Source organism: Pseudoxanthomonas spadix, from assembly GCF_003703395.1.
In the GTDB taxonomy this organism is placed as follows: Bacteria; Pseudomonadota; Gammaproteobacteria; order Xanthomonadales; family Xanthomonadaceae; genus Pseudoxanthomonas_A; species Pseudoxanthomonas_A spadix.
Genome location: NZ_RDQN01000003.1, coordinates 1 through 112,961 on the forward strand (window position 1 = coordinate 1; position 112,961 = coordinate 112,961).

Genomic DNA, 112,961 nt, shown 5'->3' on the forward strand with positions numbered 1-112,961 from the left:
GCTTGGAGCGAACCAGTCTCGTCAACTCGGCTCGCTCCTCGTCGCTCAGCACAATCTCAGGGGCAACTCGCACTTGCACTCTCCACTCTTCGTCCTCGTAGAGTGTTGGAACGATGGATTTCATATAGGTTCCATCAAGAATAGAACAGTACACTAGGAGCCTGGCCGTGGCCCGACACGCGCGTGGCTTCGATACCGCCGCGGTCTGGGACCACCTGGCCAGGTGCGACCGCAAGCTGGGCGCGTGGATGAGGCGCATCGGCGTGATCCAGGCCGAGCCGCGCTGGCGCGGGACCTTCGACCCGGTCGATGCGCTGGCCCGGGCGATCCTGTTCCAGCAGCTCTCGGGCAAGGCCGCCGCTCCGACCAGCCGCTCACAGGATTGACCTCGCCGGCCGGTGGGCTGCGCGTCGGAGCCAGGCGCCTGGCGGTCAGTTGACCGGCTTGGGGCGTCTTTCCGAGAACTCGGTTTCCAGCAGTTCCAGCCAGGCATCGACCCGATAATCCTCTTCCGGGGCAATCTTCAGCAGCTCGTTGAGCACCTGCTTGGCTTCGGCCAGTTCGCCCAGCTGGTAATGCGCCTTGGCCAGGGCCCAGTGCGCCTCGGGCCGGCGCGGTTCCAGGGCGATCCATTCGGTGGCCGAGAACTTGGCCGCCTTGCTCTGGCCCGAGGCCAGCAGGTCGTCCAGTTCGGTCTCACGCAGGTCACCGCGGCGGCTGCTGCGGTTCTCGCGCATCACGCTGACCACGTTGACCACCAGGATCACGAAACAGACCGACATGACCAGGATTCCGGCGCTGATGAAGACCAGCAGCCAGGTAATGGTGTTCAAGGACTGCAGCAGGGGTTGGATCGATTGCAAGGAGGTGGCCTCTGTCGGCGCGCCGGGCGCCAGAGCGGGCGCGTGGCTGCCTTCGTGCGAGGGCAGCGGCTGCGCCGGATGGGGGAAGGTTCGAGCGCCGTCGTTCTTTGGTCGGCCAGGCGCGCAGCAAGGGTAGCCGATGCCCGCGTGGGGGCGACAGCCGCGCGCGGCAGGTCAGCGGCCGCCGTGGCGCCAGTGCCAGGGTTCGTAGATGATGCCATGCGCATTGCCGCGCGGATAACTCATGTAAAAGCTGAAGCGCGTGGCGTTGGCCTGCAGCCAGGCGAAGGCAGCAGTGGTTTCGAACGATTCCTCGGCCGGCGGCTGGCCGGGCGTGCCGATGTCCAGGGCGGTGCCGGCGTGGTGCTCGCTGTAGCCGGGGGCGGCGTTGACGGTCAGGATCCGGGCCAGGGGCTGGCCGCGTTCCAGCTTGCGCTGAAAAATGCCGAGCTGGTAGGCGTGGCTGCGATAGCCGGAAATGGCCTCCAGGGCGATCTGGTCACCGGCCGCGGCCTGGCGCATCGCCTGCCAGGCGCGGCCGGCCGCGCGGGTCAGCCACAGCGGGCGGCGGTAGCGGTCGAACCCGGCCAGGGCCAGGGTGGCCGGTTCGGCGACCAGGACCAGGCCGGTGCGGGCGGCGTAATCGTCCGCGTCCAGGCCCAGGTGATCCAGGCGGCGGCGCAGGCCATGCAGGGGCAGGACGCCGGACAGATCGGGATCGATGGGTGCCCCGCGCGCCTGGGCCGCTTCCAGCCGGTCCAGGGCATCGTCCATGCCGACGCTGCGGCTCCAGCCGGGAACCAGGCCGACCAGGCCTTCGGGCAGCACCGCAGCCAGATAGCGGCCGTCGTCCTTGCGCCGCAGGACCCGGCTGGCGCGGGCCAGGGCGCGGGCATCGGCGTTGCTGCGCGCACGCAGCAGGCCGGCGGGCCACAGTTCGACCTCGGCGGTGTTGAGCAGGGTGCGGGCGTTGGCGAAGGTCGGGCGGACAGGCATCGCCTGCACTTTAGCGAGGGTGTGGGTGTGCGGCCAGTTCACGCAACCGAGGCAGCAGGCCATCGGGATCGCCCACGTCCGGCAGCAGGCCGTGCCCGGCACTGCTGGGCAGCCACAGCAGCAGGCGGCTGTCGGCGGTGGCGACGAAGGCCTTGTCCCGGTTGCGCAGCCGATACCAGCCGCTGCGAAAACCCGGCAGGCCATGGCCGCGCAGCTTGCGCAGCGAGCGCAGTTCGGCCAGATCCACCACGCGCGCCTGATCCAGCTGCAGCTGGGCAATGGACACCTGGGTGCGGAAGAACGTGGACCGCACGGCGATGCACTGCGCATCGACCTGGCGCATGGGCACCCGGGCCACAGCCGCCCACTGGCTAGAATGGCGTCCCATTTTCCCCTGAAGCACCGCCATGACCACGCTCGGCACGCCGCGCTCGCCTTCCGCCACCCGGGTCCTGCTGCTGGGCGCGGGCGAACTGGGCAAGGAAGTGGCCATCGAGCTGCAGCGTTTCGGGGTGGAAGTGATCGCCGCCGACCGCTATGCCGACGCGCCGGCCATGCAGGTCGCCCACCGCAGCCAGGTGCTGGACATGCTCGATCCGGTCGCGCTGCGCGCGCTGATCGCCGCCGAGCAGCCGCACTTGGTGGTGCCGGAGATCGAGGCCATCCACACCGAGACCCTGGTCGAATTGGAGCGCGACGCCGGCCTGCAGGTCATCCCCACCGCACGCGCCGCGCGCCTGACCATGGACCGCGAAGGCATCCGCCGGCTGGCCGCCGAGACCCTGGGCCTGCCGACCTCGCCGTATCGCTTTGTCGATAGCGAAGCCGAGTATCGCGACGCGCTGGCCGCGATCGGCTTGCCGTGCGTGGTCAAGCCGGTGATGTCGTCCTCGGGCAAGGGCCAGAGCACGCTGCGCAGCGAGGCCGACATCGGTCCGGCGTGGGCGTACGCGCAGACCGGCGGCCGTGCCGGCGCCGGGCGCTGCATCGTCGAGGGCTTCATCGACTTCGATTACGAGATCACCCTGCTGACCGTGCGCCATGTCGGCGGCACCAGCTTCTGCGATCCGATCGGTCACTGGCAGAAGGACGGCGACTACCGCGAAAGCTGGCAACCGCAGCCGATGACCCCGGACGCGCTGGCGCGCGCGCAGCAGATCGCACGCGCGGTCACCGACGCGCTGGGCGGGCGCGGCCTGTTCGGGGTGGAGCTGTTCGTCAAGGGCGACCAGGTCTGGTTCTCCGAGGTCTCGCCGCGCCCGCACGACACCGGCCTGGTCACCCTGGTCTCGCAGGATCTGAGCGAATTCGCCCTGCACGCGCGCGCGATCCTGGGCCTGCCAGTGGGCGCGGGCGATAGCGGGGTGATCGCTGCGATCGCCCCATCCGCGTCGTGCGCGATGCTGGCGCAAGGGCATGGCGTGCCGGTGTTCGCCAACGTGGAGGCGGCCCTGGCCGCGCCCGGCAGCGCGCTGCGCCTGTTCGGCAAGCCACGCGTGGAAGGCCAGCGCCGGGTGGGGGTGACCCTGGCCCGCGGCGCGGACATCGAGCAGGCGCGCGCCAGGGCGCGCGATGCGGCGGCAGCGATCGAGATCCGCCTGGAGTAACGGTTCAACTCACCCTTCAGGCCAGACCCGCCTGACGGGAGTGTGTGCTCGGCCCGGCGGCAGGGACTCCGAGTCACAACGCCAGCTCGGCCCACACCAAATGATGGTCGCTGCCGTCGGCGATCGGTGCGTGCCGATCGCCTGACGCAGGCCAGAAGATGCCGCCGCCCAGATAGCCAAAGCCGACCGAGGGCAGCACGTAGTCCAGCCGCATCGCGCCGGATTTCGGGCCGAAATCGCCGGTGACCTGTTCGGGCGCGCCCTTGCGCAGCAGGCCTCTGGCCGCGTAGGCGCGCGCGGTCTCGGCGCCGCCGGCGCTGGTCGGCGCGGGATGACGCAGCATGCGCGGGTGTTCCATCAATTCGATGATGGCGGCGTGGTGACCATCGCCATCGATGGGGTCATTGTTGAGGTCGCCGGCGATGACGAACCTGGCGTTTGCCTCGAGCCCGCCGCAGCGGCCGGCGTCATCGCACAGCCAGGCCGCATCGGGCGCATTGTCCAGGTAATGCCGCCACACGGCGATTTCCTGCGCGTTGCGGTGGCCGTTGCGGTCTTCTGGCCCGTCGAACACCGGCGGTGTGGGATGTGAGACCAGAAAATGCACGAGGCCGCCGGGTGTCTGCACCGGCACGTCCCAGTGCGACTTGGACGTGAGCCGCAGCTGCGCCCAGGCCGCGGCCGCATACCAGGGCCGGCTGGTGCGCGGATCGATCGGGTTCACCGCACCGGGCACGGTGGACCATTTCAGCAGGCGGAAACTGCGCACGGCGGCCGGGTCGATCGGATATTTCGACAGCACCAGCATCCCGTACTGGCCCGGGTGCAGGCCGTAACCCCAGGCATCGTTGCCGGCATCGCGGCCGCTGCCGCCGATGCGGCCGTTGTTGTCCAGGTCCAGGCCGCTGGGCACGCCGGTGTTGACCTGCGCCAGGTAGCGATACGGATAGCGCAGGGGCTGGCCGCCGCCGGGCTGCGGGGTTTCCAGGTACTTGTGCTGAAACAGGTCGGCCGCGCGATGGGCCTGGTCGTAATCGAACTCGTTGAGCAGCACCAGGTCCGGCCGTATCTGCTGCAGCACCGCAGCAATCTTGCGCGCATGGCCGCTGTCGCCTTCCAGTTCGGCGATCAGGCCACCGGCCTGGTCCGAATACAACGAGGTGTTGTAGGTGGCCACGCGCAGCGGCGCGCTGGCAGTGGCATCAGGGGTGCTGCTGCACGAGGCGGTGGCGAAGGCGGCCATCAGGCACAGCAGGGCAAGTCGTGGGCGCATGGCCACATTCTAGTACCGTAGCCCGGAGATAACGGAACATGGTGAAAGTGATGGATTCAAGTCCAGGGCAAGGCGCAAGCTGCCGCCAAGGCAGGCCGCCTTGGCAAGGCTTGCAACGCCGCACTGGGCTTGAAGCCGCGCTTTCACGTTTCGATATCTTCGGGTTGCGGTACTAGGGTGCGCCTGTGACCGGCCTGCGCGCCTTCAGCCGACCACCTTCTCGATGTCGTCCCAGCTGCGCCCGTCGAAGGCTTCCAGCGGCTTGAACCTGCGCTTGTATTCCATCTTGCGATGGCCGTTGATCCAGTAGCCCAGGTACAGGTACTGGTGATGGTCGCGGCGGGCCCATTCCACTTGGCGCAGGATCGCCAGCGTGCCCAGGCTGCGCGCGGTCAGGTCCGGGTCGAAGAAGGTGTAGACCGCCGACAGTGCGTTGGGCACCAGGTCGGTCACGGCCACCGCGATCAGGCGTCCGTCCTCGCGCAGTTCCAGGAAGCGGGTCTGCGACCAGCGCCCGATCAGGAACTGCTGGAACTCGCTGGCGCCATGGTCGTCCATGCCACCGCCGACATGGCGGCTGGTCAGATAGCGCCGATACAGCGCCAGATGCTCCTCGCTGCGTTCGGCCGGCGCCACCCGCGCTTCCACCTGTGCGTTGCGCGCGGCGCAGCGGCGCTGGCTGCGATCGGGCGTGAAATGGCTGACCGGAATGCGCACCGGCACGCAAGCGCGGCAGCCCCGACAGTGCGGGCGGTAGACCAGGTCGCCTGAACGGCGGAAACCCCAGGACAGCGCCGTCGGGTAGAACGCCGGCAGGCGCGGGTCGCGCGGATCCAGGACCAGGTCGCGCGCGATGCGGTCGGACCAGTAGCCACAAGGGTGTTCGCCGGTGTGGAACAGGCGTACGTCCTCGCGCGGGGGGAACGCATCGGTCTTCATGCGCCTGGCTCCGTGCACCGGCCCCGGACACGCCCGTCGGGGCGGGCGTGGGACAGGAAACGGATCGGCGGGCAGGGCAGGCAGATGGCCATGGCCTTCAGCATACTGCGCCGCCGTCCGCCCGGGTGAGACGCCCGCGCTGCGCGTGCTGCCCGGGGCACGCGTTTGCCGGCCGATGTCATGCGTCGTGCAGCCAGGCGATGCCTTGACCCAGCTAACCGCCGTCTTAACGCGGTCGGCGTGGCGGTCAACCCGGCCGCCGCGGCAGCGTTTTCCCTGGCAGTGGCAAGCAGCCACGGACCTGAAGGAACACTCATGATGCGCAAGACCCTGATCGCCTTCTCCATCGCCGCTGTGCTGGGCGCCGGCGCGGCCGCCGCCGCCGCGCAGGATGCCAACACGCCGTCGCCACCGCGCCACGGCGAGCGCATGGCCAAGCTGGACACCAACAAGGACGGCCGCATCAGCGCCGAGGAAGCCAAGGCCGATCCGAAGTTCGCCGAGCACTTCGCCAAGATGGACGCCAACAAGGATGGCTCGGTTGATCGCGCCGATGGTGAGCTGCGGATGAAGCAGCGTCACGACGCCTGGTTCGCCAACGCCGACACCAACAAGGATGGCCAGCTGAGCAAGGCCGAGTTCGACGCGGCCAAGCCGGACCGGTCGATGCACGGCGGCCGGCACGAGGGCAAGGGCATGCGGGATCGCCGGGGTGGCCCGGGTGCGCCGCCATCGGCAGGCGAGGCGCCAGCCGCCAGGCCGTAATGCCTCTGGCCCGGGCTCAGGCCCGCCCCGCGCCCTGCCGGCGCGGGGCTCGAGGCGTCGGAACGCAAGCTCAAAACGCCAGGTGGCCGCGCGCGACCAGTCCGTAGAGCAGTGCGCCGCCGCCGCACAGCAGGCCCAGCGTGCAGCCGATCCAGGCCCACAACCGTTCGCGCCGACGACAGCGCGCCGCCTTGATCGGATCCTGGCGTGCTTCCAGTGCATGGCGCCGCGCCTTGATTCGCGGCTCCACCACCAGGCCCTGGTAGGCGACGACCGCGAACAGCACCAGCGACAGCCCGGTGGGAATCAGCCAGCCGTCACCCCAGGCGGCGTAGGCGCACATGGCCAGGACGAAGGCGGCGGTGACCGCGGCGTTGATCATTGCGCTGCGTCGCAATTGGGTGCGTTCCCGGTCATCGAGGGCGCCGCGTAGGTTGCGCTTCAGGCCCCACCAGATGCCCAGCCAGGCGCCCGCGATCCCGATGCCGATACTGCCAAGTCCACCGAGCAGCACCTTGCCCAGGCTCTTGGCGCCGACCGAACCGGCCATGCCCAGCGCCGTGGCGGCCGCCGCCGGCGGGGCGGCCACGCTCAGCGCACTGGTCACCAGCAGGGTGAAGGCTGCGGCCGGCGTCGAGTCGCGTGCAAACTCGCCGAACCGGGCCAGCAGTTCGCTGCGCACCGTCTCGCGGGCCCGCGACAGGCGCTTGCGCACCGCCGCGTCGGACAGTCCCAGCAGCAGCGCGACCTGCTGCGAGCGCTGGCCCTCACGGTAGTACAGCAGCAGGGTCTCGCGCGCGTCCTCGGGCAGGGCGGCGATGATGTCGGCGGCCGCGGTTTCCTGTTCGGTGACCAGCAACTGCTGGGCCGGGCCGGGCGCCGGGTCGGCGGCGATGGCGATGGCCAGTTCGGCGTCCTCCCCGGTCATCGCCTCGTGGCGACGCGCACGCAGGTGGTCACGGCCCAGGTTGCGGGTGATCTGGCGCAGCCAGGGCAGGAAGCTGTCGTGGTTCTTCAGCCGGTCCAGCCGTTGCCAGGCGCGAAGGAAGGCGTCCTGGGCGATGTCCTCGCTGGCAGCCACGTCGCCGGTGATGGCAAGGGTGATGGCGGTGACGGTGTTCTGACAGCCGCGCACGATCCGGCCGTAGGCGGCGGTGTCGCCGCGGCGGGCGGCGGAGAGCTCCTGGCGGAGCATGACATCGAGCGGAAGGGCGTTCATCGCAGCGGCTCGCAGGCGGGGCCAGACTTCCAGGACGCGTGCCGGGGCCGGACGTGACCGGAGTCAGCGCCGCGGAGCAGGCGCCGGCGGGGCCGGCGGCAGGGTGGGGAGGCGGATGCGCTCCTCGTCCTCCTTCAGGCCGGCATCCGGCGGAGCGGCCTGGCGCTGCGCCGGCGCAGCGGCCGCTGCCGGCTGCCGCGGCGCTTGGCGCAGGCTGCGCTGGCGCAGGAAGGTGAAGCCTGCCGCCGCCACGATCAGCGCCAGCAGCACCAGGCGGATGCGCGTGGCCCAGCGGCGCCTGCGGTCGGCGGCATCATCGGACTCGCCCGGTTCCGGCAGGCGCAACCGGCCGGGCCGGGTGCTGCCCAGCAGGCCGTGTTCGCGCAAGAGCTCGCGTGCCCGTGGCTGGTCGTCGGCGCGGCGCACCCAGACGGTGGGCTGCTTCTGCTTGCCGACCGGTTCGGAGTAGCGGAACTGGCTGCCGCGCCGGCCCTGGTAGGAGCGGCCGTTGCTGATGTAGGTCTCGATGCCGTTGCGTTCCAGCAGCTCGGCCACCCCTTCGACGGTTTCCACGCGCTGGCTGGTGAAGATCTGGCGCATGCTGCGCCTACTCCCTGGCAGGCACGTGGGCCACGTCGCTGGCGGTGGGGACCACCCGGATCAGGCCTTCCTGCGCAGCGCTGGCGACCAGCCGGCCGGTGCGGTCGAAGATCAGGCCGCGGGCCATGCCGCGCGAATTCTGGGCGGTGGGACTGTCGATGGCATACAGCAGCCAGTCGTCGGCGCGAAACGGGCGGTGGAACCACAGCGCGTGGTCGAGCGAGGCCATCTGCACGTTCGGCTGGTAGTAGCTGATGCCGTGCGGGAAATTGGCCGCGCCCAGCAGCTGGTAGTCCGAGGCATAGGCCAGCAGGGTGCGGTGCAGTTCCGGCGAATCGCCGATTTTTTCGGTCAGGCGGAACCAGAACCGCTCGCGCGGCGGCAGGGGCTGCGGATTCAGCTCGTTGCGTGGCTGCACGTAGCGAAACTCGAACGGCAACTCCCGGCTGAGCCAGCGCTGCATCTTGACCGGAAGCGTCGCCATCACCTCCGGCGGCACCGGGGGCGGTTCGGCGATGTCCTCCGGTGCCGGCACCTCGGGCATCTGCGCCTGGTGTTCCACTCCGTCCTCGTCGCCCTGGAACGAAGCGGCGCAGAAGAAGATCACCTTGCCGTGCTGGATCGCGCTGACCCGGCGCACCGAAAAGCTGCCGCCGTCGCGGGTGCGGTCCACGTCGTAGATGATCGGCGCCTGGACGTCGCCGGCGCGCAGGAAGTAGGCGTGCAGCGAATGCGCGCGCCGCCGGGAATCCGGATCCACCGTGGCCTGCGCGGCCGACAGTGCCTGGCCCAGGACCTGGCCGCCAAACACGGCCTTGGAGCCGATGTCCCGGCTCTGGCCGCGGAACAGGTTCTCCTCCAGGCGCTCCAGCGCCAGCAGTTCGATCAGTTCGGCGACGAGGGGTTTGTTGGGCATGGGCGGGCTGTGGCTGAGGGGGGAGAAATGACATCGTATTATAGCCGCCGCGCCCGCTGCCCCTGCCCCTGCGTCCTTGCGCCCTTGCGTGGCGGTGCAGGCTTTGCGCTACCATGCCGGCCTTGGCTTTCAACAGGAACAGGTGGCTCGCGCACCCGCGCCGGCCGAGCGTGCGACATGAGCACTATCAACGTCTGACGCCGCCCCAGCCCGCATGGCCACCTGCAAAGGCGCCGATGTGGCGCCTTTGCCGTTTCCAGTCCTTGTATCCCTGCATTTCACTGTTGCCCGGCGCGCTCGGGCCACGGCCCACGAGCTTTCAGGACCCATGATCACCATCACCCTCCCCGACGGCAGCCGTCGCCAGTTCGAAGCCCCCGTTTCGGTCCTGCAGGTCGCCCAGTCGATCGGCGCCGGCCTGGCCAAGGCCACCATCGCCGGCGCCGTGGACGGCACCCTGGTCGACGCCAGCGACATCATCGACCACGACGCAACCCTGCGCATCATCACGCCCAGGGACGAACAGGGCCTGGAGATCATCCGCCACTCGTGTGCGCACCTGGTCGGCCACGCGGTCAAGCAGCTGTATCCGGACGCGAAGATGGTGATCGGCCCGGTGATCGCCGAGGGTTTTTACTACGACATCTACTCCGAGCGCCCGTTCACACCGGAGGACATGGCTGCGATCGAGGCGCGGATGGCCGAACTGATCGCGCAGGACTACGACGTGATCAAGAAGATGACCCCGCGCGCGCAAGTCATCGAAACCTTCAAGGCCCGTGGCGAGGACTACAAGCTGCGCCTGATCGAGGACATGCCCGAGGACATCCAGGCCATGGGCCTGTACTACCACCAGGAATACGTGGACATGTGCCGCGGCCCGCACGTGCCCAACACGCGCTTTTTGAAGGCGTTCAAGCTCACGCGCATCTCCGGCGCCTACTGGCGCGGCGATGCCAGCAACGAGCAGCTGCAGCGCATCTACGGCACCGCCTGGGCCGACAGGAAGCAGCTCGATGCCTACATCCTGCGCATGGAAGAGGCCGACAAGCGCGACCATCGCAGGATCGGCAAGCAGCAGGGCCTGTTCCACCTGCAGGAAGAAGGTCCGGGCCTGGTGTTCTGGCATCCCAAGGGCTGGGCGATCTGGCAGGTGGTCGAGCAGTACATGCGCAAGGTCTACCGTCAGAGCGGCTACGGCGAAGTGCGTTGCCCGCAGATCCTGGACGTGTCGCTGTGGAAGCAGTCCGGCCACTGGGACAACTACCAGGACAACATGTTCTTCACCGAGTCGGAGAAGCGCACCTACGCGGTCAAGCCGATGAACTGCCCGGGCCATGTCCAGGTGTTCAACCAGGGCCTGCACAGCTATCGCGACCTGCCGATCCGCTACGGCGAATTCGGCGCCTGCCACCGCAACGAGCCTTCGGGCGCGCTGCACGGTATCCTGCGCGTGCGCGGCTTCACCCAGGACGACGGCCACATCTTCTGCACCGAGGAACAGATCGAAGCCGAGGTCACCGCCTTCCACCGCCAGGCGCTGAAGGTCTACGGGGATTTCGGTTTCGAAGACGTCCAGATCAAGATCGCCCTGCGCCCGGAAAAGCGCCTGGGCGACGACGCCACCTGGGACAAGGCCGAGGCTGCCCTGCGCGCTGCGTTGAGCGCGTGCGGCGTGGAATGGGACGAATTGGCGGGTGAGGGCGCCTTCTACGGCCCCAAGATCGAGTACCACCTCAAGGACGCCATCGGCCGGACCTGGCAGCTGGGCACGATGCAGGTGGATTTCATGATGCCCGCCCGCCTGGGCGCCGAGTACGTGGACGAAAACAGCCAGAAAAAGCACCCGGTCATGCTGCACCGGGCCATCGTCGGCTCGATGGAGCGGTTCATCGGGATCCTGATCGAGCACCATGCCGGCGCCTTCCCGGCCTGGCTGGCCCCGGTCCAGGCGGTGGTGGCCAACATCACCGACGCCCAGGCCGACTATGCCGATAGGGTCCAGAAAACCCTTGCGAATCAAGGCTTCCGCGTGGTTTCGGATTTGCGCAACGAGAAGATCGGCTATAAGATCCGCGAGCACACCCTGCAGCGGGTGCCCTATCTGCTGGTGATCGGCGACCGCGAGAAGGAAAATGGCGCCCTCGCCGTGCGTACGCGCTCGGGCGAGGATTTGGGCACAATGAGCATCCAGGCTTTCGCCGAGCGCCTTGGCGCTGAGCAACTGGCCTGACATCGGAACCGGCACCGGAGGGATGCCGGCCCACCCCATCACGGAGACTGCAACATCAGCACCCCTGACAACAAGCAAAACCGCAAGAACCAGGAAATCCGCGTCCCGCGGGTCCGCGTGATCGGCAGCGACGGCGAGATGATCGGCGTGCTTTCGCGCGACGAAGCGCTGGCCAAGGCCGAGGAAGAAGGCCTGGACCTGGTCGAGATCCAGCCACAGGCCGACCCGCCGGTGTGCAAGATCATGGACTTCGGCAAGTTCAAGTTCGAAGCCCAGAAAAAGGCCAACGAGGCCAAGAAGAAGACCAAGCAGGTCGAGATCAAGGAACTCAAGTTCCGCCCGGTCACCGACGAAGGCGACTACCAGATCAAGCTGCGCAACATGCGCCGTTTCCTGGAAGAGGGCGACAAGGTCAAGGTCAACATCCGCTTCCGTGGCCGCGAGATGAGCCACCAGGAGCTGGGCCGGGAGATGGCCGCACGCATCGAGAACGACCTGGGCGAGGAGATCGTCATCGAATCACGGCCGCGCCTGGAAGGTCGGCAGATGGTCATGATGATCGCGCCCAAGAAGAAGCAGTAAGCCTTCGCCGGCACCGGGAGCGGGAGCGGGAGCGGGTCGCTGCGCAACGTCGGGCCAGCCAGGTCCGGCTTTTGCGTCTACCACTGCGGCCGGCCGGCGTAAAGCTGCTGATTTGCAAGGGAAAGCGCAGGCGTGCATAATGCGCGGCCCGGTTGACGCCGGGGCGGCTGCAAAGCCAGAGGGAACCCGTCTTGATCCTTTTGGATCAACGACTTACAAGCCGGTTCGGGCAGGACGGAAAGCGTGGCGCAAGCCACCGCCCAGGCCAGTTATCGAAATTCCACAAGGATCTCAAGCAATGCCCAAGATCAAGACCCACCGGGCGGCGGCGAAGCGTTTTCGCAAGACCGCATCCGGCAAGTTCAAGGCTGGCCACGCCAACCGTAGCCACATCCTCACCAAGAAGGCGACCAAGCGGAAGCGTGGTCTTCGTGCGACGAACATCATTCGTGCCGAAGATTCCGGCCGTCTGAACCGCATGTTGCCTTACCTCTGAGGAGATAGACCATGGCACGAGTCAAGCGTGGCGTGACCGCACGTCGCCGTCACAAGAAGGTCCTGAGCCGTGCGAAGGGGTATTACAACGCCCGTCGCAAGGTCTTCCGCGTCGCCAAGCAGGCCGTCATCAAGGCCGGCCAGTACGCCTACATCGGCCGCAAGCAGAAGAAGCGCAACTTCCGCTCGCTGTGGATCACCCGGATCAACGCCGCCGCGCGTTTGAACGGGATGAGCTACAGCCGCTTCATGAACGGCCTGCTGAAGGCGAACATCACCCTGGACCGCAAGGTGCTGGCCGATATCGCCGTGCACGATGCCGCCAGCTTTACGGCCCTTGCCGAAAAGGCCAAGAGCGCGCTCGCGGCATAAGTGTGGATCCATCGCAGGCCTCGCCGTCGGCGGCGCCTGGCTGGAGACAACATTGCATGCATGGGGAAGGGCGCCAGTCCTTCCCCATTTTTTTGGGATTCATTCCCGTAGGAGCGCCCCCATGGGCGCGAGCTGTTGGGAGTCCTGCAGTTGCGCCAAGCGCTCGCGCCCATGCCCCAGGAAGGGGACAAAGGGCGCTCCTACAGAGGATCGGACATCGTGGGAGCCGCTTCAGCGGCGATGGGCTTTGCCGGCAAGGCCACATCGCCGCTGAAGCGGCTCCCACCCAAGACGGTTGCTCCTACGAGGAGCTCGTTACACATTCGAGGTTGACCGCCCATGAGTGAAATCGAATCCCTCACCACCCAGGCGCTTGCCGATATCGCATCGGCGCAGACGCCCGATGCGGTCGAAGCCCTGCGCGTGGCGTTGCTGGGCAAGAGCGGCCAGGTCACCGCCCAGCTCAAGGCGCTGGGCACCTTGCCCGCCGACCAGCGCAAGGCGGCCGGCGAATCCATCAACCGTGCGCGCGATGTGATCTCCCAGGCACTGACGCAGCGCAAGGCCGTACTGGAAGACGCCGCCCTGGACGCGCGCCTGGCCGGCGAGGCGATCGATGTGACCCTGCCGGGCCGCAATGCCGGCCGCGGCGGCCTGCATCCGATCACCCGCACCCTGGAGCGGATCGCCGACCTGTTCGGCCGGCTGGGCTACGAGCTGGCCGACGGTCCGGAGATCGAGGACGACTGGCACAACTTCCAGACGCTGAACTTCCCCCCGCACCACCCGGCGCGGGCGATGCACGACACCTTCTACTTCGGTGATGGCCGCCTGCTGCGCACCCACACCTCCGGCGTGCAGGTGCGCTACATGGGGCAGCACGCGCCGCCGCTGCGCATGATCGCCGCGGGCAAGGTGTATCGCTCCGACAGCGACCAGACCCATTCGCCGATGTTCCACCAGGTCGAAGGCCTGCTGGTCGACGAGCATTCCACCTTCGCCGATCTGAAGGGCACGCTGGCCGAGTTCGTGCGCGCGTTCTTCGAACGTGACTTCCAGATGCGCTTCCGTCCCAGCTACTTCCCCTTCGTCGAACCCGGCGCGGAAGTGGACATCGCCTGGCAGCAGCCCGATGGCAGCACCCGCTGGCTGGAAGTGCTCGGCTGCGGCATGGTCCATCCGAACGTGCTGCGCAGCGTGAACATCGATCCGCAGCGCTACACCGGCTTTGCCTTCGGCATGGGCGTGGAGCGCCTGGCGATGCTGCGTTATGGGGTGAGCGACCTGCGTGCGTTCTTCGAGAACGACGTCAGGTTCCTCAGGCAGTTTGCGTAGGGCGGGTCTCGACCCGCCGCCCCGGCAGTTCGCGTAGGGCGGGTCTCGACCCGCCGCTTGGTTCGACATCACGACGCTTGATACATGGCAAATGGCGGGTCAAGACCCGCCCTACGGATCACCAACGATGAAATTCTCTGAAAACTGGCTGCGCAGCCACGTCCCCACCAGCGCCACGCGCGATGAACTCACGGCCACGTTGACCGCGATCGGCCTGGAGGTCGAAGAGGTCACCGCGCTGGGCGAGGGTCTGGACAAGGTGGTCGTGGCGCGCATCGTCGACTGCGCCAGGCATCCGCAGGCCGACCGCCTGCAGGTGTGCCAGGTCGATGCCGGACTTGGCGAGCACCTGCAGATCGTGTGCGGCGCGCCCAATGCGCGTGCGGGGCTGGTCGCGCCGCTGGCGATGGTCGGGGCCAACGTCGGCGGGATCGCGATCAAGGCGGCCAGGCTGCGCGGCGTGGACTCCAACGGCATGCTGTGTTCGGCCAGGGAGCTGGGCGTGGACGCCGATGCGTCTGGTCTGCTGGAACTGCCAAGCGATGCACCACTGGGCACCCCGATCGCCGATTTCCTGGGCCTGCCCGATGCGAGCATCGAGATCAAGCTCACGCCCAACCGGGCCGACTGTTTCAGCGTGCGCGGCATCGCCTTCGACGTGGCCGCCGCATTCGGCAGCCAAGTGGTGCCGTTCGATGCCACGCCGATTGCCGCACGGCATGAGCGCGCGCTTGAAGTCAGGCTCGACGCCGGCGCCGATGCGCCGCGCTACTGCGGTCGCATCATCGAAGGCGTCGACGCCACTGCGCAGACACCGGCCTGGCTGGCCGAGCGCCTGCGCCGCAGCGGCGTGCGCCCGGTCTCTTTGCTGGTGGACATCACCCAGTACGTGATGCTGGAGCTGGGCCAGCCGATGCACGCCTTCGATCGCGACCTGCTCACCGGGCCGATCGGCGTGCGCAAGGGCCGCGCTGGCGAATCGCTGCAGCTGCTCGACGGCCGCACCGCGGCGCTGGACGATGGCTTCCTGGTGATCACCGACGCCGACCGTCCGGTCGCCCTGGCCGGCATCATGGGCGGGCAGGACACCAAGGTGACCGACGCCACCGGCAACGTGTTCCTGGAATCGGCGTACTTCGCGCCGTCGGCGATCATCGGCCGCGGCCGTCGCCTGGGCCTGCACACCGATGCCTCCCATCGCTACGAACGCGGCGTCGATCCGGCGCTGGCGCCGCAGGCGATCGAAGTGGCAACGCGCCTGATCGTCGAGCTGGCCGGCGGTTCGCCAGGCCCGGTCGTGCACGCTGCGCTACACGAACATCTGCCCGCTCCGGCGCCGATCGCCCTGCGCCGCGCGCGCGTGTCCCGGGTGCTGGGCATGCAGATCGCCGATGCCCAGGTCGTGCGCATCCTGCGTGCGCTGGGCATGGAACTGACCGAAACGGCCGAAGGCTGGTCGGTGGTGGCACCCAGCCGCCGCTTCGACATCGCCATCGAGGAGGACCTGATCGAGGAACTGGCCCGCATCCACGGCTACGACCGGATTCCAACCACGTTGCCGGGGGGAGCGACCCGCATCGGTGCCGGGACCGAGACGCGACTGGACGCGGCCACCGTGCGCCGCCAGCTGGCCGCGCGCGAGCTGCTGGAGACGATCAATTTCGCCTTCGTCGATGCGCAGCTGCTGGACAGCTGGGGCCTGAGCGAAGGCGCCGTGCCACTGGCCAACCCGCTCAGCGGCGAACTGGGCGTGATGCGCACCAGCCTGCTGCCAGGGCTGGTCGCCACACTGCAGCGCAACGCCGCGCGCCAGGCCGGGCGGATCCGCCTGTTCGAGCTGGGCAACGTGTTTGCCGCTGCCGGCGGGCAGGGCGCAGCGCCGGTGGAAACCCTGCGCGTGGCCGCCGCGGTCAGTGGTGATGCCGCGGCCGAGCAGTGGGGCGTGCCGGCCCGTCCGGTGGATTTCTACGATCTCAAGGGCGACCTGCAGAGCCTGGCGGCTGCATCCGCGGCCCAGTTGACCTTCCAGCAGTCCGCGCGCGGCTACGGCCATCCGGGCCGCTCGGCCGAGGTCTTCCGCGATGGACGGTGGATCGGCTGGATCGGCCAGCTGCATCCGCGACTGCACAGGGCGCTGGACCTGGACGGGCCGGTGCTCGGCTTCGAAATCGACTTGGATGCACTGACCCAGCGCGCGCTGCCGCAGGCGGCCGAGCTGTCGCGCTTCCCCTCGGTGCGCCGCGACCTGGCCTTCACCGTGGCCGAATCGGTGCCGTTCGCCGCGATCGAACAGAGCGTACGCGAGGCCGCCGGACCGCTGCTACGGCAGGTGCTGCTGTTCGACCGCTACCTCGGCCCGGGGGTCGAAACGGGACAAAAGAGCCTGGCTATGGGCTTGATTTTGCAGGACAACACGCGCACATTGAACGACCGCGATGTGGAAACGGTGGTGGCCGAAACGGTCGCTGCCCTGGCACGCGAACACGGCGCCCGCATCCGCGGTTGAGGCTCAGGGGACATCGATGGCATTGACCAAAGCGGAAATGGCCGAGCGGCTGTTCGACGAAGTCGGTCTGAACAAGCGCGAAGCCAAGGAGTTCGTCGACGCGTATTTCGACGTGCTGCGTGACGCCCTGGAACAGGGGCGCCAGGTCAAGCTGTCCGGGTTTGGCAACTTCGATCTGCGGCGCAAGAACCAGCGCCCGGGCCGCAACCCGAAGACCGGCGAGGAAATCCCGATCTCTGCCCGCACCGTGGTGACCTTCCGCCCCGGCCAGAAGCTCAAGGAACGCGTCGAAGCCTATGCCGGAGGCGACCGCAATGCTTGACCCCGGCAGCAACCGCGAACTTCCGCCGATCCCGGCCAAGCGCTACTTCACCATCGGCGAAGTCAGCGAGCTGTGCGACGTCAAGCCGCACGTGCTGCGCTACTGGGAGACCGAATTTCCCAGCCTGGAGCCGGTCAAGCGCCGCGGCAACCGCCGTTACTACCAGCGCCACGACGTGCTGATGGTCCGCCAGATCCGCGGGCTGCTCTACGAGCAGGGCTACACCATCGGTGGCGCCCGGCTACGCCTGGAAGGCGAGGGCGCCAAGCAGGAATCGGCCCTGAGCAACCAGATCGTCCGCCAAGTCCGCATGGAACTGGAAGAAGTCCTGCAGCTGCTGCGGCGCTGAAACGCACGGGCCTCAACTTCTTGCATCGCCACTGCGCTGGGCGGGAGGGAGGGAGGGGTGCGCGCCAACGGATGAATCCGGTATGATGCGCGGCCCGCTGCAAGGCGGGAGCGCTTTTGCGAAGTCGGGGCGTAGCGCAGCCTGGTAGCGCATCTGCCTGGGGGGCAGAGGGTCGTCGGTTCAAATCCGGCCGTCCCGACCAATCGCATATGACATGAAAAGCCCGGCTTGCCGGGCGTTTTTATTTTCGGCCACCAGGCGCGCAAGCGCTGCACAGCACGGGCTCATCTTCGTGCGATCGTGAATGGCCGTTGAGGTTGCTGAGTCGCGTATAACTGTTCTGTCAGGGTTAAATCGTGTTTCTCGTCACGAATTAATGTCCGGTCCCGCCCGGCTCCGGCGTTCTACAAGTGGTGCAAGGCAGCATCAAACAAGACTTCTGCTGGAAGCCCGTTCGCGTCGTGCGTTTTTGCGGTGTCACTTGTTGTTGATATGAGCCACGGGTTTGGATCTGGGTTGTTGTCTGGAGCGCTCGGCACGGTTGTGCCATAGTCGATCCAGGGTCGCATTCACTTTTGTCGCACCGAGGGCATCGCCCCCGGCAACGACAAGGTGGCTGGCACCATTCCAGATCCAATCGCCTGATCCGCGCGGTTCCACGGCTCGGCGCCCGCGGGCTCCCCCCAACCCAAAGGTAAAGACCACCGTTCATGGATCCCAACGCCTCGTCACCCCGAAGTCCGCTCCTCCTGTTCGCCCTGGCCTGCCTGGCCTTGCTGGCCGGCTGTAGCTCGGTCCCCGACATGGCCTCCTCGCTGCCCACGCCCGACCCGTTGGGTGAGGTGAAGGAAGCGCCCGAGTACCGGATCGGGGCAGGCGATCTGATCCAGATCCAGGTCTTCCAGATCGAGGATTTGGAGCGCCAGGTCCGCGTAGACAACGAAGGCATGATCTCGTTGCCGCTGATCGGCAACTTCAAGGCCGCCGGCCTGACCCGCTCGGAACTGGAGACCGAGATCACCCGCGCCTACGGCGGCAAGTTCCTGCAGGATCCGCAGGTATCGGTGCTGATCGAGGAATTTACCAGCCAGCGCATCACGGTCTCTGGCGCGGTCTCCAAGCCAGGGAACTATCCGCTCGAGGGCGCCACCCAGCTCACCTTGCAGCAGGCATTGGCTGAGGCGCAAGGCGTCAGCGACCTGGCCAGTCGCCGGAACGTGGTGGTCTTCCGCACCATCGGCGGCCAGAAAATGATCGCCCGCTTCGACCTGACCCAGATCGAGACCGGTCAGTCACCCGACCCTGAAATCTACGGAGGCGACATCGTTGTGGTCTATCGCTCTGACGCACGCTTGCTCCTGAGAACGGTGTTGGAGCTGACCCCCTTCGTGATGGTCTTCAGGGCGTACCAATGAGTACGACCGAACGCCCTTCCGGGCACATCCACACCAGGCTGCCAGACGTGAGCTTGCTCGAATACTGGCAGGCGATCACCTCGCGCCGCTGGCTGATCGTCGGGGTCACGGTCCTGGTGGTCGCCATCGTGCTGGTCGGTACCCTGCTGACGACGCCCCAGTACCGGGCAACCACGACACTGCAGATCAATCGCGATGCGATGAACGTGGTCAACATCGAGAACCTGATGCCGGCCGAGTCGCCGATGGATCGCGACTTCTACGAAACCCAGTACGAGCTGCTGCGAAGCCGCTCGCTGGCGCAGGCGGTGATCCGCAAGACGCGTCTGGCCGAGCATCCGGCCTACAAGGAGCTGGCGGACAAGGCCGCCGCGCAGGCCGCGCAAGGTGCCGAAGGTGACCAGGCCACGATCCAGAAGCGCCAGCAGGAAGCGGCCGAACGTGCACTGACCGCAGTTGTGATCCAAGGGCTGGAGATCGAGCCGGTGCGCAACTCGCGCCTGGCCAAGATCCACTTCAGCTCTCCTGATCCGGCGCTGTCGGCGAGGGTGGCCAACGCCTACGCCAGTACGTTCATTTCCGACAACCTGCAGCGCCAGCTGGATGCGTCCACCTTTGCGGTGAAGTACCTGTCCGAACGTCTGGAGCAGCTGCGCGGCAAGGTCGAGGAATCCGAGCGCGCGCTGGTGGATTACTCGGGCGACCAGCAGATCGTATCGGTAGGCGAGGACGCACCGTCGCTGCCGGCGCAGAACCTGAGCGAGCTCAACGGATTGCTGGCTGCCGCCCAAAGCGCGAAGATCCAGGCCGAAGCGGCCTGGAATGAGGCGCGTGGCGGTGACGGCCTGAACCTGCCGCAGGTGGTGTCCAGCCCGCTGATCCAGAACTTGCGCGAAGCACAGTCGCAGATGGAGGCCGAGTACAACCAGAAACTGGCCACCTACAAGCCCGACTATCCGGAGATGCTGCGGTTGAAGAGCCGCATCGATGCTGGCAATGCACAGATCCGGCGCGAAGTGGGCGTCATCAGGGCGTCATTGAGGTCGCAGTACGACATGGCTGCGCAACAGGAACAGCTGACCGAGCAGCGCATCAGTTCGCTCAAGCATGACCAGCTGGACCTGGAAGAGCGAAGCATCCGCTACAACATGCTCAAGCGTGATGTGGATACCAATCGCCAACTGTATGACGCGCTGTTGCAGCGTTTCAAGGAGATCGGGGTGGCGGGCAATGTCGGCGCCAATAACGTCTCGGTCATCGACCCGGCGGAAGTGCCCGGCGCGCCTTACTCACCGCGCCTGCCGATCAATCTGGCGCTGGGCGCGGTGTTTGGAGTGTTCCTCGGCTTGGTGCTGGCTCTGATGCTGCACCTGGTTGGCTCGGTACGCCGCGCGCATCGGGTGTGAGCAGAGCGTTCACGCTTTGCACCAAGGCGTGAATCGCGACTGTGAACGTGCGTTGGTGCACAGAACAACAGGCTTTTTCGTGCGATTGTTGCATCGCAGCAGGCGCTTGTTCCAGACCGATTAGGGGACAGCGTGGTTGGATGCAGCTCAAGTTTGTATGTCACAACGGTGCCGCCGTCGACCACGGGGCCAATGCGCATGAGCGCATTGCGCAGCGGTCGGGCAGCGGACAATTTTTGGATTCTTCCGGCAAAACGATCCCCCGCGTTTTGCCAGTGATGAACCGGGACCGGAGGACACCATGCTCCTGGCTGATCTAAGTGGCGGTACGCAGACCACCTCATCGCCGCGACTGCTTTCAAAATATTCCGCTGCGGCTGACGTCGTCCTGCGCGTCTCGGATATCGTGGTGGTGGTCGCTGCGGCGATTGTGGCCTATCGCCTCAGGTTTGACACCTGGCTGCCGGCGGCTGGCTATCGCGTGGTCATCGGCACCACGCTGCTCTACGCGGTGATCTGCTTCAGCGCGTTTCCCCTGTATCGCAGCTGGCGCGGACGTGGGCTGTTGCGCGAGTGCATGGTGCTGGGCCTGGCTTGGACCGGCGTGTTCGCGCTATTCGCGGTGCACGCGCTGATCGTGCAGATGGGCCAATATGTCTCACGGGCCTGGCTCGGGACGTGGTACGTCGGTGGTTTCGCCGCGCTGGTGTTATCGCGCACCCTGCTGCGCAACTGCCTGAACATGCTGCGCAGCACTGGCCTGGACGTGCAGCGCGTGGTGGTGATCGGTCTGCGCACGCCTGTGTTCAAGCTGCAGAAGTACCTCTTGCGCAACAGCTGGGTCGGGCTGCAGATCGTGGGTTATTTCCAGAGTCGCTACGACATGGTACCCAGTGCCGCGTCGAGCAGGTTGCCGTGTCTCGGGATCTCCGCGCCCGAAGAGCTGGAGCGCTACCTGCAGGAAAACACGGTCGAACAGGTGTGGATCTCCATGCCGCTTGGCGATCGTGATCGGATCAAGAGCCTGCTGCAGGTGCTGGATCGCTTCCCCATCACGGTCAAGCTGGTGCCTGACCTGTTCGATTTTGGCCTCCTCAACCAGCAGGGCGAGCAGATCGGCAATGTGCCGGTCATCAACCTGCGCCAGGGCGGCGTGGATCGTGACAACTACTTCGTGGTGGCCAAGGCCCTGCAGGACAAGCTGGTCGCGGTTGCGGCGCTGCTGGTGCTGTGGCCGCTGCTGCTGGCCATCGCCATCGGCGTGAAGCTCAGCTCGCCGGGCCCGGTGTTCTTCCGGCAGAAGCGCCATGGCCTGGGCGGGCGCGAGTTCCACATGCTCAAGTTCCGCTCGATGTATGTGCACCAGGAAGGCCAGGTCGAGGTCAAGCAGGCTACGCGCGGCGACGCGCGCATCACGCGGTTTGGCGCTTTTTTGCGCCGCACCAGCCTGGATGAGCTGCCCCAGATATTCAATGTCCTGGGCGGTAGCATGTCCATTGTCGGCCCGCGTCCGCATGCAGCTCAGCACAACAGCCATTACGAAAAGCTGATCAATCATTACATGCAGCGCCATTACGTGAAGCCGGGCATCACCGGCTGGGCGCAGGTCAATGGATTCCGTGGTGAGACCCCGGAGTTGCGGACGATGAAAAAGCGCGTGCAATACGATCTGGATTACATACGCCGCTGGTCGCTGTGGCTGGACTGCAAGATCATCGTGTTGACCGCGTTCCGCGTGCTCGGCCAGAAGACCGCGTACTGACTTATGGCCGCGGTTCCCCATGAGGCATTGGTCCAGCACGGGACGCGAGCCCAGGCCAGACACCGCCTGCGTGACGTCCTGATTGAATTGCTGTTGCTGTTCGCGATTGGCTACAACTTTCTGCTGGCGATCATCAACGCCCAGCTGTTCGCCGTGACTCCGGCCATGACCTACGCGGCAGAGCTGGTGATCTATGCGGGCTGCTTTGGCCTTGGGATCTGGACGCTGCAGCGCGAGAAGATCGCCGCGGTGCTGGTGGGCATTGGCCTGATTGCGGCGGTAATGCTGTTTCGCTACGTGGTGGAATGGCGGGTCGATGCCAAGTTCATCCGCGATGCGATCATCCCCTTTGCCTTCCTGGTGCTTGGCGCGGCCTATGGCGGCTCGCTGCCGCGGCTGTTCCTGCGCATGAGCGTGATCGTGGCGCTGGTCGCCGCGGTTGAACTCGCCGTGCCCGAGGTCTACGGAGACGTGGTCAATCCGAAAAGCTATTACGTCAACACCCGTGGCGTCGACGAGGGTGGCTTCTGGAACCAGGACAGCAACCTGTTCGTCAGCGCCACCCGTCCTGGCGAGCGCAACTTCCTGGCCGGCAGTAACCTGCCGCGTGCTTCGTCCATCTTCGTCGAGCCGGTCACTACGGGCAATTACCTGGTGTTCTTCTGCGCGATCCTGCTGGTGTTCTGGCGATCGTTCGGGCCAAAACGGATCATCTTTTCGGTTGGCTTGCTGTTGTTCCTGATCGTGGCCTCCGACGGCCGGCTTGCGGCCGGGACAAGCTTTCTGTTGCTGTTGGGCGCGCCTTTTTTAAGGAAGCTCGACCAGCGCCTGTCCTTCCTGATCATGCCCCTGGTGATCCTGGCGGCGGCTGCATTGATCTGGGTGATGGGCGTGGAAGCCTATGACGACACCACCCTGGGCCGTGTCTATCTGACGGTGGCCGCGCTGCGTGACATGACAGCCGAGGCCTGGCTGGGCCTGGATTTCGACGTGCCGTACAGGTACGCCGACAGCGGTATCGCGTACTTCATCGCCTCGCAGTCGATCATGGTGGTGGGCGCTTTCCTGCTGGCGTACTCGTTCGGGCTGGAGATGCCCACCGAGGATGGCCAGGCCTTCAAGAATTTCTTCATGCTGGCCTTTGCCACGGGTCTGCTAGTCTCCAACAGCCTGTTCTCGGTGAAGTCGGCGGCGCTCTGGTACTTCGTGCTGGGCGCGATGTGGCAATTGCCCAAGGGCGCATGGTTCTCGCATCCCTCGCTGTTGGCTGGGCGTTCTTTTGATGAGGCGGCATTGCCCGTTGGCCGCGCCACCCGCGCGGAAACAACGACGGCCGGAACTCCTTGAACCATGAGCAGCGATCTGGCTGCGCGCGATCTACGAATCGATGCAGCCAAGGCACTTGCGATCATGCTGGTCGTGATGGGGCACGCGCGCGGCATCCCGCACCTGTTCACCATCCTGGTCTACAGCTTCCACGTGCCGCTGTTCTTCGTGCTGTCCGGCTGGGTGTCGCGCGCGCATGGCACCGCGCGCGGCCTGGGCGAGACGGCGCTTCGACTGGCGCGCACGCTGCTGCTGCCGTACGTGGTGTTCTATCTGCTGGGCTATGGGTACTGGCTGGTGACCCGCCACGTTGGCGAAAAGGCTGCGCGTTGGGGCGCACTGCCCTGGTGGGATCCGTTGAAGGGGTTGGTCAGCGGCATAGGACCGGATCTGTACGTCAATCCGGTGCTGTGGTTCCTGCCGGTGCTGTTCGTCACCACCTTGGCGGCCATCATGCTCCGGCGCGTGCCGGCCGGCTTGCTGGTCCTGCTGTCGATGCCGGTGGCTGCACTGTGGATTCTGGTGTTCCCTCCGCTTGGCGTACGCCTGCCATTCGGCCTGGACGTGATGCCGATCGCGCTGGCGTTCTACGCACTGGGCGCCTGGATGGCCTCGCGGAGCCTGCTCCCGAAGGAGGCCTGGCTCAACGTCATTTTCACGCTGGTGCTGGTCGTGCCGTGGATGGTGCTGGCATTGCGCAACGGGCGGGTGGATGTCAATGCGCTGGAGTTCGGCCAGTCGGTGGGGCTGTTCTTCGTCAACGCCATCCTGGGGACCTTGCTGACGTTGTTCGTCGCCAGGCTGGTGGCGCAGGCTTCGGTCCTGCAGTGGATCGGGCGCAATACGCTGTTGATCCTGTGCACGCATATCCTGGTGTTCTTCGTGCTTTCCGGTGTGGCGTCGCTGGCGGGGCTGTATTCGGAACAGAACAAGCCCGGCCCGGGATGGGCGCTGCTGGTCTCCCTGGTGGCCATGGGCCTGGCCTTGCCGATGCGTTGGGTGTTCGTGCGCATCGCGCCCTGGGCCATCGGCCTGTCACGTGCAGGTGGCCGATAAGCCGGCTGGCGATGTCCTGCAACAAGGTGTCTGTATGAAAGTGGTCCACGTGGTGCGTCAGTTCCATCCTTCGGTCGGCGGCATGGAGGAGGTCGTGCTGAACGTGGCGCGCCATCATCAAGCCAGCAGCACCGACGAGGTGGAAGTGGTGACGCTGGACCGGGTCTTCTCCCAGCCCGAACTGCGGCTGGCGCCTTCAGCACAGCACGGCGGGCTGCCGGTCAGGCGCCTGCCCTGGCACGGTTCGTCGCGTTATCCATTGACGCCGGGCGTGCTGAAGGCCATCAACGGTGCCGACGTGGTACATGTGCATGGCATCGACTTCTTCTACGACTACCTGGCCATGACCGCTGCGGTGCATCGCAAGCCGATGATCGTGTCCACGCACGGCGGGTTCTTCCACACCGCTTATGCATCCAGGCTCAAGCGGCTGTGGTTCAACACGCTCACCCGCACCTCCGCGCTGGCCTACAAACGCGTGGTGGCCACCAGCGAAAACGATGGCGATCTGTTTTCCCGGGTGGTCTCGGCGCAGCGCCTGCGGGTGATAGAGAACGGCGTGGATGTCACCAAGTTTGCCGGGCGCGGAAGTGCGGCCAATGGCCGGACGTTGATCTATTTCGGGCGCTGGTCGGTCAACAAGGGGTTGCTGGAAACCCTGGACCTGTTCGCCGCCCTGCGCCGCCGCGACTTGCGGTGGTCGCTGATCGTCGCCGGGCGCGAGTACGATCTCACCCGCCAAGACCTGACGCGCGAGATCGCCACGCGTGGACTGCAGGGCCAGGTCGAGATCGTGGTTTCGCCTACGCAGTCTGAACTGGCCACTCTGCTGGGCAAGGCGCAGTATTTCGTGTGTCTGTCCCGGCACGAGGGCTTCGGCATCGCGCCGGTCGAGGCGATGAGCGCCGGCCTGCTGCCGGTGTTGAGCAACATCCCGCCCTTCGCGCGGCTGCATCAGGAGTCCGGACTGGGCGTGGTGGTCGAGGCGGCCCATGCCGAGGCGGCCGCCGACGCCGCCCAGGCACAGGCCGCGGTATCCGACGAGGTCTATGCCGCTCGCCGGGCTGCCGCGATGGCCTATGTGGAGCGCTATGACTGGAAGCACGTGGTGGGCCGCTACGTGGATGAATATCACGCTGCGCTGGTGCGCCCGTGCTGACCGTGCTGCAACAAGTCGATCGGCCCACGCCCACGACCAATCCCTATCTGGTGCAGTTGTTCCGCGCGCTGGAGCCGATGGTGCACCTTCGTTACTGGTCGCTGCGCAATGCCCTGTTGACCCGCTATGACGTGGTGCACCTGCACTGGCCCGAATACATGATGCGGCACCCGAGCGCGTTGGGGCGGCTGCTGCGCCAGTGCGCGGTGGCCTTGCTGTTGCTGCGCTGGCAGGTGCTGCGCACGCCGGTGGTCAGGACCATGCACAACCTGGAGCCACATGAAGGCGGCGGCCGGTTCGAGACGCTGCTGCTGCGGTGGATGGATCGGCTGACCACGCGCTGGATCCGCATCAACGCCACCACCGAACTGCGCGCACCGGGCACCGACACCGCGCTGCATGGCCACTATCGCCACTGGTACGCCGGCTTCGCCAAGCCCGTGCAAGTGCCCGGGCGCCTGTTGCATTTCGGCCTGATCCGCCCGTACAAGGGCGTCGAAGTCCTGATCAAGGCGATGGCCGAGGTGTGTGAACCCGGCTGCACCTTGCGCATCGCCGGCAACCCGGCCGATGCGCAGATGCGTACGCTGGTCGAGCAGGCGTGCGCGGCCGATCCGCGCATCAGTGCGCTGCTTCAGTACGTGCAGGATCCCACCCTGGCGGCCGAGATTTCCGAAGCCGAACTGATCGTGCTGCCGTACCGGGAAATGCACAACTCCGGCACACTGTTGCTGAGCCTGTCGCTGTCGCGCCCGGTGCTGGTGCCGCGCACGCCCAACAACGTGGCCCTCGCCGATGAGGTTGGCCCGGGCTGGGTCTTCATGTACGAAGGCCAGTTGACCGCGCAGGTGGTTGAAGAGGGCCTGCGCCGCGCGCGCGCCGCGCACCGCCAGGCCGATCCGGACCTGTCGCTGCGCGACTGGGACCGGGTTGGCGAACAGCACTACCGCAGCTATATGGCAGCCATCGATCAGCGGCGCGGGCGAGGCCGTGGCCAAGGTCAGGAAGATCGCGCCGCGCCCGTCGGCAGGGACCGGTGAGGCCGTGTCCGTGACCACGCCACCCGGTTCGACCTCCGGGTTGGGTTCGCGTGCTGCAACCGGTGCTGCCAAGACCATGGCCGGGCAGGGCGTGCGCATGGTGGTGCAGTTCGGCGGCATCATCCTGCTGGCACGGCTGCTCAGCCCGGAAGATTACGGCCTGATGGCCATGGTCACCGCGCTGGTGGGAATCTGCGAGATCCTGCGCGATTTTGGCCTGTCCTCGGCCGCGATCCAGGCCAGGACGCTCTCGCGTGAGCAGCGCGACAACCTGTTCTGGATCAACAGCGGTATCGGCCTGGCGCTGGGCCTGTGCGTGTTCGCGGGTGCCGGGCTGATTGCCGATTTCTACCAGGAGCCGCGCCTGCGGGCGGTCGCGCAGGTGATGTCGGTCACCTTCCTGCTCAGTGGCATGAACACCCAGTACCGGGCAACCCTGAGCCGCGGGCTGCAGTTTGGCCGGCTGGCGATGAGCGATGTCGGCGGCCAGACGCTGGGGTTGATTTGCGGCGTGCTTGCAGCGCTGGGTGGCCTGGGCTATTGGTCGCTGGTGATCCAGCAGGTGGTGGGTTCCAGCGTGGGCCTGGTGATCTCGGCCATGGCGTCACGCTGGCTGCCCGGGCGCCCGCGTCGTGGCGTGCCGATGCGCAATTTCCTGATGTTCGGCGGCAACCTGATGGCCGCGCAGATGCTGGGCTATGTCAGCCAGAACATCGGTCAGGTGGTGATCGGTTATCGCACCGGCGCCGAGGCGCTGGGTCTGTACAACCGCGCCTTCCAGCTGCTGATGATGCCGTTGAACCAGATCAACGCGCCGGCCACCACCGTGGCCCTGCCGGTGCTGTCCAAGCTGCAGGACGAACCGCCACGCTATGCCGCCTTCCTGCTGCGCGGGCAGACGGTGATGGTGCATATCGTGACGGCGATCTTCGCCTTTGCCTGCGCGCAGGCGCATCCGCTGATCGTGCTGTTCCTGGGGGAAAAGTGGCAGCCTGCGGTGCCCATCTTCCAGATCCTGAGCGTGGGTGGCATCTTCCAGGTGGTCGCTTACGCCTCGTACTGGGTGTTCCTGTCACAAGGCCTGGCGCGCGCCCAGCTGACCTACTCGGTGGTGGCGCGCGTGCTGATCATTGCCTGCATCTTCGGCGGCTCGCAGTGGGGTGCCCTGGGCGTGGCCGCAGGCTACGCATCAGGCCTGGCGCTGATCTGGCCGCTGTCGACGGTATGGGTTTCGCGTGTCGGCAAGGCGCCGGGCGCGGCGATGTTCAACAACGGCCTGCGCGCCATTCTCGGCTATGGCGTGTGTGCGCTGGTGTCCTGGGCGGCAGCGCGCCAGTGGGCACACACGCCGGTCATGGAGCTGGTCATCGGCGCGCCCGCCATCCTGCTGGCCTTCGGCATGGTGTGCCTGTTGTGGCCGGCTTTTCGCCGTGACGTGCAGACCATCATGCACAGCAGGGAATTGTTGCGTCGGCGCGGTTGATGCGAGTGGATGATGTTGCTGAACAGCGGCATGCATCGATTCACGCGCAGATTCATATCAGTGCGCGCGGTCACGCTCTGGATACCGGGAAAACAGCATCCTGCCAAGGCGATTCCTGCCTTCATCGAAGGGGGGCATCGTTGGCGCCATCCCCCCGCGTTTTCTGGCTCCACGCTCATGCGATCGATCATGCAATCGATTCTGTCCTGGGTCACCCAACGCACGCGTGGTGATGGTCATATCCGCGTGCGCTTTGCCATGTCCGCCCCCACGACCTGCTCCTGACGAGGACACGCTTTATGTCGGTTTCTGAATCCCCCGCAGTTACCGAAATGCCGGTTGCACCACCGGGCGCGGCTTCGCGCCCGTTCCCACGCAGCAAGTTGCGCTACCTGGTGCTGTCGGCCCACGACTACCGCACGCCGCGCCGGGCCAATATCCACTTCATCACCGATGAGTTGGTCAAGCGCGGCACCACGCGGTTCTTCTCGCTGCGCTACAGTCGCCTGTCGCGATGGAAGCAAGACATGCGCCTGCCGCTGGACGGCACGGCCAACACCGTGGTCAAGCACAAGGGCGTGGAGTGCTACCTGTGGCGCACGCTGGTCCATCCGTTCAACACCCGCCGCCGCTGGTTGCGGCCGGTGGAGAACGCGATGTTCCGCATGTATGCCAAGCATCCGCCCGAGCTGCTGAAACGCTGGATCCGCGAGTCCGACGTGATCGTGGTGGAAAGCGGCGCGGCGGTGGCCTTCATCCGCCTGGCCAAGCGTCTGAATCCCGATGCTCGGCTGGTGTACCGGGCATCGGACGGGCTGAGCACGATCGAGGTGGCCGAGTTCATCGCGCGCGAGTTCGACGATGTCTGCGGCTGCCTGGATGCCATTGCGCTGGTCTCGCCGGTGATGGCCGATGAGATCAACAGTAGGCACAACGTCTACCACGTCGGCCACGGTGTCGATCCGGGCCTGCAGGACATGGGTGATCCGTCGCCTTATCCGGGCACCGGCATCCACGCGGTCTCGGTGGGGTCGATGCTGTTCGATCCGGAGTTCATCGTGCTGGCCAGCCGGGCCTTCCCGGAGGTGACCTTTCATGTGATCGGCTCGGGCCGCGGCGCGATGCCCGGCTATGGCGAGAACGTCAAGGTCTACGGCGAAATGAAGCATGCCGACGTGATCGGCTACATCAAGCACGCGCGCTTCGGCATCGCGCCGTACTCGTCCGAGCAGGTGCCGGCCTACCTGGCCGACAGTTCGATGAAGCTGCTGCAGTACGACTTCTTCGGCCTGCCGGCGGTGTGCCCGCATGCGGTGGTCGGCAGCTACGCCTCGCGCTTTGGCTATACGCCCGGTGACGCCGAATCGATCCGCGTGGCCATCCAGAGGGCGCTGGATGCACCGCATGTGCGCTCTCGACAGTGCCTGGACTGGCCGCAGACCACCGATCGCCTGCTGGAGCCGGAACGCTATCCGGAAACGCATCTGGAACGGTAACGGCAACTGTCATCGCCGCCTTGTCGGGAAACTTCCGTTTTTTTTCATTTTCTACGTACGCCTTGGGTAGGCCAGGACGCGAGGAGCTGTCAGTTATGCCGTTGATCGAAGGTATCGTGGAGCGCCAGGAACGCAAGTCGCTGTTCTGGTGGAAGCCCAAGGATGGTTCGGTCAACGTGGGTGACCACCTGTCCAAGGTCCTGGTGTCCTCGATTCTGGCGCTGCAGGACACCAACCTGTTGCGCAAACGGCCCGGGACGCCGCGCCTGCTGTGCATCGGTTCGGTCCTGCATTTCGCCACCGGTGGCGAAGTGGTGTGGGGCACGGGCATCAACGGAAAGATCCCTGCGAGCGCGCACCGGTTCACGGCCCTGGACGTGCGCGCGGTGCGCGGACCCGGGACGCGCGAGGTCCTGGGCAGCATGGGCATTCCTGCACCGCCGGTGTACGGCGACCCGGCGCTGCTGATGCCACGGTTGTTCAATGCCGATCTGCTGCGCAGCGGCGCACCCAGGAAGCCCTACGTGGTGGTGCCACACTTCAACGAGCCGCTGGACAAGTACCGCGGCTACGAAGATCGTTTGGTATCGCCGCGGATCGAGCCGGCCGCTTTCGTCAGTCAGCTGCTGGAGGCCGAGTACGTGGTCAGCAGCTCGCTGCACGGCGTGATCCTGGCCGAGGCCTATGGCATTCCCGCGGTGTACCTGGACTGGGGCAACGGCGAAGATCGTTTCAAGTACGATGACTACTATGCAGGCACCGGGCGGATGCAGTGGCGCTCGGGAAATTCGGTGGAAGAATGTCTGGACATCGGCGGCAATGGCCGTTTCGACCTGGCGTCGATCCAGCGCGGCTTGATGGATACTTTCCCTTACGACCTGTGGTGAGCTGATGCTTGTTTTCTCCGGACATTCCCAGGACATCACCCTGCAGGGCGATCCGATCTGGCTGGGGGGTTACCCAATCGCCAGCACCGAGCTTGCGCCCTTCACCGATGCACTGCTCAAGACGGTCGCGCTGCGCGAGCGGCGCAACGTGTTCTTCGCCAATACCAATTTCGTGGTCCAGTGCCGGCCATTGCGCCAGGCGCTGCAGGATCCATCGGTGACCATCGTCAACGACGGCATCGGCCTGGACCTGGCGGCGATGCTGATCCATCGCAAGCGGTTCGCGGCCAACCTCAACGGCACCGACCTCATCCCCAGCCTGTGCGAGCGCAGCGTGCGTCCGCTGCGGTTCTTCCTGCTGGGCGCCAAGCCCGGTGTGGCGGCCGCGGCGGCGGCAAAGCTGGAAGGCAGCTACGGCCAGGACGTAGTCGGCATCTGCGACGGTTATGGCCAGATGCGCAGTGAAGGAGCCGACCTGGTGCGCAGCATCAATCGCGCGCAGCCCGACGTGCTGCTGGTGGCGCTGGGCAATCCGGTGCAGGAACGCTGGATCCTGGAACACAGCGCCCAGCTGCAGGTGCCACTGGCCTTTGGTGTCGGTGCGCTGTTTGATTTCCTGTCCGGCAATGCCCGTCGTGCGCCGGCATGGGTCCAGCGCATCCACATGGAATGGGCGTTCCGCCTGCTGCACGAGCCGCGCCGGTTGCTCAAGCGCTATTCGGTGGACCTGTTGACGTTCTTCGGCGTGTGCCTGCGCAATCGGCAGCAGCAGAGCGCTGTGCCGCAACGCGCCGGCTAGTCCGCGCCGCAGCCGCGCGTCGCACAGGCTGCGCAATGCCGGCGGCACCACCCAGCGCCCGACCCCGGCGATACGCATGGTTCGCCAACGAATCGACGACACCATGGCGCGGCCCGATAGCGCGCTGCCGTATGGCCAGATGTGGCGCTCGAGGCCTGGCAAGGCTGCCGCGTTTTTCACGCCCGCATCCTGCGACCGGGCAATTCAGCGTTTGCAGTGGATTGGTACGATGCCGCCATGACGGAGTTCGCCGATCAGCTCATTGACTCGCTCGCCCTGGCCCCGCACCCGGAAGGCGGCCATTACCGCCGCATCCATGCATCGGATGTGGTCGTGCAGCATCGCGGCGCCTGGCGCCCGGCAATGACGGCCATCCAGTTTCTGTTGCGCCACGGCGAATGCAGCCGCTGGCATCGGGTGGACGCCGATGAAGCCTGGCATTGGCAAGACGGCGGTGCGCTGCGCTTGCAGACCTACGATCCGGCCACGGGTGAACTGGCTCTGGTCACGCTGGGCGAAGCGGCGCACCAGCCGGGCATGATGCTGCACGTGGTGCGCGCGGAGCTGTGGCAGCGCGCCTGGACCGACGCGCCGTTTGCGCTGGTGGCGTGCACGGTGGCGCCGGGATTCGTGTGGGAAGGCTTCGCCCTGCTCGATGCTGCCCCACAGGTGGCCGGGCAGCTGGCCGCGCTGGGCGCGGGTGAGGCAGGATGAACGCGCGGATGTGGGGCTCTTTGCATGGTGCAGCCGAGCCGCTGAGGACGGGCGCTTCGAATCTGCACGGTAAAAAGCGGATGCATGGATGGATCGTGGCGGTGGCATGGAGCCTGGTGTGCCTGGCAGGGCCCGCCCTGGCCCAGCAGCAGGCCCCTGGCGCGCCGCCGCCGATCACCGAGCTGGCGCCGATGACCGTCTCCGGTACCCATCCCGGGCCCGGCCTTTGGAAGGTCAGCCGCGATGGCCACGTGCTGTGGGTGCTGGGGACGCTCTCGCCACTGCCCAGAAAGATGGAGTGGCACTCACAGGAGGTGGAGCTGGCCATCGCCGGCTCGCAGGAACTGCTGTTGCCGCCGACGTTGTCGGTGGACACCGGGCGAGGCCTGTTCCGCAACCTGTTCCTGATCCCGGCGCTGCTGAAGGCGCGCAAGAATCCCGATGGCAAGACGCTGCAGGAGCTGGTGCCGGCCGATGCGTACGCGCGCTGGACCGTGCTCAAGGCGCGCTACATCGGCGGCGACCGCAGCGTGGAGCAATGGCGCCCGATCTTTGCCGCGCTCGAGCTCTACACCGCGGCGATCAAGCGTTCCGGGCTGACCCTGGACAATCCGGTGCGCGAGCGGGTCGAAAAGCTGGCCAAGCGCGCCAGGCTCACCATCACCCCGGCCACCAGCACCGTGCGGCTTGAGGATCCCAAGGCGGCGATCAAGGAATTCCAGCGCACCAGCCTGGAGGACCAGACCTGCTTTGTGCGCACGCTGGAGGTGATCGAGCGCGAGATCGACACCATGCGCGAACAGGCCAACGCCTGGTCGGTGGGCGACGTGGAGCTGCTGCGCCACAGCCCGCAGACCAGCCAGTACGCGGCCTGCCAGGCCGCGCTCAGCGAAAGCACCCTGGCGCGCAACTTGGGCATGGGCAACCTGCGCCAGCAGTCGCTGGACCTGTGGCTGGACAAGGCCGAGGCTGCGCTGGTCAGCAACGCCAGCAGCTTTGGCCTGCTGCCCATCGGTCTGGTGCTGGGGCCCGGCAACCTGATGGACGCGCTCAGGGCGCGCGGCTACACCGTCCAGGCACCGGGCGAGGATTGAATCGCCGGCAGGCGCAGGCCTGCGCCTGACTTGATGGCGCTCAGCCCGCGGCGGTCAGCGGGACGTGGCCGACCTGCAGTTGCGGCCAGCGCGCCAGCACCGCGGCGCGGATGCCAGGCGCATCCAGGCCGGCTTCGGCCAGTAGCTGTTCGCGGCTGGCGTGATGCTGGAAGGCATCGGGCAGGCCCAGGTGCAGGATCGGCACGGCCAGGCCTTCGGCGCTGAGCAGTTCGGCCACGCCCGCGCCGGCGCCGCCGGCCACCACGTTGTCTTCCAGGGTCACAAGTCCAGCGTGGCTGCGGGCCAGTTCCAGCACCAGCTCGCGGTCCAGCGGCTTGACGAAGCGCATGTTGACCACGGTCAGGCCCAGCTCGCAGGCGACCTGCTCGGCCGCCGGCACGATCGCACCGAATGCCAGCAATGCGACCTGCTTGCCACGCCGGCGCAGCTGCGCCTTGCCGATCGGCAGCGTCTCCAGCGACGGATCGATGGCCACCCCGGGGCCGGTGCCGCGCGGATAGCGCACCGCGGCCGGGCCGCGGTGGCCAAAGCCGGTGGAGAGCATCTGCCGGCATTCGTTTTCGTCGGCAGGGGCCATCACCAGCATGTTGGGCACACAGCGCAGGAAGCTCAGATCCAGGTTGCCTGCGTGGGTGGCGCCGTCGGGTCCGACCACGCCGCCGCGATCGATCGCGAACAGCACGTCCAGGTCCTGGATCGCCACGTCGTGCACCAGCTGGTCGTAGGCGCGCTGCAGGAAGGTCGAATAGATCGCCACCACCGGCTTGGCACCCTCGCAGGCCATGCCGGCGGCCAGGGTCACCGCATGCTGCTCGGCGATCGCCACATCGAAGTAGCGCCTGGGGAATTCCCTGGAAAAGCGCACCAGGCCCGAGCCTTCGCGCATGGCCGGGGTGATGCCCATCAGCAGCGGATCGGCCGCGGCCATGTCGCACAGCCAGTCGCTGAAGACGTCGGTGTAGGTGGGTTTTCTGGCTGCCGTGACAGCCTTGACGGGCAGGCCCTTGAGCGGGTCGAACGGCCCCACCGCGTGATAGCCGATCTGGTCGCCTTCGGCCAGCTGGTAGCCCTTGCCCTTGGTGGTGATCACGTGCAGCAGCTGCGGGCCCTTCAGGCCCTTGAGGGTCTTGAGCGCGCCGACCAGCGCCGGCACGTCGTGGCCGTCGATCGGGCCGGTGTAGTGGAAGCCCATCTGCTCGAACAGCGTGGACGGCACGAACATGCCCTTCCAGTGTTCTTCCCAGCGACGCATGAAGCGCGCCGGCGGCTTGCGCTTGTCGCCCAGCAGCTTCTTGCCGCCTTCGCGCAGCGCGTTGAGGGTCCGGGAGGAGCTCATCCGGCCCAGCATCTGGGTCAATGCGCCGACGTTCTCGGAGATCGACATCTGGTTGTCGTTGAGCACCACCAGCAGGTCCGGCTCGTCTTCCATGCCACCGGCGTGGTTGAGCGCCTCGAAGGCCATGCCGGCGGTCATCGCGCCGTCGCCGATCACCGCCACCGTGCGCCGCCCGTTGCCCAGCTGCGCGTTGGCAATGGCCATGCCCAGCGCGGCCGAGATCGAGGTGGACGAATGGCCCACCCCGAAGGTGTCGTATTCGGATTCCTCGCGCTTGGGGAACGGCGCCACGCCCCCGGCCTGCTTGACCGTGTGGATCGCATCGCGGCGGCCGGTGAGGATCTTGTGCGGATAGGTCTGGTGACCCACGTCCCAGACCAGGCGGTCATTGGGCGTGTCGTAAAGGTAGTGCAGGGCGACGGTGAGCTCGATCACCCCCAGGCCGGCGGCGAAATGCCCGCCGCTGCGGCCGACCGATTCGATCAGGTAGGCGCGCAGTTCATCGGCGATGGCGGTCAGCTCGGCCTCTTCGAAACGGCGCAGGTCGGCCGGGTTTTCGATCCTTGAAAGACGGGGATAGCGGGAGGAGTCGATCATCGTGGCGGTCGGCAATGCAGTTGCGCATTTTCCTCCCGTGGACAAGGAGGGGCAAGCAAGGGGATTCAGTCTGGGATCACCCAAGGTCGGGGTGATGTGAAGCCAACCGGTGCCGGCTCAGGCCGAAAGCCGCGAGCGCTTGGGCAGGTGGGTCTTCAGGAAGGCCATCTGGTCGGCCAGGATGTTGCGGTTGGACAGGATCAGGTGCTCGATCCAGCTCGGCCGGTAGGGCACGGCCAGCAGCGGCATGTGCGCCTGTTGCGGGGTGCGGTTGGCCTTGCGCGAGTTGCAGTGGAAACAGGCGCTGACCACGTTTTCCCAGGTGTCGCGCCCGCCCTTGGACACCGGCAGCACGTGGTCACGGGTCAACAGCTGGCGCGAGAACTGCTGGCCGCAGTACAGGCACAGGTGGTCATCGCGGGCGAACAGCGCCTGGTTGGTCAGCGACGGCGTCGGTGACAGCCCGGCCGCGCGCGCATGTCCGCGCGAGGCCACGATCGGATGCAGCTCGATGAAACTCTGCTGGCCGGTCAGGCGGTTAGTGCCGCCGCGCACGGTCAGGCAGGGATCACCCAGGGTCCAGGCGACCGCATCGCGCGCATACAGGCAGGTCGCGTCCTGCCAGTTGATCCAGTCCAGCACGCGGCCATGCGCGTCCAGCGACAAAAAGCGCACGCTGCCAGGACGAATCAGGGGCGAAATTGAACTGACGACAGAATCGGCGAGCAACTGTCCGTCCGGAGTGGCACTGTCGAACAGTGCCGGGTTTCCGGAGTCATCCGAATGAAGCTGAGCAGGGTCTGCTTCCATCGGGGGAACAGGGTATACCTGATGGGTGACCAATTGTGTACTGGGTTGCACGGTCTCGGCAAAGGCTCGAAGTTCAAGGCTTCTGCTGCCGCGGCCGGTGCGCCCGTGACCCGCGACGGCGACGCAACTGCGCAGGACCGGCCGGCACGGTGGCCAGCCCTGCGCGTGCCTCATGCGTCGAAGCGGTCGGCGTCCATGGCCATCAGCGGCTCGGCGCCGGAGCGGATCGCCGCGGCATGGGCCAGCGTGCGCGGCAGGATCCGGGCAAAGTAGAAGCGGGCCGTTTCCAGCTTGGCCTGCTTGAACGCCGCCTGGTGACCGGAGGCCTGCGCGGCCACCACGCTGCGTGCCCACCAGTACGCCAGTACCACGTAGCCGGAATAGAACAGGTAATCGGTGCTGGCCGCGCCCAATTCCTCCGGGTTGCTCGCCGCCCGTTGCAGCACGGTCTTGGTCAGCTCCCCCCATTCGGCGGCTTTTTCGCGCAGCGGGGCGATGAATTCGGCTGCCGTGGCATCGCCTTGATGGGCGCTGGCGAACTGCTCGATCAGGCCCAGGAACAGCTTCAGCCCGGCCGCACCGCTGGCGGCGGTCTTGCGGCCGATCAGGTCCAGCGACTGGATGCCGGTGGTGCCTTCGTAAAGGGTGGTGATGCGCGCGTCGCGGGCCAGCTGCTCCATGCCGTGCTCGTGGATGTAGCCGTGGCCGCCGAAGCACTGCAGCGCGTTGTAGGTGTTCTCGATGCTCCACTCGGTCTGGCAGGCCTTGGAGATCGGAGTGAGGAAGCTCACCAGTGTGTCGGCCTGCTCGCGCTCGGCAGCGTCATCGGCGTGGTGGGCGATATCGATCAGGGTGCCGGCGTGCAGGGCCAGCAGGCGCGCGCCTTCGGTCAAGGACTTGATCGACAGCAGCATGCGCCGCACGTCGGGGTGGACGATGATCGGATCGGCCGCCTTGTCGGGGAACTTGGCGCCGGACAGGGAACGGGACTGCAGGCGCTCGCGTGCATAGACCAGCGCGTTCTGGTAGGCGCGCTCGGACAGGCCGATGCCCTGCAGGCCCACGCCCAGACGCGCGGTGTTCATCATGGTGAACATGGCCTGTAGGCCCTTGTGCGGCTGGCCGACCAGGTAGCCCTGTGCGCCGTCGAAGTTCATCACGCAGGTGACCGAGCCCTTGATGCCCATCTTGTGTTCGATCGAGCCGCAGCGCAGGGCGTTGCGCGCACCGACGCTGCCATCGCGGGCGACCTGGAACTTGGGCACGACGAACAGCGAGATGCCCTTGGGTCCCGGCGGTGCGTCGGGCAGCTTGGCCAGCACCAGGTGGACGATGTTGTCGACCAGGTCGTGCTCGCCGGCGGTGATGAAGATCTTGGTGCCGGTGATGGTGTAGGTGTCCTCGCCGACCGGCTCGGCGCGGGTCCGCAGCAGGCCCAGGTCGGTGCCGCAATGCGGCTCGGTCAGGCACATGGTGCCGGTCCAGCGGCCTTCCACCAGCGGCTTGAGGAAGACCTCCTGCTGCCACGCCTGGCCGTGGAACTTCAGTGCCTCGATCGCCCCGTGCGAGAGCAGCGGGAAGTTGCCCCAGGCCAGGTTGGCGGCATTGACCATCTCGCCCAGCGGCACGCCGACGGTGTGCGGCAGGCCCTGGCCGCCGAACTCGGTCGGCGCGGTCAGCCCGGTCCAGCCGCCTTCGGCGAACTGGGCGTAGGCCTGCTTGAAGCCGGGCGGGGTGGTGACCTCACCGGTGGCGGTGTCCAGCGTGCAGCCGATCTCGTCGCCAACCCGGTTGAGCGGGGCCAGGACGGTGGTGGTGAAGCGGCCAGCCTCCTCCAGGACCGCATCGACCAGGTCCGGCGTGGCATCGGCGAAGCCCAGGCGGGCAAACAGGGGTGCGACGTTCAGCACGTCGTTCAGGGCGAAGCGGAGGTCTTTCAAAGGGGCGCGGTAGCTGCTCATGCGGATGCTCTTGTCACCTTGCAGGCCGCCTGCCGGCCCGCCGAACGGGCGAGGATACTACGGCGTATGGAAACGATGAGGACACCGCCGTGGCGCCCGGGTCCGATGCGCGCATCCTAGGAGCCTGTCGGACTTTGGCCGGCCGGGCTGCAAATCCGGCTGTGCGGTCCATATTTCCGTCGCTTCTTGCCCCATAGAACCACTATGGGGCGGCGAATCGCCGAAAATCTGTCCTCGCGCAGCCGAATTTTCGCCTCGACCGCCAAAGCCCGACAGACTCCTAGGCAGATGGAAAAAGGCCCGGCCGCCGCTGCGCTCAGCCTCTCAGCGCAGGACCCCGGTCAGCCCCGGCGCTGGGCTCAGGGTGCTGTGCATGTCGATCTCGAAGCTGCGTTGCGCGCCCTCCACCGGCGTCACCGTGACCTTGCCCTTGAGGGCGTAGCCGAGCATGCCGCTGCCCGCCAGGGCATTGGCCACGGCCATGCGCGCGGTTGGCGTGGGCGTCAGGTCAAGCGTTACCACATCGGCAGCGCCGGGACCGATCGAGAAGCCCGGCCTGCCGGCCAGGGTGCCGGCAGGCTGCCCTTCGACCGTGACCTGCAGGTCGACCGCGTCGTACATCATCGAGACGGTGCTGTAGTTCTGCAGGCGCAGCTCCACCGTCCAGCGGCCGTCGCTGGCCACGCTGACCTGCTGCAGGCTCACGGCAGGTTTGGACACCCGCTTGATGTTGCCGTGGCTGCAGGCGACCAGCAGCAGGGTGCATGACAGGAGTAACAGCAACAGGCGAGGCGGCATGGCTTGAAATCCAGCAAGGCCCAAGGACGGGCGAGGATACAACGGCCGGCCAGGCCTTCAGCGCAGTGGCGCGGTCACCACCAGGCCAGACAGGTCGTAGCCCATCTGGGTGGCGCGCAGCTTGAGGCCTTCGAACAACGCCCGATCCATCGACGGCTCGCGCGCCAGGATCCAGAAATAGTCGCGGCCCGGTTCGCCCACCACCGCCCAGGTGTAATCCGGGTCCAGGTCGATCACCCAGTAGTCGGCCCACACCAGCGGCAGCCACGCCAGCCAGTGCGGGGCGAAGCGCACCTCCAGCTGCCCCGGGTGGCCCTTGACCGGCCGCGCCTCGCCGTCGGCCACGATCGCTTGGCCATCCTTGTCAATGCAGGCGTTGCGCACGCCCAGGTGGCCGTCCCGGCGCAGGGTGTAGCTGGCGGTGATGTCGCGCGCGCAGTCTTTCTGGAAACGATTGGGCAGGCGCGCGATTTCGTGCCATTGCCCGGCGTAGCGCGACACGTCCAGCGCCGGCACCGAGCTCACCGGCTGGGCGGCCAAGGACGGGGTGCAAGGGGCAACCAGCAGCAGGGCCAGCAGGCCAACGGGCAGGCGCATCGATGAATCCGGCGTTTCCGAAACCAGCGACCAGCTTAATGGAAATGGACTGCGAGCCGGCCAGGACTTGGCCAGTCGATCCATGCATGAGGCGTTTTTTGCCTGGGGCTGGGCACCATGGTCAACGGTTTGAGCTTTGGCAGGTTCTTCTGTTTGCCGCCGTGATGAAAAAAGCCCTGCATCTCTGCAAGGCCTTGGTTCATAACGCTTTAGATCGCCACCAGGGTGGTGGCCGGGGAGGGAATCGAACCCCCGACACAGGGATTTTCAATCCCTTGCTCTACCGACTGAGCTACCCGGCCGTTGCCGCACTTGCGGCCGAGCCGAAGCGAGGGCGGCATGATACGGACGCAGACCCGATCCGGCAAGCCTAAGTCCTGACTGAATGCTCGCTTGGGCGCGCCGGGCGACCGCCACCCTTCGGGGGCATGATCGGCCTGCCGGGGTGGTCTCGGCTTTCATAAGGAAGTGCCATGCCAATCACACGTCAACCTCATGTCTTGGCCATTGTTGCTGCCTTGGCGGTTGCCGGATGTGCAAGCAATGCACCGCGACTGACCAACCAGCAGGATCAGTCGCTGTACCGCGCCCATGCGGGCGAGCCAGTCAAGAGCTTTCGCTACTTTGGCCGGATCCGCCAGTGGGAAACCGTCGGTGACTCCGGGGTTGCCGTCTGGACCAGGCCGGATACGGCATTCCTGCTTGATGTCTCTCAAGGATGCCTGGATCTGGAATGGTCGCCTTCGCTGTCAATGACCACCGAGCGCGACCGCGTGCAGGTGGGTTTCAACGACATCCTGGTTCAGCGCACGGGAGACAAGGCGGTCAAGCGATGCCGTATCCAGGCCATCAGGCCGCTGGATGTCAAGGGTCTGCGCAACGCGCAGAAGCAGCTCGCCGATCTGGGGTGAATCCCGTGCGGATCACCGTGCAAGCGGCGCTGCATCGCCGACTTCCCCGCGGTGGCGCCTTGCCCGAGGCCACGCCCATGCAGCGCAAGGCCCGCCTCTGCTTCGCTGCCGCCGCGACCTTGCTGGCCCTGCTTGCGGGCGGCTGCGCAAGCACCGGGCTGAGCGATGCCCAGGAACTGGCCCTGTACCGGTCTCACGCCGGCGAGCCGGTCAAGAGTTTCACGCTGTTCGGTCAGCTCAGCGGCTGGGTGCCGCTGGGCGACACTGCGCTGGCGGTGTGGACCAAGCCGAGCGAGGCGTTCCTGCTGGAGCTGCCGGGCCGCTGCCTGGACCTTGACGTGGCACCGGCCATCACCGTGACCAGCCAGGGCAGCCGGGTCTACGCCAAGTTCGACCAGGTCCTGGTGCTGGGCGGGCCGCCCAGCCGCTTCCGCATGCCCTGTCGGATCGACACGATCCGGCCACTGGACGTCAAGGCGCTGCGCCAGGCGCAGAAGCAGCTGCGCGAGGCCAGGTCCACCGAGCGCGCGGCGCAGCCGGCGCCGGACATGGAAAACTGAAGGCGCGTCCTCACGGGCGCTTGCCTCACACACGCGTGTGATGGCTTTCCCGGCGCCCAGATGCACAGGAGTCTTCGCCATGCCTGGTTCGATCCCATTGACCTTTGCCGCCGCGGTCTGTGCGGCGGCGCTGGCCAGCTGTGCCACCACCGGCCTGAGCGATCAGCAGCGCCTGGCGCTGTATCGCGAGCACGCCGGCCAGCCGCAGCGCGATTTCCGCTATTCGCGCCAGCTCACCGGCTGGACGGCGCTGGGTGATGAGGCGCTGGCGGTGTGGACCAAGCCCAATGAGGCTTACCTGCTCGAATTTGGCGGTGGCGGCTGCAACGGGCTGGACAGAGCCTCCACGATCCTGATCACCAACCTGCTGGGGCAGGTGTCGGCCGGGCTGGACCGGGTGAAGACCCTCGACCGGCCGCCCGGGTTCAACCTCACCTGCCGGATCGAGACGATCCGCCCGCTCGACACCCAGGCGATCCGTGCGTCCGAGAAGGCCTTGCGCCAGGCGCGCACGGCCGAGCGCGACGCGGTGCCCACCGATCGCTGAAATCAGCGCTCCTCAGGCGGAGCGACGTAGCCAGCTGGCTTGTCGGCGCCTTCGCCAAACAGGAACTTGCGCAGTTCGCTTTCCAGGAAAGCGCGGTCCTTGGGCGTGCGCGGGGACAGGCGGTTTTCGTTGATCAGCATGGTCTGGTGCGCCAGCCAGGCGGTCCAGCCGGCCTTGCCGACATGCTGGAAGATCTGCTGTCCCAGCTCGCCCGGGTAGGGCACGTAGTCCAGGCCTTGGGCTTCTTTTTTCTCGTACTGGCAGAACACGGTGCGGGGCATGTCAGGCATCCAGGAGTTTGCGGATCGGCGCAGGCAGGCCCAGCGTCGCCAGTTCGCCGGGTGCGACCCAGCGCAGGTCGGTATTGTCGCCTACCGCCGCGCGCGGCGTCAGGCGCCGCCAGCGCAGCGGCTGCATGTGCAGGCGGTAGTGGGTGAAGGTGTGCGGGATCTGCGCCAGTGCGTCGGCCTGGTCGAAATCACCTGTGAGGTGTGCGTCGAACCAGAGCCGCGCTGCGGACCTGTCATCGGCCTGCGGCAATGACCACAGTCCCGACCAGATGCCCACCGGCGGGCGCCGTTGCAGCAGCACCCGGCCCTGCCCATCGAAGGCCATCAGCATCACCGCGCGGCGTTCGGGCAGTGGCTTGCCGGGCTTGGGCGTGGGCAGCGTTTCGGTGAGGCCTTGGCCGAAGGCCACGCAGCTGCCTGACAGCGGGCACAGCAGGCAAGCCGGATTGGCGCGCGTGCACAGGGTGGCGCCCAAATCCATCTGCGCCTGGGTGTAGTCGGCCAGGCGCCCGTCGGGCACGTGCCGCAGGTGGTCGATCGCCCGTGTCCACAGCTGCCTTTCGATGGCCGGCAGGCCGGGCCAGCCGGCGATGCCGTGCACGCGCGACAGCACGCGCTTGACGTTGCCATCCATGATTGCCACGCGCGCATTCCAGGCCTGCGAGAGGATCGCCCCGGCGGTGCTGCGGCCGACCCCGGGCAGTGCGTGCAGCGCATCGAAGTCACGCGGCAGCTCGCCGTGATGCAGTTCGACGCAGCGCCTGGCGGCGGCATGCAGGTGGCGGGCACGGGCGTAGTAGCCCAGCCCGGCCCACTGCGCCATCACCTCGTCCAAACTGGCCGCGGCCAGATCCGGCAGGGTCGGGAAGGCCTGCACGAAGCGCTCGAAGTAGCCAATCACCACCCGCACCTGGGTCTGCTGCAGCATGATTTCCGACAGCCACACCCGGTAGGGCGTGCGCGGATGCTGCCAGGGCAGGTCATGGCGGCCATGCTGGTCGAACCAGGTCAGCAGGTTGGTGGCGAAGGTGTCGATGGGCTGGCTGGCTCGTGCTGGTTTTATTGCGTCTGCACGCGGGAGAAGCCGGCGCGGAGTGCTGGAAGAGGGTTCGGGCGAAGCTGCGCGCAGCTGTGGTATTGCGATGTACTGCACCCTCACCCCAACCCCTCTCCCAGCGGGAGAGGGGCTCAAGCATCAAGCGCTGCCCAGCGGGAGAGGGGCTCAAGCGTCAGGCGCTGCCCAGCGCCTCCGGCAGCAGTGCATCAACGAAGGCTTCGGCGTCGAACACGCGCAGGTCTTCCGGGCGTTCGCCGATGCCGGCGTAGCGGATCGGGATGCCGAACTCGCGGGCCAGCGCGAACACCACGCCGCCCTTGGCGGTGCCGTCCAGCTTGGTCACCACCAGGCCGGTCACCCCGACTGCGGCATGGAACTGGCGCAGCTGCGAGAGCGCGTTCTGGCCGGTGGTGCCGTCGATCACCATCAGCACTTCGTGCGGAGCGGCAGGATCGAGCTTGCCCAGCACCCGGCGGATCTTGCCCAGCTCGTTCATCAGCCCGGTCTGGGTATGCAGGCGCCCGGCGGTGTCGGCGATCAGGACCTGGGTGCCGCGCGCCTTGCCGGCCTGCAGCGCATCGAAGGCGACCGAGGCCGCGTCGGCGTTCTGCCCCTGGGCGACCACGGTCACCCCGTTGCGCTCGCCCCAGGCCTGCAGCTGGGCCACTGCCGCGGCGCGGAAGGTGTCGCCGGCGGCCAGCATCAGGCTGTAGCCGTCGTCCTTGAAGCGCTTGGCCAACTTGCCGATGGTGGTGGTCTTGCCGACCCCGTTGACGCCCACGGTCAGGACCACGAACGGCCTGTCCTGGGGGTCGATCACCAGCGGCACCGCGACCGGCCTGAGGATCGCGATCAGCTCGGCGCGCAGCGCGGCCAGCAGCGCGTTGGCATCGGCGAACTCGCGCGCCTTCATGCGCTTGCGCAAGGCCTCGACCAGGGCGGTGGTGGCGCCGACGCCGACATCGGCGGTGATCAACGCGGTCTCGATTTCATCCAGCAGATCCTCGTCAAGCCTGGGGTTGCGCGAGAACAGGCCCCCAAAGCTGCGTGCGAACACGCTGCCGCGCAGGCGTTCGCGCCAGCCGGCCTTGCCGGCCGGCGCGGCCGGGCGCTCGGCGGTGCCCAGGCTGCCGCTGGCGATCGGCTCGGGGGCAGGGGCAGGGGCAGGCGCGACCGGCTGCGGGAGCACCTCCGGCGCGAGGGCCATGACCGGCGGCGCAGCCGGCTCGGCCGGGGCCGGCGCGGGGGCGACCGGAGCGGGCGCCGGCTCGGCCGCCACTGGTGAGACTGGCAGCGGCGTGGGTTCTGCGCGCAGTGGCGAAGGCGCCGGCACCACGAACTCCGGCTGGCCGCCATCGGCCGGCGCGAAGGTCTGGGTGTCCGGCGTCCGCGGCGGCGTTGCTGGCGCCTGGTCGGGCGCGCCGTGTCTGGCCCGTTCGATCGCGGCGGCTGCATCGACCTGCTTCGGCGCGGCCGGCCGGGGTTCGGGGAAGGCCGCAGCCAGCTCCTCCACGCTGTAGCGCCGGGTGTTGCCGTCCTGACCGGACGGCGCGTCCCCGGGCTTCTTGCGGCGGAAGAAACTGACCATGTGCAACCTTGGAATGGGGAGAAACCGGGGCCGAAATGCTAACACCGGGGTTGGAAACGGCCGGCGCCCGGCATGCACGCCAACCTGCAACAACGATAGGCGACCCGATCCTGCTCGCCTCGCCTCCAGCGCCCCGCCCTAAGCCGGGACTTGCTGTCCCGGTGGGAGGGGGCTTTCAAGCGTCAGCGCGCCAGGTCCAGCAGCAGCTTGTTGAGCCGGCGCACGTAGCCGGCCGGATCCTTGAGGCTGTCGCCGGCGGCCAGGGCGGCCTGGTCGAACAGCACCCGCGACAGGTCGCCGAAGCGGTCCTCGTCGGTTTCCGCATCCAGCCGCTCGATCAGCGGATGGGTCGGGTTGAACTCGAACACCGGCTTGGCCTCGGGCACCTTCTGGCCGCTGGCTTCCAGCAGTTGGCGCATCTGCAGGCCCATGTCGCCTTCGCCGATGGCCAGGATCGCCGGCGAATCGGTCAGGCGGTGCGAGATGCGCACTTCGGACACATCCTCCCCGAGCGCCTGCTTCAGGCGGTTGATGAGCTTTTCCTTGTCCTTGGCCGCAGCTTCCTGCGCCTTTTTGTCCTCTTCGCTTTCCAGCGCGCCCAGGTCCAGGTCGCCACGGGCGACATCGACGAAGGCCTTGCCGTCGAACTCGGTCAGGTACTGCATCAGCCATTCGTCGATGCGGTCGGTCAGCAGCAGCACCTCGATGCCCTTCTTGCGGAACACCTCCAGGTGCGGGCTGTCCTTGACCTGGGCGTAGCTCTCGCCGGTCAGGTAGTAAATCTTGTCCTGGCCTTGGACCATGCGCGCCACGTAATCGGCCAGGGCCACCTCCTGCGCATCGGTACCGGATTTGGTGGAGGCAAAGCGCAGCAGGCCGGCGATCTTCTCGCGGTTGGCGTAGTCCTCCGAGGGGCCTTCCTTGAGCACCTGGCCGAATTCCTTCCAGAACGTGGCGTACTGATCAGGCTTGTCCTTGGCCAGCTTCTCCAGCATGTCCAGGGCGCGCTTGGTCAGCGCCGACTTCATCGAATCGATCACCGGGCCCTTCTGCAGGATCTCGCGCGAGACGTTGAGCGGCAGGTCCGATGAATCGACCACGCCCTTGATGAAGCGCAGGTACAGCGGCAGGAACTGGTCGGCCTGGTCCATGATGTAGACCCGCTGCACGTACAGCTTCAGGCCCTTGGCCGCGTCGCGGTGGTACAGGTCGAACGGCGCGTGCGCCGGCACGTACAGCAGCGAGGTGTATTCCAGCTTGCCTTCGACCTTGTTGTGGCTCCAGGCCAGCGGGTCGCTGAAGTCATGCGAGATGTGCTTGTAGAACTCGCGGTATTCCTCGTCCTGGATCTCGCTCTTGGGCCGGGTCCACAGCGCGCTGGCGCGGTTGACCGTTTCCCACTCCGGTTCGGCGGGCTTGTCGGCATCCTCGCCGGTGGCTTGCTGCCTGGGCAGTTCCACCGGCAGGGCGATGTGGTCGGAGTACTTCTTGACGATGCCGCGCAGGCGCCAGGGGTCGGCGAAGCCGGCTTCGTCCTCCTTCAGGTGCAGCACGATGGTGGTGCCGCGCTGCGGCTTGTCGATGGTGGCCACCTCGAAGTCGCCTTGGCCCGCCGAAGACCAGTGCACGCCTTCGCTGGCCGGCAGGCCGGCGCGGCGGCTGTAGACATCGACCCGGTCGGCGACGATGAAGGCGCTGTAGAAGCCCACCCCGAACTGGCCGATCAGGTTGGCGTCCTTCTTCTGGTCGCCGGACAGGTGGGCAAGGAAATCAGCGGTACCGGACTTGGCAATCGTGCCCAGGTGGGCGATGGCTTCCTCGCGGCTCATGCCGATGCCGTTGTCGTCGATGGTGATGGTCCGGGCCTGGGCATCGCAGGAAATGCGCACGCGCAGGTCGCTGCCGTCGCCCTCGAGCAGGCCGGGATTGGTCAGCGCCTCGAAGCGCAACTTGTCGGCGGCGTCGGCGGCGTTGGACACCAGCTCGCGCAGGAAGATCTCCTTGTTGGAGTACAGCGAATGGATCATCAGCTGCAGCAGCTGTTTGACCTCGGTCTGGAAGCCCAATGTTTCCTTGTGGGTTTCGGTGGCAGTGGTCATGAGGGCTCGTGCTCCGTGGGTTGGCCGGGCCGCAGGGCGGCCGATGGATCTTCGGGGTGTGGGTGGAAGCGCGATTTTCAAGGGCGGCGCCGGTGGGCGGCCGCGGTTGGAACGGCCGCCAGGCCCCGCTCCACAGCGCGGCTGCAGGGCGCCCGGATCGTTATCATCGGCGGCCCGATCCAGCCCGCGCCGCGATGCCCCGTCCGCCCTCGAAGCCAGCCGCGCAACCGTCCAGCGCCATGGACACCGGCCAGGTCCGCATCGTCGGCGGCCGTTGGCGCAACACCCGCCTGGCCGTGCCCGCGCTGCCGGGCCTGCGCCCCAGCAGCGACCGGGTGCGCGAAACGCTGTTCAACTGGCTGACCGGGCAGCTGGCCGGCGCCCGGGTCCTGGACCTGTTTGCAGGCACCGGCGCACTGGGGCTGGAGGCGCTCTCGCGCGGCGCCGACAGCGCGGTGCTGGTCGAACGCGACCCCGGCCTGGCCCGCCAGCTGGACCAGGTGGTGACAAGACTGAAAGCCGCCGACCAAGCCAGGATCGTCAATGCCGACGCGCTGGCCTGGCTGGAGCAACAGGCCGCTGCGGCCTTCGACATCGCCTTCGTTGATCCGCCATTTGCCGCCGGCCTGTGGGACACGGTGCTGGCCCGGCTTCCCCGGCTGCTGGCCCCCGGCGCCTGGCTCTACATCGAGTCCCCGCACGCGCAGGCCCCGGCGCTGCCGCCGGGCTATCTGGTCCATCGCCAGGGCAGCACCCGACAGGTGCGCTACACCCTGGCCCGCGCGCCCGGCTGACTGGCCGCTGCTACACTGAACGGCGAACTTTCCGACGGTACATCCCTCAATGAGCGTGTCGCCCATCCGGACCGCGGTCTATCCGGGCACCTTCGATCCGATCACCAACGGCCACATCGACCTGATCGACCGTGCCGCGCCGCTGTTCGAGCGCATCGTGATCGGGGTGGCCGCCAGCCAGAAGAAGGGCCCGGCGCTGGGGCTTGAAAAACGCGTGGCCCTGGCCCGCGAGGCAGTGGCCCATCACCGGCACGTGGAAGTCACCGGGTTTGACAGTCTGCTGGCCGATTTCGTGCACAAGGTCGGCGGCGGGGTGCTGCTGCGCGGACTGCGCGCGGTGTCCGATTTCGAATACGAATTCCAGATGGCCAGCATGAACCGGCACCTGATTCCCGACGTGGAAACGCTGTTCATGACCCCGGCCGAGCAGTTCGGCTTCATCTCCTCGACCCTGGTGCGCGAGGTCGCGCGCCTGGGCGGTGATGTGTCCAGCTTCGTGCCGGCCTCGGTGGCCCGGGCGCTGTCCGAGGCGCGCGAAAACGCCGACTGAGCGACCCGCGTTTCCTGCCAGAACATCCCTGAAAGATCCCAACCGGAGGCTGTACCCATGAAGTCCACCAACCGCCTGATGCTGGCCGCCTGCCTGGGCATGTCGGTCGTGTCCCTGGCCGCGTGCAAAAAGGAAGAGGCGCCCGCGCAGCAGGCCGAAGCCACGCCGATGACCGCCCCGACCGGCACCGAAGACGCGGCTTGGAAGCCTTACCTGCAGGACGTGGTCGGCCGCAACATGGGCACCATCAGCAACTCGCCGATCATGTACTACCTGCCGGCCGAGACCGACAGTGATTTCCAGGGCAAGTACGACCGCCTGGCCGAGCAGGTCGGCAATGCCGTCCAGCGCGGGGTGACCGCCGGCAACATGGTGGCCTTCGGTTCGCCGTCCAGCGCCAAAATGGCCGACCTGATCGTGGCCTCCTTCGCCAAGGCCGAACCCGGCTCGTTCAAGGGCGCACGCGTATTGTTCGTTGGCGCCGCGGTCGACAACGACCGGGTCAAGGCCGCCGTGGCACCGAGCGGCGCCGAATACGTCTTCATCGAAGCCAAGTGACGAAGTGGCGCGTGGCCGCACCGCGGCCACGCCTTTGCCACTCCCGGAGGAGGCATGCCTCCTCCATCCCCGCGAAAGCGGGGGTCCAGCGCTTTTGCCTTCCCGCAGCAGGCAGCCTGCTCCGCTCCCGGCGGAAGGGGGTCCAGTGGGAGCCGCCATGGCGGCGATCAGCCTTTCCCAGCCATCCATCGCCGCCATGGCCACTGCTGCGGCCAAGGGCTTGGGCCTTGCCCCCATCACCCCCACCAAGACGGTAGCCCCGGCGCAACGAGTGCCCGCATGTCCCTCAAGATCAATTCCCTGTGCGTGAACTGCGACGTGTGCGAACCGGCCTGTCCCAACCAGGCCATTTCGATGGGCCAGGACATCTATGTCATCGATCCGGCGCGTTGCACCGAATGCGTCGGCCACCATGACGAACCGCAATGCGTGGTGGTCTGCCCGGTCGAGTGCATCGACCCGGACCCGGCGTATCCTGAGACCCGGGAGGACCTGCTGGCCAAATTCCAGCGCCTGCGGGACGGTTGACGCCGTCCGGCCCTTATCTTGGAGCGTGCGTGAAACTTTCGAGACTGATTGCCGTCGCCCTGACGGTTTTGCTTGCGGTCGCTGCCAGTGCGCAGCAGGCCTCCACCGCGGCCCCGGCCGCGCATCCGCCTGGCACGGCCATCGCCTCCGGGCACAGGCTGGCCACCGAGGCCGGCCTGGAGATCATCGCCCAGGGCGGCAACGCCTTCGATGCGGCGGTGGCGGTGTCTTCCACCCTGGGCGTGGTCGAGCCGATCAGTTCGGGCCTGGGCGGCGGCGGGTTCTTTTTGTTGCACCAGGCCAGCACCGGCAGGGACGTGATGATCGATGCGCGCGAAACCGCGCCCGAGTCGGCCTCGCCGGACAAGTTCCTGGACAAGGCCGGCAACCTGGACCCGTCCAGGTCGATCAACGGCCCGTGGTCGGCCGGGATTCCCGGCCTGCCGGCGGCACTGGTGGAATTGGCGGGCAAGTACGGCAGGCTGCCGCTCAAGCAGTCGCTGGCCCCGGCCATCCGCATCGCCAGCGAGGGCTTCCCGGTCTACGAGCGCATGGCCAAGGGCTATGCCCTGCGCCGCGAGGAGATGGAGAAGTATCCCGGTACGCGTGAGGTCTACCTGCGCAACGGCAGGCCGATCCAGACCGGGGATATCTTCAGGCAGCCCGAGCTGGCGCACACCCTGACCCTGCTGGCCGAACACGGCCGCGACGGCTTCTACAAGGGCGAAACCGCCCGGAAGCTGCTGGCCGGCGTCAAGCAGTCCGGCGGCAAGTGGACCGCCGCCGAGCTGGCCAGCTACCAGGTCAAGGAACGTGCGCCGATCCAGTTCGACTACAAGGGCTGGAAGATCACCACCGCGCCGCCGCCGTCCTCCGGTGGCATTGCACTGGCCGAGATGCTGCAGATCCTGGAAGGCTACGACCTGAAGGGCATGGACCCGGTGCAGCGCACGCACCTGACGGTCGAAGCCATGCGCCGCGCCTATCGCGACCGTACCTTTTTCCTGGGCGATCCGGACTTCACCACCATTCCGCAGAAGGTGCTGGTGAGCAAGGATTACGCGCTGGGCCTGCGTTCGACCATCAATCCTGAAAAGGCCACGCCCAGCGACCTGCTCTCGGGCAATCCGACGCCGCTGGAAGACGAGGAGACCACGCATTTTTCGATCATCGACGCCGAGGGCAACCGCGTGGGCGCCACCCAGACGGTCAACCTGCTGTATGGCTCGGGGCTGATCCCCAAGGGCACCGGGGTCCTACTCAACGACGAGATGGACGACTTCGCCCTGAAACCTGGCACGCCCAATGCCTTTGGGGTGATGGGCTACGAGGCCAATGCGCCCAAGCCCGGCAAGCGCCCGCTGAGCTCGATGACCCCGACCTTCATGGAAAATGCCGACAAGTCCGCGGTGCTCGGCACGCCCGGTGGCAGCCGCATCATCACCATGGTCCTGCTGGGCATCCTCGGCTATGACGACGGCCTGACCGCGCAGCAGGTGGCCGCGCTGCCGCGCTACCACCACCAATGGCTGCCGGACCTGATCGAGGCCGAAAGCGGCACCTTCGACGGGGCGACCGCCAAGGGCCTTGAAGCGATGGGGCACAAGCTCAAGCTGCCCGGCGACACTGCCGCCGGCGGGCGCGGTTCCAGCCACGTGTGGGGCAATCTGCAGACCGTGGAGTGGGACAGGAAGACCAACACCCTCAGCGGCGGCAGCGACCCGCGCAACCCGGTCGGCGCGGCCCTGGTGCGGCCGGGCACGCCGTAGGCCGCAGGCGCACGCATCATCCAGGCAAGCGGCGCCTGCGCGTTACCCTGCGTGCATCGGGGGTGCGCAGGGATCGCGCGCCTGGCGGAGGCGCTGCAGTCTTCGGGAGCGATCGCATGAAACTGTGGTCCATCATCGGCAATTCGCAAAAGCTCGACGGCGGGGCGATGTTCGGCAATGCGCCGCGCGCGCTGTGGGCCAGGTGGGCGCCGCCGGACGAGCACAACCGCATCGACCTGGCCTGCCGCGCCTTGCTGGCCACCCCGATCAACGGCAAGACGGTACTGTTCGAGACCGGCATCGGCGCGTTCTTCGAACCGAACCTGCGCCAGCGCTACGGCGTGGTCGAATCCGAACACGTGCTGCTGCAGTCGCTGGCGCAAGCCGGCTTCTTGCACCAGGACATCGACGTGGTGGTGCTGAGCCACCTGCACTTCGACCATGCCGGCGGGCTGCTGGCGCCGTGGGCGCAGGGCCAGGGGCCGCGGCTGTTGTTTCCCAATGCGACCTTCCTGGTCGGTGCGCGGCATTGGCAGCGGGCCAGGGCGCCACACCCGCGCGACCGGGCCAGCTTCATCCCCGAACTGCCCGGTCTGTTGGAAGCCAGCGGCCGGCTGGAGATCGTCGAGGGCGCCCATGCCCGCGCGCTGGGCCAGGCGGTGCGGTTTTCCTACAGCGATGGCCACACCCCGGGCCTGATGCTGGCCGAGATCGTCGGTGCCGACACCGACAACGATGGGATGGCGCACGGCGGGGTGGCGTTCTGCGCCGACCTGATTCCGGGGCGCTTCTGGGTGCACGTGCCGATCACGATGGGCTACGACCGCAACCCCGAACTGCTGATCGATGAGAAGCGCGCGTTCCTGGAGGATGCGCTGGCACGCGATGTGCGGCTGTTCTTTACCCACGACACCGACTGCGCCCTGGCCCAGGTCACGCGCGATGAAAAGGGGCGCTTCGGCACCGCGCAGGAAGTGGCCGAGCTGCGCGCGCAGCCGCTGGCGCAGTAACAAGCCCGTGGGAGCCGCGACCGCGGCGATGGGGTTTCACTGCGAAGTTCCATCGCCGCTGTAGCGGCTCCCACGCGGCCTTCAGCCCAGCCGCGTGCCGAAGATCCGATCGCCGGCATCGCCCAGTCCGGGCAGGATGTAGCCCTTCTCGTTGAGGCGCTCGTCGATGGCCGCGGTGTAGACCACCACGTCCGGGTGCGCCGCTTCCAGTGCCTTCAGGCCCTCCGGCGCTGCGACCAGGAAGATGCCCTTGATCCGTCGCGCGCCGGCCCGCTTGAGCATGTCGATGGTGGCGATCAGGGTGCCGCCAGTGGCCAGCATCGGGTCCAGGATCAGTGCATCGCGCTCCTCCAGGCGGCCGGTCAGGCGTTCGAAGTAGGGCACCGGCTGCAGGGTTTGCTCGTCGCGCTGCAGGCCGACCACGCTGACCCGCGCGGCCGGGATCAGCGCCAGCACGCCGGGCAGCATGCCCAAGCCCGCGCGCAGGATCGGCACCAGGGTGATCTTGGCGCCGGCGATCTTCTGGACCTGCACATCGCCGGCCCAGCCCTGCACGATCCCGACCTCGGTGTGCAGGTCGGCGGTGGCCTCGTAGGCCAGCAGCGTGCCCAGCTCGGTGACCAGTTCGCGGAAGCCCTTGGTGCTCAGGCTCGCATCGCGCAGCAGGCCGAGCTTGTGGCGGACCAGGGGGTGGCGGACTTGGACGTGCTTCATGCAGGGTTACCAGGGCTCGACCCGGCAAGTCTGCACCAAAGTCCCGTGCCTTGCTAAGGCTGGCCCCGCGCCGCCGCGCCGTTGCGTGCCATGCGGCCACCCGTGCATGTCCGCCTGCACGGCAGCGCGGCCCGGCTTGCGAAAACGCCGACGCTCGGTCGGCCTCTTCGTGCCGCAGGCAGGACGCGATCAGAACGCCCAGCGCATGACCACCTGGTACCGTGGCCCGGCCTCTTCGGTTTCCAGTTCGTATTCGTCGTAATCGCGCTCTTGCTGGTCGGCCTGGTTGTCGAACTTGTGGATGAACTCGTCCTTCGAGGCATCCAGCAGGTTGGCGGCGCTCAAGCGGATCGAGAAGCTGTCGCCGAAACGTTTTTCGGCGAACAGTTCCAGGTCTTCGCCGTAGCTGGTGGTCACTTCCTCGGCCAGGATGCGGCTGTAGGCGTCGCCCTGCTTGCGGTAGGTCACGCCGAAGCTGGCGGCCAGATCCGGCAGGTCATGGATGAAGCCGATGTTGTAGACCGACTTGGCCTGGTTGTTGAAGCGGCGCTCGCCCAGGAAGTCGTCGACCTTGCTGTCCAGGTACGAGTAATTCAGGAACACGCCGGTGTTCGGCAGACCCAACGCGGTCAGCGGGGTGGAAAGGTCGAATTCGACGCCATAGACCTTGCCGTCGCCGACGTTGGCCGAGGTGAACACCCAGCTTTCCGGGTCGAATGGATTGGCAGCGATGGCGTCTTCCTCGCTGACCCCGTTTTCCTCCACGTAGTCCTCGATGTCATCGGCGTAGCCGTCCAGCGCGTCCTCGCTCGGCTCGCCGGTGTTGACCAGTTCGATCAGATCCTTCACATCGCGGTAGAAGAAGTTGATGCCGATGACACCGTGCTTGCCGAGGCGATGCTCGAAGCCCAGATCGATGCCGACGGCGGTCTCTGGCTCGAGCAGCGGATTGCCGAGGTAGTCGTTGTCGCCGTACTCGCCGTCCAGCAGGGCCGGAATCAGCTCGTTGAAGTTCGGGCGCTTGACGCTCCTGGCCAGGGACAGGCTGACCCGGTCGGTGTCGGTCAGATCCCACTTCAGGTGCAGCGACGGCAGCAGTTCGTTGTAGTCCTTGCTGGCAGCGCCTTGCGCTTCGCCGTCCTCGCTGTAGGTGATGTCCGACTGGGTGGTTTCATAGCGCACGCCCGCTTCCCACGAGAAGCGCTGGCCCCTGCCCGAGAACATGATGTACGGGTCCAGGCGATCTTCCTCGATCACGCTGGCGAGGCGGCCATCCAGTTCGTAGACCACCGAGTCGCCTTCCTCCTCGGCTTCCCACGCATAGTTGGTGTAGGCGATGTCGCGCTCCTTGGTGCGGTAGTCCACGCCCAATTCCAGTTCGGTGGCGGCGCCGATCGCGCGCCTGTGCGCAACCTTGAGGCTGGTTTCGGTATCCCTGGCATCGACCGACTGGGCCTCGGCTTCGGAGGCGTCCCATTGGCCATTGACGTATTCGTGCTTTTCCTCGGTCACCGAGCTGTCGTCTTCGAAGCGGGCATGGTCGAGGTCAAATTCGGTCGTGCCGCCGGACATGTCGAACTTGTAACCGGCGCCGATGCCCCAGTTTTTCTGGTTGATGGGATTCAGGCCAGGCACGTCGGATTCGATCACGTCTTGGTCGTCGTATTCCACCTCGTGCGAAACCTCGGTCACGTCGCGATCGGTCTTGACGTAGAAGCCGTTGATGTTGACGCGTCCGGTTTGCCCGACATCGGCGGTATAGGAAATGTTGCCCGAGTAGTCGCGGCCATCCTTGACTTCGGTCTGGTCTTCCCAGCTGACCCGCTCTTCCATCGACGGGTCGTTGAAACGGTCGGAACGCTTGATCTTGGCGTTGTAGCGGTCCTGCACATTGACGCCGGCAAGGATGCGCCCACCCAGGGCCTGGCCGCTGGTCACGGCGCCGAAGGTGGGGTTGACTTCGTCGTCGTAGTAGCGGTTCGCGCCCAGGCGGACGTAGCTGCCTTCGAACAGGTAGGCATCGCGCAGGACGATGTTGATCGCGCCGGCGACGGCGTCGCCGCTGCGGTTGGCGCTGTTGCTGCGCAGGATTTCGATGTGGTCGACCATTTCTGCCGGGATGCGGTCTACCCAGAACGAGCGGTCGTCGCCGGCGCCCGGTACCTTCTTGCCGTTGATCAGGACCTGGGTGTAGCCCGGATCCAGGCCGCGCATCCGCACCCCGTCGTATTCCATGATGTCCGAAATGAACACCGCGCTGGGCAGGCGCTTGACCATGTCGCCGACGGTGTTCGGTTCGAAACGCTGGAAGTATTCCAGGTCGTAGCTCAGCACCGGTTCGATGTCATCGGTGCGGTTGCGGTAGGCGATTTCGCCCTGCACGACGAGCGTGTCGAGCTGTTTCGCCTGGGCCTGGGTCGATCCGTCCGGCATGGTGGTCTGCGACCAGGCGGCGCTGGCGGGAAACAGTGCGGCGCAAGCGAGCGCACGCCTGAGGCCGATGGCCAGTGCGTGATGTTTCATGTGTGAGCCCCGTCGAAAAAAAGTTAAGCGGGCTTTTTTCTACGTGGGGGACATGGCGGAAACATGACGATGTCGGCAGCAATGGCGAGCCCGGCAATGGCAACCAAACCGTCATGCGTCGTGCATAGATTGGCCGGTTTCACTCAGGCAGGACGGGAATGCTCCACGTGACCAACCGCAGCGTTCCTTTTGCCGCACTGCTGCTGCTCGCAGCCTGTTCGACCACGGCGCCCTCGGCGGCGCCCGTCATGCAGGCCGGGCACGGCAAGGAAGGCGACGAGCAGGGCAAGGCGGCCCTGCTTTTCAGCCAGCACCGGGCCGACATTCCGCACGTGGTGGTGAAGGAGGCCTGGGTCAGCGTGGCGGCGCCCGAAGACAACGTCGATTCGCCGGCCAGCTGGCTGCAGGATGGCAGGCTGATGGTCGCGGCCACGGCCAAGTCCACCGACCAGCTGATCATCTACGATGGCGATACCGGCCAGCGCCTGCGCAGCGTCGGCAGTTCCGGCACGCGACCGGGGCAGCTGAACCGTCCCAACGGCATCGCCACGGTGGACGACCAATATGTCTTCGTGGTCGAACGCGATAACCATCGCGTGCAGATGCTCGCCTTGCCGGACTTCAAGCCACTGCTGGCCTTTGGCGACGCCGAACTCCTTCAGCCCTATGGGCTGTGGGTACGCAGGCATGGCCAAGGCTACCAGGTGATCGTCAGCGACAACTACACCCTGGGCGAAAACGCCAACGGTGAGGAGATCATTCCGCCGCTGGCCGAGCTGGACCGGCGCTTGCGTCGCTACCAGGTACGCCGGGAGGGCGGCCGGTGGACGGCCGGCGCGGCCGGCCACTTCGGCGATACCAGCGAAGCCGGCGCGATCCGGGTGGCCGAATCGGTGTTTGGCGACGCGGCCAACAACCGCCTCCTGATCGCCGAGGAGCACATCCCGACAGGCACTCGCCTGCGCGAATACACGCTGGACGGCAAGTACGCAGGCCGCGATGTCGGTGCGGCCAACTACAAGGCCCAGGCCGAGGGCATCGCGCTGATGCGTTGCCGGGACGGCAGCGGCTGGTGGCTGGCCAGCGATCAGTTCGACGACCGCACGGTGTTCCACCTGTTCGACCGAAGGACCCTGGAACACGCCGGCTCCTTCGTCGGCAACGTCACCGGCCTGACCGACGGCGTCTGGCTGGAGGAGCGCGGCGATGCACGTTTTCCGCAGGGCGTGTTCTACGCCTCGCACCTGGACGTGGCCGTGTCCGCGTTTGACTGGCGCGACATTGCGGCCGCGCTGAAACTGCCGGCATGCGAGCGCTGAACATGAAAGCCCTGGCGATGAACAAGTCGCCTGCCGTTTTCGCCATTGCACTGGTCACCGCTGGCAACATGCTTGGTAGAGTTGCCACAGTCCGGGCGCGATTGCATCGAAGCCGCCATCCCCTCATCTGGCGCTTCGCGCCATCTCCCCCGAAGGGAGAAGGTGCAGAGATCACGCCGCCTGCGCTTCCTGCTTGCGCGGGCCCTCGCGCAGGGCCCGGCCGACCAGGTCGATCATCAGGTCCAGCTCGGCTTGGTCCAGATTGAAGTGCGGGGTGAAGCGCAGCGAGTTGGCGCCGCCGTGGATCACGTTGAGCCCGTGCTGGCGCAGCCATTGCTCGGTCGAACCTGCGCCATAGCACTTGAACTGCGGCGCCAGTTCGCATGAAAACAACAGGCCGGTGCCCTGTACGTTGGTGATCAGTCCGCCCAGTTCGGCCCTGAGGTGTTCCAGCCTGGCCACCGCCTGCGCGCCGCGGCTGCGGATGTTGGCACGCACCTGCGGGGTCAGCATGGCCAGGCTTGCGCAGGCCACCTCCAGCGCCCGCGGGTTGCTGGTCATGGTGTTGCCGTAGAGGCCCTTGCGGTACAGCCCGGCGGCGTGTTCGGTCAGGGCCAGCACCGACAGCGGGTACTGGGCGGCGTTGAGTGCCTTGGAGTAGGTCTCCATGTCCGGCGCGTCCAGGTCTTCGAAACCCGGGTAGTCCACCACCGAGAGCACCCCGTGGGCACGCAGGCCGGCCTGGATGGAATCGACCAGCAGCAGGCTGCCGTGCTCGCCGGTCAGTTCGCGGGCCAGCGCATAAAAGGAGGCGGGCGGCGCCCGGCCCGGGTCGCCTTCGCCCATCACCGGCTCCAGCAACACCGCCTCGACGAACCAGCCGTGGGCTTGCGCATCGGCAAACACCTTGCGCAGCGCGGCCTCGTCGTACGGCGCCACCGCGATGACCGAGGTCTCGTTGCGATAGCTGGCCAGGTGCTGCTGGTAGGCCTTGCGCGAGGAATCCGAATACAGCCCCGGCCGGTCGGTGCGACCGTGGAAGCTGCCCTTGACCACCACGCGCTTGATCGTGCGGCCGGCGTGGCGCGCACCGGGGTCGGTCATCAGCTTGCTGTTGACATCGGCGATGCGCGTGGCCAGGCCGACCGCCTCCGAGCCCGAATTCAGGCACATGAACTTGGCGAACGGGCAGCCGCCACGGGTATGCCCGATCTCGGCGCGCAGGGCGCGTTCCAAGCGCAGCTGGGACAGGCTGGGGGTCATGATGTTGGCCATCGCCTGCGGCCGCGCCATCGCCTCCAACACTGGCTGCGGGGTGTGGCCGAAACCGATCATCCCGTAACCGCCGGCATCGAACAGCACCGCGCCCTTGAGGCTGACCACCCACGGACCGCACGCGGCCAGGGCCACATACGGGTTGACTGCATCGTCGGGGTAGAAATTGACATAGCCGGCCTGCACCGCGGCCACCTGGTCGGCTTCGTCCAGGTCCAGGAGTTCGTCAAACTCATCTTCCAGCGCGGCAAACTGCGCGGCGGCCGCGTCGATGGCCCGGCCCAGGTCCGGATGGCCGGCGGCCAGCCGCTCCAGGGTCGCCTGGTCCAGGCCGGGGGTCTGGACGGCGCCGGCACGGCTGCGCAGCGGGGCCAGCAGGGCGGTCACGGACATGGTGGTCTCCTCAGGAAACGGCAGGCAGGGCGGGCGGCTGCGACGACCGCCGCGGACGGGGCAGTCGCAGCGGCGCCGGGCTCGCCCCCATTATCGGGAAAGCAGCTCGTCGTTCGGCAGGGCCGATCCGCGCAAACGGGTGGTAGATTTCGGCGCAATGACGAGCGGATTGGTGGAAATGAAGGTTTCGGCGGCCGACCAGTTGTTGCTCTCGGTTCTGCGCGAGAACGCACGCGCCTCGGTGGCCGAGATCGCCCGGCGCCTGGCCCTGTCGCGCACCACGGTGCAGAGCCGGATCGAACGCCTGGAGCGCCAGGGTGTGATCAGCGGCTACACCGTGCGCCTGGCCGACGAGGTCGAGCACGGCCACATCCGCGCCCACATCATGATCACCGTGCGTCCCAAGCAGATGCCGGCGGTGACCCGGGCCCTGCGCGCCATGCCGCAGGTGCGGGTGCTGCATTCGGTCAGCGGCCCCTACGACCTGATCGCCCTGGGGACCACGCCGACCGTGGGCGAAATGGACGTGCTGACCGACCAGATCGGCCAGATCGAAGGGGTGGAGCGGACCACTTCCTCGATCGTACTGTCGACCAAGTTCGAGCGCTGAGGATTTGGACCCCCATCTTGTCCTCGTCCGCAAGCGCCATGGGCGAGGCGGCGATGGTGGGCGCGCTCAGGAAGGGAGCTGCTCGCGCAGCTGGTCGAGCAGGCGCCGGCGATCGGGAATACCGGGAGCGCGCTGAACCAATCCGCAGAGTGCCAGCACGTCCTGGCGCCGGCCGAGGTGGTCGCTGCGCCGGCGCAGCGAGCGCAGGTCCTTGCCGGTGTTGGCCGGGTCCTTGGCCAGGTTGGGGGCCAGCGAGCGGAGGGCTTCCTGCTGCATGCGCAGCCGACGCACGCGGCGGCGGAACCGGTGCAGGTTCTCGGCCGAAGGTTCCTTGCGTGCGCGCCGTTCGGCACGGGCCAGGCGTGCCAGGCTCCGCTCCAGGCCAGCACGCAGATCCTTGTTGCGCAGCCGGCGCCATTCCACAGCGTCCAGCGCTGCCATCTGGCGGCTGACGATGGCGCGGCGGCGATCGAATCCCGGGTCGCGTGCCAGCAGTCGGGCGGCCAGCCGGTCCTGCCTTTGCACCAGGTAGGAGATCATCGGCTGCCATCGGTCGGTGTTGTCCCCTGCGGCGAAGGCATGGGCGAGCTCGACTGCAACGTGGGCATCGCGCAATGCGGACAGGCCATCGCCGAGTTTGCGCAGGGCGCGATCAATGGCCGCCACTTGCTCGAACCGGCCATCCACCAGCGCCAGCAGTGCCCGCAGCCGACGGATGGCCTTGCGTGCCAGGTGGACGCCGCGGTGCAGATCCGGTTGTCCGGACAAGCCGCGTTGAATGGCGCGGCCCTGGCGTTGTGCCAGCGCATGCGCCTTGGCGCCCACCTTCGGGGTATCGCGAGAATCCATGGGTGCCGTTCCTGTCCTGTTTTTCGCCAACAGAATTGATCAATAACAACAAAACTTGGGCTCGTCGGCGAAATCCGTGGTGATCTTCAGTGGATTGTCGGGGGTTGTGTGGTGAAGAAGGCACGGAGCTTTCGGCAAGTGGCGTCGACGCTGCGCTGGTCTTCCCCCGGTGGCTGGCCGATGGAGCAGGGGGGCGCGTCTTCGTTGTCGCTCTCATCGAGCGAAGGGAGCGAGGACGCACCGACCAGCGCCTCGGGATCGACGTGCGACGCACCGCCGATCGCCCCGGATACCCGGGCTGCGGCTGGCGCTGGCGTGGCGACGATCAGCTGCCGGTGCGCCTACAATACCCGGCTCCCTTTCACGCGTGCCGCCTTGAAGAAATCCGATTTCCGCTACGACCTGCCGCCCGAGCTGATTGCCCAGGCGCCCTTGCCCGAGCGTTCGGCCAGCCGCCTGCTGGTGGTGCCGCCGGGCCAGGCGGCGTTGCTCGACCTGTACATGCGCGACCTGCCCAGCCAGCTGCGCGCCGGTGACCTGCTGGTGTTCAACGATACCCGGGTGATCCCGGCGCGGCTGTTCGGCCAGAAGGACACCGGCGGGCGGGTCGAGATCCTGATCGAGCGGCTGCTGCCGGACAACCGGGCACAGGCGCAGATCGGCGCCAGCAAGTCGCCCAAACCCGGCGGCCACATCGCCCTGGATGCCGGCGGCAGCTGCGAGGTGCTCAGCCGCGAAGGCGAGTTCTACCAGCTGCGCTTCGATGTGGAAGATGCGCTGGACAGCTGGCTGCTCAAGGCCGGGCGCATGCCGCTGCCGCCGTACATCACCCGTGAGCCTGGCCAGGACGACGACGAGCGCTACCAGACCGTGTTCGCACGCGAGCCCGGGGCGGTGGCTGCGCCGACCGCCGGGCTGCACTTCGACCAGCCGCTGCTGGACACGCTGAAGGCGCAGGGCGTGCAGTTTGGCCACGTGACCCTGCACGTGGGCGCCGGCACCTTCCAGGCGATGCGCGTGGAGGACGTGCGCGAACACCGCATGCACAGCGAGTGGCTCAACGTCGGGGCGAAACTGGTGCAGCAGATCCGCCGCACCCGCGCCGCCGGCGGCCGAGTGATCGCGGTGGGCACCACGGTCGTGCGTGCGCTCGAAAGCGCGATGCGCGATGGTGAGCTGCAGCCTTTCGCCGGCGAGACCTGCATCTTCATTTTCCCTGGCTACCGCATCGCCAGCGTCGATGCGCTGATCACCAATTTCCACCTGCCTGAAAGCACGCTGCTGATGCTGGTGTCGGCCTTTGCCGGCAGGCAGCGCATCCTGGAGGCCTACGCGCATGCGGTGGCGCAGCGTTACCGGTTCTTTTCCTATGGCGATGCGATGCTGCTGTTCCCGCAGGCCGATCCCAGGCGCTGCGCATGAGCCGCATGACCTTTGCCCTGGCCCGGGCCGATGGCCGCGCCCGCCGCGGCCAGTTGCACTTTCCGCGCGGCACGATCCAGACCCCGGCGTTCATGCCGGTGGGCACCTATGGATCGGTCAAGGGGATCCTGCCCGAACACATCGCCGAACTCGGCGCCGAGATCATCCTGGGTAACACCTTTCATCTGTATTTGCGCCCGGGCCTGGAGGTGATCCAGGCGCACGGCGGCCTGCATGGCTTCGCCCGCTGGAGCAAGCCGATCCTGACCGATTCGGGGGGGTTCCAGGTGTTCTCGCTGGCCCATCGCCGCAAGATCACCGAGGCCGGGGTGACCTTCGCCTCGCCCACCGATGGTGCCAGGGTGTTCCTGGGGCCGGAGGAAAGCATGCAGATCCAGAAGACCCTGGATTCGGACATCGTGATGATCTTCGACGAGTGCCCGCCGGTGAACGTCGATGGCCAGCCGGTGGACAAGGACGTGGTGCACAAATCCATGGCGCTGTCGCTGCGCTGGGCGCAGCGCTCGCGCGATGCGCACGACGGCCTGGGCAACGACGCGGCGCTGTTCGGCATCGTCCAGGGCGGCGTGCATCCGGACCTGCGCACGCAATCGTCCGACGGCCTGCAGGCGATCGGCTTCGACGGCTACGCCATCGGCGGGCTGGCGGTGGGCGAGACCGAGGCCCAGCGCAACGCGATGCTCGAACACCTGGATCCGCAGCTGCCGGCCGACCGGCCGCGCTACCTGATGGGCGTGGGCCGCCCGGAGGACCTGGTCGAAGGCGTGGCTCGCGGGGTGGACATGTTCGACTGCGTCATGCCCACCCGCAACGCGCGCAATGGCCACTTCTTCACCTCCACCGGCACCGTGCGCATCCGCAACGCCAGATACGAAAAGGACCTGGACCCGATCGAGCCGGGCTGCGGCTGCCATGCCTGCCGCAACGGCTTCACCCGCAGCTATCTGCGTCACCTGGATCGCTGCAACGAGATGCTGGCGCCGATGTTGGGCACCCTGCACAACCTCTGGTACTACCAGCAGCTGATGGCCGGCATGCGCGCGGCGATCGAGCAGGGCAGGTTCCAGGCCTTCCGAGCCGAGTTCTACGAGGCCCGCGGGATGCCCGTCCCGGCGTGACCGGATTGTCATCGGGGACGTGGGCGTGGCGCCGACGGCGCAACGTTCGGCCCCTCTCACCCGCTTGCAGGGGAGAGGGCCGGGGTGAGGGGGAAGACCGCAGGAAACATGCTGACGATGCCTATCGACGTTCCGGGGCCGGCGACGGTGCGTTGGGCCGCGAACGAAAACACCCCCTCATCTGCCCTGCGGGCATCTTCTCCCCGAACGCGGGGAGAAGGGGCAATACTGCATCCACATCGGCAGATGGGCTGCAGGCCTGCTCGAAAGACACGACAAAGAGACAGCGCTTGCGAAGAGGAGCAAAAGCCGACATGGCCATGGGACATACAAGCGTCCCCGGCGCTGCCTGCGGAACCTTTGCCGCCGGCCGGGGTCGCAAGGTGACGCAGGATCCGGAGAGACGCGCGTTTTACCTGCGGCGCGACCCCGGACCACGCCCGTGCGAGCGCGTGGCATAATCCCCGGCTGCTTTCGGCCCACCAATGGACCCACGATAGATGAACGTGCTCGATTTGCTGATTCCCGCCGCCCATGCCCAGGCTGCCGGCGCCGCACCCGCCCAGGGTGGCGGGTTGTCCATGCTGATCTTCCCGGTCGTGTTGATCGCGGTGATGTACTTCGTGATGATCCGCCCGCAGATGAAGCGCCAGAAGGAGCACAAGTCGCTCCTGGACAAGCTTTCCCGCGGCGACGAGATCATCACCTCCGGCGGCATCGCCGGCACCGTGGCCGAGATCGGCGACAACTTCGTCACCGTCGAGATCGCCGACGGGGTCAAGGTCCGCGTGCAGAAGGCCGCCGTGGGCAACGTGCTGCCCAAGGGCACGCTGAAGTCCGCCGTCTAAGCGTTTGGCTGTATCCGACGGACCGCCTGCCGCGGTCCGTCTGCGTTTCATGCCGTGCCACATGGCCATCGGGCCAGGCGGCGTTTTCGGTTTCATCACGTAGAGCGCGCCTGGGGATGCAGGTGCGCGGGTGCTGAGCAATGCTTGAGTTTCCCCGCTGGAAGTATGTCCTGATCGTGCTGGTGCTGGTGTTCAGCACGGTCTACGCGCTGCCCAACATCTATCCGCAGGATCCTTCGGTCCAGATCACCGCCAGCCGCGGCGCGGCCATCGATGAGGCGCTGCGGCAGAAGGTCGCCGCGGCGCTGGCGACCGTGCAGATCACGCCCAAGCAGCTGGAGACCCGCGACGGCGACCTGCTGGTGCGCCTGGCGTCGCCCGAGGCGCAGGCCAAGGCCAACGACGTGCTGCGCCAGTCGCTGGGCGATGACTACACCGTGGCGCTGAACCTGGCGCCCACCGTGCCGCGCTGGCTCTCCAGCCTGGGCGCCAAGCCCATGGTGCGTGGCCTGGACCTGCAGGGCGGCGTGCACTTCACCTTGCAGGTGGACCAGAAGGCGGCGCTGGACAAGCGCGTGGAGGCCTATGTCGAGGACGCCCGGGTGACACTGCGTGACGCCAGGATCCGCGTCGATTCGGTCACCCGCGGCCCTGACAACACCATCGTGGTCAACGTGGCCCAGGGCCAGGACGTGGCTGCGGCGCGCAAGGCGCTGGCCACCACGCTCAGCGCCAGCAGCAGTGCCAGCGGGGCGCTGGTGGGTGCCTCGCCACTGAGCTACCAGGTGCAGGGCAACCGCATCACCATCGGTCTGCCGGAAAGCGAGCTGGCCCGCATCTCCGGCGACGCCATCGCCCAGAACATCGCCACCCTGCGCAACCGGGTCAACGCGCTGGGCGTGGCCGAACCGGTGATCCAGCAACAGGGCAGCGACCGGATCGTGGTCGAACTGCCCGGCGTGCAGGACACCGCGGCGGCCAAGCGCCTGATCGGCGCCACCGCCACGATCGAGTTCCGCGCGGTGGTCGATGGTGATGCGCTCGAGGCCCAGCGCACCGGCAACATTCCGCCGGAAGCCAAGGTCTACCAGTTGCGCGATGCGCCCGGAGTCCCGGTGCTGCTGAACAAGCGCGTGCTGGCCTCGGGCGAGCAGATGGTCAATGCCGTGGCCACGGTGGACCAGAACGGCCAGCCCGCGGTGGACATCACCCTGAACAACGTGGCCGGCCAGCGCATGTTCGATTTCACCAGCGCCAATGTCGGCAAGAAGATGGCGGTGGTCTACATCGAGCGCATTCCGGAAGTGAAGGTGGTTGACGGCAAGGAAGTGCGCAGCGTGCGGGTGAGCGAGCAGGCGCTGGCGCCGTCCACCATCCAGGGCGTCTTCAGCAAGAACTTCCAGACCACCGGCCTGAGCAAGGACGAAGCCGACAACCTGGCCAAGCTGCTGCGCGCCGGTTCGCTGGCCGCGCCCATGAGCTTTGTCGAGGAGTACGTGATCGGCCCCAGCCTGGGCGCGGAGAACGTCGAGCGTGGCATCAAGGCGGTGGTGTATTCGTTCCTGTTCACCCTGGTGTTCTTCACCATCTACTACCGCGTGTTTGGCGTGATCACCTCGCTGGCGCTGCTGTTCAACCTGCTGATCGTGGTGGCGGTGATGTCGCTGTTCGACGCGACCATGACCCTGCCCGGTTTCGCCGGCCTGGCGCTGTCGGTGGGCCTGTCGGTGGATGCCAACGTGCTGATCAACGAGCGCATCCGCGAGGAACTGCGCAACGGCATGCCGCCCAAGTCAGCGATCGACGCCGGCTACGACAAGGCCGGCGGCACGATCCTGGACGCCAACCTCACTGGCCTGATCGTGGGCATCGCGCTGTTCGCCTTCGGCACCGGACCGCTGCGCGGCTTCGCCCTGACCATGATCATCGGCATCTTCGCCTCGATGTTCACCGCGATCACCGTTTCGCGTGCGCTGGCGGTGCTGATCTACGGCCGCCGCAAGAAGCTCACTTCCGTTGCCATTTGATGCGAGTCCCTCGCAAGAGCCCGCACATCCATGTGCGGACTTTTAAAAAGGAAGAACATTCCATGAAACTGTTCCCGCTGCATCTCATCCCGAACGACACCAGGATCGACTTCATGCGCCACCGCCGCCCGGTGCTGGCGGTGATGCTGGTGCTGCTGGTGGCCTCGTTGGCGATCATCGGCCTGAAGGGCTTCGACTATGCGCTGGAATTCACCGGCGGCACCGTGGTGCGCGCGCACTTCGAAAAGCCGGTCGACGTGGACCAGCTGCGCACGCGCCTGGACCAGGCCGGCTTTCAGAACGCCCAGGTGCAGAACGTCGGCAGCGCCAACGAGGTGATGGTGCGGCTGCAGCCGCATGGCGAGCACAACAACGACGAGAACGCCGGCCGCACCGTGGCCGAGGCCGTGCGCAAGGTGGTGACCAGCGATGCCAACCCCGCCACCGTGCAGCCGGGCGAATTCGTCGGCCCGCAGGTCGGCAGGGACCTGGCCATGAACGGCGTGTACGCGACGATCTTCATGCTGGTGGGCTTTTTGATCTACATCGCGGTCCGCTTCGAATGGAAGTTCGCGGTGGTGGCCTCGCTGACCGCGTTCTTCGACCTGATCCTCACCGTGGCCTACATGTCGCTGCTGGGCCGCGAGTTCGACCTGACCGTGCTGGCCGGGCTGCTGTCGGTGATGGGCTTTGCGATCAACGACATCATCGTGGTGTTCGACCGGGTGCGCGAGAACTTCCGGTCCCTGCGCGTGGAGCCGCTGGAAGTGCTCAACCGTTCGATCAACCAGACCCTGTCGCGCACCATCATCACCGCGGTGATGTTCTTCCTCTCGGCGCTGGCGCTGTACCTGTTCGGCGGCCGCTCGATGGAAGGCCTGGCCGAGACCCACATGGTCGGTGCAGTGATCGTGGTGGTTTCCTCGGTGATCGTGGCCGTGCCGATGCTGAGCATCGGCCCATTCAAGGTGACCAAGCAGGACCTGTTGCCCAAGGCCAGGGACATCGAGGCGCTGGCGCGTCGTCCCTGAGCCCGCCGAGCCTTTCGTCGGAGCCGCTTCGACGGCGATGGGGCTCTACCAGCAAAATCCCCATCGCCGCTGACGCCTGACCCGTGCCATTTGGTCAGTGCTGGCGCTGGACCGCGTAGCGGGCCAGCCCGCGCAGGGCAGCGATGGCCTCGTTTTCGGGCAGGCCCTCCAGCGTGGCTTCGGCGGCACGCGCGTACTCGGCTGCGCGCTGCTGGCTGTAGGCGATGCTGCCGGCGGCGTGGATCGCGGCCAGCACCTCCGGCATCGCATCGCCATCGCCGTCCTGGATGATCTGGCGCAGGCGTGCGGCGGTGGCCGGATCGGAATGGGCGATGGCATGGATCAGCGGCAGGGTCGCCTTGCCCTCGGCCAGGTCGTCGCCCAGGTTCTTGCCCAGCTCGGCCGCGTCGGCGGTGTAGTCCAGCACATCGTCGGCAATCTGGAAGGCATGACCCAGCTGCAGGCCATAGTCGTACAGGCACTGCCGGGTGGCCGGATCGGCGCCCGAAGCCAGCGCGCCCAGCTCGGTGCCGGCGGCGAACAACACCGCGGTCTTGCGCTCGATCACGCGCAGGTAGGCCGCTTCGTCGGTATCGGGGTTGTGCACGTGCAGCAGCTGCAGGACCTCGCCTTCGGCGATGCGGTTGGTGGTATCGGCCAGGATGCGCATGACCGCCATGCGCTCCAGTTCGACCATCAGCTGGAAGCTGCGCGAATACAGGAAGTCGCCGACCAGCACGCTGGGAGCGTTGCCCCACAGCGCGTTGGCGGTGCTGCGGCCGCGGCGCAGGTCCGACTGGTCCACCACGTCGTCGTGGAGCAGGGTCGAGGTGTGGATGAACTCGATGATCGCCGCCAGCTGGTGGTGTTCGGCCGTCGCATCGACCCCGCAGGCGCGTCCGGCCAGGGCTACCAGCATCGGCCGCAGGCGCTTGCCGCCGGCGGAGATGATGTGGTCGGCGATCTGGTTGATCAGGACCACCTCCGAGGCCAGGCGGCGACGGATCAGGGCATCGATGGCCGCCATGTCCGGGGCGGCGAGGGACTGGATCTGGGCCAGCGCCAGGGCGGGGCGGGGAAGCTGGACGGCGGACATGCGCTCTGGGCTGTTCCAAGGAGAATTGCGATTATAGGTTCAGCCAGCGCCGGGCGTTGGGGAATTCTCCTACCCGTGGGCGGGTCGTTGCCCGATGGCGCGGACCGGGGTGGCTATAATCGAATGTCAATGCCCGCAATCGGCGGGCCAAGCTAGAGCGGATACTCATATGGCACGCGGCATCAACAAGGTCATCCTGGTCGGCAATCTGGGCAATGACCCGGACACCAAGTACACGCAGGGCGGCATGGCTGTGACCCGCATCAGCCTGGCCACCACCAGCGTGCGCAAGGACAAGGAAGGCAACAACCAGGAGCGCACCGAATGGCACCGGGTGGTGTTCTTCGGCAAGCTCGGCGAGATCGCCGGCGAGTACCTGCGCAAGGGCTCTCAGGTCTATGTCGAAGGCGAACTGCGCTACGACAAGTACACCGGCCAGGACGGGGTGGAGAAGTTCAGCACCGACATCGTCGCCAACGAGATGCAGATGCTCGGTGGTCGCGGTGAAGGCGGTGGCGGCACGGGTGGCGGCGAGCGGCCGCAACGTTCGGCTGCGCCGCGCCAGGAATACGGCGGCGCGGGCGGCCAGCGCGGTGGCGCAGACGGCAACTACGGCGGCGGCCAGCAACAGGGCCCGCGCGGCCAGGCCCCGGCCACGCAGCCGGCCCCAAGCGACGACTTCGCCGACGACGACATTCCGTTCTGATTGATCGGACCGGCTGGCGGTTGCACTGACCAGAGTCCCGCACGCGCGGGGCTTTGTTCTTTCGCAGCGGCAAGGCCCTGCTTGGCGGTGCGGCCGCGGTGTCCGCGCGACTTTGCCGGCCGGGCCAGTTCAGGTAGCGTTGCCGGCTTGCGTCTTTCCCAAGGTCCTTGTCATGCAGCAGCCCGTTGCCCAACCGCGGCAGCTCACTTTTCGCGCGATCGTGCTGGCCGTCTTCCTGGCGGTGGTGCTGGCCGCGGCCAACGCGTACCTGGGGCTGTTTGCCGGGCTGACCATCGCCACCGCGATTCCGGCGGCGGTGGTCTCGATGGGCGTGCTGCGCCTGCTGGGCGGCGGCACGATCCTGGAGAACAACATCGTCCAGACCGGCGCCTCGGCCGGCTCGTCGATCGCCGCCGGGGTGATCTTCACCATCCCGGCACTGGTGATCATGGGCTACTGGCCGGACTTCAAGTACTGGTGGGTGCTGGGCATCGCCGGCATGGGCGGCCTGCTGGGCGTGCTGTTCTCGGTGCCGCTGCGGCGCTCGATGATCGTCGAGGAGCCGCTGCCCTTCCCCGAAGGCAAGGCCGCGGCCGAAGTGCTCAAGGCCGGTGACCGTGCCGGTGAAGGCGCGCCCGGCCCGGGCCTGAGGATCCTGGCCGCCTCCGGCGCGATCGGCGCCCTGGTCAAGCTGGCCGCGGCCAGTGGCCTGCGCGTGATCCCCGACACCTGGACCCAGGCGGCCTATCTGGGCAGTTCCAGGATCACCGCCTTCATCGGCACCAACCTGTCGCCGGCGCTGCTGGGCGTGGGCTACATCGTGGGCCTGAACGTGGGCATCGTGGTGCTGTCCGGCTCGGTCCTGTCCTGGCACATCGCCATCCCGCTGTACCAGGCGTTCTTCATGCACACCGATCCGGCGCTGGCCGCCTCGATTGCCGGTGCGCCCCCGGCCGATGCCGCCTTCGCCATCTGGGGCGCCAAGCTGCGTTACCTGGGCGTGGGTGCGATGCTGATCGGTGGCATCTGGACACTGTTTTCGCTGCGCAAGTCGCTGCTGGGCGGGATCAAGTCCGGCCTGGCCGCCGCACGCAGGAACACCGCCGGCGCGGCGGTGGCCGAGACCGAGCGCGACCTGCCGATGAAGTGGATGCTGGTGGCGCTGGTGCTGTGCACGCTGCCGTTGCTGGGCCTGTATCAGGCCATCGTCGGCCAGTGGCATGTCTCGATCCCGATGACGATCATCATGATCGTGGCCGGCTTCCTGTTCGTCTCGGTGTCCGGTTATCTGGCCGGGTTGATCGGTTCGTCCAACAACCCGGTCTCGGGCATCACCATCTCCACCATCCTGTTCGCCTCGGTGGTGCTGGTGCTGCTGCTGGGCAAGAGCGGCCTGACCCCGGTCGGCAGTGGCGGGGCGCCGCTGGGCGCGGTGGCGGCGATCATGATCGGCGCGGTGGTGTGCTGCGCAGCGGCCGTGGGCGGGGACAATCTGCAGGACCTCAAGGCCGGTTATCTGGTCGGGGCCACGCCATGGAAGCAGCAGCTGATGCTGGGGATCGGCGCGTTCTCGTGCGCACTGATCATGGCCCCGGTGCTGAACCTGCTGGCCCAGGCCTACGGCATCGGCGCGCCGACGCCCGAGCATCCCCAGTCGCTGGCCGCACCGCAGGCCAACCTGATGGCCTCGGTGGCGCGTGGGTTGTTCGGCGGCCAGCTGCCGTGGAGCTTCATTGCGCTGGGCGCAGTGGTCGGTGCGCTGGTGATCGCCCTGGACCAATGGCTCAAGCGCACTGGCAGGCGTTTTCGCGTCCCGGTGCTGGCCGCGGCCATCGGCATCTATCTGCCACTGGAACTGATGGTGCCGATCTTCCTGGGCGGCCTGCTGGCGCATCTGGTCGAACGCTTCCACAGGATCGGTGCCGATGACGAGGACGGCCGCGACCGCGTGCATCGCCCGGGCGTGCTGTTTGCCGCCGGTCTGATCACCGGCGAGGCGCTGATGGGCATTGCCATCGCCGTGCCGATCGTGGTCTCGGCCCGGGCCGACGTGCTGGCCCTGCCCGAGGCCCTGCAGCTCAACCAGTGGGTCGGCCTGGCGATCCTGGCGCTGGTCGGCTGGCTGCTGTACCGGGTCGGCAGGAAGGCCGAGCAGGTCGCCTGAGCAGCCGCATGCGTGTCAAGGAAAGGCGGCCGCTGGCTGCTTTTTTGCCCGGTGGGAGCGGCCATGGCGGCGAAAGGGTCTTGCCGCCGATGTCCCTTCGCCGCCATGGCCGCTCCCACGGTTGCCTGGATGACGGCTCGGCCAGGCCATGACCGCATTCCTTTGCGCCGGCTGACGTGCCCGGCCTACCATCGAGCACTTTTTTACCTTTTTCGGAGTTCGAGCCAATGAAGTTTCGCCCCGTCTGGTTGGCCCTGTCCCTGATCGCCGTGCTGCCGGCCGCCGCTGCCGAGCGCGGCTTCGATGTGCGCGACCTGGTCAAGCTGGATCGGTATTCCTCGCCCACGCTCTCGCCGGACGGCGCGCGCCTGGTGTTCGCCAGGCGCGTGATGAACGCCGAGCTGACCAAGGCCAGCACCGCGCTGTACCTGCGCGATCTGCGCACCGGCGATCTGGCCGCGCCCAGGCAGATCACGCCCGAGGGCTGGAATGTCAGCGCGCCGGCGTTCTCGCCCGACGGCCAGACCGTGTATTTCCTGTCGGACACATCCGGCAGCCAGCAGCTCCATGCGGTGCCGGCCACCGGCGGGCAGCCGCGCCAGCTGACCGATTTTGCCGTGGGCGTGGATGGCTTCAGGCTTTCACCGTCGGGCGATCGCATCGTCTTCAGCGTCGGCGTGTTCCAGGACTGCGGCTCGGATCTGGCCTGCACCAGGCAAAGACTCGACGCCGCTGAAAACGCCAAGGCCACCGGCAAGGTCTTTGACAGTCTGTTCGTGCGCCACTGGGATACCTGGAACGACGGCCGTCGCAACACCTTGTTCGTCGCGCCGCTGCCGGCGGCCGGCGCCGGGCCGGTGGTCGGTGCCTCGGCCATCAGCGCGACCATCGCCGGTGACGCGCCGTCCAAGCCGTTTGGCGGCATGGAGGACATCGCCTGGTCGCCGGACGGCAAGTCGGTGGTGGCCAGCATCCGCGTGGCCGGCAACAGGGAGCCGTGGTCGACCAACTTCGACCTGTACATGCTCGATGCCGCCGGCCGTGCCGCGCCGAAGAACCTGACCGCGGCCAACCCCGCCTGGGATGCCGGCCCGGTCTTCAGTGCCGACGGCAAGACCCTGTACTACCGTGCGATGAAGCGCCCGGGCTTCGAGGCCGACCGTTTCGGCCTGATGGCGATGGACCTGGCCAGCGGCAAGCTCAGCGAAATCGCTGTCGACTGGGACCGCTCGGCCGGCGAAATCGTGCTCGCCGATGACGGCAAGGCGATCTACACCACCGCCGACGACATGGGCGAACACCCGCTGTTCCGCATCGAGGTGGCCAGCGGCAAGGTCGACAAGCTGGTGGGCCAGGGCAGCATCGGCTCGCCGACGCTGGCCGGCCCGACCCTGGCCTTCACCCGCAACTCGCTCAACAGCGGCGATCAGGTGTTCGTGGCGCAGGCCGATGGCCAGCGGCCGCGTGCGATCACGCCCAGCGCACAGCAGATGCTGCCGGAGGTGAAGTTCGGCGATTACCAGCAGTTTTCCTTCAAGGGCTGGAACCAGGAGACCGTGCACGGCTATGTGGTCAAGCCGTACGACTACCAGGAAGGCAAGCAGTACCCGGTGGCATTCCTGATCCACGGCGGGCCGCAGGGCAGCTTCGGCAACGGCTGGAGCTATCGCTGGAACCCGCAGACCTATGCCGGCCAGGGCTACGCGGTGGTGATGATCGACTTCCACGGTTCCACCGGCTACGGCCAGGCCTTCACCGATGCGATCAGCCAGCACTGGGGCGACCGCCCGCTGGAAGACCTGCAGAAGGGCTGGGCCGCCGCGCAGGCGCAATACCGCTTCCTCGATGGCGACAAGGCCTGCGCGCTCGGCGCCAGCTACGGCGGCTACATGGTGTACTGGGCCGCCGGCAACTGGTTCAAGTCCGATGGAAGCGCGCCGTGGAAGTGCCTGGTCGACCACGACGGCGTGTTCGACAACCGCATGATGGCCTACAGCACCGAGGAGCTGTGGTTTTCCGAGTGGGAAAACGGCGGCACCCCGTGGGCCAATCCTGACAGGTTCGAACGGTTCAACCCCATCAACCACGTCAAGGACTGGAAGACGCCGATCCTGGTGATCCACGGCCAGCAGGACTTCCGCATCCCGGTCGAGCAGGGCCTGGCCGCGTTCACCGCCGCCCAGGGCCTGGGGCTTGAGTCGAAGTTCCTGTACTTTCCCGACGAGAACCACTGGGTGCTCAAGCCGCAGAACTCGATCCAGTGGCACGACACGGTCAACGCCTGGCTCAGGCAGCACATCGGCGACTGAGTAGGCACGTCGGTGGGTCATGCCTGTCGCAGGGCGCCTTCGGGCGCCCTGTTTGTCTGAGGGTCACGCTGAGGCCTCTGATGAGCGGGAAATGTGCGTTCCGATGCGCGATCGGCTCCTATGGCCGCATGCCGCGCCGCCCGATGCGGGACTTCGGCTGGCCCACGACGGGCCTCGCCGCCAGCGCGCTTCAGGCCATCGTCGGGCGCGGTGCCTGCCGTTGCTGTTGTTCCTGATCCTGCTGCGTGGCGAGCACCTGCGCTTGCGCGCGCAGTTGCTGGGCGCTCTGGTCTGCAGGTACCTGTGCGGCCTGGTTGGCATCGACATGGCTGCGCCGGTGTGCGGGATCGTCCAGTCGCCCCTGCACCGCGAACACGCCGCCGCGCGCATCGGGCACCAGGTGATCGATGCGTGACATGCCATCGGCACCGGCCTGAGCTGCCACTCGCGCCGCCGCGTTGAGGAATCGCACATCGTCCTGCAGGCCCAGGCGCTCGCGCTGTTCGCCGAGACTGCCGACCGCATCGCGCAGCAGCGTGTTGGCGGTGTCATCGGCAGCTCGCGCGTTGGCCGGATGGGCCGGTGCTGCCTCCCGGACGCGCAGCTGCTGCAGGCTCTGCGACTGCATCACCGCCTCGATGCCATGCAGGTCGAGTCGATGCCCCAGCATCTTGCCGGGCACCAGCCGTTCCAGCACCGACAGCGGATCGGGATCGGGCAGCTCGATCTGATGCCCCGCCGCATCGGGCATCGCGTACCTGATCGGGAAACTGTCTTCCTGCAGATGGGTCAGAATCTCGTTGTCAACGTGGTAGCCGCGGATCAGGCCTTCCTTGGCGTAGTCCTTGGCGGCCTGTGCGTCGAGGCCGTGACGCTCAAGCGTGTGATCATGTACCCCTGCAGCGTTGTAGGTGACTGCAGGTACGTCATTGACCATGGAGGCAGCGGCCGCCAAGCCTCCGCCCAATGAGTGGCCGGTCATCACCAGGTTTTTCCCGAACACCTGCTTGGCCTGGTCAGCCAAGGCGATGGCAGATTCGTACTGCGGATCTTCGAGCCCAAGGCCTTGCCGAACGTTGGGGTTCCAGTCCCTTCCTTCATCGGTGCCACAAAACGCCAGTGCCACATGGCCGTTCGCATCTTGATAGAACGCTGCATCGAAGCCGCTTTTCTCATCATGTAAAAGTGCAGGATCGATGCCCGCATTGCGAACAGTGGCATCGTCCATGCGTCGCCAGGTACCAGAAAGCGTGCTTATGGCGGGCGATGCACTGGCTTTGCGGTCGTTGGCCACCGCGTAGAGATCACTCAACAGGCTCGGAAGCTGAAGGTCTTCGGCGTGCGGGGACCTGCCTCTCATTGCGTCGGAGAAGGGGAGCGAATTTCCGGTCGCTGTCGCCGCTGTGTCGGCAGGCATGTCGTCGGAGATATTCATTGCGCTGTCCTTGCAAGGCGGGGGATTTTTCAGCCCGCCTCTTCGACAGGGATGCCATGATCAGCCAGCCAGGCTTTGACAGCGGCGCGCGCGCGCTTCCCATCTGCGTTGAGCAGCTTGTCAGGGGTGGTGAAGAAGTAAGGCTGGAATGTCGCGTGCTGGGCATTCCTTAGCCTCGGATCTACGCCCAGCTCAAGCAACTTCAGCACAAGGTCGCCGCCGGACGTTTGCGCGGCGACGTGCAATAGCGAGTTGTTCATGCTGTCGACCCGTTTCAGGTCCGCGCCCGCTTGAACCAGCAGATTGAATTGTTCGATGCGTTTGCTTTCCACCGCGCGAAAAATGGGTGTTCGCCCTCCGCGCGGGCTGACGACATCAATCGGGGCGTTCTTGTCGATCAGGACTTTCAGGTACTTCGGATCGTTCACCATCGCTGCCATGTGAACGACGGTCTCTTGGTCAATGCCAAACTCGGTCGGGTTGGCACCTGCATCCAGCAGCGCGGCCAGCGCCTCGGTGCTGCGGCTGTAGATGGCCCATTCCAGCAGGGTGACGTTCTTGTCGCCGTGGCCGGAAAGGTCAGTGGTGGGAGCAAGCGCGAGGATTTTTGCGCGGTCGCCGTCGGCGATGGCGCGAGCCATCTTTTCCAGCGACGGGTCGGGGAAGATCGCTTTTATATCAGTGGACTTCATCGCGGGTTGCTCCTGGGCGCCGGCGTCGTGGGTGCTGCAGCCGGCCAGGAAAAGGGTGACGGCAACGGCGATGGCGGCGGGGGCGTGCTGCATGGGGAGAGGGATTCCGGTAAGGGCGGCGTTGGTCTGGGACGTCAATAGGCGAGGGCAGTGCGCAGGCCGGCTTCGCCCGCACCATCGTATCGTGCTCGCGCGACTGTTGAGCCTTCAGCGCCAATGCTGTCTTCGATGCAGGTTGGGGCAGGCACATCGGGGCCCGGTGTCGGTGTAGATGCCGGCGCTGAAACCGCGCTTGTCGCTGTGCAGTTGCGGCTCGATACCGGCGCAGCGGACCTGGTCGGCAAAGCAAGACGCTGCGGCGTCGCTGGCAGGGGCGGTCTGAAACAGACGTGCGGCGCCGCTGATCAGCGAATCGAACTGCAGGCTCATGTTCTACCCGATGGCCATCGCACGGGCCGAGCGTAGTGGCTGACGGCGAATCGGGCGACCCTGGTCATGTCCATCCGGATGTATCGAGGCCTGTTCCAGGACCTGTGTCGCAGATCAGCCCGACCGGAAACTGGAAAGGGCCAAGCGCCGGCCTAGCGCTCGACCTGCCCGGTCTTGGCTTGAGCTGCCCTGGAGAATTCTTCGAATGCTTCCAGTGCGTGCGCGGCATACATCAATGACGGACCGCCGCCCATGTAGACGGCGACGCCGAGCATTTCGCGCACCTCTTCTTCGGTGGCCCCCACGCGTACCAGCGCCTTGCCATGGAAGCCCAGGCAGTCTTCGCAGCGGACCGCAACGCCGATGGCCATCGCGATCAGCTCCTTGGTCTTCTCGTCGAGCACGCCGGGCGCCATCGCACTGCGGGCCAACTCCCCGAAGCCTTGCATCACCCCGGGTAACCCGTTGCGAAGCGATATCAGATGCTGGTTGGTGTTGGCGGTTAGGTCCTGATAGCGGTTGCTGGACATAAATCCTCCTCTTGGCCAAGGATTGTATGGAGCATGGTCGTCACCACGCCATGCTGGGCCAGCAGAATGGCTGCAAGCAGATCTTCCGTTCACCAGTGAAAGTCAGCAGCGATTTCAGGAACCCGATCAAGAGTCGACTTTCCTTTTCGTCCGTGCCGGCGCGCAACAGATGCCGTAAAGCGCCTGGATCACCTGGAGCGCCGGCCCCGGCGCCAGCGAATAATAGACGGTCTACCCCTCGCGCCGCGTGTCGGCCAGGCCTTGGCCTTGGCTGACGGGGACGCGGGCAACTCTGGTCATGTCCATCCGGATGTATGGAGGCCTGTTCCAGGACTTGCGTCCCAGATCAGCCCGACCGGAACTGGAAAGGGCCAAGCGCCGGCCTGGCCCTGCTGCGCAGATCAACCAACTTTGGTCAGCAGCAGCGGAACCCGTTCCCACCGCCGAAGCGCGCCTGCTGGCGTTCGCGGAAGAAGGTCTTGTAGTCCATCGGCGTGCGGTCCGGGTGCTTGTCCAGCACGTGGCGCACGTAGTTGTCGTAGTCGGGAATGCCGCAGCACAGCCGCGCGGTCTGGACCAGGCGCCGCCACAGGCGGCGGTGCGCCTGGTACTGCCCGACCGGAACCAGTTCGGTGCCCATTACACGTCCACCATCTGGTGCGGCTCGAGCTTCACGTACGCCGTTTCCTTGTCGCTGCGTTGCGGATTGCGGCGTGCAGCCAGGATCGTCTTGACCGAATAGACCAGGACCGCGGCCACCACGAACAGGAACAGCACCGTCAGGCCGGTATTGACGTAGGCATTGACCACGATCTGGTGCATCTGGTCCATGGTCGTGGCCGGGGCGGTGACGGTGCCCTCGGCGATGGCCTGCTGGAACTTGCGCGCCTGGGCCAGGAAGCCCTGGCCCGGACTGGGGTCGAAGACCTTGATCAGGCCGGCGCTGGTCGTGCACAGCAGCAGCCATACCGCCGGCACGATGGTCACCCACGCGTAGCGGTCGCGCTTGAGCTTGAACAGCACCACCGTGGCCAGCATCAGCGCGATCCCGGCCAGCATCTGGTTGGAGATGCCGAACAGCGGCCACAGGGTCTTGATCCCGCCGAACGGATCGGTCACGCCGGTGTACAGCAGGTAGCCCCACAACGCCACGCAACCGGCGGTGGCGATGACGTTGGCCACCCACGATTCGGTCCGCTTCATCGCCGGGATGAAGTTGCCCAGCAGGTCCTGCAGCATGAACCGGCCCGCGCGCGTGCCGGCATCGACCGCAGTCAGGATGAACAGCGCTTCGAACAGGATCGCGAAGTGGTACCAGAAGCCCATGGAGTTCTCACTGGGCAGCACCTGGTGCAGGATCTGGGCGATGCCCACGGCCAGGGTCGGGGCGCCGCCGGCGCGGTTGAGGATGGTGGTCTCGCCGATGTCCGTGGCGGTGGCGGTGAGGACCTCGGGACTGATGGCAAAGCCCCATTCGCTGACCTTGGCGGCCACGGCCACCACCTCGGTGCCGACCGCGGCCGGCGGGGCGTTCATGGCGAAATACACGCCCGGCTCGATGATCGAGGCCGCCACCAGCGCCATGACCGCCACGAAGGATTCCATCAGCATGGCGCCGTAGCCGATGTAGGGCATGTGGCGCTCGTTGGCCAGCAGCTTGGGCGTGGTGCCCGAGCTGATCAGCGCGTGGAAACCGGAGACCGCGCCACAGGCGATGGTGATGAACAGAAACGGGAACAGGCCGCCGGTCCACACCGGCCCCAGGCCGTTGTGCGCGTACTCGGTCAGCGCCGGCATCTTCAGGTCGGGCCTGACCAGCAGGATGCCGATGGCCAGCGCGACGATGGTGCCGATCTTGAGGAACGTGGACAGATAGTCGCGCGGGGCCAGCAGCAGCCACACCGGCAGCACCGAGGCGATGAAGCCGTAGCCCACCATCATCCAGGTGATCGACTCCTTGGTGAAGGTGAACGCCGGGCCCCAGGTCGGGTCCACCGCCACCTTGCCGCCCAGCCAGATCGCCCCGAGCAGCAGGATCAGCCCCACCACCGAGATTTCACCGATCTTGCCGGGGCGGATGTAGCGCATGTACACGCCCATGCCGATTGCGATCGGCATCGTCGCCACCACGGTGAACATGCCCCACGGACTTTCGGCCAGGGCGTTGACCACCACCATCGCCAGCACCGCCAGGATGATGATCATGATCAGGAAGGCGCCGAACAGCGCGATGGTGCCGGGCACCTGGCCCATCTCCTCGCGCACCAGGTCGCCGAGCGAGCGCGCGTCGCGCCGGGTGGAGATGAACAGGATCATGAAATCCTGCACCGCCCCGGCCAGCACGACACCAAAGACCAGCCACAGCAGGCCGGGCAGGTAGCCCATCTGCGCGGCCAGCACCGGGCCGACCAACGGACCTGCGCCGGCGATGGCGGCGAAGTGGTGGCCGAACAGCACGTGCTTGTTGGTCGGCACGAAATCCAGACCGTCGTTGCGCAGCACCGCCGGGGTGGCCCGGGTCGGATCCAGGCGCATCACCTTGTCGGCGATGAACAGCGCGTAGTAGCGGTAGGCCACCAGGTAGATCGAGACCGCGGCGACCACGATCCAGATGGCGTTGACCGTCTCGCCGCGCCGCAGCGCCACCGTGCCCAGGCAGAACGCGCCAAGCAGCGCAAGCAACGCCCAGGCAACTTTGGAAAACCATTTCATGGTCAAGATTCCCGCTGGAAGTGATGGCAAGGGTTCATGAAGCCAGGTTGGGGGTCAATTGAAAAGCACGATTGGCGCCTCGTACTTTGGTCTAGGAGTCTGTCGGGCTTTCGATGGGCGGACCGAAGATTGGTCAAAAAATCGCCAAAACCGTCCGCGTACGTGCATAAAGCGAGTTTGCAGGACGCGAAGTCTCTGGAATTCACGTACGTGGCCCATTTTTTGGAAAGCCCGACAGGCTCCTAGGGCACAGGGCCGGGGATCCGGTCCTGGCCCTGGCCGCGGTCACAGCCAGCGTGCGCGCTTGAACAGCGCGTACAGCCCCGTGCAGACCACCGCGACCGCGCCCATCAGCCCGACATAGCCGAAGCGGGCGTGCAGCTCGGGCATGTGCTCGAAATTCATGCCGTACCAGCTGGTCATCAGGGTCGGCGCAGCAAGCAGCGCGGCCCAGGCGCCCAGGCGCTTGACCGTTTCGCCTTGGCCCAGGGTCACCAGCGACAGGTTGACACTCAGCGCGGTGCCCAGCATCTCGCGCAGGGTGTCGATGCCGTCGTTGACCCGTAGCGCATGGTCGTGGACATCGCGCATGTACAGCCGGATTTCCTCTGGCACCAACGGGCTCTGGGTGCGCACCAGGTGGTTGAGCACGTCCTGCAGCGGGCCCACCGCCACGCGCATCAGGGTGAGTTCGCGCTTGAGGTCATACAGGCGCCGCACCACTGCGCCCTTGTAGGTCTCGGAAAAGATGTCGCGCTCCAGCGCGAACAGTGCGTTGCGCGCGCCCTCGATGATCGGCAGGTAGTTGTCGACGATGAAGTCCAGCACGGTGTACAGGCAATAAGTCGGGCCCATCGCCAGCAGCTCCGGCTCGCGCTCGATGCGCAGTCGCGCCGGGGTGTAGGACAGCGATGCGCCATGGCGCACGGTGATGAGATAGCGCTGACCGAGGAAGGCCTGGGTCTCGCCGTAGCGGATCTTCTCGTCGATCACCTGCACGGTATGCATGGCCAGGAACATCGACTGGCCATAGGCTTCCAGCTTCGGCCGCTGGTGCGCCTTGCTGGCGTCCTCGATGGCCAGGTCGTGCAGGCCGAATTCCTCCTGCAGCTTCAGCAGCACCTCGCGAGGCGGCTGGTACAGGCCGACCCAGACAAAGGAGCCATCATCGGCGGCCAGCACGTCGCTGATCTCATCCAGGGTCAGGTCGTGGCGCTTGCCGGCGCGGTCGTAGGAGGCGCAGGTGATCACGCTGGCGGGATTGCCGGGCGAGGAGGGCGGTTGGGGGATCGGAGCGGCGTCGATGTCCGCGGGCAGCAGGCTCATGGCAGACATCGTGCGCCAGCGGCGGTGGATGCCACAAGCGCCGGTGCCCGCCCGTGGTGTTGGCCACCTGCATGGCTGGCTGGCCAGGCAGTTGCTGGTGCGCTTGCCGATGACCTGAGCAATACCTCGCCCATAACCAAAAAAACCCGCCTTTGCTGGCGGGTTTTTTGGGGGCGCTTCTGGTAGGGAGCGGCCATGGCGGCGAGGGATTCCTTGATGAATGCTGTCGCCGCCATGGCCGCTCCCACGACAAATCAGGGAAGGTCAGGCGTTGTACCTGGCGAAGAACGCCTTGACGTCCGGGTAGACCTGTTCGCGCCAACGACGGCCGCTGAAGATGCCGTAGTGGCCGGCCCCCTTGACCGTGAGGTGCTGGTGGCTGGCCTCCGGGATGCCGGTGCACAACGCATGCGCTGCCTCGGTCTGGCCCAGCCCGGCGATGTCGTCCAGCTCGCCTTCGATGGTCATCAGCGCCGTGTCGGTGATCGCGGCCGGATCGACCCGTTGGCCGTCGATCTCCCACTGCCCGCGCGGCAGCAGGAATTCCTGGAACACGATCCGGATGGTGTCCAGGTAGAACTCGGCCGGCATGTCCAATACGGCGTTGTATTCGTCGTAGAAGCGGCGATGCGCAGCGGCGTCCTCCAGGTCGCCCTTGACCAGGTCGGTGTAGAAATCCCAGTGCGACATGAAGTGCCGGTTGGGATTCATCGCGATGAATCCGGCATGCTGCAGGAAGCCCGGATAGACCGCGCGGCCGTGGCCGGGATAGTTGGACGGCACGCTGTGGATGACGTTGTTCTCGAACCACGACAGCGGGTTGCGGGTGGCCAGGTCATTGACCTGGGTCGGGCTGACCCGCGCATCGATCGGCCCGCCCATCATCACCAGCGAGCGCGGCGTGGGCTCGCCGGCCGCGGCCATCAGCGACACCGCCGCCAGCACCGGCACGGTCGGCTGGCACACGCTCATCACGTGCAGCTGCTCGGCGCCGATATGGCGGATGAACTCCTGGATGTAGCCGACGTAGTCCTCCAGCCCGAAGCCGCCCGCCTCGGTGGGCACCAGGCGCGCGTCGACCCAGTCGGTCACGTACACCTTGTGGTCGCGCAGCAGCGTGCGCACGGTGTCGCGCAGCAGGGTGGCATGGTGGCCGGACAGCGGCGCGACCACCAGCACGGTCGGTTGCGCCTTGAGCTTGTCGATGTAGACCGGGTCGTCGGTGTAGCGCTTGAAGCGCAGCAGCCGGCAGAACGGCTTGGCCATGACCTCCAGCTCGATCACCGGCACGGTGCGGCCTTCGGTCTCGACCTCGGGGATGTCCCAGGCAGGCTTCTCGTAGCCCTTGCCCAGGCGGTGCATCAGCTCGTGGTAGGCCGAGATGCGCTGCGCGCCGGGCAGGTTGGACAGCCAGCTGCTGGGGTCGGAGAACGCCCGCGAACTGGCCTCGGCCAGATGCACCCACGGGGCCATCCACTGGCGGCCAAATTCATGCCACTGGTAAAGCATCATATGTAAAAGCCGTTACAAATCCGGCGGTTGCCGCGGTGCAGCATAGCCGAATGTGGCCAGGCCAACGTGAACCGGCGACCGTCCGGTGCGGCCCATCAGGCCGAGGTTTCCAGGGCGGCGGCCTCGCTGGCCAGCTCCGGGCCCAGCCAGCAGTGCGATCCGGCCGGGCGCAGGCCCACCCTGCCCAGCTGGCGCCGGTACCAGGCCGCCGGACGCGCCACGAAGCCGTCGTGGTCGCCCTCGAACGCGTCCTGCGCGGTGAAGGTCTCCAGGAAGGCGACCCCGCCGCACAGTTGCGCCAGGCCGGGCAGGCCACGCTTGAGTTCGGCATCGGGCAGGTAATGCAGGACATCGGCGCAGACCAGCAGGTCCACCGGCGGGCACGGCCGCAGCCACTGGAAATCGCCGAACGCGGCAAGGTGCAGGTTGCGGCGCCGGCCATGACGCTGCACCGCATAGTGGCTGCTGTCAAACCCCAGGTAGCGCAGCTTCGGCCGCAGTTTCAGCAGCGGGCCACGCCAGGCACCCTCGCCGCAGCCGATGTCCAGCACCGTGCGCAGCGGCCGCTCCAGCCAGTATTCGGCGCAGGCCACGGCCAGGGCCACCTTGCGCGCCAGACGCGCCGGGCCGCCGATGTCGCCGTGGCGGTACCAGCGCTGGAAATATGCCTGGTCGTACTGTTTGTCCAAGGGGGGGCCGCCGCTGCGAGGAAATGGGCGACAATCATCGCCCCACCTTCGCCGCGCGCGCCACGGAGTCGATGCATGCAGGCCTACTTGCTGGTCAAGACCTTCCACCTGCTGTTCGTGATCGGCTGGATGGCCGCGGCGTTCTACCTGCCGCGGATCCTGGTCAACATCGCCGAAAGCGCCGGCCAGGCCGAGGTGCAGGCGCGGCTGCAGCTGATGGGACGGCGCCTGTACGGTTTTGGTCACGGCATGTTTGGGCTGGCGCTGATCCTGGGAGTGGTGCTGTGGCTGGGGTATCGGGTGCTTCCCGACTTTCCGACCATGGTCGGCGGGCCGGCCGGCTGGCTGCACGCCAAGATCGCGCTGGTGCTGCTGCTGCTGGCGCACTACATCGTGGCCGGACGCTGGCTCAAGGGCGTGGCCAGCGGCAGGACCGTGCCTTCGGCCAGGGCCCTGCGCTGGTTCAACGAGGTGCCGGTGCTGCTGCTGGTGGTGATCGTGTACCTGGTGCTGGCCAAGCCGTTCTGAGGATGGGTTCCGGGCCAGCAGGGTCCGGTTGAAGTGGAACGGGAAAAGCCCTGGTGAAAAGCCGGGGCCACGGTGACGGGCCGGGCCGGCTGCACGGCCGGCCCGGTGCTTGGAGGGTCATGGAGCCGACCTGCGGCAACTCCGTTCCGACATGCCGCTGCCTTCGCATGGCCTGCGTGGCCTCGGGCACGATCGGCGCGGGGCCACGGCGCGGATGTTCCGGCGCGGCTTCCGACGGGTTTCCCACAGGAACTTGGCCATCCTTCCGGTGCCGTTGGACCCGACCCCCGTTGGCCATGCCCGAGCGCAACCTCTCTCCCGCTGTCTTTGCCAGGCGCCGACCGCCGTGGGCCGCTGCAGCGCCGGCGGCGCGGTCAGGTTGCCGTGCCCGGCGTGATCAAGCGGCCACCGTGCCGCCAGGCGCTGGCCGGGGCACCGGGCTCGCAGACCCCCGCGCAGGTCGTGGAGGCTGGTGGAGGGTTGGGGCATGGCGGTGACCTGGCAGCTGCCGCCCCGGGTCGTGGGCGTTGCCACCAACCTGTTGCTGACCTGCGCCCTGGGCGCACTGCTGGCGTTCTCCTTTTTGGGTTCACGTGGCATCTGGGATCCGGACGAAGGGCGCTACAGCAACGTGGCGCTGACCATGCTCGATACCGGCGACTGGCTCACGCCCAGGCGCAACAGCACCATCGGCCACTGGACCAAGCCACCCGGCACCTATTGGCTGGTGGCCGGCAGCGTGGCCCTGTTCGGCGAAACCCCCTGGGCCGCCCGGCTGCCCATTGCGCTGTCCTACCTGGCCTGCATGTTGCTGGCCGGCCTGTGCGCGGATCGGCTGTTCCCGGGCAGCGGGCCAGTGGCAGCCATCGCCTACGCCACGATGATCACCCCGTCCGTGGCCGGACAGTTGATCACGACCGACTTTCCCCTGGCGGCCAGCCAGGCGCTGGCGATGTATGCCTGGCTCGGGCGCAGGGCGGGCGACGCGCTGTATCGGCATCGATGGCTGCTGCTGATGTGGGCGGCCTTCGGCATCGGCTTCATGATCAAGGGGCCTCCGGCGCTGCTGCCGCTGCTGGCGGTGGGGCTGGCAGGCATGCTCTGCCCGGCGCCCGGCCTGCGCTGGCGGTGGCATCTGTCCGGCATCGTGGTGTTCCTGGCGATCGCGCTGCCGTGGTACCTGATGGTGGCGGCGCGCAATCCCGGGCTGCTCGGGTATTTCCTCGGCGCCGAGGTCATTGACCGCGTCGCCACCGACCGCTTCGGCCGCAGCGGGCAATGGTATGGCTGGCTGCAGGTCTATGTGCCGGTGCTGGTCCTGGGGACGCTGCCGTGGACCGGCGACCTGTGGCGCTGGCTGCGCCAGCTGCCGGGCCACCTGCGCAGCTGGCGTGCGCGGCGCCAAGGCAGCGTGGACCAACAGCTGCTGCTGGCGCTGTGGATCCTGGTGCCGCTGCTGGTGTTCTGCCTGGCCAGGTCGCGCATGCCGCTGTATCTGCTGCCGCTCTTCGTCCCGCTGGCCGTTGCCGTGGCCGGCCAGCGCCTTCAGGCGGGCAGGCGGTTCAACTGGAAATGGCTCGGCGCATGGATCGTGCTGCTGCTGGCGGCGCGTGCCGGCGGTGCGCTATGGCCCACCCACAAGGACGCCTCCACCTGGGCCGAGGCGATCAGGGCCCGGGTCCACGGCCCGATCCATGAAGTGGTGTTCGTCGAAGACATGGCCCGCTATGGACTTCACCTGCACCTGGGGACCGAAATCAGGAAGGTGTCGGTCATGCCTGTCCCCGCTGCGCGCTTCAATCCCACCTACGACGGCGCGCTGCAGGCCGAACTGAAGCAGGCCGAACGCGACCCGGGCCTTGTGTTCGTCGTCAAGCAGGCGCGATACCCAGAGGTCGAGCGGGTGATCCACGCCTACGGCTATGCGGTCCACCCGTGGGGCTCGCCGTTCCAGGGCCGGGTGTTGTTCGGCGTGGAACCTGCCGCGGATGCGGCCCGGTGACGGTCAGGTAAACCGGGGGCGCGGCGGCAGCGTGGCCGCCGCGGTGCAGGGCGCAGCGCGCCCGGCCGGGGCGTCCATGTCTTGCCCTGGACGCGGCTATTTCGCCTCGAATGCCTTGGCCGGCGGCAGTTCCACCGGCACGCCCGCTGCATCGCACGTGCCTGCCGCGCACAGGCGCTGGCGCAGCTTCGGGGTGGCCTGCACGATCAGGTGGTAGAGCGTGTTCTGTTCGAGCGTGCCGTGGAAGGCCGCGCTGCCCGGGCCGGTGGCCCAGATGCCGACGTCATCGCCGCCATGGGTCTCGGCCTTGAGCGGGATCATGCTTTCCTGCAGGTAATCCGGTGCTTGGGTATCGACGTGGGTCAGGTCGGGGCGGCCGGTCGAGGGGTGCACGTTGGCCGGTTGGTGCGGATGGTGTTTGGATCCCTGCGGCTGGGCGTTGCTGGCCCCGGGGTAGCCGGGGCCGTTGGCATAGCTGAGCGTGGTGTAGGGCAGGCCGAGCTGGTCGCGGGCGTACTGGGTGCGGTCGCCCTCTTCGCCGCCCAGGCCGCGGACCTTGCCCAGGATCGGGTTGCCGCGCACCGGATAGCCGACGAAGTTCAGCGAATGGGAATGGTCGGCAGTGACGATGATCAGCGTCTCCGGCGGCGCGGCCTGCATGGCGGCGCGCACCGCATCGGACAGGGCCACGGTCTCGTCCAGCGCGCGGAAGGCGTTGCCGTTGTGGTGGGCGTGGTCGATGCGGCCGGCTTCAACCATCAGGGCAAAGCCCTGCGGCGTGCGCGCCAGCGCCTGGATCGCGGTGGTGGTCATCTCGGCCAGGCTGGGTTCGCCGCCGGGCGTGCGGTCGCGGTCATGGTCGAACTGCATGTGGTCCGGCTCGAACAGGCCCAGCAGCGCCGGTGCATCCTTGGCTGCCCGCAGTTGGCCGGTGTTCCAGACGTAGGCGCCGCCGGGGTGGGCCTGTTTCCACTCGGCCACCAGGTCGCGGCCGTCCAGGCGCAGGCCGACCTTGTCGGCGTATTCGGGGTCGCGCGCGGTGGCCGGCTGGAACTGGCCGCGCCCACCGCCCAGGGCCACCAGCGGACCGCGGCCAAAGCGCGCGTCGGTCAGCAGCTGCTGGGCGATGTCGGTGCAGCCGGCGGCCCTGGCTTTGGGCGGCAGGTCGGCGTCGCTTTCCCAGTTGCGCTCCGGGGAATGGGCGTAGGTGGCTGCGGGTGTGGCATGGGTCAGGCGCGTGGTGGTCACGATGCCGGTGGCCATGCCGGCGCTGTCGGCCAGCTGCAGCCAGCTCAACAGGCCCTTGTCCAGGCTGTCGGCACAGTCATTGCGGGTGCCGGCGCTGACGCCGATGGCGCCCATGTGCGACTTCACGCCGGTCATGATGGCGGTCATGGTCCCGGCCGAATCGGGCGTCTGCGAATCGGTGTTGTAGGTCTTGCTCAGCGCGGTGGCGGGGAAGCCCTCCCAGCTCAGGGCATTCTCCTCGCCCGGGCCGCCCTTGCGCTGGCCTTCCAGGATGCGCGCGGCGGCCACGGTGGTCAGGCTCATGCCATCGCCCAGGAACAGGATCACGTTGCGCGCCCGGCCGGTCATTGCGCCGTTGCCGGCCGCGCTGGCCGCACCGCTGCGATACCACCATTGCGGGGTTTCGCCTTGCGGATGGGTCACCCCGGGCACCTGCATCGGCGGTGCGGCCATGGCGGTGGCGGTGGACGAGGGCGGGGTCGCGCAGCCGGCCAGGACGGTCGCGGTCAGGACGGCGGCGATGCGGGTGGCGTGGCGCATGCGGGAGCGGCTTCTGTAGGGATCGGCCCTCGATTATGCGCAGCCTCCGCGGCACTGCTGTGACGCCTGCCCACGCTGTCGTGGACGCCAGTGCTGTCGGCGCTGTCCCGCCACTGGTCCGCCGGGTTCCAGCGCGGGCGTCGTCACCGCCCGGTGCCTGGGCTAAGGTGCGCCCCGAGACCAAAATGACGGCAAGGGTGTGGCAATGAAACTGATCCAGGCGTGGCTGAAGATTCCGTTCTGGCAACGCGTGGTGGCCGGCTTCGTGTTGGGTGCGCTGGCTGGCTGGGCGCTGGGGCCGCGTGCGGAAACCTGGTTCGGTCCGCTGGGCGAGCTGTACGTCACCCTGATCAAGATGATCGCCATCCCGCTGGTGTTCTTCGCGGTGATCAACGCGATCTCGGCGCTGAGCGGGCAGAAATCGATCGCCGCCCTGGGCGCACGCACCTTCGGCTGGTTCGTCATCACCGCCTGTCTGGCGGTGGGCGTGGGCCTGCTGGTCGGCACGATCCTGCAGCCGGGCCATGGGGCGCCGAACATCGCCATCGATCCGGCCTGGAAGCCACGCGATGTCCCCAGCCCGGTCAGGGTGTTGCTGGACGTGGTACCCGCCAACCCCTTTTTTGCCCTGGCCGGGATCGGGACCCGCACCAACGCCGCCGGTGAGACCGTGCTGGCCGCCGGCCGCGGCTCGATCCTGCCGGTGATCTTCTTCGCCGCGCTGCTGGGGTTTGCGATGGTCAAGCTGGGCGATCGGGTGAGCGAAGCGCGCAGGCTGACCGCGCAGCTGAGCGAGATCATTATCAAGGTGACCCGCTTCGTGCTGGAGGTCACTCCGATCGGCACCTTCGGCCTGATCGCGGCGCTGGTGGGGGCCTACGGGTTCGAGAAACTGTTGCCGCTGGGCAACTTCGTGCTGGCGCTTTACCTTGCCTGCGCGCTGCACATCGTCTTCGTCTACGGCGGCCTGCTGGTGGCCCACGGATTGAATCCGCTGAAGTTCTTCCGCGGTGCCGCGCCCGGCATGGAGGTGGCCTTCGTCAGCTCATCCAGCTTCGCGGCCATGCCGGTGGCGCTGCGTTCGATCACCCACAACCTGGGCGTCAACAGGGACTATGCGTCCTTTGCCGTGCCGCTGGGCGCCAGCATCAAGATGGATGGCTGCGGGGCGATCTACCCGGCGCTGTGCGCGGTGTTCATTTCGCAGTACACCGGCGTGCCGCTGACCGGCAACCAGTACCTCATCGTGCTGATCGCCTCGGTGCTGGGCAGCTTCGGCACCGCCGGGGTGCCGGGCACGGCGGTGGTGATGGCCACGGTGGTGCTGAGCGCCGCCGGCCTGCCGCTGGAGACCATCGGCTACCTCTACGCGATCGACCGCATCCTGGACATGATGCGCACCCTGACCAACGTCACCGGGCAGATGCTGGTGCCGGTGCTGGTCGCACGCGAGACCGGCCTGCTGGACAGGCAGACCTACGATGCGGCGCCGACCAACGTCGGGATCGAGTCGCCCACGCGCGGCTGAAACCCGGCAATGTGCAGGAAATGGCGCTGTCGCCGCGCGCGCCTTGTCCGTTTTCACCGCCAGCTGCGCATCGCGCGCAAAGTACGATGACCCGGCCAGGCAGTCGGTGATCGTGGTCGGCGACGGCAAGGCGGTGGGCGAGCAGCTCAAGGAGTTCGCGACCTTCAAGCTGCAGAGGTAGACCGCGTTGACAAGGCACTGAAGGGCCTCGGCCGTGCGCAGGGATCAGTGTTCCTGCACGGGGTTGCTTTCTTCAGACTTCCAGCCGCGGAGTGGCCAGGCGCGTGGCCACCAAGGCCAGCGGGATGGGCAGCAGCAGGCTGGCCACCGTCACCAAGGCGGGGAAGGGAACCAGCGCCGCCAGCCCGATCGCCGCCAGCATCACCACCGCACCGACGGTGACCGCCGCACCGCCACGGTGGCTGCGTGCGATGAACGCCGCGCACAGGCCTCCCACCAGGCCCGCCAGCGCGTAGCCGCCGATCACCCAGGCCAGGGCCTGGCGGGGCGCGGCCAGCGCGTAGGCAGCCAGATTGGAGAAGGTGTAGAAGTCCGGGCCGGCCGGCAGCCGATACACACGCTGGTAGCCGTGATAGGCGCCGACCATGACCGCCGCGGCGACCAGGCTGCCAAGCACGACGGCGATGAGCGTGCGCATGAGACATGCATTCCATTGGGGGAGGGCAGAGGATCGCGCGAAACTCGGCGTTGCCGCAACCGGGCTATGCTGCGCCCAGTCACGGCCAGGCCGCACGCTCCGGCGGTGGCCACTGCCCCCAGGCACGACCCAGGAGTGCGCATGCGCGGCGAACAGCGTGAACTGACGTTTCGATTCCTTGCCGAGCCCAAGGATGTCAACTACGGCGGCAAGGTGCACGGCGGGGTGGTGATGCGCTGGATCGACCAGGTCGGCTATGCGGCGGCGGTCGGCTGGAGTGGCCACTACAGCGTCACCGTGGCGGTGGGCGGCATCCGCTTCGTCGCGCCGATCCGGATCGGTGATGTGGTGACCATCACCGCCAAGCTGGTGCACACCGGCACCAGCAGCATGCACTTTGCCGTCGACGTGCGCGCCCGCGGCCTGGGCCTGGAGGATGGCAGCTCCGCCAGCCGGCTGTGCACGCACTGCGTGATCGTGTTCGTGGCCATGGACCAGGCAGAAGGCCGACCGACTGCGGTGCCGGCCTGGACCCCGGTCAACGACCAGGACCATCGCCTGGCCGAATACGCGACCAAGGTGATGGAGCTGAGCAAGGGCATCGAGCAGACCGTGGCGGCCTTCCACGCCGACGCGCCTTGATGGCCCGGCCGCAGACCCCTGCAGGCATGAAAAAAGCCAGCGCATGCGCCGGCTTTTTTCATGATCCAAGTAAGGCGCTGCGTTACATCGCCACGCGACGGGCCTGCATGAAGCGGCCGCCCCAGTAGCCGGAGGTCAGGGTGTCCACGCGGACATCCTTGCCGGTGCTGGGTGAGTGCAGGAAGCGGCCTTCGCCGACGTAGATGCCGACATGGTTGACCCGGCCACGCACGCCGAAGAACACCAAGTCGCCCTGGCGCAGTTCGTCGCGGTTGCTGATGAGCTGGCCCTCGCCGCTGGCCGCCATGTCGCGCGACACGCGCGGCAGGTCCACGCCCAGCGCGGTACGGAACACGTAGCCGACCAGGCCGCTGCAGTCCAGGCCACTGTCCGGATCGGTTCCGCCCCAGCGGTACGGGGTGCCCAGCAGGGTCAGGGCCCGCTGCAGCACGCTCTGGACCTTGCCGACCTCGGTTTGGTTGGCGGCGGCCGCGCCGGTCAGGTCGTAGTTGCTCAGCAGGCGGCTCAGGTCGCCGGCCAGCATCGCCGAACGGTCCATCACCGGCACCGTGTCGGTGGCGGCCAGGCGCGGCAGCAGGGCGGTCAGGGTGGCGGCGGCGGCCTGGGTGGCCTTGTCGCGCAGGCTGCTGCCGGTGCTGGCCACGGCCGGCACCGCGGCGCCGGGCACCAGGGCCGAAGCGGGAAGGGTCACTGCCAGGGGTGTGGCGGCGAGGGACTGGCCTGCCGGTACGGCGGCCGGGCCGGCGGGGGTGATGGTGGTCGGAACGCCGGTGGCGACCGTGGTCGGGACCGGGCTGGTCACCGTGGCGACATCGCCGGAGAGGGTATGGATGGCCTGCGGCTGGGAGCCAGGGGCAGCATCCTGAGCCATCGCCAATGGCGAGGCCGACGTGCCCAGCAGGGCCAGGATCAGAAGGTGGAGCGAACCGCGACGGGGTCGGCGGGTGGTGAGCGGTGTGCCTGACGGCAGGTCATCGTTCGTCACGGGCAGATGAAGGTTTCGTGGCGGAGACAGGAGTGTGCCGTTAGATCCAAGTGAAAATGTTCAAAGTTCGTTAGGTTTCCGGGGTGTGACCTGATACTTCCATCACATTTTCAGCCATCACCTCTACTCAACAACGCGCCGGGCGCCGGTGTAGTGATCCCGCCAGTAGGGGCCGTCCAGATCATCCAGGCGCACGGTGCCACCGCTGCTGGGGGCGTGGACGAAGCGCCCCTGACCCAGGTAGATGCCAACATGGCTGACGTTGCCGCGGCTGCCGAAAAACACCAGGTCGGCCGGCGCCAGACGGTCCTGGTCGATCTTCGGGCCTTGGACCTTGGCCAGTTCGCCCGAGCTGCGCGGCAGGCGCAGGTCGAGCATGTCGCGATAGACATAGCTGACCAGGCCGCTGCAGTCGAAGCCCGAATCGGGCGTGTTGCCGCCGTAGCGGTAGGGCGTGCCGACCAGGCCCAGCGCCCGCATCAGCACGCCGTTGACCGCGGCCGGGTCGGCGACCTGGACCGTCGGCCAGGCCTTGCCCGAGGGTGGCGCGGCAGGCCTGCGGACCAGCGCGCGCTCGCTACCACAACCGGCCAGCAGCAGGCTGGCACCCAATGCCAGCCAGGCGGCGGCATGGGCGACTGGCAAGCGCTTGGGCGAGCCGGGATAATGGGCGGTCTTCATGGCGGCCCATGTTGACCGCATGCCCTGCGGCAGACAAGCCGTGCACCCGCCGCCCGCCGCGGCCCACCCAAGAGTGTTCAATGAAAATCGCCAAAGACAGCGTCGTGCGTTTCCACTACACCGTTTCCGAAATCGGCGCCGAGCCGCTGGAGAGTTCCGAAGGCCGCGAGCCGCTGGCGATCCTGGTCGGCCACGGCAACATCATCCCGGGCCTGGAGAAGGCGATGATGGACAGGGAAGCCGGCGAGCAGTTCGGCGTGGACGTCGAGGCGGCCCAGGCCTATGGCGACAAGCGCGACGGCCTGACCCAGCGCGTGCCCAAGAAGCACTTCGGGGCGCAGAAGCTGGCCCCGGGTCAGCAGGTCGTCCTGCAGACCAACTTCGGCCCGCGCGCGGTGACCGTGCAGAAGGTGGGCATGAGCGTGGTCGATGTGGATCTCAACCATCCGATGGCCGGCAAGGACCTGCATTTCGAGGTGGAAGTGGTCCAGGTGCGGCAAGCTACGCCCGAAGAGCTCGAGCATGGCCATGTCCATGGCGACGGTGGCCACGATCACTGATCGGCGTCCAACGCGATCGATCCGGCGGCCCGCGTGCGCGGGCCGTCTTCGTTTGCGCCGGTCGCGATGAGGGCGGACACGCGCGCGGGGCAGCCGGCCGCGCCGCTGCCGCCGATGACACGCGTGGCGGCGCTGGACGCGCTGCGCGGGCTGGCCCTGCTGGGTATCGTGCTGATGAACCTGGAAGGCTTTGCGGGCCCGCCGGCGCAGATGGGCACCGGGATCGACCCGGCCTGGCGGGGCCTGGACCGCTGGGCCGATGCGGCGATCTACGTGCTGGTGCAGGGCAAGTTCGTCGCGCTGTTCTCGTTGCTGTTCGGCGCAGGCTTTGCGGCGATGGCCGCGCGCGCCGAGGGTGAAGGCTGGTCGCTGAGCCAGGTCTGGTTGCGGCGTTGCGCCGGACTGCTGCTGATCGGGTTGGCGCACGCGCTGCTGCTGTGGTCCGGCGACATCCTGGTGACCTACGCGCTGTGCGGACTGGTGCTGCTGGCCTTTCGCGAAGTGCTGGGCGGACTGCTGGCGTGGGTCGGGGCAGGGGTGTTCCTGATCCCGGCCGGTGTGTCGTTGCTGGCCGGACTGGCCGAACCGGCGCTGGCCGGCTCGGCGCAGTGGCAGCACGCACTGCAGGCACAGGCCGCGCACGTGGCCGAAGTGACCCGTGCGCAGGTGCTGGCCTACGGGCACGGCGACTTCGCGATGGCCACCGCCCAGCGCCTGCGCGACCTGGGCCAGAGCCTGAGCGTGTTGCCCATCACCGGTGCGCAGGTACTGGGGCTGTTCCTGATCGGACCGTGGCTGGGCCAGGTGCTGGCCCGGCCGCAGGCGCATGCGCGCGCGCTGGCGTGGATGCGCCAGGGCGCCTTGCCGCTCGGGCTTGGCATGACCCTGGTGTCGGTGTGGCTGGCGCCGTGGATCGCGCCCGGCCGTGCCGATCTGCGCGCCGGCCTGGCGGCGGCCCTGATGCTGGCCGCCAGCCTGCCGCTGTGCCTGGGTTATATCGGCTGGACCCTGCGCTGGCTGGCACATCCGGCCTCGGCGCGGCTGGCTGGTCTGCTGGCCGCGGCCGGGCGCCTGGCATTGAGCAACTACCTGCTGCAGTCGCTGGTGTGTGTGGGGGTGTTCTATGGCTATGGAATGGGGGCCTTCGGACTGGGGCGCGCCTGGCAGGTGGCGTTGGGCTTCGGCTTGTTTGCGCTGCAGCTGCTGGTGAGCCGCTGGTGGCTGGCACGTGCAGCGATGGGGCCGGCCGAATGGCTGCTGCGCGCCGCCGCCTATGCGCGTGCGCCGGGGCGCCGCGCCAGCTGACCTCCCGCGCGCCAGGCGCGGTCGGTCGGCGCGATCCTCACTTCCTTCGATCGCCCTGCACGGCATGCTGGAGCGACAACGGCGGGCCTCGGTTCGCTGCGGGTTTTCATTCGATGGAGTGGTGTAGATGCCTCAGCGCGACAACAGCCAGTACGACCTGATCGTCATCGGCGCTGGGTCGGGCGGCCTGGCCGGCGCCTTCCGTGCAGCCGAATATGGCGCCAGCGTCGCGATCCTGGACCCGGGTGAACTGGGCGGCACCTGCGTCAACGTCGGCTGCGTGCCGAAGAAGGCGATGTGGCTGGCGGCCGAGCTGGGCCGGCACGTCGAGATGGCCGCCGACCTGGGCTTCAGGGTGCATGGCGGGCCGCTGGACTGGCAGGAGTTCGTCGTCCACCGCCAGCGCTACATCGCCGGTATCCACGACAGCTACCGCAAGCGCCTGGCGAAGGCCGACATCATGCGCATCCCCTCGCGCGGCACCCTGGTGCCGGGCGGGGTGCGCTGCGAGGACGGCCTGGACCTGAAGGCCAGGCACGTGCTGCTCGCCACCGGTGGCCATCCGCTGCGACCGCAGATCCCGGGCGCGGAACTGGCGATCGATTCGGACGGCTTCTTCAACCTGTGTTCGGCGCCGCCGCGGGTGGCCATCATCGGCGGCGGCTACATTGCCGTGGAGCTGGCCGGTGTGTTGCAGGCGCTGGGCAGCCAGGTCGAACTGTTCGTGCGCGGGCCATGCCTGCTGCAGTCCTTCGACCGCGACCTGACCCTGCAGCTGGCCGAGAACCTGCGCCAGGGCGGCATTGGCCTGTTCTTCGACACCGAGGTCACTGCGCTGGAAAAAGCCGGCCAACAGACCTGCGTGGTCACCGATACCGGGCCGGTGCCGGGCGGTTATGACTGCGTGATCTTCGCCACCGGGCGCGCGCCCAACACGCGCGAGCTCGGGCTGGAGGCGGTCGGCGTGGCCACCGACACCCACGGCTCGGTGCAGGTGGACTGCTGGCAGGACACCACTGTCCAAGGCGTCCACGCGATCGGCGACGTCACCGACGTCGGCGTGGCGCTGACGCCGGTGGCCATTGCCGCGGCGCGCCGGCTGATGGATCGCCTCTTCGGCCACAAGCCGCAGGCCCGGCTCGACTACGCCAACATCCCCAGCGTGGTGTTCTCGCATCCGCCGATGGGCAGCGTCGGAATGACCGAAAAACAGGCCCGCGCCGAGCATGGCGATGACACGGTGCGGGTGTTCGCCACGACCTTCAGGCCGATGCTCCACGCGCTGGCCGACACGCCCCAGCACAGCCTGTTCAAGCTGGTCTGCGTCGGTGATGAAAAGCGCGTGGTCGGCGTGCACCTGATGGGCGAGAACGCCGACGAGATCCTGCAGGGGTTTGCGCTGGCGGTGAAGCTGGGCGCCACCCTGGACGACCTGCACGACACCGTGGCGATCCATCCCACCAGTGCCGAGGAATTGGTCCTGCTGCGCTGAAGCCAGGTGGCAGACCCTGCGGCAATCGGGAAGGGCCGCATCGCAGTGGCCCTCAGTCTGCGGACCCAGCAGATGTGGGAGCCGCTTCAGCGGCGAAAGGGCTCTCCCGGGAAAGCTCCATCGCCGCTGAAGCGGCTCCCACCGGAGCGGTGTTGATCCCTCGCTGGCGACAGGCCATGGAGTCTGGCAGCAACCGGAGGGGACGCACTGCAGCGCCCCGTTCCCGTTGTGCGTGCTGCAAATCCCGGAAGGTCAGTGCCCGGCCGCGGCACCGGTGCCGGCCTTGGCCGCGAACGGCGGCCGGGCAAACCACACGAACACGATCACGCCCAGGAAGATCCAGCCCAGCAGGTAGAAGATCTCGTTGAAGCCGATCTGCAAGGCCTGCTGGCCGATCATCTGATTGAGCATCACTGCCCCGGCCTGGGGATCGCCGTGGCCGAGCTGGTACACGGTCTGCTGCATGGCCGGGTCGTAGGCGCTGATATGTTCGGTCAGCTCGGCGTGGTGGATGGTGGTGCGCCGGTTCCAGGCCCAGGTGGTCAGCGAGGCGGCGAAACTGCCGCCCAGGGTGCGCACGAAGGTGGCCAGGCCCGACCCTGCGGAGATCTCGTGCGGCTCCAGATCCGAGAGCAGGATGGTCAGCACCGGCATGAAGAACAGCGCCACGCCCAGGCCCTGGATCAGCTGGATTTCGGCCACCCGGCCGAAGTTCACCTCCAGGTTGAAGCCCGAACGCAGGAAGCTGGTCGCGGCCATCACCACGAACGCCACGCTGGCCAGCACGCGCAGGTCGAAGCGGTGGGCGTACTTGCCCACGAACGGGGTCAGGATCACCGGCAGCAGGCCGATCGGCGCGGTGGCAAGGCCAGCCCAGATCGGCGTGTAGCCCATGTTCCGCTGCAGCCACAGCGGGACCAGCAGGCTGATCGAAAAGAATGCCGAATAGGCCATCACCAGCGCCAGCGTGCCGGCGGCGAAGTTGCGGTGGCGGAACAGGCGCAGGTTGACGATCGGGTCCTTCTCGGTCAGTTCCCAGATCACGAACACGCTCAGCGCGATCGCCGCCACGATGGCCAGGATCACGATCCTGTGCGAGTTGAACCAGTCCTCGTCGTTGCCCAGGTCGAGCATGATCTGCAGCGCGCCCACGCCCAGCACCAGCGTGGCCAGGCCGATGTAGTCCATCTTCGGCGTTTCCAGCTTTTCCGGACGGCCCTTCATCTGCCGCCCGACCACGATGCTGGCGAAGATGCCGATGGGAATGTTGATGAAGAAGATCCATTCCCAGCTGTAGTTGTCGGTGATCCAGCCGCCCAGGATCGGTCCGGCGATCGGCGCCACCACCGTGACCATCGCCAGCAGGGCGATGGCCTGCCCGCGTTTTTGCGGTGGATAGATCGAGATCAGCAGCGCCTGTGTGACCGGGTACATCGGCCCGGCGACGAAGCCCTGCAGCGCCCGGGCCACCACCAGCAGGCCCATCGAGTTGGCGATGCCGCACAGGAACGAGGCGATCACGAAGGCCAGCGTGGCCCAGGTGAACAGCCTGACCTCGCCGAAGCGGCGGGTCAGGTAACCGGTCAGCGGCAGGGCGATGGCGTTGCTCACCGCAAAGGAGGTGATGACCCAGGTGGCCTGGTTGGCGCTGGCGCCCAGGTTGCCGGAGATGGTGGGCAGCGAGACGTTGGCGATGGTGGTGTCCAGCACCTGCATGAAGGATGCAAGGGCCAGCCCCAACGTGCACAGGGCCATGTTCGGCGGCCGGAACGGCGCGGCCGCCGGCTGTGGAGCGGCCCGGGGGCCGCCGGCGTCTTCGGCGATGGTGGACATCTGCGGCGTCCTCAGTGGCTCTGGGACGATGCGGGCAGGTTCTGCTCGATGATCGAGGCGATCAGCCGGTCGGCATCGGCCAGCTGCTGCGCGTAGGCCGCGGTGGTCATCAACGGCCTGGCATCGGCGCGGTCCTGGCGCGCCGGGGCCAGCACCGGACCGTTTTGGTCCTTGAGGTTGACGTTGACGTCCATGCTCAGGCCGATGCGCAGCGGATGCTCGCGCAGCTGCCCGGGGTCCAGGGTGATCTTCACCGGCAGGCGCTGGACGATCTTGATCCAGTTGCCGCTGGCGTTCTGCGCCGGCAGCAGCGAGAACGCACTGCCGGTGCCCATGCCCAGGCTGTCGACCGTCCCTGCGTAGGTGACCTCATCGCCGTACAGATCGGCATGCACCTGCACCGGCTGGCCGATGCGCATCTTGCCCAGCTGGGTTTCCTTGAAGTTGGCTTCCACCCAGAGCTGGTCGATCGGCACGATGGTCATCAGCGTGGTGCCCGGCTGGACCTGCTGGCCCAGTTGCACGCTGCGCTGGGCCACATAGCCGGAGACCGGTGCCACGATCGCCACACGCTGCAGGTTCAGGTACGCCTGGCGCAGCTGCGAGGCCGCAGCCTGCACCTGCGGGGCCTTGCCCACGGTGGTGGCATCGACCAGCGCGCGGCTGCGCTGCAGGCCGCCGCGCGCAGCGCCCAGGGCCGCCTCGGCCGAGGCCAGGACATCGCGGGCATGGGCCAGTTCCTCGCGCGAGACCGCACCGCTGGCCACCAGGCCTTGGCGGCGCTTGACGTCGGCCCGGGCCTGATCGACCGCGACCTGGCGCGCGCGCAGGTCCGACTCGCCGGACTGGACATCGCTGAACAGGCCGCGCACCTGGCGCACGGTCGCGCCCAGGTTGGCCACGGCCTGGTCGTAGCTGACCTGGGCATCATTGGGATCCAGGTGCACCAGCGCCTGGCCGGCCTCGACCTTCATGCCGTCGTCGGCATCGATGCTGACCACCGTGCCCATGGTCTGCGGCACGATCGAGACGATGTTGCCGTCCACATAGGCGTCGTCGGTGGACTGGTGCCAGCGGCCGTACAGCAGCGCGTAGGCCAGCCAGCCCAGGCCGGCCACGATCACCACGGCCACCAGGATCAGCAGCGCGCGCCGGCGGTGGTTCTTCTGCGGTGGCGTGGCGGCCGCTGCGGGAGGTGGGGTCTGCGTGTTCATGGGCTGGTTTCGGCGGTGAGGTTGGAAGAAGGGACGGTCAGCGGCAGGCCGCCGCCGAGGGCTTGGTCGAGGTCGACCACGGCGGCGTAGCGCTGCGCATGCAGGCCGGCCAGCTGCTGTTCAAGCTGCAGCAGCGGGCGCTGCGCGGCCAGGACCTCCAGCTGGGTGCCAAGGCCGGCGTCGTAGCGGCTGCTGGCCAGCTCGAAGGCCTTCTGCGCCGCGTCGCGGGCCTGACCGATGGAGGCGATCTGCGCGTCCAGCGAACGGGCGGTCTGCACCGCATCGGCGACTTCGCGCATGGCCCCGACCAGGGACTGGTTGTAGTCGGCCACGGCCAGGTCGTACTGCGCCTGGGCGCTGTCGAGGTTGGCGCGCAGGCGGCCGCCGTCGAAGATCGGCAGACTGATCGCCGGCCCACCGAAGACCAGGGCCGAGTCGTTCTCGAACAGGTCCGACAGATGGGCCGAGGCCAGGCCGGCGATCACGCTGAGATTGACGCTGGGCTTGAACGCGGCCTGGCGCGCGTCGATCCCGCGGTTGGCCGCCTCCACCCGCCAGCGCGCGGCCACCACATCGGCGCGGTGGCCGAGCAGTTCGCTGGGCAGCACGCCGGGCACGGCCGGGGCCGGGGCCTGCAGCAGGCGCGGCTGGGTGATCGACTGGCCGCGGTCCGGGCCCTTGCCCAGCAGTGCGGCCAGGGCGTTGTGCAGCAGGGTGATCTGGTGCCCGGCGGCCTGTTCCTGCTGGCGCGCGGCGGCGATCGTGCTTTCGGCCTGGCGCAGCTGCAGGTCGTTGTCCAGGCCGGCGTCCACGCGCTGCTGGCTGAGCTCGCGCAGTTGGGTGGAGCGGTCCATTTCGCGCCGGGCCACGTCCAATGCTTCATGGGCCTGTGAAAGCGAAATGTAGGTGCGGGCGATGTTGGCCGACAGGGCCAGGCGTGCGGCCTGCGCATCGACCTGGGTCGCCCGGGCCTGGCCGACCGCCGCTTCCCAGGCGGCGCGCTGGCCGCCCCACAGATCCGGGGCCCAGCTCAAATCGAGCCTGAGCACATTGCTCCACCTCAGATCGCCGCCGAGATCTTCCCCGGCCAGGCCCTCGGGCAGCTGCACGCCGCTGTGCTGGGCCGAAGCATCCAGGGTGGGCCTGCGCTGGGCATCGGCCAGTCCGGCCTGGGCCCGGGCCTGGCGCAGGCGTGCGTCGGCAGCGGCCAGCGACGGGCTGCCGGCCAGGCCTTCGTTGATCAGGCTGTCCAGCTGCGGGTCGCCCAGCGTCTTCCACCAGTCCTGCTGCGGGAAGGCAGCGGCGCTGAAGGCGTCCTTGCCCAGGCTCTGGCGCGCGCTGAGGGTGTCGGCATCGAGCGCCTGGCCGGTGGTGGTCAGGCCATGGCTGCTCGCGCAGCCGACCAGGGCCAGGGCCCAGGCCAGCGACACGGTGAGCCTGACGGGCAGGCGCGTGGAAACAGGCGTGGACATGGTCAATCGGTCTCGGAGGTGAGGTTGTCGCGGGCCAGCTGGAGCAGGCGCATGAGTTCGCTGGCTTCGGTTTCGGACATGCCGGCGGTGGCCTGCTGGAGGATGCGCTGACCGCACAGGTGGATGTCCTGCCAGATGGCCTGGCCGGCATCGGTCAGGTGGATGTGCAGGGCCCGGCGGTCGCCCGGATCGGCCTGGCGCACGATCAGGCCGCGCGCCTCCAGCCGGTCCAGCAGCCGGGTCATCGCGCCGGGGTGAACCTCGGCGGCACGGGCCAGGTCGGTGACGCTGGCCATGCCGCCGGCCAGCCTCTTGAGGGTGATGAACTGGCTGAAGGTCAGATCGTGGCCGGTGGCGGCCAGCTCCTTCTCCAGGGCTTGCCAGACGGCCTCACGCACCTGGCGAATGAGCAGGCCAAGCGAGGCACCGCTGGCAGGCGCGGCGAGGGACGCGGGGGGTTTCATGGCGCGGCATGATCTGCGCCCACGAAATAACTGTCAATGCAATTATTGTCTCGGCAGCAGAATGACGCGTCGCATCATTCTGCTGACAGAACGGTCAGCTACAGGGTGCGATGCAGGATCAGTTCCAGCACCGCCTTGCTGCCGAAGAACGCCAACAGCAGCAGCGCCATCGCCACCAGGGTCCAGCGCACCGCCTTGGGCCCGCGCCAGCCACGCCGCCAGCGGCCCAGCAGCAGCCCGCCGAACACCAGCCACGACAGCACGCTCAGCACGGTCTTGTGGATCAGGTGCTGGGCGAGAAGGTTCTCCACGAACAGCGTGCCGGTCAGCAGGGTCGCGGTCAGCAGCGCGAAGCCGACCCCGATCGTGCGGAACAGCAGGGTCTCCAGTTCGGTCATCGGCGGCATCGCGCGCAGCCAGCTGTGGAATTCGCGCCGGCGCAGGGCCCGTTCCTGGACCCACAGCATGATCGCCAGCAGCGCCGCCACGGCCAGGGCGGCATAGGCCAGCAACGCCAGCCAGGCATGCAGCTGCAGGCGCCAGTCCAGGTGCGGTGAAGGCCGGTGCCCATAGCCGTGGTAGACCGCCAGCAACAGCGCGGCCAGCGGAAAGGCGACCACGCCCACCGTGGCCATGCGCCCGCGCGCGCCCACCACCGCCGTCATTGCCGCCATCCCCAGGCTGACCAGCGACAGGGCCGAGAAAAAGTGCATGTCCGGCCCGCCCGGCGTGCGCCAGGCGATCCACAGGTGATAGCCGGCGTGCAGGACCAGCGCCGCCAGCGCCGGCCAGCGCCAGCTGCGCGACGGGCCTGCGGCCTCGTGGCCGAGCGCGCGCACCAGCAGCACGGTCGCCAGCAGGTAGAAGACGATGGCAGCAAGGATGAAACCCATGCAAACAGTGTCGCACGCAGCCGCGCGCGGCGAGGATCATTGCCGATTGCCCATGCCGATGCGGCCCGGGCAAAACGCGCCGGATATACTGCGCGCCTGCCTTCGCCCCCCCCGGTTCCTGCCATGTTCGAATCCCTGACCCAGCGCCTGTCCGGCACCATCGAGCGCCTGCGCGGCCGCGGCCGCCTGACCGAGGAAAACATCCGCGAGGCCACCCGCGAGGTGCGCATCGCGCTGCTGGAAGCCGACGTGGCCCTGCCGGTGGTCCAGGCCCTGGTCGAGCGCATCAAGGTGCGCGCGGTCGGTCAGGAAGTGCTCAAGTCGCTGACGCCGGGCCAGGCCCTGATCAAGATCGTGCGTGACGAGCTGGCCACGGTCATGGGCTCGGCCGCCTCCGACCTGAACCTCAACGTGCCGGCGCCGGCGGTGATCCTGATGGCCGGCCTGCAGGGCGCGGGCAAGACCACCACGGTGGCCAAGCTGGCCAAGCACCTGAAGGAAAAGCGCAGGAAGAAGGTGATGGTGGTGTCCGCCGACGTCTACCGCCCTGCTGCGATCGAGCAACTCAGGACGCTGGCCCAGCAGGTGGACGTGCTGTTCTTCGCCTCCAGCGCCGAGCAGAAGCCCGAAGCCATCGTCCGCGCCGCCATCGAGGACGCGCGCAGGTCCTATGCCGACGTGCTGATCGTCGATACCGCCGGCCGGCTGGCCATCGACGAAGCGATGATGGACGAGATCAAGGCGCTGCACGCAGCGGCCAGGCCGGTCGAAACCCTGTTCGTGGTCGACTCGATGACCGGCCAGGACGCGGCCACCACCGCCAAGGCCTTTTCCGAAGCGCTGCCGCTGACCGGCGTGGTCCTGACCAAGACCGACGGCGATGCCCGTGGCGGCGCGGCGCTGTCGGTGCGCTACATCACCGGCAAGCCGATCAAGTTCATCGGCGTGGGCGAAAAGCCCGACGGCCTGGACGTGTTCCACCCCGAGCGCGTGGCCAGCCGCATCCTGGACATGGGCGATGTGCTGTCGCTGGTGGAGCAGGTCGAAAGCCAGGTCGACAAGGACAAGGCCCAGAAGCTGGCCGAGAAGGTCGCCAAGGGCAAGAAGTTCGACCTCAACGACATGCGCGACCAGCTCGAGCAGATGCAGAACATGGGCGGCATCGGCGCGCTGATGGACAAGCTGCCCGGCCTGGGCCAGGTGCCCGAGCATCTGAAGCAGCAGGTTGCCGGCAACAAGGAAGTGCCGCGCATGATCGCCATCATCGGTTCGATGACCAAAAAGGAGCGGCGCAATCCGGCCCTGCTCAACGGCTCGCGCCGCGCCCGTATCGCCAAGGGCTCGGGTACCCAGCCTTCGGACGTGAACAAGCTGATGAAGCAGTTCACCCAGATGGAAAAGATGATGAGCAAGCTCGGCCGTGGCGGCATGAAAGGCATGATGCGCGGCATGAAGGGCATGATGGGGGCCATGGGCGGCCGCGGCGGCATGCCGCCGTTGCGTTGATGCGCTGATGGCATCGGCCGCGCGCCAGCGATCGCAGGCTTTCTGTGCGCGCTTGGGCGCACGGCTTCCGATCCTGCTGGCGCCAATGGCGCCGATGGCGCAGGCCACGCCGGCGGCAACGCTGCTGAAGGACTGGTGGATCCAGGCCGAGGCGCTGCTGTGAGCACGCCGGCACTGTATTGCGGCAGCCGGCTGGCCGGCACCGACGAGCTGCGCGCGCTGGCGAGCGTCAACTATGGCCACTTCACCGTCATGCGCGTGCGCGGCGGCGCGGTCCAGGGGCTGGATCTGCACCTGGCGCGGCTGCGGCAAGGCCATGCGGCGTTGTTCGATGCCGACTTCGACCAGGCCCAGCTGCGCCATGACCTGCGCACGGTGCTGGCCGGGCAGGGCGAGGCGTGGGTGCGGATCACCGGCTTTGCGCGGGACTTCAACTACCGCGATCCCTTGCAGGCGGTGCAGCCGGCGTGGTTCATCTCGGTGGCCGCCGCGGCGCCGGTGGCCGGCGGGGCGCCGCTGTCGCTCAAGTGCTTTGCATTCGTGCGCCCGCTCCCGCAGATCAAGCACCTGGCGACCCTGCCGCTGTTCCATTACCGGCGCCAGGCTCGCCTGGCCGGACATGACGATGCGCTCTTCGTCGCAGGGCCCGGCAGCGACGCCCGGGTCGTCGAAGGCTCGCTGTGGAACATCGGCTTCTGGGACGGAACCGGTGTGCTGTGGCCGCAGGGGCCGGCCCTGCGCGGCACCTGCGAGGCCCTGCTGCAGCGCGGCCTGGACCAGCTCGGCGTGTCGCAGCGCGTGGCCGCGGTGAGCGTGGCCCAGGCCACGACCCTGGCCGCCTTTACCGCCAACGCCAGCGGGTGTGCCGGCGTGGCGCGGATCGAGGCCACGACGCTGCCTGCCGCGCCCGGCCTGCAGGACTTGCTGGCGCGCGCGCTGGCGACCCAGGCCTGGGACCTGATCTAAAGGGGGCTGGCGTGAGGTCGGGCGGCTGAACCACGCAAGTTTGCGTGTCGCGCGCAGCCGGCTATAATTGCCGGCTTACCGCGCCATTCCGGCGACTGGGCAACACCCGAGAAAGCACCATGGTCAAGATCCGCCTTAGCCGCGGCGGCGCCAAGAAGCGCCCCTTCTATCACATCATCGTCAGCGACGTGCGTGCTGCACGCGATGGCCGCAACATCGAGCGCGTGGGCTACTACAACCCGGTCGCCCAGGGCGCCGAGCCGCGCGTGGTGCTGGACACGGCCCGGGTCGACCACTGGGTCGGCCAGGGTGCCCAGCTGACCGACAAGGTCCGCAACCTGTACAAGGAAGCGGCCAGGCTCAACCCGCAGGCTTCGGCCTGATCGCGCCTCGGGCGCGGCTGCCAGCCGCGGCCGAAAGATCCCCATGACCGGGAACACGACGCGCCACATTCTGCTGGGCAGGGTGGTTGGCGCGTTTGGCGTGCGTGGCCAGGTCAAGATCGAATCCTGGACCGAGCCGCGCGAGGCCATCTTCCGCTACCAGCCCTGGACCCTGCGCGACGCCGCCGGCAACGCGCGTGAGCTCATCGGCGCGCGTGGCAGGAACTCCGGCAAGCACCTGGTCGCCGATTTGCCCGGGGTGGAGGATCGCGATGCGGTCGATGCGCTGGTGGGCCTGGAAATCTCGGTGCCGCGCAGCGCGCTGCCGCCGCCCAGGCCCGACGAATATTACTGGGTCGACCTGGAGGGTCTGCGTGTGATCAACGCCGACGGCCGCGATTTCGGCATCGTCTCGCACCTGTTTTCCACCGGCGCCAACGACGTGCTGGTGGCCAAGGGCGACAAGGAGCGGCTGATTCCGTTCGTGCAGCCCGAGTTCGTGACCGGGGTGGATTTCCAGGCCGGTGTCGTCGGTGTGGACTGGGATCCGGACTTCTGACCGGTTGGCGGGCCGCGGGTTCGCCATACTGATCTTGTTCGTTTCCTGCCGCCGCCTGCACGCATCGCCATGCGCATCGACGTCATCAGCCTGTTCCCTGAATTCATCGACCAGAGCACCGGCTTTGGCGTGGTCGGGCGCGCACGCGAACGCGCCCTGCTGCAGCTGCAGGGTTGGAATCCGCGCGACTACGCCAGCGGCAACTATCGCCGCGTGGATGATCGTCCGTTCGGCGGCGGGCCGGGCATGGTGATGCTGATCGAGCCGCTGCGCGCCTGCCTGGAGGCCGCGCGCCAGGCCGATCCGACCCCTGCGCCGGTCCTCTACCTGAGCCCGCAGGGCCGCCCGCTGACCCAGGCGCGGGTGCGCGAACTGGCCCTGCTGCCGCGGATGATCCTGCTGTGCGGGCGCTATGAAGGCGTGGACGAGCGCTTGCTGGCGCACCAGGTCGACGAGGAGATCTCGATCGGCGACTACGTGCTGTCCGGCGGCGAACTGGCTGCCGCGGTGCTGATCGATGCGGTCACCCGGCTGCAGGAGGGCGTGCTCAACGACGCCGAATCGGCCGCCCAGGACAGCTTCGAGGGCGAGGGCGGGCTGCTGGACTGCCCGCATTTCACCCACCCGGCCAGCCACGCCTGGGGCGAGGTGCCCGAGGTGCTGCGTTCGGGCAACCACGCCGCCATCGCCCGCTGGCGGCGGCAGCAGTCGCTGGGCCGGACCTGGCTGCGGCGCCCGGAGCTGCTGGACGAGTCGGCCCTGTCACCGGCCGATCGCAAGCTGCTGGAGGCGTTCCGGCAGGAATGGGCGGCAGATGGATCGCCCGCGAAACCCTAGGAGCCTGTCGGACTTTGGCCGGCCGGGCTGCAAATCCGGCTTGTGCGGTCCATATTTCCGTCGCTCCTTGCCCCATAGAACCACGATGGGGCGGCGAATCGCCGAAAATCTGTCCTCGCACAGCCGAATTTTCGCCTCGACCGCCAAAGCCCGACAGACTCCTAGCCACGGCGGCCAATTTGTCTATAATGCGCAGTTCTCACGGCCAGCTCGGCTTGCGGGGAACCCCATAACAACAATCGTGCGGCGCAATCCTGCGAACGCATCAGTGCCTGCTGTCGAAACCCGACACGCCCACCTCAACAGATAACCGGTGCCACCATGAGCAAGTTGAACAAGTCCATCGTCGCGGAGTTCGAAGCCGCCCAGATCACCCGCGAGCTGCCGCAGTTCAGCCAGGGTGACACCATCGTGGTCAACGTGAAGGTGAAGGAAGGCAACCGCGAGCGCGTGCAGGCCTACGAAGGCGTGGTCATCGGCAAGAAGAACGCCGGCCTGAACTCGGCCTTCACCGTGCGCAAGATCTCGCACGGCTACGGCGTCGAGCGCGTGTTCCAGACCCACAGCGCGACCATCGACTCGGTCGAGGTCAAGCGCCGCGGCAAGGTCCGCGCCGGCAAGCTGTACTACCTGCGTGGCCTGCAGGGCAAGGCCGCACGCATCAAGGAAGACCTGGCTGCCGCGGCTCAGGCCAAGGTGGCCCGCCAGGCCGCTGCTTCGGCCAGCGCAGGCAAGTAAACCTGGCCACATGCGCCGCTGCGGCGGCGCTGCGCTATGCTCGAAACCCGGCGAAAGCCGGGTTTCCTGTTTTTGCTGGATCGCACAGGCGCATGCCTGCATGCAGGACGATTCCGCTCAAGGCTTGAGGTGATGGCGATGCAGCCCAATGCATTGAAGTTGCTGTGCGGCATGGCGATGCTGGCCCTGGCCGGCTGCGCCAGCACGATCGGCCAGGATGGCTCGACCGTTTCACTGGTCTGCCAGCAGCAGGCGCGCGAGGCGGCCAACCAGCCGCCGTTCCCAAAGTCGTTGCGAGACGGCAAGCATGGTCAGGAGTTTCAACAAGGCATCCGCGACGCGCAGATGTCGCGATCCTGCCAGCAGGAAGTCGATTCGCATGTCGAAGTCACCTTCAAACCCACGCACGGCAGTTGAACAGGCGCATCCGATCGTGGCATTGATGGCCTTCGGATATTCAGGAATTCATCCATGAAACTGCTGGCTTCGTCCTCCTCGGCCGCAACATTGGCCAGGTCGAGCGCCGGCACGATGGTCCGTGACCCCTGCCAGCCCAACGATTTGCCGGAATGGTCCAGCGGCAAGCGGGACACCATCAAACCCGACTTCTTCAGGAAAACATGACTGAACCGCTTGTCGCACGAACCGTCCGCCTGGATGTCTGGCTGTGGGCGGCGCGCTTCTACAAGACCCGTGTGCTGGCCAAGGATGCGGTGGCGCTGGGCAAGGTGGAGATCGGCGGCCAGCGGGCCAAGCCGGCGCGTGCGGTGCGAGTGGGCGATGTGTTGCAGGTCCAGCGCGGCGATGAACGCTTTGAGGTGACCGTGCTGGGCCTGTCCGATGTGCGCGGGCCGGCGCCGGTGGCGCAGGCGCTCTACGGCGAAAGCCAGGCTTCGCAGCAGCGTCGCGCGCAGGTCCGCGCCACACGCGCTGCCGAGCGCAGCGGCTACCGCGCGCCGCAGACCAAGCCGGACAAGCGTGCACGGCGCCTGATCCAGGCGCTGGGCGACATCGACGCGTTCTGATCCGGCCTCTGGCGGCCGACGCTGCAGGGACTGGCCGGCTGCTCAGCCCGGCGCGGCAGGATCGGCCACCGGCAAGGAACAACGAAAACGTCCAGCGGTCCAGCAGGACCAGCGTCAGCATCGACGTGGTGACTGGCAGGTGCCGCCGGCTCCGCATGGTCGTGGGTCGAAGCCAGGAGCTGTTCTGCATTCGCGCCGGGCAACCCACCGCCCGCGCCGCTGGGGTTTTGCCCCCTCTCCCCCGCCTGCGGGGGAGAGGGCCGGGGTGAGGGGGATCGAGGTGATGGCCGTGCTGACGACGACACATCGCGTGCCGGAGCCGGCTGCGGTTTGCTGAGTTTCAAGCAACAAGCCCCCCTCACCCAACCCTCTCCCCCGCCTGCGGGGGAGAGGGGGCTTATGTGCCGCGTCGCTGGCCGGAGCCCAGGCTAGCAGCCTGTCGGGCTTTGGTGGTCGAGGCGAGAATTCGGCTGTGCGAGGTCAGATTTTCGACGGTTCGCCGGCCCATAGTGGTGCTATGGGCCAAGAAGCGGCGGAAAGATGGACCGCACAGGCGGATTCGCAGCCCGGCCGACCAAAGTCCGACAGGCTGCTAGGGGATTGACGAGGTGACAGAGAGACAGTGCAGGTGGGGGAAAGGGAGCCGAGCACCATGTCGTGAAGACCGCTGCGCCTACACGCCGGTGGTCAGCGCGGGATCGCCGGCGCGGCGCCAATGACGCAGGCCGAGTACGGCCAGCCCGACGAAGCCCAGGTACAGCGCCGCGGTCACGTCCAGCGACTTGTACAGGTACAGCCCGGTGTAGATCACGTCCACCACGATCCACAGCCACCACGCCGCCACGTGGCGGCGTGCCTGCCACCACTGCGCCACCAGGCTGAAGGCAGTCAGTGCCGCGTCCAGCCAGGGCAGGGCGGCATCGGTGAAGGTGTGCATCACCATGCCCAGCGCCACGGCCAGGACCACGCCGCAGGCCAGGTCGCGCAGCATCGCGCGCCCCGCCAGCGGCGCAACCTGGACCAGGCCATCGCCATCCAGGTGCGCCTTCCAGCGCCACCAGCCGTAGCCGATGAAGCCGGCGAAGGCGCCCTGCAGCAGCGCATCCGAATACAGCCTGGCCTGGATGAACACCCCGGCATACAGCGCCACCGAGACCAGCCCGAGCGGCCAGCCCAGCAGGTGCCGGCGCGCGGCCAGCCAGACCGCGGCCACGCTCACCGCCGCGGCGATCCATTCCAGGGTCTGGGCGTTCACAGCGCGTAGCTCACCGACAGGCGCGCCATGCGCGGCGCGCCGGGGAACAGGTAATAGTCGCCGCCGCTGCTGCCGGTGTCGCGCCAGTAGCGGTGGTCGAACACGTTGTCCACCGACAGGCGCCAGGTCAGCGCATGGCCGCGCAGCTCGCTGCGCAGGCGCACGCCGGCGTCGAACACGTTGTAGGCCGGCGCGCGCACCGCGCCGTCGGCGGTGGCCACGTTCGGCGCGGCATAGCGCCAGCCGCCGCTGAGCGTCCAGGCCGGCGCGAACGGCAGCTGGTAGTCGGCATACACGCTGGCGCGCGCCTTGGGCACATTGAGCAGCTGGTGGCCTTGGTAGGCCGGCGTGCCGGCATCCTCGGCGCGCGCGCGCAGCACACTGGCGCTGGCGGTGACGCGCAGGTGCTCGGTGATGCGGCCGTTGGCGCTCAGTTCCAGGCCGGTATGCACCTGGTCGCCCTGCTGGACGAAGCTGTAGCCGGCGGCGCTGTCGTCGGGCCGTGCGTACTGGAACGGCTGGCTGATGCGGAACAACGCCGCGCCCAGGTCCAGGGTGTCGGTCGCGGAGAACTTGACCCCCAGCTCGACCTGGCGCGAGACCATCGGCGGCAGGAAGCTGCCGGCATTGGAAGTCCAGTAAGGCGCCTGCTGGCCCAGCGACAGGCCCTTGCTGTAGCTCAGGTATGCGTTGAGCTGCGCGGTGGCCTGCCACAGCAGCGCGGTCTGCGGCAGGAACTTGCTCAGGCGCGTGTGCCGCTCGCGCACGCCTTGGCTGTCGTTGGCGTCTTCGTCCAGGCGCACATGGCGCCCGCCCGCCAGCCACTGCCAGCCGTTGCCCAGGCCGATGCGGTCCAGCGCGAAGACCGCGCGCTGCCTGTCGTCCAGGCGGCGCGCGGAGGGACCGGGCTGGTTGGGCGAGGGCGCGAACACCGGCACCTGCGGATCATCGATGTTGGCCGTGCCCACGTAGTCGTATACGTCCTGGCGCCGGTCCACCGTGCGCTGGAAACCGTCCACGCCAAAGGTCAGCTGATGGCTGAGCGCGCCGGTGTGGAAGCTGCCCTGCAGCTGCGCGCGCAGTTGATCGTTGACCCGGGTGTCGTCGGGGCTGCGGTAGTCGTAGATGTCGTAGTCGCCGTTGGGCGCGAAGAAGTTGCCCGGCACGCTGCCATCGGCGCACTGTGCGGCATAGAAACACCCGTAGGCGAAGGCCACGTTGTCATCGATCACGCTGCGGCTGTGGCCCAGCGCCACGCTGCCCTGCCAGGCATCATTGAACCGGTAGCGATAGCGCGCGGTAAAGTTGCTCGAGGCGATGGCCACCGGCTGCTGCCAGGGCTGGTAGCCGAGCATCCGGGTGCGGCTGGGATGGTCGGGCAGGGCCTGGCCGCCCAGCAGCTGATAGCCGGAGACCGAGCGTTGCGCGCTGGTCTGGTAGTTGCCGTCCAGTTCGAGCCTGGCCTTGTCGCCGATCAACCAGTCGGCCGCCAGCGCATAGAAATTGCGCCGGCCATCGGCGTGCTCGACGTGGGAATGGGTGTCTTCCCAGGCCGCATTGAAGCGCAGGCCAAAGCGCGGGGTGATCCAGCGGCCCAGGTCCACCGCGGTGTAGCGCGAGCCATGCGAGTCGGTGCCAACGGTCAGCTCCTGCACCCGCGCCGGGCGCTTGGCCACGTAGTTGATGATGCCGCCAGGGGCCATGATGCCCGCGGTCAGGCCGGCTTCGCCCTTGAGGATCTCCACCTGCTGGATGTGCTCCAGGGCCAGGCGCTGCTCGCCGGCGATGGTCAGGTCGTTGAAGCGATAGCCGGTGGCCAGATCCAGCGCAAAGCCGCGGATGGCCACGTTCTGGTAATAGCCCACCGCGGCATAGCTGTCGCCGAGCGAGGCGTCGCTGTAGGCCAGCTCGCTCAACGTGCGCGGTTGGCGGTTGTCGAGCAACCCACGACCCAGCACGTTGATCGAGGCAGGGATGTCCTTCCAGCTGCCGGGGCCGAAGCTGCTCAGCTGCGGGGCCGGAGTGGTCGGTTCCTGGCCCTGCACCCGCACCGGTGCCAGCTCGGTGGCGGAAGTTTCGGTTGCCTGCGCATCGTCGGCCTGCTGGGCCTGGAGCGGCAGCGCGGTGCAGAGCAGGGAGGAAAGTAGCAGGGTGGAGCGAGAGCGGTTCATCGATTCGTCACCAGGGAGTGGCTCAGGGACGAAGCGACGGCCGCACGTGCGCACGCCTGCCACAGGCGGTGCTTGCGTGCTGCTCAAAGCTCCCTACGCCGGTACGAACCGGATCAGGTTCCAAGGGACTCTCTCAGCCTGGCAACGCCAGGCACCCCCGCTTCAGGGGTCATTTGACAACAAACCGCGGGCAATTGCACACCCGGCGTGTTCAGGCCGCCGCGCCGATCGCCTGCAGCAGGGCCTGGCCCGGCGCGGTGTGGAACCAGCGTGCATGCCCCAGCAGGAAGGTGTCGTAGGCCACCTGGGCATTGCCGGGCGAATGGGTCACGGCCTGGAAATACTCGACTTCGGACAGCGCGAACTCCACGTGCACCAGCGGCAACAGGTCGGCCAGCAGTTGCAGGCGCGGTGGCTCCAGCGCCAGCACGCTGCGATAGCCGTCGATGAGTGCCAGGGCGGTGTCCAGGTGGAGCGCGTCCATGCCGCGTTCTGGCGTCAGCCAGGCGATCGCGTTGCGTTCGATCGCCGTGGCCAGGTCGAACAGCGCGCTGGTCGGCGAGGCCAGGCCGAAGTCGAGCACGCTGCTCACGCGCATGGCCGCGCCATCGTGTTGCCACAGCAGGTTGGAGACGTGCCAGTCGTTGTGCGCCCACAGGCGCGGCTCGGCGCGCAGGCGCGCGGCAAGACCGGCGTGCCGGGGCAATAGCGCATGGCGCAAATCGGCCTGCCACTGGCGATGCTGCAGGTACGCCGCCAGGCCCGGGCGCTCGCCCAGCTGCGCCTGCAGCGCGGCAATCGGATCGTCGGCGCGCAGCAAATCGTCGCGGGCGACCAGCAGGTGGGTGCTGCGCTGGGGCGCGCGGTAGTCGGCAGCGGCCCGGTGCAGGCGTGCCAGCATCGCCCCGGCTTCATGGGCCTGCCCAGGATCGGTCAGCGGCGTCCACGAGGCGCTCTGGCGATACAGGTCTTGGCCGATGCCGGCACTGTGGACCTCGTAGGTCCAATCGCCGATGGCCGACGCCGTGTGCGCGTCCCGGTCGGCAAACACCTGCACCACCGGCACGCCGTGCGCGGCCAGGTGCGCGATGAAGCGATGTTCCTCTTCCAGCTGGGCCGGGGTCCGCACGCGGGCATGGTGGCGCTTGATGAAGACCTGCCGCTGCGGCGTGCGCACCAGCGCCGCGGCCGACAGCGGGCGCGGGCTGTGCCACAGCACCGCTGCATCGCCATGCAGGCCCGGATAGCGCCTCAGCAGCTGCGCAATTTCCTGCTCGCGCAGCGGTGGCCAGTCCGGCGGCACCTCCTCGGCGCCGACGCCATGCACGCGATGGGTGGGAGCGGTCATGGCAAAACGCGCGGCGACATGGCCGGTATTGTGCGACAACGGCGCCAGAAGGCGCCGTTGTCGTGTTGCCGATGCCGTGGCGCGAAGGGCGCGCGCGGTGCGATCACTTCAGGTCGAAACGATCCAGCTCCATCACCTTGGTCCAGGCCGCGACGAAGTCCTGCACGAACTTGTCCTTCGCATCGCTGGCGGCATAGACCTCGGCCAGCGCACGCAGGACCGCATTGGAGCCGAACACCAGGTCCACGCGCGTCGCGGTCCACCTGACCGCGCCGGTCTTGCGGTCACGTCCCTCGAAGGTGGTCGGCGAGGCCGGCTTCCAGTCGATGCCCATGTCCAGCAGGTTGACGAAGAAGTCGTTGCTCAGCGTGCCCGGCCTGTCGGTGAACACCCCATGGCCGGCGCCGCCCACGTTGGCGCCCAGCACGCGCAGGCCGCCGACCAGCACGGTCAGTTCCGGCGCGGTCAGGGTAAGCAGCTGCGCCTTGTCGATCAGCAGCGCCTCTGCCGGCACGCCGGGCTGGCCCTTGACGTAGTTGCGCAAGCCATCGGCCAGCGGTTCGAGCATGCCCACCGACTCGACATCGGTCTGTTCCTGGGTGGCGTCGCCGCGGCCAGGCGTGAACGGCACGGTGATGGCCTGGCCGGCGGCCCTGGCCGCCTGCTCCACCCCGACTGCGCCGCCCAGCACGATCAGATCCGCCAGCGACACCGGCTTGCCGAAGTCCTGGCCGATCTGTTGCAGCTTGCCCAGCACCTGGGCCAGTTGTGCCGGCTGGTTGACCTGCCAGTCCTTCATCGGCGAAAGCGCGATGCGTGCGCCGTTGGCACCGCCACGCTTGTCCGAGCCGCGGAAGGTCGACGCCGACGCCCAGGCCGTGCTGACCAGCTGCGCAACGCTCAGCCCGCAGGCGGCGATCCTGCCCTTGAGCGCGTCGATGTCGGCCGCCTCCAGCCGGGTCTGCGAGGCCGGGATCGGGTCCTGCCAGAGCAGGTCCTCGGCCGGTACTTCCGGCCCCAGGTAACGGGCCTTCGGGCCCAGGTCGCGGTGGGTCAGCTTGAACCAGGCGCGGGCGAAGGCATCGGCAAACTGGTCGGGGTTTTCCAGGAAGCGGCGCGAGATCTTCTCGTAGGCCGGGTCGAAACGCAGCGCCAGGTCGGTGGTGAGCATGGTCGGCAGGATTTTCCTGGACCCATCGTGTGCGTGCGGGATGATCGCCCCGGCATCGCGGGCCACCCACTGGTGCGCACCAGCCGGGCTTTTGGACAGCTCCCACTCGAAGCCGAACAGGTGCTCGAAGAAGTCATTGCTCCACCGGGTCGGGGTCTTGGTCCAGGTCACTTCCAGGCCGCTGGTGATGGTATCGGCGCCCTTGCCGGTGCCGAACCTGTTGGCCCAGCCAAGGCCCTGTTGTTCCAGATCGGCCGCTTCAGGCTCGGCGCCGACATTGTCGGCCGGGCCTGCCCCATGGGTCTTGCCGAAGCTGTGGCCGCCGGCGATCAGCGCCACGGTCTCCTCGTCGTTCATGGCCATGCGCGCGAAGGTCTCGCGGATATCCAGGGCGGCCTTGAGCGGATCGGGATTGCCATCCGGGCCTTCCGGGTTGACATAGATCAGCCCCATCTGCACGGCGGCCAGCGGGTTTTCCAGCTTGCGCGAATGGCTGTGGCCGGCATCGTCGTCGGCCACCAGGACCGCCTCGTCGCCCGGCTTCTGCACCCCTTCCGAGCCGTGCGCATAGCGCACATCGCCGCCCAGCCAGGTGGTTTCGGCACCCCAGTACACGTCCTGGTCCGGCTCCCAGGTGTCCTGGCGGCCACCGGCAAAGCCGAAGGTCTTCAGGCCCATCGACTCCAGCGCGACGGTCCCGGTGAGGACCAGCAGGTCGGCCCAGGAAATGGCCTGGCCATACTTCTGCTTGATCGGCCACAACAGGCGCCGCGCCTTGTCCAGGTTGACGTTGTCCGGCCAGCTGTTGAGCGGGGCGAAACGCTGCTGGCCACGGCCGGCGCCGCCGCGGCCATCGGCGGTGCGATAGGTGCCGGCGCTGTGCCAGGCCATGCGCACGAACAGCGGGCCGTAATGGCCGAAGTCGGCCGGCCACCAGTCCTGCGAGTCGGTCATCAGCGCGTGCAGGTCGGCCTTCAGCGCGGCGTAGTCCAGCTTGTTGAAGGCTTGGGCATAGTCGAACGTGTCACCCAGTGGGTCGGACCTGTTGGAATGCTGGGCAAGCAGGTCCACGCGCAGGCGCTTGGGCCACCATTGCGCGTTGGTCGTGCCGCCGCCGGCGGCGTGGTTGAACGGGCACTTGGCTTGGGTTGTCATCGTGGCTGTCTCGTGATGGGCGTGGCGGAGGGGCGGGTGCGGGTGAGCGGCCACCATAGGCAGGCACGATAAAAAATTAAAATCGATAGTTGTGGCCGTTTCGATAGTGAGGCGCTATTGCAAATCCAGCGCGGTGGCCGGCGCTCAGAGCAGTGCCTTGAGCCGATACAGCGCCTCCAGCGCCTGCTTGGGCGTCAGTTCGTCCGGGTCCAGAGCGGCCAGCGCCTCCTGCGCCGCGGACGGGGCCGCGGCGAACAGGCCGAACTGCTGCGGGGCGTCCAGCGCCCGCGGCGCCATCTTCGAGGCCTGGGTGTGGCGGCCGCGCTGTTCCAGCTCGGCCAGGCGGCGCCGGGCCTGGGCCAGCGTGCTGCGCGGCAGGCCGGCCAGCGCCGCCACCTGCAGGCCGAAGCTGCGATTGGCCGCCCCATCCTTGACCGCATGCATGAACACCAGCGTGTGGCCATGTTCGACCGCATCCAGGTGCACGTTGGCGATGCCGCTGGGACCGCCTTCGAAGCTCTCGCTGGCCAGCGCGGTCAGCTCGAAATAATGCGTGGCAAACAGCGTGTAGCAGCGATTGACCGAGGCCAGGTGGCGGGCGACCGCATCGGCCAGCGCCAGGCCGTCGTAGGTCGAGGTGC

The 112,961-nt window shown here is 67.5% G+C and carries 104 protein-coding genes, 2 tRNA genes, 2 pseudogenes and 1 riboswitch (1 of these 109 running past the window's edge); of the genes and pseudogenes, 62 read left to right on the top strand and 46 right to left on the bottom strand.

Annotated elements, in window-relative coordinates; genetic code table 11:
* Window positions 1–167 precede the first annotated feature (167 nt).
* Window positions 168–362, top strand: a pseudogene (locus D9R12_RS05195) (DNA-3-methyladenine glycosylase 2 family protein); the annotation flags it as partial.
* A 69-nt stretch (window positions 363–431) separates the two neighbouring features.
* Here the strand turns inward: D9R12_RS05195 and D9R12_RS05200 are convergent.
* From D9R12_RS05200 to D9R12_RS05210, 3 genes are all read right to left on the bottom strand, one after another.
* Entirely contained in the window at window positions 432–833 is a 402-nt protein-coding gene (locus D9R12_RS05200) for a tetratricopeptide repeat protein (protein ID WP_043290416.1), read from the bottom strand.
* 204 nt (window positions 834–1,037) lie between these two features.
* Window positions 1,038–1,859 (bottom strand): M15 family metallopeptidase, encoded by an 822-nt coding sequence (locus D9R12_RS05205; protein ID WP_122229394.1) that lies wholly within the window; start codon window positions 1,857–1,859, stop codon window positions 1,038–1,040.
* Between the two features lie 10 nt (window positions 1,860–1,869).
* The gene (locus D9R12_RS05210; protein WP_147475050.1) at window positions 1,870–2,247 is read right to left on the bottom strand and encodes a hypothetical protein; all 378 of its coding nucleotides are present in this window, start codon (window positions 2,245–2,247) and stop codon (window positions 1,870–1,872) included.
* Window positions 2,248–2,266: 19 nt separating this feature from the next.
* Between D9R12_RS05210 and purT the strand changes: the two genes are divergently transcribed.
* On the top strand, window positions 2,267–3,466 hold the full coding sequence (gene purT / locus D9R12_RS05215) for a formate-dependent phosphoribosylglycinamide formyltransferase (protein ID WP_122228833.1): 1,200 nt from the start codon (window positions 2,267–2,269) through the stop codon (window positions 3,464–3,466).
* Between the two features lie 73 nt (window positions 3,467–3,539).
* Here purT and D9R12_RS05220 read toward each other — a convergent pair whose 3' ends face one another.
* Both D9R12_RS05220 and D9R12_RS05225 read right to left on the bottom strand, forming a co-directional pair.
* Window positions 3,540–4,739 carry an endonuclease/exonuclease/phosphatase family protein gene (locus D9R12_RS05220; protein ID WP_122228835.1) on the bottom strand — a complete coding sequence of 400 codons (1,200 nt, stop codon included), beginning with the start codon at window positions 4,737–4,739 and terminating at the stop codon, window positions 3,540–3,542.
* 204 nt (window positions 4,740–4,943) lie between these two features.
* Window positions 4,944–5,678, bottom strand: coding sequence for an arginyltransferase (locus D9R12_RS05225; protein ID WP_014160059.1), 735 nt, complete (start codon window positions 5,676–5,678; stop codon window positions 4,944–4,946).
* Between the two features lie 240 nt (window positions 5,679–5,918).
* Here D9R12_RS05225 and D9R12_RS05230 point away from each other — a divergent pair, with 240 nt between their 5' ends.
* Complete coding sequence (locus D9R12_RS05230; protein ID WP_425479050.1) at window positions 5,919–6,443, top strand: EF-hand domain-containing protein; 525 nt, start codon at window positions 5,919–5,921, stop codon at window positions 6,441–6,443.
* 70 nt (window positions 6,444–6,513) lie between these two features.
* On the opposite strand, the gene D9R12_RS16175 is transcribed toward D9R12_RS05230, so the two are convergent.
* The 3 genes from D9R12_RS16175 to tesB form a co-directional block, all read right to left on the bottom strand.
* Window positions 6,514–7,662 (bottom strand): RNA polymerase sigma factor, encoded by a 1,149-nt coding sequence (locus tag D9R12_RS16175; protein ID WP_122228839.1) that lies wholly within the window; start codon window positions 7,660–7,662, stop codon window positions 6,514–6,516.
* Window positions 7,663–7,725: 63 nt separating this feature from the next.
* The gene (locus tag D9R12_RS05240) at window positions 7,726–8,262 is read right to left on the bottom strand and encodes a putative signal transducing protein (RefSeq protein ID WP_122228841.1); all 537 of its coding nucleotides are present in this window, start codon (window positions 8,260–8,262) and stop codon (window positions 7,726–7,728) included.
* 7 nt (window positions 8,263–8,269) lie between these two features.
* Complete coding sequence (gene tesB, locus D9R12_RS05245; RefSeq protein WP_122228843.1) at window positions 8,270–9,178, bottom strand: acyl-CoA thioesterase II; 909 nt, start codon at window positions 9,176–9,178, stop codon at window positions 8,270–8,272.
* Between the two features lie 328 nt (window positions 9,179–9,506).
* Between tesB and thrS the strand changes: the two genes are divergently transcribed.
* The 23 genes from thrS to D9R12_RS05355 all read left to right on the top strand — a co-directional run bounded on the left by thrS (window position 9,507) and on the right by D9R12_RS05355 (window position 33,009).
* Entirely contained in the window at window positions 9,507–11,411 is a 1,905-nt protein-coding gene (gene thrS, locus D9R12_RS05250) for a threonine--tRNA ligase (protein WP_122228845.1), read from the top strand.
* A 54-nt stretch (window positions 11,412–11,465) separates the two neighbouring features.
* Window positions 11,466–11,993: a translation initiation factor IF-3 gene (gene infC / locus D9R12_RS05255; RefSeq protein WP_083833476.1), complete on the top strand. Its 528-nt coding sequence runs from the start codon at window positions 11,466–11,468 to the stop codon at window positions 11,991–11,993.
* A gap of 298 nt (window positions 11,994–12,291) precedes the next feature.
* Window positions 12,292–12,489 carry a 50S ribosomal protein L35 gene (gene rpmI / locus D9R12_RS05260; RefSeq protein WP_014160066.1) on the top strand — a complete coding sequence of 66 codons (198 nt, stop codon included), beginning with the start codon at window positions 12,292–12,294 and terminating at the stop codon, window positions 12,487–12,489.
* 11 nt (window positions 12,490–12,500) lie between these two features.
* Window positions 12,501–12,860, top strand: coding sequence for a 50S ribosomal protein L20 (rplT, locus tag D9R12_RS05265; RefSeq protein WP_014160067.1), 360 nt, complete (start codon window positions 12,501–12,503; stop codon window positions 12,858–12,860).
* Window positions 12,861–13,199: 339 nt separating this feature from the next.
* A complete protein-coding gene (gene pheS / locus D9R12_RS05270; protein WP_122228847.1) occupies window positions 13,200–14,195 on the top strand; it encodes a phenylalanine--tRNA ligase subunit alpha in 996 nt (331 codons plus the stop codon).
* A gap of 127 nt (window positions 14,196–14,322) precedes the next feature.
* Complete coding sequence (gene pheT / locus D9R12_RS05275) at window positions 14,323–16,701, top strand: phenylalanine--tRNA ligase subunit beta (RefSeq protein ID WP_122228849.1); 2,379 nt, start codon at window positions 14,323–14,325, stop codon at window positions 16,699–16,701.
* A 16-nt stretch (window positions 16,702–16,717) separates the two neighbouring features.
* Window positions 16,718–17,023 (top strand): integration host factor subunit alpha, encoded by a 306-nt coding sequence (locus D9R12_RS05280; protein WP_014160070.1) that lies wholly within the window; start codon window positions 16,718–16,720, stop codon window positions 17,021–17,023.
* On the top strand, window positions 17,016–17,372 hold the full coding sequence (locus tag D9R12_RS05285; RefSeq protein WP_014160071.1) for a MerR family transcriptional regulator: 357 nt from the start codon (window positions 17,016–17,018) through the stop codon (window positions 17,370–17,372). The genes D9R12_RS05280 and D9R12_RS05285 overlap by 8 nt, the downstream gene beginning before the upstream one ends.
* Window positions 17,373–17,497: 125 nt before the next feature.
* Window positions 17,498–17,574 (top strand) — tRNA-Pro (locus D9R12_RS05290).
* 508 nt (window positions 17,575–18,082) lie between these two features.
* On the top strand, window positions 18,083–18,787 hold the full coding sequence (locus D9R12_RS05295) for a polysaccharide biosynthesis/export family protein (protein ID WP_122228851.1): 705 nt from the start codon (window positions 18,083–18,085) through the stop codon (window positions 18,785–18,787).
* A complete protein-coding gene (locus tag D9R12_RS05300; RefSeq protein ID WP_043290418.1) occupies window positions 18,784–20,193 on the top strand; it encodes a GumC family protein in 1,410 nt (469 codons plus the stop codon). The genes D9R12_RS05295 and D9R12_RS05300 overlap by 4 nt, the downstream gene beginning before the upstream one ends.
* A gap of 301 nt (window positions 20,194–20,494) precedes the next feature.
* Entirely contained in the window at window positions 20,495–21,955 is a 1,461-nt protein-coding gene (locus D9R12_RS05305; protein WP_122228853.1) for an undecaprenyl-phosphate glucose phosphotransferase, read from the top strand.
* Between the two features lie 93 nt (window positions 21,956–22,048).
* Window positions 22,049–23,302, top strand: coding sequence for a polysaccharide biosynthesis protein GumE (locus D9R12_RS05310; RefSeq protein ID WP_425476602.1), 1,254 nt, complete (start codon window positions 22,049–22,051; stop codon window positions 23,300–23,302).
* A gap of 3 nt (window positions 23,303–23,305) precedes the next feature.
* Window positions 23,306–24,337 carry an acyltransferase family protein gene (locus tag D9R12_RS05315; protein ID WP_014160076.1) on the top strand — a complete coding sequence of 344 codons (1,032 nt, stop codon included), beginning with the start codon at window positions 23,306–23,308 and terminating at the stop codon, window positions 24,335–24,337.
* A gap of 34 nt (window positions 24,338–24,371) precedes the next feature.
* Window positions 24,372–25,496 (top strand): glycosyltransferase family 4 protein, encoded by a 1,125-nt coding sequence (locus D9R12_RS05320; RefSeq protein ID WP_014160077.1) that lies wholly within the window; start codon window positions 24,372–24,374, stop codon window positions 25,494–25,496.
* Entirely contained in the window at window positions 25,466–26,536 is a 1,071-nt protein-coding gene (locus D9R12_RS05325; protein ID WP_170159181.1) for a glycosyltransferase, read from the top strand. Before D9R12_RS05320 ends, D9R12_RS05325 begins: the two co-directional genes overlap by 31 nt.
* Before the next feature lie 4 nt (window positions 26,537–26,540).
* Window positions 26,541–28,019, top strand: a complete 1,479-nt coding sequence (locus tag D9R12_RS05330) for a lipopolysaccharide biosynthesis protein (protein WP_122229398.1) — start codon at window positions 26,541–26,543, stop codon at window positions 28,017–28,019.
* A 12-nt stretch (window positions 28,020–28,031) separates the two neighbouring features.
* Window positions 28,032–28,304: a hypothetical protein gene (locus D9R12_RS15560; RefSeq protein ID WP_147475051.1), complete on the top strand. Its 273-nt coding sequence runs from the start codon at window positions 28,032–28,034 to the stop codon at window positions 28,302–28,304.
* A 47-nt stretch (window positions 28,305–28,351) separates the two neighbouring features.
* Window positions 28,352–29,515 (top strand): GumK N-terminal domain-containing glycosyltransferase, encoded by a 1,164-nt coding sequence (locus D9R12_RS05335; protein WP_014160080.1) that lies wholly within the window; start codon window positions 28,352–28,354, stop codon window positions 29,513–29,515.
* A 95-nt stretch (window positions 29,516–29,610) separates the two neighbouring features.
* The gene (locus D9R12_RS05340; RefSeq protein ID WP_122228857.1) at window positions 29,611–30,402 is read left to right on the top strand and encodes a polysaccharide pyruvyl transferase family protein; all 792 of its coding nucleotides are present in this window, start codon (window positions 29,611–29,613) and stop codon (window positions 30,400–30,402) included.
* Between the two features lie 4 nt (window positions 30,403–30,406).
* Entirely contained in the window at window positions 30,407–31,201 is a 795-nt protein-coding gene (locus D9R12_RS05345) for a WecB/TagA/CpsF family glycosyltransferase (protein WP_122228859.1), read from the top strand.
* Window positions 31,202–31,438: 237 nt separating this feature from the next.
* A complete protein-coding gene (locus D9R12_RS05350; protein WP_122229400.1) occupies window positions 31,439–31,915 on the top strand; it encodes a cupin domain-containing protein in 477 nt (158 codons plus the stop codon).
* Window positions 31,916–31,995: 80 nt separating this feature from the next.
* Window positions 31,996–33,009 (top strand): TraB/GumN family protein, encoded by a 1,014-nt coding sequence (locus D9R12_RS05355; RefSeq protein WP_244671885.1) that lies wholly within the window; start codon window positions 31,996–31,998, stop codon window positions 33,007–33,009.
* A 40-nt stretch (window positions 33,010–33,049) separates the two neighbouring features.
* Here D9R12_RS05355 and dxs read toward each other — a convergent pair whose 3' ends face one another.
* From dxs to D9R12_RS05385, 6 genes are all read right to left on the bottom strand, one after another.
* On the bottom strand, window positions 33,050–34,963 hold the full coding sequence (gene dxs, locus D9R12_RS05360; protein WP_122228861.1) for a 1-deoxy-D-xylulose-5-phosphate synthase: 1,914 nt from the start codon (window positions 34,961–34,963) through the stop codon (window positions 33,050–33,052).
* Between the two features lie 117 nt (window positions 34,964–35,080).
* The gene (locus D9R12_RS05365) at window positions 35,081–35,773 is read right to left on the bottom strand and encodes an HNH endonuclease (RefSeq protein WP_122228863.1); all 693 of its coding nucleotides are present in this window, start codon (window positions 35,771–35,773) and stop codon (window positions 35,081–35,083) included.
* Between the two features lie 170 nt (window positions 35,774–35,943).
* On the bottom strand, window positions 35,944–37,734 hold the full coding sequence (locus D9R12_RS05370; protein ID WP_122228865.1) for an acyl-CoA dehydrogenase C-terminal domain-containing protein: 1,791 nt from the start codon (window positions 37,732–37,734) through the stop codon (window positions 35,944–35,946).
* Between the two features lie 324 nt (window positions 37,735–38,058).
* Window positions 38,059–38,532 (bottom strand): LEA/WHy family protein, encoded by a 474-nt coding sequence (locus D9R12_RS05375; RefSeq protein ID WP_122228867.1) that lies wholly within the window; start codon window positions 38,530–38,532, stop codon window positions 38,059–38,061.
* 57 nt (window positions 38,533–38,589) lie between these two features.
* The gene (locus D9R12_RS05380; RefSeq protein WP_122228869.1) at window positions 38,590–39,129 is read right to left on the bottom strand and encodes a lipocalin family protein; all 540 of its coding nucleotides are present in this window, start codon (window positions 39,127–39,129) and stop codon (window positions 38,590–38,592) included.
* 226 nt (window positions 39,130–39,355) lie between these two features.
* A tRNA-Phe gene (locus D9R12_RS05385) sits at window positions 39,356–39,431 on the bottom strand.
* 171 nt (window positions 39,432–39,602) lie between these two features.
* Between D9R12_RS05385 and D9R12_RS05390 the strand changes: the two genes are divergently transcribed.
* From D9R12_RS05390 to D9R12_RS05400, 3 genes are all read left to right on the top strand, one after another.
* Window positions 39,603–40,040, top strand: a complete 438-nt coding sequence (locus tag D9R12_RS05390; RefSeq protein ID WP_147475052.1) for a DUF6491 family protein — start codon at window positions 39,603–39,605, stop codon at window positions 40,038–40,040.
* A 77-nt stretch (window positions 40,041–40,117) separates the two neighbouring features.
* On the top strand, window positions 40,118–40,600 hold the full coding sequence (locus D9R12_RS05395) for a DUF6491 family protein (RefSeq protein WP_170159158.1): 483 nt from the start codon (window positions 40,118–40,120) through the stop codon (window positions 40,598–40,600).
* A 79-nt stretch (window positions 40,601–40,679) separates the two neighbouring features.
* The gene (locus tag D9R12_RS05400; protein WP_122228875.1) at window positions 40,680–41,147 is read left to right on the top strand and encodes a DUF6491 family protein; all 468 of its coding nucleotides are present in this window, start codon (window positions 40,680–40,682) and stop codon (window positions 41,145–41,147) included.
* Between the two features lie 2 nt (window positions 41,148–41,149).
* Here the strand turns inward: D9R12_RS05400 and D9R12_RS05405 are convergent, their stop codons facing one another.
* The 4 genes from D9R12_RS05405 to htpG all read right to left on the bottom strand — a co-directional run bounded on the left by D9R12_RS05405 (window position 41,150) and on the right by htpG (window position 46,181).
* Window positions 41,150–41,428 (bottom strand): oxidative damage protection protein, encoded by a 279-nt coding sequence (locus D9R12_RS05405; RefSeq protein WP_122228877.1) that lies wholly within the window; start codon window positions 41,426–41,428, stop codon window positions 41,150–41,152.
* 1 nt (window position 41,429) lies between these two features.
* Entirely contained in the window at window positions 41,430–42,500 is a 1,071-nt protein-coding gene (gene mutY, locus D9R12_RS05410; RefSeq protein WP_122229404.1) for an A/G-specific adenine glycosylase, read from the bottom strand.
* A gap of 166 nt (window positions 42,501–42,666) precedes the next feature.
* Window positions 42,667–44,082 (bottom strand): signal recognition particle-docking protein FtsY, encoded by a 1,416-nt coding sequence (gene ftsY / locus D9R12_RS05415; RefSeq protein WP_122228879.1) that lies wholly within the window; start codon window positions 44,080–44,082, stop codon window positions 42,667–42,669.
* Between the two features lie 182 nt (window positions 44,083–44,264).
* Complete coding sequence (gene htpG / locus D9R12_RS05420; RefSeq protein WP_122228881.1) at window positions 44,265–46,181, bottom strand: molecular chaperone HtpG; 1,917 nt, start codon at window positions 46,179–46,181, stop codon at window positions 44,265–44,267.
* 239 nt (window positions 46,182–46,420) lie between these two features.
* Between htpG and rsmD the strand changes: the two genes are divergently transcribed.
* The 6 genes and pseudogenes from rsmD (at window position 46,421) to D9R12_RS05450 (ending at window position 51,390) form a co-directional block, all read left to right on the top strand.
* Window positions 46,421–46,975: a 16S rRNA (guanine(966)-N(2))-methyltransferase RsmD gene (rsmD, locus tag D9R12_RS05425; RefSeq protein ID WP_122228883.1), complete on the top strand. Its 555-nt coding sequence runs from the start codon at window positions 46,421–46,423 to the stop codon at window positions 46,973–46,975.
* A 49-nt stretch (window positions 46,976–47,024) separates the two neighbouring features.
* A complete protein-coding gene (coaD, locus tag D9R12_RS05430; protein WP_014160098.1) occupies window positions 47,025–47,525 on the top strand; it encodes a pantetheine-phosphate adenylyltransferase in 501 nt (166 codons plus the stop codon).
* Window positions 47,526–47,582: 57 nt separating this feature from the next.
* Window positions 47,583–48,083 (top strand): hypothetical protein, encoded by a 501-nt coding sequence (locus D9R12_RS05435; protein ID WP_122228885.1) that lies wholly within the window; start codon window positions 47,583–47,585, stop codon window positions 48,081–48,083.
* A 279-nt stretch (window positions 48,084–48,362) separates the two neighbouring features.
* On the top strand, window positions 48,363–48,611 hold the full coding sequence (locus D9R12_RS05440; RefSeq protein ID WP_122228887.1) for a YfhL family 4Fe-4S dicluster ferredoxin: 249 nt from the start codon (window positions 48,363–48,365) through the stop codon (window positions 48,609–48,611).
* Between the two features lie 98 nt (window positions 48,612–48,709).
* Window positions 48,710–50,380: pseudogene (gene ggt / locus D9R12_RS05445) on the top strand (gamma-glutamyltransferase); the annotation flags it as partial.
* 116 nt (window positions 50,381–50,496) lie between these two features.
* On the top strand, window positions 50,497–51,390 hold the full coding sequence (locus D9R12_RS05450) for an MBL fold metallo-hydrolase (RefSeq protein WP_122228891.1): 894 nt from the start codon (window positions 50,497–50,499) through the stop codon (window positions 51,388–51,390).
* Window positions 51,391–51,471: 81 nt separating this feature from the next.
* Here D9R12_RS05450 and upp read toward each other — a convergent pair whose 3' ends face one another.
* Complete coding sequence (upp, locus tag D9R12_RS05455) at window positions 51,472–52,104, bottom strand: uracil phosphoribosyltransferase (RefSeq protein ID WP_122228893.1); 633 nt, start codon at window positions 52,102–52,104, stop codon at window positions 51,472–51,474.
* 189 nt (window positions 52,105–52,293) lie between these two features.
* Window positions 52,294–54,627, bottom strand: a complete 2,334-nt coding sequence (locus D9R12_RS05460) for a TonB-dependent receptor plug domain-containing protein (protein ID WP_122228895.1) — start codon at window positions 54,625–54,627, stop codon at window positions 52,294–52,296.
* Window positions 54,628–54,785: 158 nt separating this feature from the next.
* On the opposite strand from D9R12_RS05460, the gene D9R12_RS05465 reads away from it, so the two are divergent.
* A complete protein-coding gene (locus tag D9R12_RS05465; RefSeq protein ID WP_122228897.1) occupies window positions 54,786–55,946 on the top strand; it encodes an NHL repeat-containing protein in 1,161 nt (386 codons plus the stop codon).
* Window positions 55,947–56,117: 171 nt separating this feature from the next.
* Here D9R12_RS05465 and D9R12_RS05470 read toward each other — a convergent pair whose 3' ends face one another.
* Complete coding sequence (locus tag D9R12_RS05470) at window positions 56,118–57,614, bottom strand: aminotransferase class III-fold pyridoxal phosphate-dependent enzyme (RefSeq protein WP_122228899.1); 1,497 nt, start codon at window positions 57,612–57,614, stop codon at window positions 56,118–56,120.
* Between the two features lie 178 nt (window positions 57,615–57,792).
* Here D9R12_RS05470 and D9R12_RS05475 point away from each other — a divergent pair, with 178 nt between their 5' ends.
* Complete coding sequence (locus tag D9R12_RS05475) at window positions 57,793–58,224, top strand: Lrp/AsnC family transcriptional regulator (RefSeq protein ID WP_122228901.1); 432 nt, start codon at window positions 57,793–57,795, stop codon at window positions 58,222–58,224.
* A gap of 66 nt (window positions 58,225–58,290) precedes the next feature.
* On the opposite strand, the gene D9R12_RS05480 is transcribed toward D9R12_RS05475, so the two are convergent.
* Window positions 58,291–59,073 (bottom strand): CHAD domain-containing protein, encoded by a 783-nt coding sequence (locus D9R12_RS05480; protein ID WP_122228903.1) that lies wholly within the window; start codon window positions 59,071–59,073, stop codon window positions 58,291–58,293.
* A gap of 375 nt (window positions 59,074–59,448) precedes the next feature.
* On the opposite strand from D9R12_RS05480, the gene queA reads away from it, so the two are divergent.
* The 5 genes from queA (at window position 59,449) to secF (ending at window position 65,540) form a co-directional block, all read left to right on the top strand.
* On the top strand, window positions 59,449–60,495 hold the full coding sequence (gene queA / locus D9R12_RS05485; protein WP_210538880.1) for a tRNA preQ1(34) S-adenosylmethionine ribosyltransferase-isomerase QueA: 1,047 nt from the start codon (window positions 59,449–59,451) through the stop codon (window positions 60,493–60,495).
* Complete coding sequence (gene tgt / locus D9R12_RS05490) at window positions 60,492–61,634, top strand: tRNA guanosine(34) transglycosylase Tgt (RefSeq protein WP_122228905.1); 1,143 nt, start codon at window positions 60,492–60,494, stop codon at window positions 61,632–61,634. The genes queA and tgt overlap by 4 nt, the downstream gene beginning before the upstream one ends.
* Window positions 61,635–62,134: 500 nt before the next feature.
* Window positions 62,135–62,482, top strand: a complete 348-nt coding sequence (yajC, locus tag D9R12_RS05495) for a preprotein translocase subunit YajC (protein WP_122228907.1) — start codon at window positions 62,135–62,137, stop codon at window positions 62,480–62,482.
* Window positions 62,483–62,622: 140 nt separating this feature from the next.
* Entirely contained in the window at window positions 62,623–64,509 is a 1,887-nt protein-coding gene (gene secD / locus D9R12_RS05500) for a protein translocase subunit SecD (protein ID WP_122228909.1), read from the top strand.
* A gap of 62 nt (window positions 64,510–64,571) precedes the next feature.
* The gene (gene secF / locus D9R12_RS05505; protein WP_014160113.1) at window positions 64,572–65,540 is read left to right on the top strand and encodes a protein translocase subunit SecF; all 969 of its coding nucleotides are present in this window, start codon (window positions 64,572–64,574) and stop codon (window positions 65,538–65,540) included.
* A 94-nt stretch (window positions 65,541–65,634) separates the two neighbouring features.
* On the opposite strand, the gene D9R12_RS05510 is transcribed toward secF, so the two are convergent.
* The gene (locus tag D9R12_RS05510; RefSeq protein ID WP_122228911.1) at window positions 65,635–66,636 is read right to left on the bottom strand and encodes a polyprenyl synthetase family protein; all 1,002 of its coding nucleotides are present in this window, start codon (window positions 66,634–66,636) and stop codon (window positions 65,635–65,637) included.
* Window positions 66,637–66,805: 169 nt separating this feature from the next.
* On the opposite strand from D9R12_RS05510, the gene D9R12_RS05515 reads away from it, so the two are divergent.
* The 3 genes from D9R12_RS05515 (at window position 66,806) to D9R12_RS05525 (ending at window position 71,815) form a co-directional block, all read left to right on the top strand.
* The gene (locus D9R12_RS05515) at window positions 66,806–67,342 is read left to right on the top strand and encodes a single-stranded DNA-binding protein (protein WP_122228913.1); all 537 of its coding nucleotides are present in this window, start codon (window positions 66,806–66,808) and stop codon (window positions 67,340–67,342) included.
* Between the two features lie 172 nt (window positions 67,343–67,514).
* On the top strand, window positions 67,515–69,506 hold the full coding sequence (locus D9R12_RS05520) for an OPT family oligopeptide transporter (RefSeq protein WP_122228915.1): 1,992 nt from the start codon (window positions 67,515–67,517) through the stop codon (window positions 69,504–69,506).
* 227 nt (window positions 69,507–69,733) lie between these two features.
* Complete coding sequence (locus tag D9R12_RS05525) at window positions 69,734–71,815, top strand: S9 family peptidase (RefSeq protein ID WP_122228917.1); 2,082 nt, start codon at window positions 69,734–69,736, stop codon at window positions 71,813–71,815.
* A gap of 190 nt (window positions 71,816–72,005) precedes the next feature.
* Here D9R12_RS05525 and D9R12_RS05530 read toward each other — a convergent pair whose 3' ends face one another.
* The 9 genes from D9R12_RS05530 to D9R12_RS05575 form a co-directional block, all read right to left on the bottom strand.
* A complete protein-coding gene (locus D9R12_RS05530) occupies window positions 72,006–73,232 on the bottom strand; it encodes a Tle-like phospholipase domain-containing protein (RefSeq protein ID WP_170159182.1) in 1,227 nt (408 codons plus the stop codon).
* Window positions 73,233–73,279: 47 nt separating this feature from the next.
* Window positions 73,280–74,035, bottom strand: coding sequence for an ankyrin repeat domain-containing protein (locus D9R12_RS05535; protein ID WP_122228921.1), 756 nt, complete (start codon window positions 74,033–74,035; stop codon window positions 73,280–73,282).
* A 114-nt stretch (window positions 74,036–74,149) separates the two neighbouring features.
* Complete coding sequence (locus D9R12_RS05540; protein ID WP_014160120.1) at window positions 74,150–74,371, bottom strand: hypothetical protein; 222 nt, start codon at window positions 74,369–74,371, stop codon at window positions 74,150–74,152.
* A gap of 152 nt (window positions 74,372–74,523) precedes the next feature.
* On the bottom strand, window positions 74,524–74,901 hold the full coding sequence (locus D9R12_RS05545; protein WP_122228923.1) for a carboxymuconolactone decarboxylase family protein: 378 nt from the start codon (window positions 74,899–74,901) through the stop codon (window positions 74,524–74,526).
* Between the two features lie 415 nt (window positions 74,902–75,316).
* Window positions 75,317–75,541 carry a YbdD/YjiX family protein gene (locus D9R12_RS05555; protein WP_014160122.1) on the bottom strand — a complete coding sequence of 75 codons (225 nt, stop codon included), beginning with the start codon at window positions 75,539–75,541 and terminating at the stop codon, window positions 75,317–75,319.
* On the bottom strand, window positions 75,541–77,613 hold the full coding sequence (locus D9R12_RS05560; RefSeq protein ID WP_014160123.1) for a carbon starvation CstA family protein: 2,073 nt from the start codon (window positions 77,611–77,613) through the stop codon (window positions 75,541–75,543). Before D9R12_RS05560 ends, D9R12_RS05555 begins: the two co-directional genes overlap by 1 nt.
* Before the next feature lie 285 nt (window positions 77,614–77,898).
* Window positions 77,899–78,939: a magnesium and cobalt transport protein CorA gene (locus tag D9R12_RS05565; RefSeq protein WP_014160124.1), complete on the bottom strand. Its 1,041-nt coding sequence runs from the start codon at window positions 78,937–78,939 to the stop codon at window positions 77,899–77,901.
* A 264-nt stretch (window positions 78,940–79,203) separates the two neighbouring features.
* Entirely contained in the window at window positions 79,204–80,448 is a 1,245-nt protein-coding gene (locus tag D9R12_RS05570) for a polyhydroxyalkanoate depolymerase (protein WP_122229408.1), read from the bottom strand.
* Window positions 80,449–80,546: 98 nt separating this feature from the next.
* Window positions 80,547–81,140 (bottom strand): class I SAM-dependent DNA methyltransferase, encoded by a 594-nt coding sequence (locus D9R12_RS05575; RefSeq protein WP_014160127.1) that lies wholly within the window; start codon window positions 81,138–81,140, stop codon window positions 80,547–80,549.
* A gap of 75 nt (window positions 81,141–81,215) precedes the next feature.
* Between D9R12_RS05575 and D9R12_RS05580 the strand changes: the two genes are divergently transcribed.
* A complete protein-coding gene (locus tag D9R12_RS05580; protein WP_014160128.1) occupies window positions 81,216–81,668 on the top strand; it encodes a CopD family protein in 453 nt (150 codons plus the stop codon).
* Between the two features lie 487 nt (window positions 81,669–82,155).
* A complete protein-coding gene (locus D9R12_RS05585) occupies window positions 82,156–83,670 on the top strand; it encodes an ArnT family glycosyltransferase (protein ID WP_122228925.1) in 1,515 nt (504 codons plus the stop codon).
* Window positions 83,671–83,766: 96 nt separating this feature from the next.
* On the opposite strand, the gene D9R12_RS05590 is transcribed toward D9R12_RS05585, so the two are convergent.
* Complete coding sequence (locus D9R12_RS05590) at window positions 83,767–85,458, bottom strand: alkaline phosphatase (RefSeq protein ID WP_014160130.1); 1,692 nt, start codon at window positions 85,456–85,458, stop codon at window positions 83,767–83,769.
* A 205-nt stretch (window positions 85,459–85,663) separates the two neighbouring features.
* Between D9R12_RS05590 and D9R12_RS05595 the strand changes: the two genes are divergently transcribed.
* Entirely contained in the window at window positions 85,664–86,986 is a 1,323-nt protein-coding gene (locus D9R12_RS05595; RefSeq protein ID WP_122228927.1) for a dicarboxylate/amino acid:cation symporter, read from the top strand.
* A gap of 43 nt (window positions 86,987–87,029) precedes the next feature.
* The gene (locus tag D9R12_RS15730; protein WP_014160132.1) at window positions 87,030–87,167 is read left to right on the top strand and encodes a hypothetical protein; all 138 of its coding nucleotides are present in this window, start codon (window positions 87,030–87,032) and stop codon (window positions 87,165–87,167) included.
* 72 nt (window positions 87,168–87,239) lie between these two features.
* Here the strand turns inward: D9R12_RS15730 and D9R12_RS05600 are convergent, their stop codons facing one another.
* Entirely contained in the window at window positions 87,240–87,644 is a 405-nt protein-coding gene (locus D9R12_RS05600; RefSeq protein ID WP_122228929.1) for a hypothetical protein, read from the bottom strand.
* Between the two features lie 141 nt (window positions 87,645–87,785).
* Here D9R12_RS05600 and D9R12_RS05605 point away from each other — a divergent pair, with 141 nt between their 5' ends.
* Entirely contained in the window at window positions 87,786–88,286 is a 501-nt protein-coding gene (locus D9R12_RS05605; RefSeq protein ID WP_014160134.1) for an acyl-CoA thioesterase, read from the top strand.
* An 82-nt stretch (window positions 88,287–88,368) separates the two neighbouring features.
* Here D9R12_RS05605 and D9R12_RS05610 read toward each other — a convergent pair whose 3' ends face one another.
* Together D9R12_RS05610 and D9R12_RS05615 are read right to left on the bottom strand one after the other, a co-directional pair.
* Window positions 88,369–89,061: a C40 family peptidase gene (locus D9R12_RS05610; protein WP_425479061.1), complete on the bottom strand. Its 693-nt coding sequence runs from the start codon at window positions 89,059–89,061 to the stop codon at window positions 88,369–88,371.
* Window positions 89,062–89,415: 354 nt separating this feature from the next.
* Window positions 89,416–89,973: a C40 family peptidase gene (locus D9R12_RS05615; RefSeq protein ID WP_122228933.1), complete on the bottom strand. Its 558-nt coding sequence runs from the start codon at window positions 89,971–89,973 to the stop codon at window positions 89,416–89,418.
* Window positions 89,974–90,053: 80 nt separating this feature from the next.
* Here D9R12_RS05615 and D9R12_RS05620 point away from each other — a divergent pair, with 80 nt between their 5' ends.
* The 3 genes from D9R12_RS05620 to gorA all read left to right on the top strand — a co-directional run bounded on the left by D9R12_RS05620 (window position 90,054) and on the right by gorA (window position 93,330).
* Window positions 90,054–90,533, top strand: coding sequence for an FKBP-type peptidyl-prolyl cis-trans isomerase (locus D9R12_RS05620; protein WP_014160137.1), 480 nt, complete (start codon window positions 90,054–90,056; stop codon window positions 90,531–90,533).
* Window positions 90,534–90,647: 114 nt separating this feature from the next.
* The gene (locus D9R12_RS05625) at window positions 90,648–91,838 is read left to right on the top strand and encodes a DUF418 domain-containing protein (RefSeq protein ID WP_210538882.1); all 1,191 of its coding nucleotides are present in this window, start codon (window positions 90,648–90,650) and stop codon (window positions 91,836–91,838) included.
* A 127-nt stretch (window positions 91,839–91,965) separates the two neighbouring features.
* Window positions 91,966–93,330: a glutathione-disulfide reductase gene (gene gorA, locus D9R12_RS05630; protein WP_014160139.1), complete on the top strand. Its 1,365-nt coding sequence runs from the start codon at window positions 91,966–91,968 to the stop codon at window positions 93,328–93,330.
* A gap of 252 nt (window positions 93,331–93,582) precedes the next feature.
* Here gorA and D9R12_RS05635 read toward each other — a convergent pair whose 3' ends face one another.
* The 5 genes from D9R12_RS05635 to D9R12_RS05655 form a co-directional block, all read right to left on the bottom strand.
* A complete protein-coding gene (locus D9R12_RS05635; RefSeq protein WP_122228937.1) occupies window positions 93,583–95,163 on the bottom strand; it encodes a DHA2 family efflux MFS transporter permease subunit in 1,581 nt (526 codons plus the stop codon).
* 11 nt (window positions 95,164–95,174) lie between these two features.
* Window positions 95,175–96,377 carry an HlyD/EmrA/EmrK family protein gene (locus D9R12_RS05640; RefSeq protein ID WP_122228939.1) on the bottom strand — a complete coding sequence of 401 codons (1,203 nt, stop codon included), beginning with the start codon at window positions 96,375–96,377 and terminating at the stop codon, window positions 95,175–95,177.
* Window positions 96,374–97,849 carry an efflux transporter outer membrane subunit gene (locus D9R12_RS05645; RefSeq protein WP_122228941.1) on the bottom strand — a complete coding sequence of 492 codons (1,476 nt, stop codon included), beginning with the start codon at window positions 97,847–97,849 and terminating at the stop codon, window positions 96,374–96,376. Before D9R12_RS05645 ends, D9R12_RS05640 begins: the two co-directional genes overlap by 4 nt.
* Before the next feature lie 2 nt (window positions 97,850–97,851).
* On the bottom strand, window positions 97,852–98,313 hold the full coding sequence (locus tag D9R12_RS05650) for a MarR family winged helix-turn-helix transcriptional regulator (RefSeq protein WP_122228943.1): 462 nt from the start codon (window positions 98,311–98,313) through the stop codon (window positions 97,852–97,854).
* A gap of 98 nt (window positions 98,314–98,411) precedes the next feature.
* The gene (locus D9R12_RS05655) at window positions 98,412–99,206 is read right to left on the bottom strand and encodes a cytochrome C assembly family protein (RefSeq protein WP_122228945.1); all 795 of its coding nucleotides are present in this window, start codon (window positions 99,204–99,206) and stop codon (window positions 98,412–98,414) included.
* Window positions 99,207–99,329: 123 nt separating this feature from the next.
* Between D9R12_RS05655 and ffh the strand changes: the two genes are divergently transcribed.
* From ffh to D9R12_RS05695, 9 genes are all read left to right on the top strand, one after another.
* The gene (gene ffh, locus D9R12_RS05660) at window positions 99,330–100,712 is read left to right on the top strand and encodes a signal recognition particle protein (protein WP_122228947.1); all 1,383 of its coding nucleotides are present in this window, start codon (window positions 99,330–99,332) and stop codon (window positions 100,710–100,712) included.
* A gap of 159 nt (window positions 100,713–100,871) precedes the next feature.
* The gene (locus D9R12_RS05665) at window positions 100,872–101,678 is read left to right on the top strand and encodes an aminotransferase class IV (RefSeq protein WP_170159160.1); all 807 of its coding nucleotides are present in this window, start codon (window positions 100,872–100,874) and stop codon (window positions 101,676–101,678) included.
* 119 nt (window positions 101,679–101,797) lie between these two features.
* Window positions 101,798–102,061 carry a 30S ribosomal protein S16 gene (rpsP, locus tag D9R12_RS05670; RefSeq protein WP_122228951.1) on the top strand — a complete coding sequence of 88 codons (264 nt, stop codon included), beginning with the start codon at window positions 101,798–101,800 and terminating at the stop codon, window positions 102,059–102,061.
* Between the two features lie 43 nt (window positions 102,062–102,104).
* Window positions 102,105–102,620 (top strand): ribosome maturation factor RimM, encoded by a 516-nt coding sequence (rimM, locus tag D9R12_RS05675; protein WP_122228953.1) that lies wholly within the window; start codon window positions 102,105–102,107, stop codon window positions 102,618–102,620.
* Window positions 102,621–102,689: 69 nt separating this feature from the next.
* Window positions 102,690–103,457 carry a tRNA (guanosine(37)-N1)-methyltransferase TrmD gene (trmD, locus tag D9R12_RS05680; RefSeq protein WP_014160150.1) on the top strand — a complete coding sequence of 256 codons (768 nt, stop codon included), beginning with the start codon at window positions 102,690–102,692 and terminating at the stop codon, window positions 103,455–103,457.
* A 321-nt stretch (window positions 103,458–103,778) separates the two neighbouring features.
* The gene (gene rplS / locus D9R12_RS05685) at window positions 103,779–104,195 is read left to right on the top strand and encodes a 50S ribosomal protein L19 (RefSeq protein WP_043290427.1); all 417 of its coding nucleotides are present in this window, start codon (window positions 103,779–103,781) and stop codon (window positions 104,193–104,195) included.
* Between the two features lie 36 nt (window positions 104,196–104,231).
* The gene (locus D9R12_RS05690; RefSeq protein WP_147475053.1) at window positions 104,232–104,612 is read left to right on the top strand and encodes a hypothetical protein; all 381 of its coding nucleotides are present in this window, start codon (window positions 104,232–104,234) and stop codon (window positions 104,610–104,612) included.
* 54 nt (window positions 104,613–104,666) lie between these two features.
* Entirely contained in the window at window positions 104,667–104,819 is a 153-nt protein-coding gene (locus D9R12_RS15735) for a hypothetical protein (protein ID WP_158308229.1), read from the top strand.
* Window positions 104,816–105,220, top strand: coding sequence for an RNA-binding S4 domain-containing protein (locus D9R12_RS05695; RefSeq protein WP_122228955.1), 405 nt, complete (start codon window positions 104,816–104,818; stop codon window positions 105,218–105,220). Before D9R12_RS15735 ends, D9R12_RS05695 begins: the two co-directional genes overlap by 4 nt.
* Window positions 105,221–105,893: 673 nt before the next feature.
* On the opposite strand, the gene pnuC is transcribed toward D9R12_RS05695, so the two are convergent.
* From pnuC to mutS, 5 genes are all read right to left on the bottom strand, one after another.
* The gene (gene pnuC / locus D9R12_RS05700; protein WP_122228957.1) at window positions 105,894–106,475 is read right to left on the bottom strand and encodes a nicotinamide riboside transporter PnuC; all 582 of its coding nucleotides are present in this window, start codon (window positions 106,473–106,475) and stop codon (window positions 105,894–105,896) included.
* The gene (locus D9R12_RS05705; RefSeq protein ID WP_122228959.1) at window positions 106,472–108,646 is read right to left on the bottom strand and encodes a TonB-dependent siderophore receptor; all 2,175 of its coding nucleotides are present in this window, start codon (window positions 108,644–108,646) and stop codon (window positions 106,472–106,474) included. The genes pnuC and D9R12_RS05705 overlap by 4 nt, the downstream gene beginning before the upstream one ends.
* 73 nt (window positions 108,647–108,719) lie before the next feature.
* A riboswitch (TPP riboswitch) is annotated at window positions 108,720–108,815 on the bottom strand.
* A gap of 42 nt (window positions 108,816–108,857) precedes the next feature.
* A complete protein-coding gene (locus D9R12_RS05710) occupies window positions 108,858–109,994 on the bottom strand; it encodes a phosphotransferase enzyme family protein (RefSeq protein WP_122229410.1) in 1,137 nt (378 codons plus the stop codon).
* A gap of 103 nt (window positions 109,995–110,097) precedes the next feature.
* A complete protein-coding gene (katG, locus tag D9R12_RS05715) occupies window positions 110,098–112,320 on the bottom strand; it encodes a catalase/peroxidase HPI (RefSeq protein ID WP_122228962.1) in 2,223 nt (740 codons plus the stop codon).
* A 144-nt stretch (window positions 112,321–112,464) separates the two neighbouring features.
* Window positions 112,465–112,961 carry the end of a DNA mismatch repair protein MutS gene (mutS, locus tag D9R12_RS05720; protein ID WP_122228964.1) on the bottom strand. The gene runs 2,155 nt beyond the window's last position, so the window shows 497 of its 2,652 coding nt (coding positions 2,156–2,652); the start codon falls outside the window, past its right edge; its stop codon occupies window positions 112,465–112,467.

Coding starts and splice junctions, on each gene's coding strand:
- D9R12_RS05350 (WP_122229400.1), top strand. CDS start 31,439: ATGACGGAGTTCGCCGATCAGCTCATTGACTCGCTCGCCCTGGCCCCG.
- htpG (WP_122228881.1), bottom strand. CDS start 46,181: ATGACCACTGCCACCGAAACCCACAAGGAAACATTGGGCTTCCAGACC.
- upp (WP_122228893.1), bottom strand. CDS start 52,104: ATGAAGCACGTCCAAGTCCGCCACCCCCTGGTCCGCCACAAGCTCGGC.
- D9R12_RS05395 (WP_170159158.1), top strand. CDS start 40,118: ATGCAGCGCAAGGCCCGCCTCTGCTTCGCTGCCGCCGCGACCTTGCTG.
- D9R12_RS05225 (WP_014160059.1), bottom strand. CDS start 5,678: ATGAAGACCGATGCGTTCCCCCCGCGCGAGGACGTACGCCTGTTCCAC.
- D9R12_RS05365 (WP_122228863.1), bottom strand. CDS start 35,773: ATGGAAGCAGACCCTGCTCAGCTTCATTCGGATGACTCCGGAAACCCG.
- D9R12_RS05645 (WP_122228941.1), bottom strand. CDS start 97,849: ATGTCCACGCCTGTTTCCACGCGCCTGCCCGTCAGGCTCACCGTGTCG.
- D9R12_RS05580 (WP_014160128.1), top strand. CDS start 81,216: ATGCAGGCCTACTTGCTGGTCAAGACCTTCCACCTGCTGTTCGTGATC.
- D9R12_RS05555 (WP_014160122.1), bottom strand. CDS start 75,541: ATGGGCACCGAACTGGTTCCGGTCGGGCAGTACCAGGCGCACCGCCGC.
- D9R12_RS05615 (WP_122228933.1), bottom strand. CDS start 89,973: ATGAAGACCGCCCATTATCCCGGCTCGCCCAAGCGCTTGCCAGTCGCC.
- tesB (WP_122228843.1), bottom strand. CDS start 9,178: ATGCCCAACAAACCCCTCGTCGCCGAACTGATCGAACTGCTGGCGCTG.
- D9R12_RS05305 (WP_122228853.1), top strand. CDS start 20,495: ATGCTCCTGGCTGATCTAAGTGGCGGTACGCAGACCACCTCATCGCCG.
- D9R12_RS05340 (WP_122228857.1), top strand. CDS start 29,611: ATGCCGTTGATCGAAGGTATCGTGGAGCGCCAGGAACGCAAGTCGCTG.
- D9R12_RS05545 (WP_122228923.1), bottom strand. CDS start 74,901: ATGTCCAGCAACCGCTATCAGGACCTAACCGCCAACACCAACCAGCAT.
- D9R12_RS05515 (WP_122228913.1), top strand. CDS start 66,806: ATGGCACGCGGCATCAACAAGGTCATCCTGGTCGGCAATCTGGGCAAT.
- D9R12_RS05315 (WP_014160076.1), top strand. CDS start 23,306: ATGAGCAGCGATCTGGCTGCGCGCGATCTACGAATCGATGCAGCCAAG.
- D9R12_RS05705 (WP_122228959.1), bottom strand. CDS start 108,646: ATGAACCGCTCTCGCTCCACCCTGCTACTTTCCTCCCTGCTCTGCACC.
- D9R12_RS05400 (WP_122228875.1), top strand. CDS start 40,680: ATGCCTGGTTCGATCCCATTGACCTTTGCCGCCGCGGTCTGTGCGGCG.
- D9R12_RS16175 (WP_122228839.1), bottom strand. CDS start 7,662: ATGAACGCCCTTCCGCTCGATGTCATGCTCCGCCAGGAGCTCTCCGCC.
- D9R12_RS05620 (WP_014160137.1), top strand. CDS start 90,054: ATGAAAATCGCCAAAGACAGCGTCGTGCGTTTCCACTACACCGTTTCC.
- D9R12_RS05695 (WP_122228955.1), top strand. CDS start 104,816: ATGACTGAACCGCTTGTCGCACGAACCGTCCGCCTGGATGTCTGGCTG.
- D9R12_RS05640 (WP_122228939.1), bottom strand. CDS start 96,377: ATGAACACGCAGACCCCACCTCCCGCAGCGGCCGCCACGCCACCGCAG.
- D9R12_RS05320 (WP_014160077.1), top strand. CDS start 24,372: ATGAAAGTGGTCCACGTGGTGCGTCAGTTCCATCCTTCGGTCGGCGGC.
- dxs (WP_122228861.1), bottom strand. CDS start 34,963: ATGATCGACTCCTCCCGCTATCCCCGTCTTTCAAGGATCGAAAACCCG.
- rsmD (WP_122228883.1), top strand. CDS start 46,421: ATGGACACCGGCCAGGTCCGCATCGTCGGCGGCCGTTGGCGCAACACC.
- tgt (WP_122228905.1), top strand. CDS start 60,492: ATGAGCCGCATGACCTTTGCCCTGGCCCGGGCCGATGGCCGCGCCCGC.
- D9R12_RS05535 (WP_122228921.1), bottom strand. CDS start 74,035: ATGCAGCACGCCCCCGCCGCCATCGCCGTTGCCGTCACCCTTTTCCTG.
- coaD (WP_014160098.1), top strand. CDS start 47,025: ATGAGCGTGTCGCCCATCCGGACCGCGGTCTATCCGGGCACCTTCGAT.
- D9R12_RS05530 (WP_170159182.1), bottom strand. CDS start 73,232: ATGCCTGCCGACACAGCGGCGACAGCGACCGGAAATTCGCTCCCCTTC.
- pheS (WP_122228847.1), top strand. CDS start 13,200: ATGAGTGAAATCGAATCCCTCACCACCCAGGCGCTTGCCGATATCGCA.
- D9R12_RS05650 (WP_122228943.1), bottom strand. CDS start 98,313: ATGAAACCCCCCGCGTCCCTCGCCGCGCCTGCCAGCGGTGCCTCGCTT.
- D9R12_RS05465 (WP_122228897.1), top strand. CDS start 54,786: ATGCTCCACGTGACCAACCGCAGCGTTCCTTTTGCCGCACTGCTGCTG.
- D9R12_RS05280 (WP_014160070.1), top strand. CDS start 16,718: ATGGCATTGACCAAAGCGGAAATGGCCGAGCGGCTGTTCGACGAAGTC.
- D9R12_RS05470 (WP_122228899.1), bottom strand. CDS start 57,614: ATGTCCGTGACCGCCCTGCTGGCCCCGCTGCGCAGCCGTGCCGGCGCC.
- D9R12_RS05690 (WP_147475053.1), top strand. CDS start 104,232: ATGCTCGAAACCCGGCGAAAGCCGGGTTTCCTGTTTTTGCTGGATCGC.
- D9R12_RS05635 (WP_122228937.1), bottom strand. CDS start 95,163: ATGTCCACCATCGCCGAAGACGCCGGCGGCCCCCGGGCCGCTCCACAG.
- D9R12_RS15560 (WP_147475051.1), top strand. CDS start 28,032: ATGTTGCTGAACAGCGGCATGCATCGATTCACGCGCAGATTCATATCA.
- D9R12_RS05460 (WP_122228895.1), bottom strand. CDS start 54,627: ATGAAACATCACGCACTGGCCATCGGCCTCAGGCGTGCGCTCGCTTGC.
- D9R12_RS05210 (WP_147475050.1), bottom strand. CDS start 2,247: ATGGGACGCCATTCTAGCCAGTGGGCGGCTGTGGCCCGGGTGCCCATG.
- ffh (WP_122228947.1), top strand. CDS start 99,330: ATGTTCGAATCCCTGACCCAGCGCCTGTCCGGCACCATCGAGCGCCTG.
- D9R12_RS05295 (WP_122228851.1), top strand. CDS start 18,083: ATGGATCCCAACGCCTCGTCACCCCGAAGTCCGCTCCTCCTGTTCGCC.
- D9R12_RS05570 (WP_122229408.1), bottom strand. CDS start 80,448: ATGCTTTACCAGTGGCATGAATTTGGCCGCCAGTGGATGGCCCCGTGG.
- D9R12_RS05345 (WP_122228859.1), top strand. CDS start 30,407: ATGCTTGTTTTCTCCGGACATTCCCAGGACATCACCCTGCAGGGCGAT.
- D9R12_RS05380 (WP_122228869.1), bottom strand. CDS start 39,129: ATGCGCCTGCCCGTTGGCCTGCTGGCCCTGCTGCTGGTTGCCCCTTGC.
- D9R12_RS05605 (WP_014160134.1), top strand. CDS start 87,786: ATGCGCGGCGAACAGCGTGAACTGACGTTTCGATTCCTTGCCGAGCCC.
- D9R12_RS05285 (WP_014160071.1), top strand. CDS start 17,016: ATGCTTGACCCCGGCAGCAACCGCGAACTTCCGCCGATCCCGGCCAAG.
- D9R12_RS05480 (WP_122228903.1), bottom strand. CDS start 59,073: ATGGATTCTCGCGATACCCCGAAGGTGGGCGCCAAGGCGCATGCGCTG.
- D9R12_RS05540 (WP_014160120.1), bottom strand. CDS start 74,371: ATGAGCCTGCAGTTCGATTCGCTGATCAGCGGCGCCGCACGTCTGTTT.
- D9R12_RS05600 (WP_122228929.1), bottom strand. CDS start 87,644: ATGCGCACGCTCATCGCCGTCGTGCTTGGCAGCCTGGTCGCCGCGGCG.
- trmD (WP_014160150.1), top strand. CDS start 102,690: ATGCGCATCGACGTCATCAGCCTGTTCCCTGAATTCATCGACCAGAGC.
- D9R12_RS05585 (WP_122228925.1), top strand. CDS start 82,156: ATGGCGGTGACCTGGCAGCTGCCGCCCCGGGTCGTGGGCGTTGCCACC.
- D9R12_RS05590 (WP_014160130.1), bottom strand. CDS start 85,458: ATGCGCCACGCCACCCGCATCGCCGCCGTCCTGACCGCGACCGTCCTG.
- katG (WP_122228962.1), bottom strand. CDS start 112,320: ATGACAACCCAAGCCAAGTGCCCGTTCAACCACGCCGCCGGCGGCGGC.
- rplS (WP_043290427.1), top strand. CDS start 103,779: ATGAGCAAGTTGAACAAGTCCATCGTCGCGGAGTTCGAAGCCGCCCAG.
- rplT (WP_014160067.1), top strand. CDS start 12,501: ATGGCACGAGTCAAGCGTGGCGTGACCGCACGTCGCCGTCACAAGAAG.
- secF (WP_014160113.1), top strand. CDS start 64,572: ATGAAACTGTTCCCGCTGCATCTCATCCCGAACGACACCAGGATCGAC.
- D9R12_RS05220 (WP_122228835.1), bottom strand. CDS start 4,739: ATGCGCCCACGACTTGCCCTGCTGTGCCTGATGGCCGCCTTCGCCACC.
- D9R12_RS05435 (WP_122228885.1), top strand. CDS start 47,583: ATGAAGTCCACCAACCGCCTGATGCTGGCCGCCTGCCTGGGCATGTCG.
- D9R12_RS05450 (WP_122228891.1), top strand. CDS start 50,497: ATGAAACTGTGGTCCATCATCGGCAATTCGCAAAAGCTCGACGGCGGG.
- rimM (WP_122228953.1), top strand. CDS start 102,105: ATGACCGGGAACACGACGCGCCACATTCTGCTGGGCAGGGTGGTTGGC.
- D9R12_RS05710 (WP_122229410.1), bottom strand. CDS start 109,994: ATGACCGCTCCCACCCATCGCGTGCATGGCGTCGGCGCCGAGGAGGTG.
- D9R12_RS05475 (WP_122228901.1), top strand. CDS start 57,793: ATGAAGGTTTCGGCGGCCGACCAGTTGTTGCTCTCGGTTCTGCGCGAG.
- D9R12_RS15735 (WP_158308229.1), top strand. CDS start 104,667: ATGAAACTGCTGGCTTCGTCCTCCTCGGCCGCAACATTGGCCAGGTCG.
- rpmI (WP_014160066.1), top strand. CDS start 12,292: ATGCCCAAGATCAAGACCCACCGGGCGGCGGCGAAGCGTTTTCGCAAG.
- D9R12_RS05595 (WP_122228927.1), top strand. CDS start 85,664: ATGAAACTGATCCAGGCGTGGCTGAAGATTCCGTTCTGGCAACGCGTG.
- thrS (WP_122228845.1), top strand. CDS start 9,507: ATGATCACCATCACCCTCCCCGACGGCAGCCGTCGCCAGTTCGAAGCC.
- D9R12_RS05625 (WP_210538882.1), top strand. CDS start 90,648: ATGACACGCGTGGCGGCGCTGGACGCGCTGCGCGGGCTGGCCCTGCTG.
- D9R12_RS05370 (WP_122228865.1), bottom strand. CDS start 37,734: ATGAGCAGCTACCGCGCCCCTTTGAAAGACCTCCGCTTCGCCCTGAAC.
- D9R12_RS05655 (WP_122228945.1), bottom strand. CDS start 99,206: ATGGGTTTCATCCTTGCTGCCATCGTCTTCTACCTGCTGGCGACCGTG.
- D9R12_RS05355 (WP_244671885.1), top strand. CDS start 31,996: ATGCATGGATGGATCGTGGCGGTGGCATGGAGCCTGGTGTGCCTGGCA.
- secD (WP_122228909.1), top strand. CDS start 62,623: ATGCTTGAGTTTCCCCGCTGGAAGTATGTCCTGATCGTGCTGGTGCTG.
- D9R12_RS05520 (WP_122228915.1), top strand. CDS start 67,515: ATGCAGCAGCCCGTTGCCCAACCGCGGCAGCTCACTTTTCGCGCGATC.
- gorA (WP_014160139.1), top strand. CDS start 91,966: ATGCCTCAGCGCGACAACAGCCAGTACGACCTGATCGTCATCGGCGCT.
- purT (WP_122228833.1), top strand. CDS start 2,267: ATGACCACGCTCGGCACGCCGCGCTCGCCTTCCGCCACCCGGGTCCTG.
- D9R12_RS05375 (WP_122228867.1), bottom strand. CDS start 38,532: ATGCCGCCTCGCCTGTTGCTGTTACTCCTGTCATGCACCCTGCTGCTG.
- D9R12_RS05405 (WP_122228877.1), bottom strand. CDS start 41,428: ATGCCCCGCACCGTGTTCTGCCAGTACGAGAAAAAAGAAGCCCAAGGC.
- D9R12_RS05335 (WP_014160080.1), top strand. CDS start 28,352: ATGCCGGTTGCACCACCGGGCGCGGCTTCGCGCCCGTTCCCACGCAGC.
- D9R12_RS05390 (WP_147475052.1), top strand. CDS start 39,603: ATGCCAATCACACGTCAACCTCATGTCTTGGCCATTGTTGCTGCCTTG.
- D9R12_RS05440 (WP_122228887.1), top strand. CDS start 48,363: ATGTCCCTCAAGATCAATTCCCTGTGCGTGAACTGCGACGTGTGCGAA.
- D9R12_RS05565 (WP_014160124.1), bottom strand. CDS start 78,939: ATGAGCCTGCTGCCCGCGGACATCGACGCCGCTCCGATCCCCCAACCG.
- rpsP (WP_122228951.1), top strand. CDS start 101,798: ATGGTCAAGATCCGCCTTAGCCGCGGCGGCGCCAAGAAGCGCCCCTTC.
- D9R12_RS05240 (WP_122228841.1), bottom strand. CDS start 8,262: ATGCGCCAGATCTTCACCAGCCAGCGCGTGGAAACCGTCGAAGGGGTG.
- pheT (WP_122228849.1), top strand. CDS start 14,323: ATGAAATTCTCTGAAAACTGGCTGCGCAGCCACGTCCCCACCAGCGCC.
- D9R12_RS05525 (WP_122228917.1), top strand. CDS start 69,734: ATGAAGTTTCGCCCCGTCTGGTTGGCCCTGTCCCTGATCGCCGTGCTG.
- D9R12_RS05300 (WP_043290418.1), top strand. CDS start 18,784: ATGAGTACGACCGAACGCCCTTCCGGGCACATCCACACCAGGCTGCCA.
- D9R12_RS05510 (WP_122228911.1), bottom strand. CDS start 66,636: ATGTCCGCCGTCCAGCTTCCCCGCCCCGCCCTGGCGCTGGCCCAGATC.
- D9R12_RS05560 (WP_014160123.1), bottom strand. CDS start 77,613: ATGAAATGGTTTTCCAAAGTTGCCTGGGCGTTGCTTGCGCTGCTTGGC.
- D9R12_RS05205 (WP_122229394.1), bottom strand. CDS start 1,859: ATGCCTGTCCGCCCGACCTTCGCCAACGCCCGCACCCTGCTCAACACC.
- ftsY (WP_122228879.1), bottom strand. CDS start 44,082: ATGGTCAGTTTCTTCCGCCGCAAGAAGCCCGGGGACGCGCCGTCCGGT.
- yajC (WP_122228907.1), top strand. CDS start 62,135: ATGAACGTGCTCGATTTGCTGATTCCCGCCGCCCATGCCCAGGCTGCC.